Origin of the sequence: Sphingomonas prati, from assembly GCF_014643515.1 — a bacterium.
GTDB lineage: Bacteria > Pseudomonadota > Alphaproteobacteria > Sphingomonadales > Sphingomonadaceae > Sphingomonas_R > Sphingomonas_R prati.
The window spans coordinates 625813-739926 of the sequence record NZ_BMJP01000001.1 but is presented as its reverse complement, the minus strand read 5'-3'; the positions used below and the strand labels follow the sequence as shown (position 1 = coordinate 739926).

General features: G+C 68.5%; 98 protein-coding genes, 3 tRNA genes, 2 pseudogenes and 2 riboswitches (2 of these 105 cut by a window edge). Of the genes and pseudogenes, 68 read left to right on the top strand and 35 right to left on the bottom strand.

Features of this window, described 5'->3' with window-relative positions; genetic code table 11:
- A protein-coding gene (gene serS, locus IEX50_RS03300) for a serine--tRNA ligase (RefSeq protein ID WP_157175673.1) crosses the window boundary here: on the bottom strand, positions 1-875 show its 5' portion. Its footprint begins 400 nt before the window's first position; only the first 875 of its 1275 coding nucleotides appear in the window; the start codon lies at positions 873-875; its stop codon lies off the left edge, out of view.
- A 313-nt stretch (positions 876-1188) separates the two neighbouring features.
- Between serS and IEX50_RS03295 the strand changes: the two genes are divergently transcribed.
- Positions 1189-1779: a hypothetical protein gene (locus tag IEX50_RS03295; RefSeq protein ID WP_157175674.1), complete on the top strand. Its 591-nt coding sequence runs from the start codon at positions 1189-1191 to the stop codon at positions 1777-1779.
- A 125-nt stretch (positions 1780-1904) separates the two neighbouring features.
- Here the strand turns inward: IEX50_RS03295 and IEX50_RS03290 are convergent, their stop codons facing one another.
- Positions 1905-2801 (bottom strand): hypothetical protein, encoded by an 897-nt coding sequence (locus IEX50_RS03290; RefSeq protein WP_157175675.1) that lies wholly within the window; start codon positions 2799-2801, stop codon positions 1905-1907.
- Positions 2802-3231: 430 nt separating this feature from the next.
- Here IEX50_RS03290 and dksA point away from each other — a divergent pair, with 430 nt between their 5' ends.
- Positions 3232-3690: an RNA polymerase-binding protein DksA gene (dksA, locus tag IEX50_RS03285; protein ID WP_198350629.1), complete on the top strand. Its 459-nt coding sequence runs from the start codon at positions 3232-3234 to the stop codon at positions 3688-3690.
- A gap of 51 nt (positions 3691-3741) precedes the next feature.
- Here the strand turns inward: dksA and IEX50_RS17785 are convergent, their stop codons facing one another.
- A complete protein-coding gene (locus tag IEX50_RS17785; RefSeq protein WP_373285275.1) occupies positions 3742-4065 on the bottom strand; it encodes a DUF465 domain-containing protein in 324 nt (107 codons plus the stop codon).
- Positions 4066-4098: 33 nt separating this feature from the next.
- On the opposite strand from IEX50_RS17785, the gene IEX50_RS03275 reads away from it, so the two are divergent.
- Positions 4099-4290 carry a YdcH family protein gene (locus IEX50_RS03275; protein WP_157175678.1) on the top strand — a complete coding sequence of 64 codons (192 nt, stop codon included), beginning with the start codon at positions 4099-4101 and terminating at the stop codon, positions 4288-4290.
- A 120-nt stretch (positions 4291-4410) separates the two neighbouring features.
- Complete coding sequence (locus IEX50_RS03270) at positions 4411-4872, top strand: DUF1465 family protein (RefSeq protein WP_229673616.1); 462 nt, start codon at positions 4411-4413, stop codon at positions 4870-4872.
- Between the two features lie 27 nt (positions 4873-4899).
- Here the strand turns inward: IEX50_RS03270 and IEX50_RS03265 are convergent, their stop codons facing one another.
- The gene (locus tag IEX50_RS03265; RefSeq protein ID WP_157175680.1) at positions 4900-5871 is read right to left on the bottom strand and encodes an NAD(P)H-dependent flavin oxidoreductase; all 972 of its coding nucleotides are present in this window, start codon (positions 5869-5871) and stop codon (positions 4900-4902) included.
- 112 nt (positions 5872-5983) lie between these two features.
- Positions 5984-7465 carry a helicase HerA domain-containing protein gene (locus IEX50_RS03260; protein ID WP_157175681.1) on the bottom strand — a complete coding sequence of 494 codons (1482 nt, stop codon included), beginning with the start codon at positions 7463-7465 and terminating at the stop codon, positions 5984-5986.
- Between the two features lie 127 nt (positions 7466-7592).
- A riboswitch (glycine riboswitch) is annotated at positions 7593-7689 on the top strand.
- A 1-nt stretch (position 7690) separates the two neighbouring features.
- Positions 7691-7803: riboswitch (glycine riboswitch) on the top strand.
- A gap of 53 nt (positions 7804-7856) precedes the next feature.
- Here IEX50_RS03260 and gcvT point away from each other — a divergent pair.
- The 5 genes from gcvT (at position 7857) to alr (ending at position 13591) form a co-directional block, all read left to right on the top strand.
- The gene (gcvT, locus tag IEX50_RS03255; RefSeq protein WP_157175682.1) at positions 7857-8993 is read left to right on the top strand and encodes a glycine cleavage system aminomethyltransferase GcvT; all 1137 of its coding nucleotides are present in this window, start codon (positions 7857-7859) and stop codon (positions 8991-8993) included.
- Positions 8994-8997: 4 nt separating this feature from the next.
- On the top strand, positions 8998-9378 hold the full coding sequence (gene gcvH / locus IEX50_RS03250) for a glycine cleavage system protein GcvH (RefSeq protein WP_076071430.1): 381 nt from the start codon (positions 8998-9000) through the stop codon (positions 9376-9378).
- Positions 9379-9505: 127 nt separating this feature from the next.
- On the top strand, positions 9506-10873 hold the full coding sequence (gene gcvPA, locus IEX50_RS03245) for an aminomethyl-transferring glycine dehydrogenase subunit GcvPA (protein ID WP_157175683.1): 1368 nt from the start codon (positions 9506-9508) through the stop codon (positions 10871-10873).
- Positions 10870-12435, top strand: coding sequence for an aminomethyl-transferring glycine dehydrogenase subunit GcvPB (gene gcvPB / locus IEX50_RS03240; RefSeq protein WP_157175684.1), 1566 nt, complete (start codon positions 10870-10872; stop codon positions 12433-12435). The genes gcvPA and gcvPB overlap by 4 nt, the downstream gene beginning before the upstream one ends.
- A 121-nt stretch (positions 12436-12556) precedes the next feature.
- Positions 12557-13591, top strand: a complete 1035-nt coding sequence (gene alr / locus IEX50_RS03235; protein ID WP_157175685.1) for an alanine racemase — start codon at positions 12557-12559, stop codon at positions 13589-13591.
- A gap of 144 nt (positions 13592-13735) precedes the next feature.
- Here the strand turns inward: alr and wecC are convergent, their stop codons facing one another.
- From wecC to IEX50_RS03220, 3 genes are read right to left on the bottom strand one after another with little or no spacing between them, the layout of a single operon-like run.
- Positions 13736-15028, bottom strand: a complete 1293-nt coding sequence (wecC, locus tag IEX50_RS03230; protein WP_157175686.1) for a UDP-N-acetyl-D-mannosamine dehydrogenase — start codon at positions 15026-15028, stop codon at positions 13736-13738.
- Positions 15018-16151: a non-hydrolyzing UDP-N-acetylglucosamine 2-epimerase gene (gene wecB / locus IEX50_RS03225; RefSeq protein ID WP_157175687.1), complete on the bottom strand. Its 1134-nt coding sequence runs from the start codon at positions 16149-16151 to the stop codon at positions 15018-15020. Before wecB ends, wecC begins: the two co-directional genes overlap by 11 nt.
- 57 nt (positions 16152-16208) lie before the next feature.
- Entirely contained in the window at positions 16209-17207 is a 999-nt protein-coding gene (locus IEX50_RS03220; protein WP_157175688.1) for an SDR family NAD(P)-dependent oxidoreductase, read from the bottom strand.
- 112 nt (positions 17208-17319) lie between these two features.
- Here IEX50_RS03220 and msrA point away from each other — a divergent pair, with 112 nt between their 5' ends.
- Entirely contained in the window at positions 17320-17871 is a 552-nt protein-coding gene (msrA, locus tag IEX50_RS03215) for a peptide-methionine (S)-S-oxide reductase MsrA (protein ID WP_157175689.1), read from the top strand.
- A 109-nt stretch (positions 17872-17980) separates the two neighbouring features.
- On the opposite strand, the gene IEX50_RS03210 is transcribed toward msrA, so the two are convergent.
- Positions 17981-18940, bottom strand: coding sequence for an L-threonylcarbamoyladenylate synthase (locus tag IEX50_RS03210; RefSeq protein ID WP_184075179.1), 960 nt, complete (start codon positions 18938-18940; stop codon positions 17981-17983).
- A gap of 51 nt (positions 18941-18991) precedes the next feature.
- Here IEX50_RS03210 and IEX50_RS03205 point away from each other — a divergent pair, with 51 nt between their 5' ends.
- Entirely contained in the window at positions 18992-20713 is a 1722-nt protein-coding gene (locus IEX50_RS03205; protein ID WP_157175884.1) for an acyl-CoA dehydrogenase, read from the top strand.
- A 135-nt stretch (positions 20714-20848) separates the two neighbouring features.
- Here the strand turns inward: IEX50_RS03205 and IEX50_RS03200 are convergent, their stop codons facing one another.
- Together IEX50_RS03200 and IEX50_RS03195 are read right to left on the bottom strand one after the other, a co-directional pair.
- A complete protein-coding gene (locus tag IEX50_RS03200) occupies positions 20849-21196 on the bottom strand; it encodes a GntR family transcriptional regulator (RefSeq protein WP_157175690.1) in 348 nt (115 codons plus the stop codon).
- Positions 21197-21232: 36 nt separating this feature from the next.
- Positions 21233-21805: a nitroreductase family protein gene (locus IEX50_RS03195; RefSeq protein WP_157175691.1), complete on the bottom strand. Its 573-nt coding sequence runs from the start codon at positions 21803-21805 to the stop codon at positions 21233-21235.
- Between the two features lie 131 nt (positions 21806-21936).
- On the opposite strand from IEX50_RS03195, the gene IEX50_RS03190 reads away from it, so the two are divergent.
- The 7 genes from IEX50_RS03190 to rnhB all read left to right on the top strand — a co-directional run bounded on the left by IEX50_RS03190 (position 21937) and on the right by rnhB (position 29800).
- Positions 21937-23526: a peptide MFS transporter gene (locus IEX50_RS03190; RefSeq protein ID WP_157175692.1), complete on the top strand. Its 1590-nt coding sequence runs from the start codon at positions 21937-21939 to the stop codon at positions 23524-23526.
- On the top strand, positions 23523-24956 hold the full coding sequence (locus IEX50_RS03185; protein WP_157175693.1) for an amidohydrolase: 1434 nt from the start codon (positions 23523-23525) through the stop codon (positions 24954-24956). Before IEX50_RS03190 ends, IEX50_RS03185 begins: the two co-directional genes overlap by 4 nt.
- A complete protein-coding gene (locus IEX50_RS03180; protein ID WP_157175694.1) occupies positions 24953-26251 on the top strand; it encodes an amidohydrolase family protein in 1299 nt (432 codons plus the stop codon). The genes IEX50_RS03185 and IEX50_RS03180 overlap by 4 nt, the downstream gene beginning before the upstream one ends.
- Positions 26252-26474: 223 nt before the next feature.
- Positions 26475-27815 carry a phosphoglucosamine mutase gene (gene glmM, locus IEX50_RS03175; protein WP_157175695.1) on the top strand — a complete coding sequence of 447 codons (1341 nt, stop codon included), beginning with the start codon at positions 26475-26477 and terminating at the stop codon, positions 27813-27815.
- The gene (gene thiD / locus IEX50_RS03170; protein ID WP_157175696.1) at positions 27812-28639 is read left to right on the top strand and encodes a bifunctional hydroxymethylpyrimidine kinase/phosphomethylpyrimidine kinase; all 828 of its coding nucleotides are present in this window, start codon (positions 27812-27814) and stop codon (positions 28637-28639) included. Before glmM ends, thiD begins: the two co-directional genes overlap by 4 nt.
- Before the next feature lie 43 nt (positions 28640-28682).
- Complete coding sequence (locus IEX50_RS03165) at positions 28683-28856, top strand: hypothetical protein (RefSeq protein ID WP_157175697.1); 174 nt, start codon at positions 28683-28685, stop codon at positions 28854-28856.
- Between the two features lie 332 nt (positions 28857-29188).
- Positions 29189-29800 carry a ribonuclease HII gene (gene rnhB / locus IEX50_RS03160; RefSeq protein ID WP_157175698.1) on the top strand — a complete coding sequence of 204 codons (612 nt, stop codon included), beginning with the start codon at positions 29189-29191 and terminating at the stop codon, positions 29798-29800.
- Between the two features lie 306 nt (positions 29801-30106).
- Here the strand turns inward: rnhB and IEX50_RS03155 are convergent, their stop codons facing one another.
- Positions 30107-30421, bottom strand: a complete 315-nt coding sequence (locus IEX50_RS03155; RefSeq protein ID WP_157175699.1) for a hypothetical protein — start codon at positions 30419-30421, stop codon at positions 30107-30109.
- A gap of 259 nt (positions 30422-30680) precedes the next feature.
- Between IEX50_RS03155 and IEX50_RS03150 the strand changes: the two genes are divergently transcribed.
- Together IEX50_RS03150 and folP are read left to right on the top strand one after the other, a co-directional pair.
- A complete protein-coding gene (locus tag IEX50_RS03150; protein ID WP_373285274.1) occupies positions 30681-31826 on the top strand; it encodes a site-specific DNA-methyltransferase in 1146 nt (381 codons plus the stop codon).
- A 61-nt stretch (positions 31827-31887) separates the two neighbouring features.
- Entirely contained in the window at positions 31888-32988 is a 1101-nt protein-coding gene (gene folP / locus IEX50_RS03145) for a dihydropteroate synthase (protein ID WP_157175700.1), read from the top strand.
- On the opposite strand, the gene IEX50_RS03140 is transcribed toward folP, so the two are convergent.
- Positions 32985-34400 (bottom strand): putative hexosyltransferase, encoded by a 1416-nt coding sequence (locus IEX50_RS03140; protein WP_157175701.1) that lies wholly within the window; start codon positions 34398-34400, stop codon positions 32985-32987. The two genes, folP and IEX50_RS03140, sit on opposite strands and share 4 nt — an antisense overlap.
- Before the next feature lie 60 nt (positions 34401-34460).
- Positions 34461-35888, bottom strand: a complete 1428-nt coding sequence (locus tag IEX50_RS03135) for a sigma-54-dependent transcriptional regulator (RefSeq protein WP_157175702.1) — start codon at positions 35886-35888, stop codon at positions 34461-34463.
- A 139-nt stretch (positions 35889-36027) separates the two neighbouring features.
- On the opposite strand from IEX50_RS03135, the gene IEX50_RS03130 reads away from it, so the two are divergent.
- The 11 genes from IEX50_RS03130 to IEX50_RS03080 all read left to right on the top strand — a co-directional run bounded on the left by IEX50_RS03130 (position 36028) and on the right by IEX50_RS03080 (position 46251).
- Positions 36028-36165 carry an aa3-type cytochrome c oxidase subunit IV gene (locus tag IEX50_RS03130; protein WP_157175703.1) on the top strand — a complete coding sequence of 46 codons (138 nt, stop codon included), beginning with the start codon at positions 36028-36030 and terminating at the stop codon, positions 36163-36165.
- Positions 36166-36294: 129 nt separating this feature from the next.
- Positions 36295-37236 carry a hypothetical protein gene (locus IEX50_RS03125; RefSeq protein WP_157175704.1) on the top strand — a complete coding sequence of 314 codons (942 nt, stop codon included), beginning with the start codon at positions 36295-36297 and terminating at the stop codon, positions 37234-37236.
- A gap of 15 nt (positions 37237-37251) precedes the next feature.
- A complete protein-coding gene (locus IEX50_RS17365; RefSeq protein ID WP_198350619.1) occupies positions 37252-38139 on the top strand; it encodes a helix-turn-helix domain-containing protein in 888 nt (295 codons plus the stop codon).
- 79 nt (positions 38140-38218) lie between these two features.
- Positions 38219-38294 (top strand) — tRNA-Val (locus tag IEX50_RS03115).
- A gap of 63 nt (positions 38295-38357) precedes the next feature.
- A complete protein-coding gene (locus tag IEX50_RS03110) occupies positions 38358-38624 on the top strand; it encodes a hypothetical protein (protein ID WP_157175705.1) in 267 nt (88 codons plus the stop codon).
- 99 nt (positions 38625-38723) lie between these two features.
- A tRNA-Cys gene (locus tag IEX50_RS03105) sits at positions 38724-38797 on the top strand.
- A 140-nt stretch (positions 38798-38937) separates the two neighbouring features.
- Entirely contained in the window at positions 38938-39573 is a 636-nt protein-coding gene (locus IEX50_RS03100) for a protein-L-isoaspartate O-methyltransferase family protein (protein WP_157175706.1), read from the top strand.
- Positions 39574-39598: 25 nt separating this feature from the next.
- On the top strand, positions 39599-41176 hold the full coding sequence (locus IEX50_RS03095; protein WP_157175707.1) for a TolC family outer membrane protein: 1578 nt from the start codon (positions 39599-39601) through the stop codon (positions 41174-41176).
- 14 nt (positions 41177-41190) lie between these two features.
- Positions 41191-41604: a DUF2497 domain-containing protein gene (locus IEX50_RS03090; protein ID WP_157175708.1), complete on the top strand. Its 414-nt coding sequence runs from the start codon at positions 41191-41193 to the stop codon at positions 41602-41604.
- Between the two features lie 496 nt (positions 41605-42100).
- Positions 42101-44746, top strand: a complete 2646-nt coding sequence (locus tag IEX50_RS03085; RefSeq protein ID WP_157175709.1) for a valine--tRNA ligase — start codon at positions 42101-42103, stop codon at positions 44744-44746.
- A gap of 68 nt (positions 44747-44814) precedes the next feature.
- On the top strand, positions 44815-46251 hold the full coding sequence (locus IEX50_RS03080) for an MATE family efflux transporter (RefSeq protein WP_157175710.1): 1437 nt from the start codon (positions 44815-44817) through the stop codon (positions 46249-46251).
- 4 nt (positions 46252-46255) lie between these two features.
- Here the strand turns inward: IEX50_RS03080 and IEX50_RS03075 are convergent, their stop codons facing one another.
- Positions 46256-47164, bottom strand: coding sequence for a diacylglycerol/lipid kinase family protein (locus tag IEX50_RS03075; RefSeq protein ID WP_157175711.1), 909 nt, complete (start codon positions 47162-47164; stop codon positions 46256-46258).
- Positions 47165-47223: 59 nt separating this feature from the next.
- Here IEX50_RS03075 and fdhD point away from each other — a divergent pair, with 59 nt between their 5' ends.
- A complete protein-coding gene (fdhD, locus tag IEX50_RS03070) occupies positions 47224-48021 on the top strand; it encodes a formate dehydrogenase accessory sulfurtransferase FdhD (RefSeq protein WP_373285273.1) in 798 nt (265 codons plus the stop codon).
- An 85-nt stretch (positions 48022-48106) separates the two neighbouring features.
- Here fdhD and IEX50_RS03065 read toward each other — a convergent pair whose 3' ends face one another.
- The 3 genes from IEX50_RS03065 to IEX50_RS03055 all read right to left on the bottom strand — a co-directional run bounded on the left by IEX50_RS03065 (position 48107) and on the right by IEX50_RS03055 (position 50266).
- A complete protein-coding gene (locus IEX50_RS03065; RefSeq protein ID WP_157175712.1) occupies positions 48107-48742 on the bottom strand; it encodes a flavin reductase family protein in 636 nt (211 codons plus the stop codon).
- A 3-nt stretch (positions 48743-48745) separates the two neighbouring features.
- A complete protein-coding gene (locus tag IEX50_RS03060) occupies positions 48746-49498 on the bottom strand; it encodes an HAD-IIB family hydrolase (protein WP_157175713.1) in 753 nt (250 codons plus the stop codon).
- Positions 49499-49627: 129 nt separating this feature from the next.
- The gene (locus IEX50_RS03055; RefSeq protein ID WP_157175714.1) at positions 49628-50266 is read right to left on the bottom strand and encodes a hypothetical protein; all 639 of its coding nucleotides are present in this window, start codon (positions 50264-50266) and stop codon (positions 49628-49630) included.
- Between the two features lie 125 nt (positions 50267-50391).
- Between IEX50_RS03055 and IEX50_RS03050 the strand changes: the two genes are divergently transcribed.
- Entirely contained in the window at positions 50392-51060 is a 669-nt protein-coding gene (locus tag IEX50_RS03050; RefSeq protein ID WP_157175715.1) for a response regulator, read from the top strand.
- Positions 51061-51067: 7 nt separating this feature from the next.
- Positions 51068-52429, top strand: coding sequence for a sensor histidine kinase (locus IEX50_RS03045; RefSeq protein ID WP_157175716.1), 1362 nt, complete (start codon positions 51068-51070; stop codon positions 52427-52429).
- Positions 52430-52885: 456 nt separating this feature from the next.
- Here the strand turns inward: IEX50_RS03045 and IEX50_RS03040 are convergent, their stop codons facing one another.
- Positions 52886-53236 (bottom strand): phasin family protein, encoded by a 351-nt coding sequence (locus IEX50_RS03040; RefSeq protein ID WP_157175717.1) that lies wholly within the window; start codon positions 53234-53236, stop codon positions 52886-52888.
- Positions 53237-53459: 223 nt separating this feature from the next.
- Between IEX50_RS03040 and zwf the strand changes: the two genes are divergently transcribed.
- Genes zwf through eda form a run of 4 tightly spaced genes read left to right on the top strand, consistent with a single transcriptional unit; the run spans position 53460 to position 58315 of the window.
- Positions 53460-54920 carry a glucose-6-phosphate dehydrogenase gene (gene zwf / locus IEX50_RS03035; RefSeq protein WP_157175888.1) on the top strand — a complete coding sequence of 487 codons (1461 nt, stop codon included), beginning with the start codon at positions 53460-53462 and terminating at the stop codon, positions 54918-54920.
- Positions 54913-56736, top strand: a complete 1824-nt coding sequence (gene edd, locus IEX50_RS03030) for a phosphogluconate dehydratase (RefSeq protein ID WP_157175718.1) — start codon at positions 54913-54915, stop codon at positions 56734-56736. The genes zwf and edd overlap by 8 nt, the downstream gene beginning before the upstream one ends.
- Positions 56736-57704, top strand: a complete 969-nt coding sequence (gene glk / locus IEX50_RS03025) for a glucokinase (protein ID WP_157175719.1) — start codon at positions 56736-56738, stop codon at positions 57702-57704. The genes edd and glk overlap by 1 nt, the downstream gene beginning before the upstream one ends.
- Entirely contained in the window at positions 57701-58315 is a 615-nt protein-coding gene (eda, locus tag IEX50_RS03020) for a bifunctional 4-hydroxy-2-oxoglutarate aldolase/2-dehydro-3-deoxy-phosphogluconate aldolase (protein ID WP_157175720.1), read from the top strand. The genes glk and eda overlap by 4 nt, the downstream gene beginning before the upstream one ends.
- A 231-nt stretch (positions 58316-58546) precedes the next feature.
- Here the strand turns inward: eda and IEX50_RS03015 are convergent, their stop codons facing one another.
- Entirely contained in the window at positions 58547-60043 is a 1497-nt protein-coding gene (locus IEX50_RS03015) for a phospholipase D-like domain-containing protein (RefSeq protein WP_157175721.1), read from the bottom strand.
- 274 nt (positions 60044-60317) lie between these two features.
- On the opposite strand from IEX50_RS03015, the pseudogene IEX50_RS17780 reads away from it, so the two are divergent.
- Positions 60318-60695, top strand: a pseudogene (locus IEX50_RS17780) (serine hydrolase); the annotation flags it as partial.
- Complete coding sequence (locus IEX50_RS17630; RefSeq protein ID WP_268237744.1) at positions 60637-61164, top strand: serine hydrolase; 528 nt, start codon at positions 60637-60639, stop codon at positions 61162-61164. The pseudogene IEX50_RS17780 and the gene IEX50_RS17630, both read left to right, overlap by 59 nt.
- Positions 61165-61230: 66 nt before the next feature.
- On the opposite strand, the gene IEX50_RS03005 is transcribed toward IEX50_RS17630, so the two are convergent.
- Both IEX50_RS03005 and cpdR read right to left on the bottom strand, forming a co-directional pair.
- A tRNA-Val gene (locus IEX50_RS03005) sits at positions 61231-61305 on the bottom strand.
- A 61-nt stretch (positions 61306-61366) separates the two neighbouring features.
- Positions 61367-61741 carry a cell cycle two-component system response regulator CpdR gene (cpdR, locus tag IEX50_RS03000; RefSeq protein ID WP_157175723.1) on the bottom strand — a complete coding sequence of 125 codons (375 nt, stop codon included), beginning with the start codon at positions 61739-61741 and terminating at the stop codon, positions 61367-61369.
- Positions 61742-61895: 154 nt separating this feature from the next.
- Between cpdR and IEX50_RS02995 the strand changes: the two genes are divergently transcribed.
- Entirely contained in the window at positions 61896-62747 is an 852-nt protein-coding gene (locus IEX50_RS02995) for an N-formylglutamate amidohydrolase (protein ID WP_157175724.1), read from the top strand.
- A 187-nt stretch (positions 62748-62934) separates the two neighbouring features.
- Here the strand turns inward: IEX50_RS02995 and IEX50_RS02990 are convergent, their stop codons facing one another.
- The 3 genes from IEX50_RS02990 to IEX50_RS02980 all read right to left on the bottom strand — a co-directional run bounded on the left by IEX50_RS02990 (position 62935) and on the right by IEX50_RS02980 (position 65797).
- On the bottom strand, positions 62935-63498 hold the full coding sequence (locus IEX50_RS02990; protein ID WP_157175725.1) for a cytochrome b: 564 nt from the start codon (positions 63496-63498) through the stop codon (positions 62935-62937).
- A 6-nt stretch (positions 63499-63504) separates the two neighbouring features.
- Positions 63505-64284, bottom strand: coding sequence for a SapC family protein (locus IEX50_RS02985; protein WP_157175726.1), 780 nt, complete (start codon positions 64282-64284; stop codon positions 63505-63507).
- A gap of 64 nt (positions 64285-64348) precedes the next feature.
- The gene (locus tag IEX50_RS02980) at positions 64349-65797 is read right to left on the bottom strand and encodes an FAD-binding oxidoreductase (protein WP_157175727.1); all 1449 of its coding nucleotides are present in this window, start codon (positions 65795-65797) and stop codon (positions 64349-64351) included.
- 106 nt (positions 65798-65903) lie between these two features.
- On the opposite strand from IEX50_RS02980, the gene IEX50_RS02975 reads away from it, so the two are divergent.
- Positions 65904-66386 carry a hypothetical protein gene (locus tag IEX50_RS02975; RefSeq protein WP_184075181.1) on the top strand — a complete coding sequence of 161 codons (483 nt, stop codon included), beginning with the start codon at positions 65904-65906 and terminating at the stop codon, positions 66384-66386.
- A 121-nt stretch (positions 66387-66507) separates the two neighbouring features.
- Positions 66508-66783: an HU family DNA-binding protein gene (locus tag IEX50_RS02970; protein WP_157175728.1), complete on the top strand. Its 276-nt coding sequence runs from the start codon at positions 66508-66510 to the stop codon at positions 66781-66783.
- A gap of 61 nt (positions 66784-66844) precedes the next feature.
- Here the strand turns inward: IEX50_RS02970 and IEX50_RS02965 are convergent, their stop codons facing one another.
- Positions 66845-67738: an alpha/beta fold hydrolase gene (locus tag IEX50_RS02965; protein ID WP_157175729.1), complete on the bottom strand. Its 894-nt coding sequence runs from the start codon at positions 67736-67738 to the stop codon at positions 66845-66847.
- A gap of 135 nt (positions 67739-67873) precedes the next feature.
- On the opposite strand from IEX50_RS02965, the gene IEX50_RS02960 reads away from it, so the two are divergent.
- The 3 genes from IEX50_RS02960 (at position 67874) to IEX50_RS02950 (ending at position 70451) form a co-directional block, all read left to right on the top strand.
- Positions 67874-68269 (top strand): glycine zipper 2TM domain-containing protein, encoded by a 396-nt coding sequence (locus IEX50_RS02960; RefSeq protein ID WP_157175730.1) that lies wholly within the window; start codon positions 67874-67876, stop codon positions 68267-68269.
- Positions 68270-68467: 198 nt separating this feature from the next.
- The gene (locus IEX50_RS02955; protein WP_157175731.1) at positions 68468-69418 is read left to right on the top strand and encodes a ferritin-like domain-containing protein; all 951 of its coding nucleotides are present in this window, start codon (positions 68468-68470) and stop codon (positions 69416-69418) included.
- A 40-nt stretch (positions 69419-69458) separates the two neighbouring features.
- A complete protein-coding gene (locus IEX50_RS02950) occupies positions 69459-70451 on the top strand; it encodes a ferritin-like domain-containing protein (protein ID WP_157175732.1) in 993 nt (330 codons plus the stop codon).
- Positions 70452-70501: 50 nt separating this feature from the next.
- On the opposite strand, the gene IEX50_RS02945 is transcribed toward IEX50_RS02950, so the two are convergent.
- Positions 70502-71194, bottom strand: a complete 693-nt coding sequence (locus IEX50_RS02945) for a response regulator transcription factor (RefSeq protein ID WP_157175733.1) — start codon at positions 71192-71194, stop codon at positions 70502-70504.
- A complete protein-coding gene (locus tag IEX50_RS02940) occupies positions 71191-73830 on the bottom strand; it encodes a DUF4118 domain-containing protein (protein WP_268237743.1) in 2640 nt (879 codons plus the stop codon). Before IEX50_RS02940 ends, IEX50_RS02945 begins: the two co-directional genes overlap by 4 nt.
- A 167-nt stretch (positions 73831-73997) precedes the next feature.
- Here IEX50_RS02940 and IEX50_RS02935 point away from each other — a divergent pair, with 167 nt between their 5' ends.
- The 17 genes from IEX50_RS02935 (at position 73998) to IEX50_RS02855 (ending at position 99498) form a co-directional block, all read left to right on the top strand.
- Positions 73998-74513 carry a (2Fe-2S)-binding protein gene (locus IEX50_RS02935; protein WP_232477289.1) on the top strand — a complete coding sequence of 172 codons (516 nt, stop codon included), beginning with the start codon at positions 73998-74000 and terminating at the stop codon, positions 74511-74513.
- Positions 74510-75520: an FAD binding domain-containing protein gene (locus tag IEX50_RS02930; RefSeq protein WP_157175736.1), complete on the top strand. Its 1011-nt coding sequence runs from the start codon at positions 74510-74512 to the stop codon at positions 75518-75520. Before IEX50_RS02935 ends, IEX50_RS02930 begins: the two co-directional genes overlap by 4 nt.
- A 14-nt stretch (positions 75521-75534) precedes the next feature.
- Positions 75535-77796 (top strand): xanthine dehydrogenase family protein molybdopterin-binding subunit, encoded by a 2262-nt coding sequence (locus tag IEX50_RS02925; RefSeq protein ID WP_157175737.1) that lies wholly within the window; start codon positions 75535-75537, stop codon positions 77794-77796.
- 275 nt (positions 77797-78071) lie between these two features.
- A complete protein-coding gene (locus tag IEX50_RS02920; RefSeq protein ID WP_157175738.1) occupies positions 78072-80126 on the top strand; it encodes an autotransporter assembly complex protein TamA in 2055 nt (684 codons plus the stop codon).
- The gene (locus IEX50_RS02915; RefSeq protein WP_157175739.1) at positions 80126-84283 is read left to right on the top strand and encodes a translocation/assembly module TamB domain-containing protein; all 4158 of its coding nucleotides are present in this window, start codon (positions 80126-80128) and stop codon (positions 84281-84283) included. The genes IEX50_RS02920 and IEX50_RS02915 overlap by 1 nt, the downstream gene beginning before the upstream one ends.
- Positions 84284-84532: 249 nt before the next feature.
- Positions 84533-86029, top strand: a complete 1497-nt coding sequence (locus IEX50_RS02910; protein WP_229673614.1) for an efflux transporter outer membrane subunit — start codon at positions 84533-84535, stop codon at positions 86027-86029.
- Entirely contained in the window at positions 86029-87405 is a 1377-nt protein-coding gene (locus tag IEX50_RS02905; RefSeq protein ID WP_157175741.1) for an efflux RND transporter periplasmic adaptor subunit, read from the top strand. Before IEX50_RS02910 ends, IEX50_RS02905 begins: the two co-directional genes overlap by 1 nt.
- Complete coding sequence (locus tag IEX50_RS02900; protein WP_157175742.1) at positions 87395-88123, top strand: ABC transporter ATP-binding protein; 729 nt, start codon at positions 87395-87397, stop codon at positions 88121-88123. Before IEX50_RS02905 ends, IEX50_RS02900 begins: the two co-directional genes overlap by 11 nt.
- A 22-nt stretch (positions 88124-88145) precedes the next feature.
- Positions 88146-89354 (top strand): ABC transporter permease, encoded by a 1209-nt coding sequence (locus IEX50_RS02895; protein ID WP_157175743.1) that lies wholly within the window; start codon positions 88146-88148, stop codon positions 89352-89354.
- Complete coding sequence (locus IEX50_RS02890; RefSeq protein WP_157175744.1) at positions 89351-89953, top strand: EF-hand domain-containing protein; 603 nt, start codon at positions 89351-89353, stop codon at positions 89951-89953. Before IEX50_RS02895 ends, IEX50_RS02890 begins: the two co-directional genes overlap by 4 nt.
- On the top strand, positions 89950-90645 hold the full coding sequence (locus IEX50_RS02885; RefSeq protein WP_157175745.1) for a response regulator: 696 nt from the start codon (positions 89950-89952) through the stop codon (positions 90643-90645). Before IEX50_RS02890 ends, IEX50_RS02885 begins: the two co-directional genes overlap by 4 nt.
- Complete coding sequence (locus tag IEX50_RS02880; RefSeq protein WP_157175746.1) at positions 90645-91973, top strand: ATP-binding protein; 1329 nt, start codon at positions 90645-90647, stop codon at positions 91971-91973. The genes IEX50_RS02885 and IEX50_RS02880 overlap by 1 nt, the downstream gene beginning before the upstream one ends.
- 136 nt (positions 91974-92109) lie before the next feature.
- On the top strand, positions 92110-93384 hold the full coding sequence (locus IEX50_RS02875; RefSeq protein WP_157175747.1) for a thiamine pyrophosphate-dependent enzyme: 1275 nt from the start codon (positions 92110-92112) through the stop codon (positions 93382-93384).
- Positions 93381-94430, top strand: coding sequence for an alpha-ketoacid dehydrogenase subunit beta (locus tag IEX50_RS02870; RefSeq protein WP_184075183.1), 1050 nt, complete (start codon positions 93381-93383; stop codon positions 94428-94430). Before IEX50_RS02875 ends, IEX50_RS02870 begins: the two co-directional genes overlap by 4 nt.
- Positions 94431-94433: 3 nt before the next feature.
- On the top strand, positions 94434-95702 hold the full coding sequence (locus IEX50_RS02865; RefSeq protein WP_157175748.1) for a dihydrolipoamide acetyltransferase family protein: 1269 nt from the start codon (positions 94434-94436) through the stop codon (positions 95700-95702).
- Positions 95703-95778: 76 nt separating this feature from the next.
- Positions 95779-96291 carry a DUF1440 domain-containing protein gene (locus IEX50_RS02860; protein ID WP_157175749.1) on the top strand — a complete coding sequence of 171 codons (513 nt, stop codon included), beginning with the start codon at positions 95779-95781 and terminating at the stop codon, positions 96289-96291.
- Positions 96292-96300: 9 nt separating this feature from the next.
- Positions 96301-99498, top strand: a complete 3198-nt coding sequence (locus IEX50_RS02855) for a DEAD/DEAH box helicase (RefSeq protein WP_157175750.1) — start codon at positions 96301-96303, stop codon at positions 99496-99498.
- A 20-nt stretch (positions 99499-99518) separates the two neighbouring features.
- Here IEX50_RS02855 and IEX50_RS02850 read toward each other — a convergent pair whose 3' ends face one another.
- Positions 99519-100151 (bottom strand): glutathione binding-like protein, encoded by a 633-nt coding sequence (locus IEX50_RS02850; protein ID WP_157175751.1) that lies wholly within the window; start codon positions 100149-100151, stop codon positions 99519-99521.
- Positions 100152-100214: 63 nt separating this feature from the next.
- On the opposite strand from IEX50_RS02850, the gene IEX50_RS02845 reads away from it, so the two are divergent.
- Complete coding sequence (locus IEX50_RS02845) at positions 100215-101390, top strand: serine hydrolase (RefSeq protein ID WP_157175752.1); 1176 nt, start codon at positions 100215-100217, stop codon at positions 101388-101390.
- 3 nt (positions 101391-101393) lie between these two features.
- Here the strand turns inward: IEX50_RS02845 and IEX50_RS02840 are convergent, their stop codons facing one another.
- The gene (locus IEX50_RS02840; RefSeq protein ID WP_157175753.1) at positions 101394-102089 is read right to left on the bottom strand and encodes a murein L,D-transpeptidase catalytic domain family protein; all 696 of its coding nucleotides are present in this window, start codon (positions 102087-102089) and stop codon (positions 101394-101396) included.
- A gap of 121 nt (positions 102090-102210) precedes the next feature.
- Between IEX50_RS02840 and IEX50_RS02835 the strand changes: the two genes are divergently transcribed.
- On the top strand, positions 102211-102483 hold the full coding sequence (locus IEX50_RS02835) for a hypothetical protein (RefSeq protein ID WP_184075185.1): 273 nt from the start codon (positions 102211-102213) through the stop codon (positions 102481-102483).
- Between the two features lie 30 nt (positions 102484-102513).
- Here IEX50_RS02835 and IEX50_RS02830 read toward each other — a convergent pair whose 3' ends face one another.
- The 5 genes from IEX50_RS02830 to IEX50_RS02810 all read right to left on the bottom strand — a co-directional run bounded on the left by IEX50_RS02830 (position 102514) and on the right by IEX50_RS02810 (position 111009).
- A complete protein-coding gene (locus tag IEX50_RS02830) occupies positions 102514-105762 on the bottom strand; it encodes an amidohydrolase family protein (protein ID WP_157175754.1) in 3249 nt (1082 codons plus the stop codon).
- 81 nt (positions 105763-105843) lie between these two features.
- On the bottom strand, positions 105844-106281 hold the full coding sequence (locus IEX50_RS02825) for a MerC domain-containing protein (RefSeq protein ID WP_157175755.1): 438 nt from the start codon (positions 106279-106281) through the stop codon (positions 105844-105846).
- Positions 106282-106318: 37 nt separating this feature from the next.
- Positions 106319-107386, bottom strand: a complete 1068-nt coding sequence (locus IEX50_RS02820) for an aldo/keto reductase (RefSeq protein WP_157175756.1) — start codon at positions 107384-107386, stop codon at positions 106319-106321.
- 165 nt (positions 107387-107551) lie between these two features.
- On the bottom strand, positions 107552-109069 hold the full coding sequence (trpE, locus tag IEX50_RS02815; RefSeq protein ID WP_157175757.1) for an anthranilate synthase component I: 1518 nt from the start codon (positions 109067-109069) through the stop codon (positions 107552-107554).
- Complete coding sequence (locus IEX50_RS02810) at positions 109069-111009, bottom strand: peptidylprolyl isomerase (RefSeq protein ID WP_184075187.1); 1941 nt, start codon at positions 111007-111009, stop codon at positions 109069-109071. The genes trpE and IEX50_RS02810 overlap by 1 nt, the downstream gene beginning before the upstream one ends.
- A gap of 161 nt (positions 111010-111170) precedes the next feature.
- On the opposite strand from IEX50_RS02810, the gene tpiA reads away from it, so the two are divergent.
- From tpiA to pyrG, 3 genes and pseudogenes are all read left to right on the top strand, one after another.
- Positions 111171-111920, top strand: a complete 750-nt coding sequence (tpiA, locus tag IEX50_RS02805; RefSeq protein WP_157175759.1) for a triose-phosphate isomerase — start codon at positions 111171-111173, stop codon at positions 111918-111920.
- Positions 111921-111994: 74 nt separating this feature from the next.
- Positions 111995-112390, top strand: a pseudogene (gene secG, locus IEX50_RS02800) (preprotein translocase subunit SecG); the annotation flags it as partial.
- 408 nt (positions 112391-112798) lie between these two features.
- Positions 112799-114114 carry the 5' portion of a CTP synthase gene (gene pyrG / locus IEX50_RS02795; protein WP_157175760.1) on the top strand. The gene runs 319 nt beyond the window's last position, so the window shows 1316 of its 1635 coding nt (coding positions 1-1316); the start codon lies at positions 112799-112801; its stop codon lies beyond the right edge, outside the window.

Sequence of the window (114114 nt, the reverse complement as noted above, 5' to 3'; positions counted from 1 at the left end):
TGGTCGGCGGCGACGATCGAGACGAGCTCGACCTTCTCGAACTGATGCTGGCGGATCAGCCCGCGCGTGTCGCGACCGGCCGCGCCGGCCTCCGACCGGAAGCAGGGGGTGAGCGCGGTGTAACGCAGCGGGAGTGCCGCCTCGTCCAGGATCGATTCGCGCACGAGGTTGGTCAGGCTGACCTCCGCGGTCGGGATCAGCCAGCGGTCGTCGGTTGTGCGGAACAGGTCGTCCGCGAACTTGGGCAGTTGGCTGGTGCCGAACAGCGCTTCGGACCGGACGAGCAGCGGGGGGGCGATCTCGGTATAGCCGTTCGCCTCGGTCTGCTGGTCGAGCATATATTGGCCGAGCGCGCGGTTGAGGCGGGCCATCTGACCGCGCAGGACGGCGAAGCGCGCGCCGGACATCGCGGCGGCGGCCTCGAAATCGAGACCCAACGCGGGGGCGAAGTCCGGATGTTCGCGGGGCGCGTCGATCGTGCGCGGCGTGCCCCAGCGCTTGACCTCGACATTGTCGTCCTCGTCCGCGCCGGCCGGCACGTCGGCGGCGGGCAGGTTGGGGATCGCCGCAAGGCGGCTGTCGAGGTCGGTGCCGATCGCTGCGGCCTCGGCGTCCATCTCCGGCATGCGCTGCTTGAGGGCGGCGACCTCCTCCATCAGCGCGGCGGCGGTGGCTTCGTCGCGTTTGGCCTTGGCGGCCCCGATCGCCTTGGAGGCTTCGTTGCGGCGGGTCTGGGCGGTCTGGAGCGCGGTCTGGAGCTGTCGGCGGTCCGCATCGAGCGCGACGAGTGTGTCGGCCTGAGCGGGCAATCCGCGGCGCGCGAGGCCCGCGTCGAAGGTGGCGGGATCGTCCCGGATCAGGCGGATGTCATGCATGCCCTGCCTATGCCGGGGGGCCGGGCGGGCCGCAAGCCTGCCGGGCGGGTTGGTGACGGTCATATCGCGTGAGTCACGACTTGGGCAAACGGAACAACATAATAGTACCGGGTTACGATAGACTCGGGATGTGTTCGGTATTCGGCGTGCGAAAGGGAGTGCGCGGGAGAGATGGGCGCGCTGCGGGGATGGGCGGATTGCCGCGTTACCGGGCGGCTCGTCGCTTCAGGGGCGCGCCCTGTCGGACCTTGGGTTGAAAAGGCTTGGAACCGTAAGGTTATTCGCCATTTTAACTGGTGAGGGAGATCAAAACATGAAGTCCATTCTCATTTTCGCCGGCCTGGCCACTTTGGCGACCGGCGCTCAGGCGCAGACCACAGCAGCACCTGCTGCGGGCAGCACGACGACTGCGACGGCCCCGGCCGGGACTTCGGCAGCGACATCCGTGAAGGCCGGTGCGACTGTGACGGACACGACCGGGGGAACCGTCGGCACGATCAAGTCGATCGAGGGGGATCTCGCGGTCTTGTCGACTGGCACGGTCGAGGTTCGGCTTCCGCTCACGTCGTTCGCGGCTGGCGCGAACGGACCGGTCATCGCGCTGACGAAGTCGCAGGTCGAGTCCGCCGCATCCAGCGCCACGGCCGAGCGGCAGGGCAAGCTGAGCGCTCAGATCAAGGCGGGTACGACCGTCCTGGATGCTTCCGGCGGAACTGTTGGCAAAATCGAGTCCGTCGACGGGGAATTCGCGACGGTGGCGACAACCAAGAACAAAGTGAAACTGCCCGTCAGTTCGTTTGCAGCCGGCGCCAACGGCCCAGTGATCGGCATGACCGCAGCAGAGCTTGATGCGGCCGCGGCGAAGGCCGCGCCAGCGGCGGCGGCGGCGACGACCGGCAACTGAGCCAGTTTAACCTGGGGCCGGTCAGGAAACTGATCGGTCCTACAACGTAATCATAAAATTCGTTGAACGCGAAGAAGCCCTCCCGGATCGATCCGGGAGGGCTTCTTCGTGCGCCAACAATTGGATCAAACGGTTGCTTTGCGCTTCCCGATCTGGCGGCGAGCGACCAGGGCTGCCGCGGCAGCGCCGAACAGCAGGACCATGGGCGGTGCGGGCACCGGGGTTGGATCGGTGGGGTTGGTCGGCGTTGTCGGATCAGTCGGTGTCGACCCACCGCCGGACGTCGTCGTCGACTGAGTCTGGTTTTGCGACTGATTCTGGTTCTGGTTCTGGGACTGGTTTTGGTTCTGAGACTGATTCTGGTTGTTGGTCTGAGTGTTCGTGTTCGTGTTGCTGTTGTTCACGTCGACGATGGTGGGGCCGCCTGTCGAGGTGGACGTAGACGTCACTCCGCCGGTGGAAGTCGAGGTCGACGTCATACCACCCGTCGAGGTCGACGTGGAGGTCGCGCCGCCGGTTGAGGTCGACGTGCCGACGTCACCACCCGAGGTCGAGCTTACATTGCCGCCGGACGTGGTCGAGACGCCGTTCGACGAGCTGGTCGTCGACGAGATGGTGTAGCTGCCGCTGCTGCTGCCACCACCGGATCCGCCACCGAAGAAGCCGCCGAAGAACCCGCCGCCACCGAAGCCGCTGGAGCCGCCCACAACGACCGGGAAGCCACCCGCGCCCGAAACCGGACCGGCGCCGCCGCCCGCGAAGATTGGCGGATCGGCATAGGCGACCGCGGGGGCCGCGGCGGGCGTGGCGACGACCGTCGTCGTACCCGGCGCGCAGGTGGACGTCGTCACCGTGCGGCGGACGCGCGCGGGGCGGACGTAGCTGGCCTGGCGAACGGCGGGGCGCTTGGCATATTTTGCCTTGGCGTAATGGACGCGTGCCGGACGCTCGGCCACATGCACCGCACCGCCACCGATCACCGCGCCGCCGCATGCGCAGGCACAGAGTTTAGCAAGGGCCATCTTTACCGACATCTTCGTGTCTTTCTGTTCTCGTCCACCGTCCGGACCGCTGCGATGCACCGAAATCCGAAACGCCCTAATGTTATGTACGACGCAATGGACAAAATTTTACTAATGGCAAACTTGTTAACCTTGTTTTCATATTCGGAAAAGGGCGATTATTCGTATCGCCGTCGGCGCCGGCCAATCGTGTCCCACATCGGGATGAGAAAAGCCGCGCGTGAAACCCAATTACGTAATCACTCCCGACGAATCGAATCGGTGGGTGTCGCTCCCTGCCGGAACCGACAAATCGCTGACATCCGGCGGATTTAGCGCACGTCGCCGTGGTCGCCGTCTCCTTGTGCCGGCCTGCGACGGGCGATATAGGCCCGCCCGGACGTGTGGCCGGTCATCGGGTCGTGCCTACCCAGGGAGAGCGGTAACCATGATGGCGACGGCGGCAACAGAGGCGACGGACGCGCCGGAACTGGACCAGGACGATATCCGTCCCGGCTACCGGCCGTCCCCGGACGAAGAGTTCATGAATCCCGCGCAGCAGCGCTATTTCCGGCGCAAGCTGCTCGACTGGAAGGATGCTATCCTGCGCGAATCGCAGGGGACGCTCGCGCAATTGCAGACTGACACGTTGCGGGAGGCGGACTCGACCGACCGCGCGTCGAGCGAGACCGACTGGTCGATCGAACTGCGGACGCGCGACCGGCAGCGGAAGCTGATTTCGAAGATCGAAGCGGCACTGCGCCGGATCGATGCGGGCGAATATGGTTATTGCGACGTGACCGGCGAGCCGATCTCACTCGCGCGGCTGGAAGCCAGGCCGATCGCCACGATGACGGTCGAGGCGCAGGAACGGCACGAGCGGAACGAGAAGGTGTCGCGCGAGGAATGAAGCGGGGGCGAGCGCCGTCCGATCATCGGTCGGTCGACGCACGCCTGTTGCTCATTCGCCGGACAGCGCTTCCTTGATGCGCAGCTTCTGCTTCTTTAGCTTGGCGAGCAGTGTTTCGTCCGGCGCGGGGCGGACCTGTTCGGCGTGAATGCGGGATTCGAGCCCCGCGTGCTTGGCGATCAACGCCGAGGAATGTCCTGTCTCCACTGAGAAAGTCTCCTGTCCAAAGGCTTCGGAAGCGACCAGTAGAGCATCGATTGCCGCGTCTGTCAGGCCCCCCTCTGCGCGAATTTCGACGGGATGCGGGTGCGGGCGGGACCAGTCGATCGCGGCCGTCCGTCCGGCTTGAGCGGCGGCCGTTTCGTCCCTATCCAATGGATGGATCCGGCTTGAAGGGAATGTTTCGGCATGGATGAACTGTCGCGACGGATCGAGCAGATGCGGGTGGCGCATCGCGACCTGGACGACGCCATTGCGGCGCTGAACGCGGCGACGGTGCGTGACGAATTGCAGCTTGCCCGGTTGAAGCGTCGCAAGCTGCGACTGCGCGACGAAATTGCGCAGGCGGAGGATATGTTGATCCCCGATATTATCGCCTGATTAGTCCACTCGGGTCGTCCGCCGCGCGCGTTCGTCGCGCGACGTGCAGCTTGATCGCTTTGACGGTTGTGATCCGCTATCGAAATGGCATCGGGAATCCAGCGGCTTAGCGGGGGAACGGTGTTGGACGACGATGGCCGATATGGTCTGACGGGGCGACTGATCGATACACTTCATACCGAGGCATTGCTGCTGGCGGACGAGGCGCGGGGTTATTTTGATGGGCCGGGCCGGCTGGAGCGTGATCGCTTGTCGCCGAGCGAGCGGGTCGGGTTTTCATGCGAATCGCTCAAGGTGACGACACGGCTGATGCATGTCGTGGCGTGGCTGATGACGCGGCGCGTGGAGGGCGCGCGGGAGGGGCGGAGCCTGCCGCATCGGCCATTGGGTGAGGCCGTCGTGAGTGATGCGGAGACGATCGCAACGCTGCCGGTGACGGCGCAGCAGTTGGTCGGGGCGAGCCGCGACCTCCACGATCGAGTGCGGCGGCTGGAAGCCGGCATGGTGCTCGGCGAGACGGATACGGGCGTGTCGGATGGCCCGGTGCGGACGCTGATGCGGCGGCTTGAGGGGACCTGGTAGGGAGATGCTCCGCCGGTTGGCGCGGGCTTAGCCCAGTCCGGCACGCGTCCGCAGGGCCGCGATCGCATTCGCATATTCTCCGGTAAGGCGGGCGACCATGTCGGCAGTGGGTTCGACGGCGTGGACAGCGCCGATGCCCTGACCCGATCCCCAGATGTCGCGCCAGGCCTTGGTCTTGCCGGCGCCGGTGCCGAAATCCATGGTCTTGAGGTCGCCTTCCGGCAACGCGTCGGGGTCCAGGCCGGCGGCGACGATCGACCCCCGCAGATAGTTGCCGTGCACGCCGGTGAAGAGGTTGGAATAGACGATGTCGGCAGCGCGGCCGTCGACGATGCCCTGCTTGTAGGCGGCGTCGGCGTTGGCCTCGGTCGCGGCGATGAAGAGCGAGCCGATATAGGCGAGGTCGGCGCCCATCGCCTGCGCGGCCAGGACCGACGCGCCGTTGGCGATCGCGCCGGACAGGATGAGCGGGCCGTCGAACCAGTCGCGGATCTCGCGGACCAGTGCGAAAGGTGAGAGCGTGCCGGCATGGCCGCCCGCGCCGGCCGCGACCGCGATCAGGCCGTCGGCGCCCTTTTCCACCGCCTTGCGGGCGAAACGGTCGTCGATGACGTCGTGCAGGGTAATGCCGCCCCAGCTATGGACCGCGTCGTTCAGGTCCACCCGCGCGCCGAGCGAGGTGATGACGATCGGTACCTTCCACTTGGCGCAGACCATGAGGTCGGTCTCCAGCCGGTCGTTCGAGCGGTGGACGATCTGGTTGACCGCGAACGGCGCGGCGGGGCTGTCGGGGTGGTCGCGGTCGTGCTGCGCCAGTTCTTCGGTGATGCGGGCGAGCCATTCGTCGAGCACGCCGGCGGGGCGGGCGTTGAGCGCCGGGAAGGAGCCGACGATGCCGGCCTTGCACTGCGCGATCACCAGGTCGGGCGTCGAGATGATGAACAGCGGCGAGGCGATCACCGGCAGGCGGAGGCGGTCGAAGAGAGGGGGGAGGCTCATGGGGACGGACGATATCGGAACGCGGGCGGGAGGCAAGTGACGTTTACGTTTGCGTAAAGGGGGGTGAGATTTCACCTAGGCCCCGGCCTTCGCCGGGGAACTGTTCACCGGGTTATTCGCCTGTCGTGGTCGGGGCGGCGGCGGCGGTGATCCAGCCGAGGGCGGGGAGGCCGATGCGGCGATCGCCGCGCATGTCGGTGTGGATGGCGAGCAGACCCTGCGTCTGGAGATAGGCGAGCAGGCGGCGGACGCGGCCGAGCGAGTGGGTGCCGTAGACCGCGGCAATCTCCGCATCGTCGGGGCAGGGCGCGCCGTCGAGCGCGGCGCGAGCGAGGAGCAGGTAGATGCCCTGCATGCCTTCCTCCAGCCCCCGGGCGATTTCGGCGGCGGGGGCGAAGCGCGCGTCGTCGGCGATCCCGCCGGTCAGGCCCGCGCGCGCCATCGACAGGCGGCTGCGGAAGCGGGCGAGGTCGTGGCCGGTGTCGGCGAGGCCATGCATCCGGCAGCGCACCCCGAAGTCCTGGAACAGCACCGCGGGCGAGCGGTAGGCGCTGTCCGGTTCGGCGACGATCTCGCCCAGCACGGTCGAGATGATCTTCTCGCGCTCGGCACCGCTGACCTGTGGGCGGTCGAGCAGCGAGGACATCGGCAGCGGGCGGGCGATTTCCCGGATCAGGTCGTCGGCCGATGCGGGCGGGGGTGGCGGCGGTGCGGGCGTGGCAGGGCGCGGTTCGACGGGGGCGGCGGCGAACAGCAGCATCTGCGCGTCCTCGCCGGTCGGGGCGGCGGGCATGTCGAGCAGTTTGGGGCTGGAGGTGCGGGCGGAGGTTTCGACCGGGCCGATGCGGATCGACAGCGGGCGGCGGCAGAGCGCCGGGCCGAGCGCAAGGAACTGCCCACGTTCGAGGTCGCGGATCTGTTCGGCCTGGCGGCGTTCCATGCCGAGCAGGTCGGCGGCGCGCGCCATGTCGATGTCGAGAAAGGTGCGGCCCATGAGGAAGTTCGACGCCTCGGCCGCGACGTTCTTGGCGAGTTTCGCCAGCCGCTGCGTCGCGATGACGCCGGCGAGGCCGCGCTTGCGGCCGCGGCACATGAGGTTGGTCATGGCGCCGAGCGAGGCGCGGCGGGCGTCGTCGGCGACCTCGCCCGCCACCGCGGGGGCGAACAGCTGTGCCTCGTCGACCACCACCAGCGCGGGATACCAATGGTCGCGGGGTGCATCGAACAGCGCCATCAGGAACGCCGCAGCGCAGCGCATCTGGGCCTCGGCATCAAGCCCTTCGAGGCTGAGCACGGCGGAGACGCGGTGTTCGCGGATGCGCGCGGCGATGCGGCGGATCTCGGCCTCGCTATAGTCCGCGCCCTCGACCACCGAATGGCCGTAGCGGTCGGACAGCGTGACGAAATCGCCCTCCGGATCGACGACGATCTGCTGCACCCAGGGGGCGGCGCCTTCGAGCAGGCGGCGCAGGAGGTGCGATTTGCCGGAGCCGCTGTTCCCCTGCACCAGCAGGCGGGTGGCGAGCAGTTCCTCCAGCTCCATCAGCGCCGGGGCGCCGCCGGCACCGGTGCCCATGTCGATGGTAACGGTCATCCGGGTGTCTTTGCGGCGCGGGCGGTGAGTCGGCAAGCCGCTTGATGATCGTTCGAGCCGCTTCATGATCGTTGACAGCGACCCCCAAGCCGGGCCAATCCGATGGGGCTGGCCGGGGGCGACTCCGGATGGCCGCGCGGGAGAGTGCGGGTCGGGAAACCGGGCCGCCGCCGAAGGAGCAACCGCCCCGGAATCTCTCAGGCATACGGGACCGCGCGGACATATCCTCAGCACTCTGGAAAGAGTTCCTCGCCCCGGCGGGGGGCCGCCGAAGGGGTAAGTCCTGGCCGCATGAGGCCATGACGAAAGCTCTCAGGTTCCGTGACAGAGGGGGCGACGGGTGTGGGCAGTGATGCCCGCCGCGCGTCGTCGTCCTGCCAGGAGCCTTAGTATGAGCGACCCCACATCCGATCCCGAAATGGACGATATCGAAACCGGCACGCTGCCGCTCGACGCCTGGCACCGGGCGCGTGGCGCGCGGATGGTGGCGTTCGCGGGCTATCACATGCCGATCCAGTATGACGGCATCATGGCCGAGCATCTGTGGACGCGGACGTCGGCCGGGCTGTTCGACGTCAGCCATATGGGTCAGCTGCTGCTGTCCGGCGACGGTGTGGTCGAGGCGCTGGAGAAGATGCTGCCGGCCGATGTCGCGTCGCTGGGCGAAGGGCGGATGCGCTATTCGCTGTTGCTGAACGAGACGGGCGGCATCCTGGACGACCTGATGCTGACGCGGCGCGCGGACGGCTATTATATGGTCGTGAACGGCGCCACCAAATATGACGACATCGCGCACATCCTCGACAATCTCGAGGACGAGATCACGCTGAACCATATGGACGAGCAGGCGCTGCTCGCGGTGCAGGGGCCGAAGGCGGTCGAGGCGCTGGCCCGGATCGTGCCGGGTGTCGAGCGCCTCGTGTTCATGACCGCGGGGGCGTTCGACTGGGACGGTGTGCCGCTGTGGATCAGTCGGTCGGGGTATACCGGCGAGGACGGGTGCGAGATCTCGCTGCCCGCCGAGGCCGCGGAAGCGTTCGCCGAGCGGCTGTGTCAGGAACCCGAAGTGAAGCCGATCGGCCTGGGCGCGCGGGACTCGCTGCGTCTGGAGGCCGGGTTGCCGCTGTACGGGCATGACCTCGATCCCGAGACGTCGCCGGTGACCGCCGACCTGGGTTTCGCGCTGTCGAAGCGGCGGCGTGAGGAGGGCGGGTTCCTGGGGGCCGAGCCGATCCTGGCGGAGCGCGCGGCGGGGCCGCTGTTCAAGCGCGTCGGGCTGTTCGTCGAAGGGCGGCAGCCGGTGCGTGAGGGCGCGCGTGTGCTGGAGGCGATCGACGGTGTCGAGGGACGCGTGACGAGCGGTGGCTTCTCGCCCTCGCTGCAACGCTCGATCGCGATGGCGTATGTGCCCGCGGTGCTGGCGAACCCCGGGTCCAAGATCGACATCGAACAGCGCGGCAAGCGTTTTGCCGCGGAAGTGACGGCCATGCCGTTCGTACCCCATCAATATGTCCGCAAGGGAGCCTGAACCGATGGCCTTCTATTTCACCCGTGACCATGAATGGATCAGCATCGACGGCGCGGAGGATTCCACCGCGACGGTCGGGATCACCGACTATGCGCAGGCTCAGCTCGGCGACGTTGTGTTCGTCGAAGTGCCGCCGGCCGGCACGACGGTCGACAAGGGCAAGGAAGCCGCGGTCGTCGAGTCCGTGAAGGCAGCGTCCGACGTCTATGCCCCGGTGTCGGGCGAGGTCGTGGAGGCCAATGCGGCGCTGGAAGCAGACCCCTCGCTGGTCAACACCGCACCGGAAACGGACGGCTGGTTCTTCAAGGTCAAATTGTCCGATGCCGGGCAGCTGGATGGCCTGATGGATGCCGACTCGTATAAGGTTTATTGCGAAGGGCTTTGAATTCGCCCGGGCTTTACTGCCCAGCACCGTTCGGTTCGAGCCTGTCGAGAACCCTGCGCTGAGTTCTCGACAGGCTCGAACCGAACGGGGTGGGGTGTGACCCTCCCCAACATGGGAAACTGACCTCATGCGTTACCTACCGCTGACCGATGCCGACCGGGCGGACATGCTTGCCGTCGTGGGGGCGCAAACGATCGACGACCTGTTCGTCGACGTGCCCGAACATGCGCGGCTCGATGGGCCGATCGAGGGCCTGCCAATGCATGCGTCGGAGCTGGCGGTGGAACGCAAGCTGTCGCGGATGGCGGGGCGGAACCTGGCGGCGGGCGATGCGCCTTTCTTCCTGGGGTGCGGGGCGTATCGCCACCATGTGCCGGCCAGCGTCGATCACCTGATCCAGCGCGGTGAGTTTCTGACGAGCTATACGCCGTATCAGCCTGAAATCGCTCAGGGAACGGTGCAGGCGCTGTTCGAATTCCAGACGCAGGTCGCGCGGCTGTACGGGTGCGACGTTGCCAATGCGTCGATGTACGACGGGTCGACCGCGTGCTGGGAGGCGATCGTGATGGCGCGGCGGATCACGCGGCGTGGCCGGGCGGTGCTGTCCGCCGGGTTGCACCCGCATTATGTATCGGTCTGCACCACGATGGCGCGGTTCACGGGCGATGTGCTCGATACGGCCGTGCCGGAGCTGACCGAGGGCGCGCCGGGCGACGACATGGCGCGGTTGCTGGCGGCAGTGGACGGCGACGTCAGCTGCGTCGTCGTGCAGAACCCGAACATCCTGGGCCATGTCGCCGACCTGTCCGAGCTGGCAGCGCGGTGCCATGCCAAGGGTGCGTTGCTGATCGCGGTGGTGACCGAGCCGGTGGCGCTGGGCGCGATCCGATCGCCGGGTGAGATGGGCGCGGACATCGTGGTGGGCGAGGGCCAGTCGATCGGCGTCGGGCTGAACTTCGGCGGGCCTTACGTGGGCCTGTTCGCGACGCGCGACAAATATGTCCGGCAGATGCCGGGGCGGCTGGCCGGCGAGACGGTCGACGCGGACGGCAAGCGCGGGTTCGTGCTGACGCTGTCGACGCGCGAGCAGCATATCCGCCGCGAGAAGGCGACATCGAATATCTGCACCAATTCGGGGCTTTGCGCGCTGGCGTTCACGATCCACATGAGCCTGCTCGGCGAGCGCGGCCTGCGCGATCTGGCGGCGCTGAACCACGCCAATGCGGTGCAGGCGGCGGATCGGCTGGCGAAGGTGCCGGGCGTCGAGCTGATCAGCGGGCCGTTCTTCAACGAGTTCACGCTGAAGCTGTCGAAGGAAGCGCGACCGGTGATCCGGGCGCTGGCCGATGACGGGATCCTGGGCGGCGTGTCGCTCGGGCGGCTGTATCCGGGTGTCGATGCACTGGCCAACGGGCTGGTCGTGGCGGTGACCGAGACGGTGGACGAGGACGACGTGACCGAACTTGCCGATGCGCTTGAGGAGGCCCTGCGATGAACCGCGAAGGACGTGTGACCCGGCCGGAAACCGGCGGGACCGACAGCGAATTCAAGACGTTCACGGGCAACCGTGCGCTGATGCTCGAAGAGGCGTTGCTGTTCGAGGTCGGCGGGACCGACCGGACCGGTGTCGACATCTCACCAGCACCGAAGGTCGCATCGCGGCTGGGCGGGCTGGAGCGTGCGGCGCCGATCGGGCTGTACGGCCTGTCGGAGCCGGAGGCGGTGCGGCATTATACGCGGCTGAGCCGGCAGAACTACGGGATCGACCTGGGGTTCTTCCCGCTCGGATCGTGCACGATGAAGCACAACCCGCGCCTGAACGAGAAGATGGCGCGGTTGCCGGGTTTTGCCGACATCCATCCGTTGCAGCCGGTCGAGACCGTCCAGGGCGCGTTCGCACTGATCTACGAACTGGGCGAGTGGCTGAAGACGCTGACCGGCATGCCGGCGGTGGCGATGAGCCCGAAGGCCGGCGCACATGGCGAGCTGTGCGGGTTGCTGGCGATCCGGTCGGCGCTCGAAGCGCGCGGCGATGCGCGCCAGGTGGTGCTGGTGCCCGAGAGCGCGCACGGGACGAACCCGGCGACGGCGGCGTTCTGTGGCTATGCGGTCGAGAATATCCCGGCCGATGCCGAGGGGCGCGTCGACCTGGAGGCGCTGAAGGCGCGGCTGGGGCCGGATGTGGCGGGGGTGATGATCACCAATCCCAACACCTGCGGGCTGTTCGAGCGCGACATGTCGGCGATTTCCGACGCGGTGCATGCGGCGGGCGGGCTCGTCTATTGCGATGGGGCGAACTTCAACGCCATCGTCGGTCGCGTGCGGCCGGGCGATCTCGGCATCGATGCGATGCACATCAACCTACACAAGACCTTTTCCACGCCGCACGGCGGTGGTGGTCCGGGGTCGGGGCCGGTGGTGTTCTCGGCGGCACTCGCGCCGTTCGCGCCGTTGCCGTTCGTCGAGAAGGACGGGGCGAACTATCATCTGGTCGAGGAGGAGACGGCGGGCGAGCATCATGCCGGCACGTTCGGCCGGATGGTGGCGTTCCACGGGCAGATGGGCATGTTCAGCCGGGCGCTGGCGTATATCCTGAGCCACGGGGCGGACGGGTTGCGGCAGGTGTCCGAGGATGCGGTGCTGAACGCGAACTATATCCTGCGGTCGCTGGAGGATGTGCTCGACGCGCCGTTCGCGGGGACCGGGCCGTGCATGCACGAGGCTTTGTTCTCCGACGACGGGTTCGCCGAGGGGTTCACGACGCTGGACGTCGCCAAGGGGCTGATCGACGAGGGGTTCCACCCGATGACGATGTACTTCCCGCTGGTGGTGCACGGCGCGATGCTGGTCGAGCCGACCGAGACCGAGAGCCGCCGGGCGATCGACCAGTTCGTCGGTGCGCTGCGGTCCGTCGCGGAGCGTGCGCGGGCGGGCGATCCGGTGCTGAAGGCGGCGCCGGTGTTCGCACCGCGGCGGCGGCTGGACGAGACGGGCGCTGCGCGGAAGCCGGTGCTGGTGTGGCGGGAGCCTGAGGTGGTTGCAGAGGCGGCCGAGTAACTGCCCGACGACCTCCGTTTGGTTCGAGCTTGTCGAGAACTCAGTGCAGGGTTCTCGACAGGCTCGAACCAAACGGGGTTGGGGATGGGTTCCGGGTTCGGATTTCAATACAGCGTGCGGTATGAGTGATTCCCCCCTTCGCCTGACGATCGATGGTGCCGCGCTGGTGGCGAACTGGCGGTGGTATGCCGCGCGGTCGGAGAAGGCTGCTTGTGGGGCTGCGGTCAAGGCGAACGGCTACGGCCTCGGCGCGCGCGACGTCGTGGCGCGGCTGGCGGCGGCGGGGTGCCGCGACTTCTTCGTGTCGAGTTGGGACGAGGCAGAGGCGCTGGGGCCGCTGGACGACGGGTTGTCGCTGTCGGTGCTGCACGGGTTGCGCGAGGCGGATCTGCCGCGGGCTTTGGCGGGGCGGGTGCGGCCGGTGCTGAATACGACCGGGATGGTGGCGCGGTGGAAGGCGGCGGCGGGGGATCGGCCGTGCGACCTGATGGTCGATACGGGGATGAACCGGCTGGGGCTTTCGCCAGCGGAGGCCGGGTCGGAGGTCGTCGACGGGTTGAGGATCGCGACGTTGATGAGCCATCTGGCGTGTGCCGATACGCCGGAGCATCCGTTGAATGCAGTGCAGGCGGAGCGGTTCGCGGCGCTGACCGGCGTGGTTGCGGCGGAGCGCTACAGTTTGTCGAATTCGGCAGGGATCTGTCTGGGGGCGGCGTATCGGTTCGACCTGACGCGGCCTGGGATCGGGCTTTATGGCGGGGAGCCGGGGCCGGGGGCGGAGCCTTTGCCGGTGGTCGGGTTGTCGGCGGAGGTCTTGCAGGTGCGAGCGGTCGAGGCGGGTGATGCTGTGGGGTATGGGGCGGACTTCGTCGCCTCGGGGCCGATGCAGGTGGCGACTTTGAACATCGGTTATGCGGATGGGTATCGGCGGGCGTTTGCCGGGGTCGGGACGGCCGTCGTCGGGGGCGAGGTTCGGCCGTTGATTGGGCGGGTTTCGATGGATCTGGTCGCGGTGGATGTGACCGGGTGCGATGTCGTCGAGGGGGATTGGGTCGGGCTGGAGTATCACCTGCCGACGGCGTCTGCGCTGACCGGGGTGTCGCAGTACGAGCTGTTGACCGGGCTTGGGCGGCGATATGCTCGGAACTGGGTTTGATTTGTTCGTCGCCCCGGGCTTGATCCGGGGTCCCGCTTTTTCTTCGCTGGCCTCGTAGAAGTGGGGTCCCGGATCAAGTCCGGGACGACGTTGGCGGGAGGTTGCGTCTAGGCCCCGGCCTTCGCCGAAGAACAGCACTACAGCTTAGACTGACACTTTGGCCCCGCCGTCGATCGTGACGGGCTGGTCCGGCCAGATGCCGCGGGTGTCGTAGACGAGTTTGGTGGCGCGTTCGCTCAAGGGGACGGAGCGGAAGATGTCGTGGTCGACGAGCACGATGAAGATCGGGCAGGTCTCGATCGCAGTGTCGATGTCGGTCAGTTCCGCGCCGGTGCCGTCGAAGGCGGCCGGGAGTGCGCTGGCATAGGGTTCGACGACGCGGATGCGGTCGCCGTGCTGCTTTGCGAGGGCGGCGGCGACCTTGACCGCGGGGCTTTCGCGGAAGTCGTCGATGTTCGCCTTGAACGCGAGGCCGAGACAGGCGACCGGGACGTCGGGCATCGCGGCGAGCAGCGCGCTGGCGCGTTCGACGACGTGGTCGGACTTTCGGTCGTTCACTTCGCGTGCGGTGCGGATGAGCGGGGTGTTCTGCGGGTCGCTGTGCACGATGAACCAGGGGTCGACCGCGATGCAGTGGCCGCCGACGCCGGGGCCGGGCGACAGGATGTTGACGCGCGGGTGGAGGTTGGCGAGGCGGATGACCTCCCACACGTCGAGCTGCATCGTGTCGGCCACGATCGACAGTTCGTTGGCGAACGCAATGTTGACGTCGCGGAACGCGTTTTCGGTGAGCTTCACCATCTCGGCGACGCGTGCGCTGGTGGTGATGCACTGGCCGCGGACGAAGCGGCGGTAGAACGCCATCGCCTTCCGTGCGCAACGCGGCGTGATGCCGCCGATGCAGCGATCGTTGACGACCAGTTCGTGCAGGATGCGGCCGGGCAGGACGCGTTCGGGGCAATAGGCGATCGACAGGTCCACCCCGTCGCCGCCGCGGCCGGGGACGCGCAGGTCGGGGCGGAGCTCGGCGATCAGATCGCGCAGTTGCTCGGTCGTGCCGACGGGGGAGGTCGATTCGAGGATGACGGTGTCGCCGACCTTCAGCACCGGCGCGATGGTGCGCGCGGCGTCGAGCACGAAGCGGGTGTCGGGGGCGTGATCGTCCTTGAACGGCGTGGGCACCGCGATGACGAAGACGTCGGCGGGCTCGACCGTGAGCGAGGCACGCAGCGTGCCGCGCGCCACGACCGCCTGGACCAGTGCGTCGAGATCGAGTTCCTCGATGTGGACATGGCCCGAATTGACGGTGTCGACGACGTGCGGCGTGACGTCGATGCCGAGCACGTGGCAGCCCGAACGCGCGACGACCGCGGCGGTAGGCAGGCCGATATAGCCGAGGCCGATGACGGAGACGGTAGGCGGCGTATCAGACGGCATCGGCGATGATCCTTGCGATCCGGGGGGCGGTGTGGCCGTCCCCGAACGGGTTGTGGGCTTGTGCCATGGCGGCGTGCGCGGCGGGATCGTCGAGCAAGCGGAGCGTTTCGGTGACGATCCTGTCCTCGTCCGTGCCGACCAGCCGCGCGGTGCCGGCGGTGATGCCCTCGGGACGCTCGGTCGTCTCGCGCATGACGAGCACGGGCTTGCCGAGCGCGGGCGCTTCCTCCTGCACGCCGCCGCTGTCGGTCAGGACGAGATCGGCCAGCCCGAGCAGCCGGACGAAGTGGGGATAATCGAGCGGGTCGATCATCGCGACATTGTCGCGCGCGCCGAGGATCGGGTCCATCGCGCGGCGGACGGCGGGGTTGGGGTGCACGGGGAAGACGATCGCGACGTCGGGGCGGTCCGCGATTCGCGCGACGGCGCGGGCGATCGCGTCCATGCCGCCGCCGAAGTTTTCGCGGCGGTGGGTGGTGACGGCGATGATGCGTTTGCCCGCAAACCGCTCGGCGAGCGCGTCGAGACTGGCGGCGAGTGCCGGTTCGGCGGCGATGCGGGCGCGGGTGGCGTGAAGTGCATCGATGACCGAATTGCCGGTCATGTGGACGGTGGCCGGGTCGATCCGCTCGGCAATCAGCGCGGCGGCGGCTGTATCTGTAGGGGCGAAGTGCAGGTCGGCGATGGTGGCCACGATGCGGCGGTTCACCTCCTCCGGCCAGGGGTGGTGGATGTCGCCCGACCTGAGCCCCGCCTCGACATGGCCGACGGGGATCTTGCGGTAATAGGCGGCGAGGGCGCCGACCATCGCGGTGGCGGTATCGCCCTGGACGACGACGCGGTCGGGCTTCACCTCGTCATAGACGCGGCCGAGTTTCGTCAGGAGGCGGGCGGTGAGCTGGTCGAGGCTCTGGTCCGGGGCCATGATGTCGAGATCGATATCGGGCACGACGTTGCCGATCGACAGGACCTGATCGAGCAGGCCGCGATGCTGCGCCGTGACGCAGATGAGCGTTTCGAGGCCGGGCGTCGCCTTCAGCGCGTGGACGATCGGGAACATCTTGATCGCTTCGGGCCGGGTGCCGAACACGAGCAGGATTCGGGCGGGGCGTGCGGTGGTCATGCCGGCTGTGTAGCGTGGATCGGGTAAGGTTTCTCCTAACGTGTTGTTCGGGTCGCCTCAGATGCCGGTGTAGGCGCGGTACCACTGGACGAATTGCGGCACGCCTTCGTCGATCGTGGTGCGGGGGGCGTAGCCGAGGTCGCGCTGGATGGCGGTGATGTCGGCATAGGTGTCGCGGACGTCGCCGGGCTGCATCGGGCGGAGGGTGCGGATCGCGGGGCGGTCGCAGGCCTGTTCGATCAGGTCGATGAGCCGGCCGAGTTCCTCCGACCGGTTGTTGCCGATGTTGTAGATGCGGTGTGGGGCGATGCTGCCCCCCGGTTTTTCTGCGCCGTCGTCCGGGGCGGGGGTGGCCAGGCAGGCGAGGATGCCGTCGACGATATCGTCGATATAGGTGAAGTCGCGCCGCATCGCACCGCCGTTGAACACGTCGATCGGGCGGCCCTCCAGGATCGCGCTGGTGAACAGCCAGAGCGCCATGTCGGGGCGGCCCCAGGGACCGTAGACGGTGAAGAAGCGCAGGCCGGTGAGGGGGATGCGGTAGAGGTGGGCGTAGCTTTCGGAGAGCAGCTCGTCGGCGCGTTTCGTCGCGGCGTAGAGCGAGACGGGGCGATCGGCGCGGTCCTCGACCCGGAACGGGAGCGCCGCGTTGCCGCCGTAGACCGACGACGACGACGCGTAGAGCATGTTGGCGACCGCGCGGTGGCGCGCGAGTTCGAGCAGGTTGACGTGGCCGACGAGGTTGGACTGGACATAGGCGCGCGGGTTTTCGAGCGAGTAGCGCACGCCGGCCTGCGCGCCGAGGTGGACGATGGCGCTGAGGTTGGTGGTGCCGACGGCGCTGTCGAGCGCGGCGTGGTCGGCGAAGTCGGCTTCTGCGAAGGTGAAGGCTTGCCGGTGCTCGGCTTGAAGGACCGCGAGGCGGTCGCGCTTCAGGCTGACCGGATAGTAGCTGTTGAGGTTGTCGATGCCGAGCACACGGTGGCCGTCCGCCAGCAGCCGGGCGGCGACGTGGAAGCCTATGAAGCCGGCGGCGCCGGTGACGAGGACGGTCATGGGGCGGGTCCCTCCAGAGGCGGATCGCGAACGTGCCGGCCCGACCTAGCCGATTGCATCCGGCGGAGGGCATCCCATTTTAACATCAACGAATGATTAGCGAGGCATCAGCATGACCCAGGAAACCGCAACGATCGCCGCCGGATGCTTCTGGTGCGTGGAAGCCGTGTTCGACGACCTCGTCGGGGTCGAGTCGGTCGAGAGCGGCTATATCGGCGGGCATGTCGAGAACCCGAACTATCGCCAGGTGTGCGACGGGAACACCGGCCATGCCGAGGCGATCCGGATCGTGTTCGACAACGAGCTGATCACCTTTTCCGACGTGCTGGAGATCTTCTTCCACGTGCATGACGCGACCCAGCTGAACCGGCAGGGGAACGACATCGGGACGCAGTATCGCTCGGCGATCTTCCCGCATGACGACGTGCAGGAAGCGGAGGCCCGCGCGGCGATCGAGCGGGCGCAGGCGCAGTCGGACAAGCCGATCGTGACGACGATCGAGCCGCTGTCGAAATGGTATCCGGCGGAGGATTACCACCAGGAGTATTTCGAGCGCGAGGGCAGCAAGAACGGCTACTGCATGGCGATCGTCGCGCCGAAGCTGCGCAAGTTCCGGAAGGCGTATTCGGAACGGTTGAAGGATGGGGTTAGCGCGAACGTCTGAGGCCCGGCTCCGCTTGATTTAGACCGACCCCCGTTCCGTTTGGTTCGAGCTTGTCGAGAACTCAGCGCTGAGTTCTCGACAAGCTCGAACCAAACGGGGTTGGGCATGATTACCGCGGCGCGGCGGCGCGGGCGAGGCGGTCGTTGATCGCCGCGCCGAGGCCGTCGTGGGGGATCGGGGCGACCGCGATGGCGGTGCAGCCGGAAGCGTCGGCCTGGTGGAGCGCCTCGAAGAGGTTTGCGGCGGCAGTGATCGGATTGCCTTCCGGTGACAGCGAGCGGTCGCCCGAGATCGGGCCGAAGCCGATGTGCCATTCTTCGGGCGTGGCGGTTTCGGCGTTCAGGCGGATCGGCAGCGACGGGGCGTAGTGGCTGGCGAGTTGGCCGGGGGCTTCGATGTTGTTCGACGAGAACGTCAGCGGGGTGAGGCCGGTGGCGTTGCGCAACATCTCCGTCGTGATCGGGCCGGGGCGGAGCAGGCGGAGCATATCGTCCGTGACGGCGACGATGGTGGACTCCAACCCTAGCACGGTCGGGCCGGCGTCTATGACGAGCGGGATGCGGTCGGCGAGGCTTTGCGCAACGTGGGCGGCGCGGGTCGGGCTGATGTTGCCGCTGGCGTTTGCGCTGGGGGCGGCGAGCGGGACACCAGTCGCTTCCAGAAGCGCGCGCATCGCGGTGTGTGCGGGGACGCGGATCGCGATGGTCGCGAGGCCGGCGGTGACCAGCGACGCGATGCCGCTATCCGAGCGGAGTGGTAGGACCAGCGTGAGCGGGCCGGGCCAGAATGTGGCGGCAAGTTTCTGTGCCAGCGGGTCGAACTCGGCGATCTGTTCGGCCGCGGCGAGGTCGAGGACGTGGACGATCAGCGGGTTGAACGAGGGGCGGCCCTTGGCGGCGTAGATCGCCGCGACCGATTCGCCGCGGGTGGCGTCCGCGGCGAGGCCGTAGACCGTCTCGGTGGCGATCGCGACGGGTTCGCCGGCACGGATCAGGGCTGCGGCCTCGGCGATCGCGGCGCTGCCGTAGGGGCGGATGGTTGGGCGTTTTGGCGGGTTTGGATCGGTCACCGGGCAACGCTATAGCGACCGAAAGGGCGCGTGAAAGCCCGTGAGGAGATCATGATGCCGTTTGCCGTTCCCGTCGCCGAACAGCGTTTCCTGTTGCAGCATGTGGCCGGCATCGATGCGCTGGCGGCGATGCCGGCCTTTGCCGATGCGACGCCGGACATGGTCGATGCGGTGCTGGAGGGGGCGGCGGCGTTTGCCGAGGGGTCGTTCGCGCCGCTCAACCGGGTCGGCGATACGGTCGGCGCGCGGCGGACCGAGGCGGGCGTCACGATGCCGCCGGGCTATGTCGCGGCGTATCACGACTATGTCGCCGGTGGCTGGGGGACGATCGACGCGGATGTCGCGCAGGGCGGGCAGGGGCTGCCGTTTTCGGTGGCGACCGCGGTGCTGGAGAGTCTCGGGACGGCGAACCTGTCGTTCGCGCTGTGCCCGACGCTGACGGTCGGGGCGATCGAGGCGACTTCGGCGCATGGCAGCGCGAGCCAGCAGGCAATGTATCTGCCCAAGCTGGTGACCGGCGAGTGGACCGGCACGATGAACCTGACGGAGCCGCAGGCCGGGTCGGACGTCGGCGCGCTACGCACCACCGCGACGCCGCAGGCCGACGGGACGTACCGGATCAAGGGGACCAAGATCTACATCAGCTACGGCGAGCATGATCTGGCGGAGAATATCGTTCACCTCGTGCTGGCCCGGACACCGGGTGCGCCGGCGGGGACGCGCGGGATCTCCCTGTTCGTGGTGCCGCGGTTTCGGGTCGGGGCGGACGGCGCGATTGGGGCGGCGAACGACGTGCGGTGCGTGTCGATCGAACACAAGATGGGGCTGCACGCGTCGCCGACCTGCGTGATGTCGTTCGGCGACCGCGACGATTGCATCGGCGAGATCGTCGGTCCGGAGCATGGCGGCATGCGCGCGATGTTCACGATGATGAACAATGCGCGGCTGAACGTCGGGCTGCAAGGCGTCGAAATCGCCGAGCGGGCGACGCAGGCGGCGGTCGATTACGCCACCGTACGCGTGCAGTCGGCGCGCGCCGGGGCGGCATCGCGCGAGTCGGTGGCGATCGTCGAGCATCCCGACGTGCGGCGCATGCTGCTGCGGATGAAGGCGCTGACGCAGGGCGCTCGGGCACTTTGCTATCACGCGGCGGGGCAGGTCGACCGCGCGCATCAGGGCGATGCGGCGGCGCGGGTGCGGGTCGACCTGATGACGCCGCTGGTGAAGGCGTACGGCACCGACGTGGGCGTCGAGGTGAGCGGGATCGGCATCCAGGTGCATGGCGGCATGGGGTTCATCGAGGAGACCGGTGCGGCGCAGCATTACCGCGATGCGCGGATCGCGCCGATCTACGAAGGGACGAACGGGATCCAGGCGGCGGATCTGGTCGGGCGGAAGCTGACCGGTGATGGCGGCGCGGGGCTGGCGGCGTTGCTGGCCGAGATTCGGGGCGAGGCTGCGGACGAGGCCGGGTTGATGATGCTGGTCGATTCGGTGGAGCGGGTGGCCGAGGCTTTGCGTGTTGGCGACGGGGATGATCGCTTGGCGGGGAGTTACCCGTTTCTCACAATGCTGTCGGTGGCGACGGCGGGGTGGCTGATGGCGCGGCAGGGACGGGCCGCGGTTGGCGACGACGGCTTTGCGCGGATGAAGCGGGCCGTGGTGCGGTTCTATCTGGATCGGTTGGTGCCTGAGGCGACCGGGTTGAGCGCGGGGGCGCTGGCTGGGGCGGCTGGGTTGTATGCGGTTGGGGTGGAGGAGTTGGTGGCCTGAGGCTCCCCTCCCTTTCAAGGGAGGGGCTGGGGGTGGGTGGTACCTGCTCACGATTGCGGCGTTGCAGGTGTGGTGCTGTTGCACCCACCCCCAACCCCCTCCCTTGAAAGGGAGGGGGCTTTCTGTTGTGCGTGATTAGGCCTCGACCTTCGTCAGCAGATCGTTGGCGTCCAGCCTCAGCCGGCGGATGCGGGCGGTGATTTGGGGCCATTCCTGGTCGAGGAACTGTTGGCGTTCGGTGCGGCGGAGGCGTTCGGTGGCGCCGTCGGCGACGAACATGCCGACGCCGCGGCGGACGGTGACGAGGCCGTCTTCCTGGAAGCTCTGATACGCTTTCGCGACGGTCAGCGGGTTGGCGCCCTGTTCGGCGGCGAAGGCGCGGACGGACGGGAGCGGATCACCGTCGCGGTAGCGGCCGTCGAGGATGGAATCGGAGATGCGGTCCCGTAGCCGCAAATAGACGGGGCGATCCTGTTCGGCCATGCGCCACACTGTACTAACACGGTGGAACGGTCAAGATCACCAGCGGGTGACAACGCTGTCGAGTGTCGGGCGCGGCCGTTCGTCGAGCGGGCGGGAGGGGGTGCCGATGAACATGAAACCGGCGATCCGGTCGTCCGGCCCGCCGCCCAGCGCATCGCGCACCATGTCGGAATAGGCCGCCCAGGTCGTCAGCCAGCCGCCGACGAAGCCCGCGGCATGGGTGGCGGCGAGCAGGTTCATGCAGACTGCGCCCGCGGAAAGCTCCTGCTCCCAAAGCTCGATCTTGCCGAGGACCGGCGCGGAGAGGACGACGACGAGCGTCGGGGCCTGGTACGCGAACTGGTCCGCGGCCTCTAACTCCTTCGCGCTGGCGGTGGGTTTCTGCGCGAGATAGGCGGCGCGCAAGAGGTCGGCGAAGGCGGCGCGGCGGTCCTGGTCGATGACGACGATGCGCCAGGGGGCGAGCTTGCCGTGGTCGGGCGTGCGGATCGCGGTGGCCAGGATATGGCCAAGTTGCGCCTCATCCGGGCCGGGGGCGACCATGTCGCGCGGCTTGCCGGAGCGGCGCGTGGCGAGGAGCGCGGTGGCGCTGGACGTGTCGTTGAACATGCTGCTCCTGCTACCAGTGTCATGGCGACGCAACAATCTTCTTCCCAGGCGCAATTTGTCCGTTAGTCTCCGCGCCAATCGACCGGCACCGCCCGGTCCTGTCTTGTCCCGTATGCGGAGCCGTCCAGTCCATGGCCACATCCTTCCCCCCGACCGCGATGCAGGGGCCCACGTTCCTCGGCCATCCGCGCGGGCTGTTCGTGCTGTTCTTCACGGAATTGTGGGAGCGGTTTTCCTATTACGGCATGCGGGCGCTGCTGATCTTCTACCTGACCAAGCACTTCCTGTTCGGGGACGAGCCGGCCTACGGGATCTACGGGGCCTATACGTCGCTGGTCTATGTCACGCCGGTAATCGGCGGGTATCTGGCCGACAAATATCTGGGCGCGCGGCGGGCGGTGCTGGTCGGCGGACTGTTCATCGCGGTCGGGCATCTCATGATCGGGTTGCTGGAAGGCCCGGTCGGGACGCAGGGCGGATATCTGAACGGCTTTTACCTGGGGCTGGCGTCGATCATTGTCGGGACCGGGTTCCTGAAGGCCAATATCTCGGTGCTGGTCGGGCAGCTTTATCCGCGCGGCGATGCGCGACGCGACCCGGGTTTTTCGATTTTCTACATGGGGATCAACATCGGCGGGGCGAGCGGGCCGATCATCTGCGGCCTGCTGGGCGAGACGGTCGGCTGGTCCTGGGGCTTCGGCGCGGCCGGGGTCGGGATGCTGCTCGGTCTTGTGGTGTTCGTGCTGTTCCGCAAGGACCTGATGGGCGTGGGCGAGCCGCCGGAGCCGGTGCTGCTGCGTGCGCGGACCGCGGTGGGCGTGTCGCGCGAGTGGGCGATCTACCTCGGTGCGTTCGCCGCGGTCGCGGTGGCGTGGTGGCTGCTGCAGAGCCAGGGCGTGGTGGGCACGTTGCTGGTGGTGTTCGCGGCATCGACGATCGGGTTCATCCTGTATCGCGCGGTCTTCACGCTGCCCAAGGTGGAGCGTGACCGGGTGTTCGGCGCGCTGTTCCTGATCGCGCTGTGCCCACTGTTCTGGGCGTTGTTCGAACAGGCCGGGTCGTCGCTCAACGTCTATACCGATCGTGCGGTCGACCGGTCGATGTTCGGGTACGAGATCCCGGCGTCGCTGTTCCAGTCGGTCAATTCGATCTTCATCGTCCTGATGGCGCCGGTGTTCGCGGCGTTGTGGACGTTCCTCGACCGGCGGCGGCTGGAGCCGAGTGCGCCGTTCAAGTTCGGCATCGGGCTGATCGTGATCGGGCTGGGGTTCTTGGTGCTGGTGTTCGGCGCGGCACTGACGCCCGGTGCGCCGACGCCGGCGATGTTCATCCTGCTGCTGTACTTCTTCCACACCGCGGCCGAGCTCTGCTTCTCGCCGGTTGGGCTGGCGGCGATGACGCGGTTGTCGGTCAGCAGCATGGTCGGCCTGATGATGGGCACATGGTTCCTGGCGACCGCGGCGGGCAATTTCCTGGCCGGGCAGATCGCGCAGGCGACCGGCGGCGAGAATGTCGGGCCGGAGCGCGTGCTGGAGGTGTATAGCCGGATCGGCTGGGTTTCGATCGTCATCGGCGTCGTCGTGCTGTTGATCGCGCCGTTCGTCGTGCGTCTGATGCATCTGGAACTGATGAAGGCGGGCGATCCGGTGCTGGCGGGGCAGGATACGCTTGCCGAACCGGCCGCGGCGGGCACGCGTACCGAGGGGGAACACAAGGCATGAAACGGGTCTGGATGACGGCATGCGCCGCACTCGCGCTGAGCGCGTGCGCGCAGACGCCGCCGGTGAGGAGCTTGTCCGCCGCGACGCCTGCTAAGGGGAATGCCAAGCCGACGTTCGATCGTGATCCTTATCCGTCGACCTATCGCCGCTATCCCGGCGTGCCGACGCTGGTGACGAACGTGACCGTGTATGACGGCGAGGGCGGGCGGATCGACAACGGATCGGTGCTGTTCGCGGACGGCAAGGTGGTCGAGGTCGGGCAGACGATCGCGGCGCCGGCGGGCGCGACCGTGATCGACGGGCGCGGCAAGTGGGTGACGCCGGGCGTCATCGATATCCACAGCCATCTGGGCGACTATCCGAGTCCGTCGGTGCAGGCCCTGTCCGACGGGAACGAGGCGACCGGGCCGGTGCGCGCCGAGGTGTGGGCCGAACATAGCGTGTGGCCGCAGGACCCTGGGTTCAGCCGTGCGCTGACCAATGGTGGGGTCACGACGTTGCAGATTCTACCGGGTTCGGCGAACCTGTTCGGTGGGCGCGGGGTCACGTTAAAGAATGTCTATGCCCGCACCGCGCAGGGGATGAAGTTTCCGGGCGCGCCGTACAGCCTGAAGATGGCGTGCGGCGAGAATCCGAAGCGCGTCTACGGATCCAAGGGGCAGTTGCCGCAGACCCGGATGGGGAACATGGCGCTCGACCGCCAGACCTGGATCGACGCGACCGAATATAAGCGCAAGTGGGATGCGTATGAGAAAAAGGTGCAGGACGGGGCCGCCAAGCCGGCGGACCAGCCGGGCCGGAACCTGCGCAACGAGACGCTGATGGGTGTTCTGAACGGTGAGATCACCGTGCAGAACCATTGTTACCGCGCGGACGAGATGGCGCAGGTGATCGATATGTCGAAGGAATTCGGCTACAAGGTGACCGCGTTCCACCATGCGATCGAGGCGTACAAGATCGCCGACCTGCTGAAGGCGAACGGGATCTGCGCCGCGGTGTGGGCCGACTGGTACGGGTTCAAGATGGAAGGCTATGACGCCGTCAACGAGAACCTGCCGCTGCTGCAGAAGGCCGGGGCGTGCGCGATGATCCATTCGGACGATCCGAACGGGATCCAGCGGCTGAACCAGGAAGTCGCCAAGACGCTGGCCGACGGGCGCCGCATGGGGATCGTGATCCCGGACGAAGTGGCGTGGGAATGGCTGTCGATCAATCCGGCCAAGGCGATGGGCATCGCGGACCGGACGGGGAGCCTGAAACCCGGCAAGATGGCGGACGTGGTGCTGTGGAACGGCAATCCGCTGAGCGTCTACACCCGGCCGGAAAAGGTCTGGATCGACGGGGCGCTGATGTATGACGCGATGGATCCGCGCCGGCGGCCGGTGTCGGATTTCGAACTGGGCCAGCCGGGCGAAGGGGACGTGAAGTGAAGCGGCTTGCTCTGATCGCCGCGCTGCTCGGCGCGACGCCGCTCGCGGCGCAGACCGTGGCGATTACGAACGCCAAGCTGGTGGTGGGCGATGGCGGCGGTCCGGTCGACGGCGGGACGGTCGTGATCAGCGGCGGGCGCGTGACGGCGGCGGGGCGCGGCGTCGCGGTGCCGGGCGGCGCGCGGGTGATCGATGCGCAGGGCAAGTGGGTGTCGCCGGGGCTGGTCGCAGGCTTTACGCGGCTGGGCATCGTCGAGGTCGACGGGGTGCGCGAGACGAACGACGCGGGGGCGGACAAGTCCGATTTCTCCGCGGCGCTCGACGTGTCGCTGGCGGTGAACCCGCGCGAGACGCCGATCGCGATCAACCGTGCGGAAGGGATCACGCGCGCTGTCGTCGCACCCGATACGGGCAAGACGATCTTCGCAGGCCAGGGCGCTGTGATCGATCTGGGCATGGACCCGAATGCGGTGATGCGGCCGCGGGCGTTCCAGTTTGTCGAGTTCGGTGAGAGTGCTGCGGCGACCGCGGGCGGCAGTCGCCCGGCGGCGTTCGCGATGTTCCGCAACGCGTTGCAGGAGGCGCGCGGCTATGCCCGCAATCCGGGGCAGGCCGGCGGGCGGATCACCGACGGGATGCTGACCAAGCTCGACGCCGCGGCCCTCGTGCCGATGGTCGAGGGGCGCGTGCCGATGCTGGTGCATGTCGAGCGGGCGTCGGACATCGTGCAGGTGCTCGATCTGGTGCGCGAGTTTCCGTCGCTGAAGCTCGTGCTGGTCGGCGCGTCGGAGGCGTGGATGGTGGCGCCGCAGATCGCGGCGGCGCGCGTGCCGGTGCTGGCGTCCGCGCTGGCCGATCTGCCCGCGAGTTTCGAGGCGCTGGCTGCGACGCAGTCCAACATCGGCCGGTTGCAGGCGGCGGGTGTGACCGTCGGCATCGGCATGATCAACGACGACGAGGCGCGGCAGGCGCGGCTGATCAAGCAATATGCCGGCAATCTGGTGGCGTTGACGCGCGTGCCGGGGGCGACCGGGCTCGACTGGGGCCATGCGTTCGCGACGATCAGTTCGGCGCCGGCGGCCGCGCTGGGGCTGGACGGCGAGATCGGATCGCTGCGGCCCGGGCGGCGCGCAGATGTCGTGATCTGGGACGGCGATCCGTTGGAGGTCTCGTCCGCGCCGGTGATGGTGATGATCGACGGGGTGGAACAGTCGCTGGTCAACCGGCAGACGAAGCTGCGTGATCGCTATGCGGTGCCGCAGGAGGGTGCGTTGCCCAAGGCTTATGAGCGGTAGTTGCCGTCCTTGATGCGGGGCGTTGCGAGCGCTGTTCGTGATGGTATCCCCGCGAAGGCGGGGATCCAGTCTTCTTCTGCCGACGTCGGCATCCAAGCTGGACCCCCGCGTCCGCGGGGGAACTTTCGGACCGATCCTGTGATTGCAGGGGCTACGAAAACTTCATCGGAATGCGCTAGTGACGCCGTCCTAGGCCTCGCTTAGCCAACCACAGGACCGTTTCATGGCACGCAAATATTTCGGCACGGACGGCATTCGCGGGCGGACGAACCAGGCGCCGATGACGGCGGAGATCGCGATGAAGGTCGGCCAGGCGGCGGGTGCGCATTTCCTGCGCGGCGCGCATCGCCACCGGGTGGTGATCGGCAAGGATACGCGGCTGTCGGGTTATATGGTCGAGTCCGCGCTCGTCGCCGGGTTCACCTCGGTCGGCATGGACGTGGTGATGGTCGGGCCGATGCCGACGCCGGCGGTGGCGTTGCTGACGCGCTCGATGCGGGCGGACCTGGGCGTGATGATTTCGGCCAGCCACAATCCGTTCGCGGACAACGGCATCAAGCTGTTCGGGCCGGACGGCTACAAGCTGAGCGATGCGGACGAGCTGGCGATCGAGGCGCTGCTCGACGGGACGCCGACGCTGGCGCCGGCCGAACAGATCGGGCGGGCACGGCGCGTGGAGGATGCGCGCGGGCGGTATATCCATGCCGCCAAGCTGACCTTTCCGGACAATCTGCGGCTCGACGGGCTGCGTGTCGTGGTCGACTGCGCGAACGGGGCGGCGTATCAGGTCGCACCGTCTGCGCTGTGGGAACTGGGCGCCGACGTGATCGCGCTGGGCGTGACGCCGAACGGGACGAACATCAACGAGCGGACCGGATCGACCGACCCGGCCGCGCTGCGCGCCAAGGTGCTGGAGACGCGCGCCGACATCGGCATCGCGCTGGATGGTGACGCGGACCGGCTGATCGTGGTGGACGATCGCGGGACGATCGTCGACGGCGACCAGCTGATGGCGCTGATCGGCGTATCGTGGCACCGGCGCGGGTTGTTGCGCGGCGGTGGTGTGGTGGCGACCGTGATGTCCAACCTGGGGCTGGAGCGGCATCTGGAGGCGCAGGGGCTGACGCTGCACCGGACCAATGTCGGCGACCGCTATGTCGTCGAGGCGATGCGCGCCGGCGGGTATAACGTGGGCGGCGAGCAGTCGGGGCATATCATCATGACCGACTATGCGACGACCGGCGACGGGCTGGTCGCGGCGTTGCAGGTGCTGGCCGCGCTGGTGAGCGAGGGCAAGCCGGCGAGCAAGTTGCTGCGCCAGTTCGAGCCGTTGCCCCAACTGCTGAAGAATGTGCGGTTCGCAGGCGGGCAGCCGCTGGACGATGCGGGCGTGCAGAAGACGATCGCGGCGGCGGAGGAGCGGCTTGTCGGCACGGGCCGGTTGCTGATCCGCAAGTCGGGGACCGAGCCGCTGATCCGCGTGATGGCGGAGGGCGAGGACGAGGCGCTGGTGTCTGAGGTGGTCGAGGAGGTGTGCCAGGCGGTGCGGCGCGCGGCGGCGTGAGCGTCGCCCGCATCTTGGTGATCGCGGGGTCGGACAGCGGCGGCGGCGCCGGGATCCAGGCGGATATCAAGACGGTGATGGCGCTGGGTGGCCATGCGATGACAGCGATCACCGCGATCACGGCACAGAACACGCTGGGCGTGACCGACGTGATGCCGGTGCCGGCCGCGATGGTGCTGGCGCAGATCGACGCGGTGGTGAGCGACATCGGCGTCGATGCCGTCAAGATCGGAATGATCGGATCGGCTTCGGTGGCCGATGCGGTGGCGGACCGGCTGGCGGGGCTGGCCGGCGTGCCGATCGTGTTCGATCCGGTGATGGTGGCGACGAGCGGTGCGGTGCTGGCGCATGACGATACGATCGCGGCGTTCGGGCGGCTGATGGCGCTGGCGACGGTGACGACGCCGAACCTGCCGGAACTGGCGGCGCTGTCCGGGACCGACGATCCGGCGGAGGGTGCGGCACGGCTGGTGGCGCTGCATGGTGGCGCGGTGTTGGTGAAGGGCGGCCATGCGGCGGGCGTGGAGCTGGTCGATCGGTTGTTCAGCGCGGAGGGCGTCGTTTCGTGGAGCGATCCGCAAATCGAGACGCGGCATACGCATGGGACGGGCTGTACGCTGGCGAGTGCGATCGCCACGGGGCTGGGGCAGGGCCTTGGGCTGGAGCGGGCGGTGACGGTGGCGCGGCGGGTGGTGCGCGATGCGTTGCTGGCGGCGCCCGGGCTGGGGGCGGGGCATGGGCCGATGGGGCATGGTCTGGCGCCGGGGGTGGGCGAAACGTCCAAGCTGGACAGCGGCAACGATACGGCGATACCGTCCGTTTGATGGGGACTCGCGGGTGGCCCCGGGTCGTGTAAGGAATTTGGCGATGCCGTTCGACGGGACTGGTTGGAACCCGCAGCCGACCCCCGAACCGGCGCCCCGCAAGGCGCAGGAGCGGGTAATGACGGTCGTCATCGCGTTCATCGTGGTGCTGCTGTTCGTGCTGCCGATCTCGGCCGGGACGCTGGTCGATATCGTGGAGTCAATGCGGGCCGGGTGAGGGGTTTGCCCCCGCGATCGTTTGTTGTTTTTAGTGACGTCATCCCGGCGGAGGCCGGGAGCTCCCTTAGTTGAAGCGCTTACCCCTGGCCCAAGGGAGATCCTGGCTTTCGCCGGGATGCCGGTTGGGGGTGGGGGTTGGCTGCAGGCGTCTTTTCAAGTCGCTCGTCCGGCGTCCCCGTGAGTTCGTCGCGGCAAGGTCGGCGTCTCGGCTGCGCTCGACAAGTCCCTCGACTTTGCTCGGGATGAACGGTGAGTTTTGCCTTGCCTCGGACGTGAGGGGACGGAGTCCCGGCATTGAACGGCCTCGTCGCAAGGTCTAGTCCGCCCACCATGGTTTCTCCGAGTTTCAGGATCGAGCGGACGCATCCGGCGCCGGTGGCGGGCGTGGATGAGGCGGGGCGTGGGCCGCTGGCCGGGCCGGTGGTGGCGGCGGCGGTGATGCTCGATCGGCGCCGGACGCCTAAGGGAATCAACGACAGCAAGAAGCTGTGCGCCCGGCGGCGGGAGGATCTGTGCGGGGAAATCCGCGTGCGGGGGCTGGTCGGCGTGGGGATCGCGACGGTGGAGGAGATCGATGCGATCAACATCTATCAGGCGACGATGCTGGCGATGGCGCGCGCGGTGGACGCGATGATCGACGCGGCGGGGCATGAGCCGATGATGGTGCTGGTCGACGGAAACGCCCTGCCGAAGTGGCGCCATACCGCGGTTGCGGTGGTGAAGGGCGATGCGTCGTGCCTGTCGATCGCGGCGGCCTCGATCGTGGCCAAGCATGAGCGCGATCGGATGATGCTGGAGTATGATGCGGCGCATCCGGGGTACGGGTGGGCTTCGAACAAGGGGTACGGGACGGCGGCGCATCTGGCGGCCTTGGGGGCGCTGGGGCCCAGTCCGATCCATCGGCGGAGTTTTGCGCCGGTGCGGCAGCTGGTGCTGTTATGAGGTTAGTGGGGCTGGCGGTGTTCTGACCTCCGTTTGGTTCGAGCTTGTCGAGAACTCTGTGCGGGGTTCTCGACAAGCTCGAACCAAACGGGGCGGGGGGCTGTGGACCGTCGAACTGAGCTTCGTTCTCGACAAGCTCGAACCGAAGGGGGTTGGGATGGGTGGGGCATCGGTGATGCTGAAAGAGCGGCTTCTCTGTTGCTGCTAATCCCGCCGCGCTGCGCCCTTGATGCTGTTGGCTTCTCGGCTGCGCTCGAAGGGCCCCTCGACTTCGCTCGGGATGGACGGTTTTTGGAAGTTTGGTGTTTAGTCCGGCCTACGGCCGTCGATGTAGGCCATGCAGCCGCGTTGGTAGGCCCAGTCGTCGGCGAAGCAGGCGTCGGCGGTGTCGACGGCGTGGGCGCTGGCCCAGCGATAGCCTTCGTCATAGGTGGTGCAGCCGGCGCAGTCGGGGGCTTCGGCGGCGAGGACGGGATCCTGGGCGAAACTGGAGCGTGGGTAGATCGGCGCGGTCGGCAGCGTGCGTTCGCGCAGGCCGTTGACGGTCGACAGCCCCAGCAGCGCGCCGAGCAGCAGCGCGCCGAGTGAGGAGAGCAGCACGTAGCGAAGATGTCCCGTCATGCTTTTCCCGAATGCGGCAGCGATGACGCGACTTTGCCCCGGCTTTTCCGGCACCGCCACAAATAAAAGGTCGGGCGAGTCCTGACGGCAACACCCCCGCATGTTGAGTCCGCGGCGACCCGTGGACTCAACATGCGGTAGCCGGACTCGGTTCGTTCCAGCGCGCCGTCGCGCACCGCACGCCGTTCGATTCGACCCCTCTCTTGACCCGAGCGACTCGGCGACTCAGGGTCTTTTCAAACGACGACGGGGACGGACGATGGGTGCGCTGAACAAGATTGACATGGACGACGTGCCCGTCCTGCGCACCGTCGCGCGACCGAAACTGACGATGCTGTCACTCGATACGATCCTGCTCGGAGACTGCATCAGCGCGATGCAGGGGATGCCGGACCGGTCGGTCGACATGATCTTCGCCGATCCGCCGTACAATCTGCAGCTGGGTGGCGAATTGTTGCGGCCGGAGGGCGGGCGCGTCGATGCGTGCGACGACGAGTGGGACAAGTTCGCGTCGTTCGAAGCGTATGACAAGTTCACGCGCGCCTGGCTGGCGGAGGCGCGGCGCGTGCTGAAGGACGACGGTACGCTGTGGGTGATCGGCAGCTATCACAACATCTTCCGCGTCGGCGCGGCGTTGCAGGATCATGGGTTCTGGATCCTGAACGACATCGTGTGGCGGAAGGCCAATCCGATGCCGAATTTCAAGGGCACGCGGTTCACCAACGCGCACGAGACGATGATCTGGTGTTCGAAATCCGAGAAGGCGCGCTACACGTTCAACTATGCCAGCATGAAGGCGCTGAACGACGATATCCAGATGCGGTCGGACTGGGTGCTGCCGATCTGTTCGGGCGGCGAGCGATTGAAGGACGATGACGGGCACAAGGCGCATCCGACGCAGAAGCCGGAGGCGCTGCTGTACCGCGTGATGCTGGCCTGCACCCAGCCGGGCGATATCGTGCTGGACCCGTTTTTCGGGACGGGGACGACGGGTGCGGTGGCGCGGCGGTTGCGGCGGCGCTGGATCGGGATCGAGCGCGAGGAGAAATATGTCCGTGTGGCGCGGACGCGGATCGCGTCGACGCTGCCGCTGGACGAGAGCGCGATGCAGACGGTGCCGTCGAAGCGCAGCGCGCCGCGGGTGGCGTTCGGCGTGATGATCGAGACCGGCGCGATTCCGCCGGGCACGATCCTGACCGACCTGAAGCGGCGTTGGCGGGCGGAGGTGCGCGGCGACGGGACGCTGGTGGCGGACGGCGCGCGCGGATCGATTCACAAGGTGGGTGCGACGTTGCAGGGTGCGCCGTCGTGCAATGGCTGGACGTTCTGGCATGTCGACGGGCCCGACGGGCTGGTGCAGATCGACGAGTATCGGCAGCGGCATCTGGTGGCGGCCGGGCTGTAGGGTTCGGGACGGGGTTGCGATCGTCCGCTAGGGCGGCGGCATTCACCCGAAGGAAAATACGATGACGACCGGCCTTTACCTGCGTCCGACCGGGTTCGTGGATGCGCCGTTCGGGCATGACGGGCAGGTGCTGCGGCTGGCTGGTGGGCTGGTTTGGTTCTCCGCGGTCGAGTTGATCCGCGTCGAGGCGGGGCGGCGGGTGGCGCAGGTGCTGGTGCCGATCGATCGGCTGGATGCAGCGCTGGCCGCGTTGCCCGATGCGTTGCGGGCGGAGGGCGAGGCGGTGCTGGCGCGGCTAGTGGCGGCGCGGCCGGCGATGGTGCTGGGCGAGCGGACGGTTCGGCTGGATCAGCCGCAGGTGATGGCGATCCTGAACGTGACGCCGGACAGTTTTTCGGATGGCGGGCAGCATGACGGCGATGCGGCGGGGGCGGCCGATGCGGGCGTGGCGATGGCGGCTGCCGGTGCTGCGCTGATTGACGTCGGTGGCGAATCGACGCGGCCGGGGGCGAAAGTGGTCTGGGAGGGCGACGAGATCGCGCGGGTGCGGCCGGTGATCGAGCCGATGGCCCGGGCGGGGGTCGCGGTGGCGATCGACACGCGCAAGGCAGCGGTGATGGAGGCGGCGCTGGCCGCGGGGGCGGGGATCGTCAACGACGTGTCGGCGCTGTTGTGGGATGCGCGGTCCGCCGCGGTCGTGGCGGCGGCGGGGTGCCCGGTGGTGCTGATGCATCATGCGGGTGACCCGCAGACGATGCAGGACCGGCCACGCTACGCCGACGTGTTGATCGAAGTGTATGACTGGCTGGCGGCGCGGATTGCGGCGGCGGAGGCGGCGGGGATCGCACGGTCGCGGATCATCGTTGATCCGGGGATCGGGTTCGGCAAGACGGTGGCGCATAATCTAGCGCTGCTGAACGGGCTGTCGCTGTTCCACGGGCTCGGGTGCGCGGTGCTGCTGGGGGCGAGCCGGAAGCGGTTCATCGGGGCGCTGTCGAACGAAGCGCCGGTCGATCGGCGGCTGGGCGGGTCCGTGGCGGTGGTGATGACGGGGGCGACGCAGGGCGTACAGATCCTGCGCGTGCACGACGTCGCGGAAACGGTGCAGGCGCTGAAGATCTGGCGCGGGTTGCGGGACGAGGCGCTGACCCCGCGCAGCTAGCGGGCGGGCACGACCCGCGGTTCGGTCCGCGCGGCGGCGAGACCGAAGCCGATCAGCAGGAAGAGGAACGGCATGGTGAAATAGCGGTGCCGTTCGGCAAATTCGAACCAGACGTCGAAGATCAGGATCTGCGCCATCGCGGCGGCGAACAGCAGGACGAGCCAGTCGCCGTGCGCGATCCGGCGGGCGCGGCCGATGAGTGCGGCGGTGGCGGCGAGCACCGCGATGAGCGCGCCCTGGAACAGCGGCAGGAAGACGGCGGTGATGCCGACCGGGAAGTCGGGCGTGACGGCAGTCAGCCGGATCAGCGTGAAATGTTCGATTGCGAAGGAGCGGACGAGCTTCGTCGCGTTGAGGATCAGCATGTCGACCGGATGGGCTGCGATCCACGCCTTGGCCACCGCGGCGGCGCGGGCGGACTGTTCGAGTTCGGGGAGCGCGGCGAGCCCGGGAGGCAGCGGCATCCAGTTGCCGCTGGTGTTGGGATTGTTGCCGATCCACAGGCCAAGGCCGCCGGTGGTGGTGAGCGGCACGAAATGGCCGAGGACCAGCCCGTTGCGGATCCACCAGGGCGCCATGACGAGCAGCAGGACAGGCACGCTGCGCAGCGCGAGGATCAGTAGCGGGCGGAACCCGACGACGGGGATCAGGAAAAGTCCGAACGTCGCGGGGAGCGTCGCGAGGCCGGGTTGGCTGAGCGCGAGCAGTCCGGCCAGCACGCCGAAGATAAGGCCGTCGTGGAAGGCGGGGACGGGATGATCCCGGAGGCGGAGCAGGCGCAGGATCATCGCGAGGATCAGGACGGCGACCAGCGGCTCCTTCTGCGCGAACGGGGTGGCGAACACGAAAGTGGGCCAGATGAGCCAGAGCCACGCCGCGGCCAGCCCGCCGGCACGCGATCCGGCGCGGTCGCCGATCCATACGATCAGCAGCGCGGCAAGGAGGTCGAAGACGAGATTGCTGAGCGACAGAATGACCTGGCCCAGCCCGAACACGCTGCCGAGCCCGGCCAGGAGCAGCGGGTAGGCGGGTGGGTACAGCGCCAGGAACACGACGTTGCTGCGCGGATCGACGAAGAACAGGCCGTGCCCGGCGATGATGTCCGACGCGATCTGGACGTAGATGATCGGATCGGCCGACGGCACGCGGTTCCACAGCAGAACGAGCGCGGCGACGCGTAGCGCGACGACGATGGCGGCCAGCGCGATCCAGGTGCGCCGCCCGTGCCACCGCCCTTGCGCCAGCGGCAGGGCGATCGCGGCGAGCGCGAGCCAGCCGATGAGGAGCGGGATGCCCACCGCTGACGCCCCCCAGCGCGGAAGCAGCGAGGGGATCGTGTAGACGGCATAGGCCGCGAACAGGGCGAGCATCAGGCGCAGCGGATAGGCGGTGATTCGGGCGATCTGGATCATGCCGGTGTCCTGCCCGCGACGATGAAAGAAATGGCGAAGTTCGGCCGGAAAGTCAGACAATTAGGCCGCGCTGTCGATGCCCATTTCGCCGAGCTTTCGGTACAATGTCGAACGGCCGATGCCGAGCCGGCGGGCGACCTCCGTCATGCGGCCGCGATAATGGCCGATCGCCAGGCGGATGACGTCCGCCTCGATCGCGTCGAGCGGGCGGATGTGGCCATTGGGTTCGTACAGGGTGATGCCGCCGCCGCTCGGCAGGCCGGACGGGGCGGTGCGATCCGCGCTGGTGGCGGCGGCGATCTGCGGGAAATCGTCGGCGGTCAGCGCATCGCCGTCGCACAGGATGGCGGCGCGGAAGAGCGCGGCCTGCAACTGGCGGACATTGCCCGGCCAGTCGTAGCGCATGAGGAGCGCGAGCGCCGCGTCGGTGATGCCGAGGCCGCGCAGGCCGGGCTGGTCGCCGATCCGCGCGAGGAGGTGGCGGGCGAGCGCGGGCACGTCGCCGATCCGGTTGCGCAGCGGCGGCACCGCAACCTGGACCACGGCGAGGCGGTAATAGAGATCCTCGCGGAACCGGCCTGCGGCGATCTCCTCGGCCAGCGGCCGGCTGCTGCCCGCTACGACGCGGACGTCGACGATGCGGTGGCCGCGCGCACCGATCGGCGTGATCTCGCCCGATTGCAGGACGCGGAGCAGCCGGACCTGCGCGTCGGGCGACAGTTCGGTGACTTCGTTCAGGAACAGCGTGCCGCCGTCCGCCTGCTCGAACCGGCCGATGCGGCGATCGAACGCGCCGGTGAAGGCGCCGCGTTCGTGGCCGAACAGCTCGCTTTCGATCAGGTTTTCGGCGATGCCGGCGCAGTTGACGGTGATGAGCGGGCGGCGGGCGCGGGGCGAGGCGGCATGGATCGCCTGCGCCACCACTTCCTTGCCGACGCCGGCCTCGCCCTCGATCAGGATCGAGACGCGGGCGCGCGCCGCCTTTGCCGCGATGGCCAGGGCGGAGCGGAAGGCGGAGGAGGAGCCGATGATCTCGTCGAAGGCCAGCGCCTGCGGCAGTTTCTCGGTCAGCGGGCGCAGTTCGCCGGCGCCGCGGCGGCCGTCGGTGGCGGCATCGAGTGCGGCGAGCAAGCGATCGGGGGCGAGCGGCTTTACCAGGAAATCGGTCGCGCCGGTGCGCATCGCCTCGACCGCGCCCGCGACGGTCGCGCTGGCAGCGATCATGACGATCGGCAAAGTGGGGTGGTGCGCGCGGAGGCGGGCGACGCCGTCGCCGATGTCGTTCGCGACCGGGCCGTCCGGTGCCCAGCGATCGATCAGCGCGGCATCCACCGAGGGCGTGCCGGGGCCGCCGAGCAGCGCGATCGCCTCCTCCGCATCGCGCGCACGGACGGTGCGCCAGCCCGCGCGGGCGACGATCGCGGCGACCAGCCGGCCCTGTGCCGGTTCGTCGTCGATCAGCAGAAGCGTACGGCTTGGCTCGGCCATTGCCGACATCGTCCTTGTCCCAGGGTCTATCGTGCCGTTGCCTACCCTGCTTTCGGTAAAGGGCGGATTAAGCGCGGGCTTGGCGTGTGTAGCGCGCACGGCTATCACGCGGCAACGACGACGGGCGAGGGAACGGACGATGGCGGCGAACGAAAGCAACGGCATGGACCAGAAGGCGCATGTGTCGACCTATCTGGGGTTCCTGAACATGGCGAAGTGGGGAACGATCGCGACCATCGTGATCGTGGCCATCGTGGTGTTCGTGATCGCCAGCTGACGGCGACGCAGCATAAGTTGCACGGGGGGCGAAACGACGGGCGGATGCCGGGGGACCAGGCACGCACGTCTTCGAAGGCAGCGAAGATATGGGGCGGATGCATAGACGGGCGCTGAGCGGGACGCGCGCATGACGGACGGCGTGGCGGGGGGCGCGCCGATGCCGGCGCGTGCCGATGTCGGCACGGTCATCGAACGGACGCTGGCGGGATTGTGGCGCGAATGGCGCGCTGTGCTGGTGGCGGCCGCGGTGCTGGGGGTTATCGGGCTGGCGTCCGGCCTGCTGATCCAGCCGATGATGATGCGGGAGATGGTGGCGCTATCCGCTGACGCGGCGTCGATTTCGCCGCGGTTCATCGTCGGGGCCAGTGTCGCGGCGTTGCTGGCCTCGCTGGTGTGCATCGCCGTCGTGGTCGCGGCGATGCGATTGGCTTTCACGCCGGGTGAGCCGGTGCGGTTGCGGTTCGGCGGCACCGAACTGCGCGTGCTGGCGACGATGCTACTGCTCGGGCTCGGCATCTACCTGCTGATGGTCGTGGCGATGATCGTGCTGATCGCGGTCGCGGCGGCGGCCGGGGCAGCGTTGGGGGGCGTCGGCATATTGGTGGCGATCGTTGCCGGTCTGCTGGCGCTGATCGTGCCGTTCGCGGCGCTATATTGCGGCGTGCGGTTGTCGCTCGCCGTGCCATTGGCGGCGCAGCGCGGGCGGTTCGCGCTGCGTGAGGCGTGGCGGTTGGGAAGGGGGCGGTTCTGGTTCCTGTTCCTCGCCTACATCCTGCTGTTCCTGATGGGGCTGGTCGCGCTGGTGCCGGGACTGACGGTGCAGATGGGCGACATGACCGCCGTGATGGCGGCCGGTCAGGATCCGGTGGCCGTGCAGCGCGCGTGGGCGGAGCTGGCCGCCGCCCATAGCGGCGCCGGCAGGCCGCTGTTTCTGCTCGGCGTGGTGCTGTCCGGACTGGGCAATGGCGTGCTGCTCGCGCTGCAGGGCCGGATGAGCGCGGAACTGGTGCTTGCGCTCCAGTCCGAAACTGCGATGGCGGGCACGCAGCCGATCGGTCGGCCGGGGTAAGGCTCGGATTTGATTATGGAATATGGTGCGTCGACGATGCGGCGGACGATGGTGCTCGTGTCCGACGGTGCGGCCGCCGAGGCGCGCGGGACCGGGATGGCGCGGAATGCGGAGCTGGCCGTGTCGCGGGCGATGACGGTCGCGGAGGCGGTCGATGCGCCGGACCGCGCGTTGGTGGCGGACCTGCTGTTCGTCGAGGTCGATGACGATCCGGGTGTCGCCTATGATGCGTTGCTGGCGCGGGTCGCGCGGCTGGCGCTGGGCGGGCAGGCGGCGGTGGTGGCGATCCGCCCCGAATTAATCGACGTTACCGATGCCGCACTGGGCGATGCGCCGGTCGGGCTGGTCTGCGCCGGGCGGGCGAGCGACCGGCTGGCCGCGATCGAGATTGCGATGGCGACGGGCGGTGGCTTGCTGCGCGAGGATGGGCCGGACCGCGAAGACCAGTTGCGCATGATCAGCGCGGAACTGAGCCGGATCGCGGATCGGCTAGTGGCGTCGGTCGAGCCGCGGCTAGGCGGGGCGGACGCGTTGCCCGCCGTGGTGCAGGCGGCGGACGCGCCGGCGATCGGGGCGGAGGCGTTCCGGCGCATCCTGCGGCGGCGGCGGTTGCGCGACCAGTTTCTGGGCGAGGGGCTGTTCTCCGATCCGGCGTGGGACATGCTGCTCGACCTGGCGGCGGCGCGGCTGGAGGGGAGTCCGGTCGCGGTGTCGAGCCTGTGCATCGCGGCCGCAGTGCCCGCGACGACGGCGCTGCGCTGGATCCGTGCGCTGACGCAGCGCGGGCTGATGGTGCGCACGCCGGACGCGGAGGACGGGCGGCGGGTGTACATCACGCTGTCCGACGACACCGCGACCGCGATGGACGGCTATGTCCGGGCGGCGCAGACGGTCGAGGGTTGATCGGCGAGGGCTGATCGGGTGGGCCGCGCGTCTGGGGGCTTGCGGTCGCATGGCAACGATGGCAACGACGCGTTGCGGCGGGCGGTTAGCTCAGCCGGTAGAGCGCCTGCTTTACACGCAGGATGTCGGCGGTTCGAACCCGTCACCGCCCACCAGCCGTAACAGCGACCGACCGGGCCGGCCCAGACCGCCGCCCGGGCCGGCAGGGGACGATCCGCATGACCGACGGCCACGACATGCCGGACGACGACACCGATTACGAGGCGATGGAGATCGCAGCCGAGATCGGCGTGGCGCAGCGCCGCGTCGTGATGGCGTTGTCGGACGACTGGCAGGAGGCCGACGACCACCGCACCGCCAAGCGGATGACGGCGATCCGCGACGCCAAGGGGCTGATCCAGCGACGCGGAAAATCCGAGAATGCGTGGCGGCTGACCGTGATCGGCGTGCGGGTGAAGCGGGTGCTGTTGGCCGATCTCGACTGATCGGCCGACCGACAGCCGGACCGGTTTTGCGGGTGGTCGCGCGAAGTTCGGGTTGACCCACGGGCGAAACCCTTGCAAGTGCGCGCCTCCCCACGGTTTGGCCCGATGGCGGAGTGGTGACGTAGAGGACTGCAAATCCTCGCACCCGGGTTCGATTCCCGGTCGGGCCTCCAGCCTTCCAGCGCTGGCAATATCGTGGACGGAAACGCCGATGCGGCGCTTCGCGCTTGGCGCGACGAAAACGACAAGATAGACGACGAACGGGCGGCCAGCTGTGTTGCCTATTCAATACAGTCGTGCGACGAGGCTTACCGTGACCCATCCAGATTATGACCAGATGCGACGCGCCATGGTGGACAGCCAGTTGCGCACCAACACCGTCAGCGAGCCACGGCTGCTCGCCGTCCTGTCCGAGGTGCCGCGCGAGCGGTTCGTCGCGGCCGACGCGATGGCCGCGGCCTATACCGATCGGCCGGTGCCGCTGGCGAACGGACGCTGGCTGAACGCGCCGCTGGCGACCGCGCGGCTGATCGCCGATGCGCGCCCGGTGGCGACCGACCGCGTGCTGATCATCGGATCGGCGACCGGCTATGCCGCCGCGGTGATCGCGCCGCTGGTCGCGTCCGTCGTCGCGCTGGAGGAGGACGTCGCACTGGTGCCCGTCCAGACCGCGGGCGTGAGCTATGTGTCCGGGCCGTTGAACGCCGGCTGGGCCGCCAGCGCGCCGTATGACCTGATCCTGATCGACGGGGCGGTCGACGCGGTGCCGGCGGCGATCAGCGAGCAGCTGGTCGATGGCGGTCGGCTGGCGACCGGGCTGGTCGAACGCGGCGTGACGCGGCTGGCGATCGGCCGGCGCGCGGGCAACGGCTTCGGCCTGGTGACGGTGGCGGACGCCGAAGCGGTCGTGCTGCCGGGGTTCGCGGCGCCACCTGTCTTTACATTCTGAACGATCGAGCGGGGGCGGGACGGGCATGACGGCAGGAACAAGGGTGGTCGCGGTCGCGGCGATGCTGGCGTCGGTCGCGACCCCCGCGATGGGCGCGACGCTGCGCGAGGCGCTGGTCCGCACCTATAACGGCAACCCCACGCTGACCGGTGCGCGCGCCGGGCAGCGGGCGGTGGACGAGAATGTCGCGATCGCGCTGTCGCAGGGCCGGCCGACGGTGGCGGGCAGCGGCAGTTACAGCGAGTTCGTGCGGCGCGGGATCGGTGGCGAGTTCTCGCCTGCCCGCGCGCTCAACGCCGGGCTGAACATCAGCATGCCGATCTACCAGGGTGGCGGCGTCAAAAGCTCGATCCGCGCGGCCGATGCGCGCGTCGATTCGGGGCGGGCGTCGTTGCGGTCGACCGAGGCGAACATCTTCGTCCAGGCGGTCGGCAGCTACATGGACGTGATCCGCGACCTAGCGATCGTCGAGCTGAACCGCGGCAACGTGCGCGTGCTCGAAACCAACGTGCAGGCATCGAGTGACCGGTTCGAGGTCGGCGACCTGACGCGCACCGACGTGGCGCAGTCGCAGGCGCGGCTGTCGATCGCGCAGAGCCAGCTGCAATCCGCACTGGCGCAGCTCGATTCGAGTCGCGAGAATTACCTGCGCATCATCGGCACGACGCCGGACGCGCTGGAGCCGCCGCCGCCGTTGCCGCTGTTCCCGGCCAGTGCCGATGCGGCCGCCGACGTGGCGATCGAGAACAACCCGGACCTGATTGCGGCACGCGCGGCGGCGCGCGCGGCGAACTTTGATATCCGGACCGCGAAGGCATCGCGGTTGCCGACGCTGTCTGGCTTCGCGCAAGGGAGCTACACCAACTATGTCGGCTCGCGGCCCGGATCGGTGGTGGTGAACCCGGGCGGGGGCACGAGCGATCCGACGCAGCCCGGCACTATCGTGGAAAGCGCGCAGCAGTCGCAGAAGACCGCGACGGTCGGGCTCAGCGCGAACCTGCCGCTGTACCAGGGCGGGCTGCCCGCGGCGCGCGTGCGGCAGGCGCAGGCGCGGTCGAGCCAGGCGATCGAGCAGATCGCGCTGGTCGAGCGGTCGGTGGTGTCCGATTCGCGGGCGACCTATTCGCTCTATGCCGCGGCACTGGGCGTGATCGCGTCGTCCGAACGCGCGGTGTCGGCGAGCGAGCTGGCGCTGGAAGGCGTGCGGGCGGAGAACAGCGTGGGGACGCGCAACGTGCTCGACGTGCTGAACGCGGAACAGGAATTGCTGAACGTGCGGGTGCAACTGGTGACGGCGCGGCGCGATGCGTATGTCGCCGGCTTCGCGCTGCTCGCCGCGATCGGCAAGGCGGAGGCGCGCGACCTGGGGCTGGACGGCGGGCCGCTGTATGATCCGACGATCAGCTACCGCCAGGCGCGACGTTCGCTGAGCGACTGGAACGACGATCCGGCGCCGGTGCCGGTGGCGGCATCGACCGCCGGGCTGCCGTCGCCGACGCAGGTCGTGCTGCCGCAAAGCGCGTACGGACCCGCGGTGCCGGCGGCGTCGCGTGACATCCCCCCGACGGTGCGCGCAAACCCCGTGACACCGCCCGTCAGATGATGGATAGCGGAGCCATGGGGGACGTACGTCAGGAACCGTCGATGGAAGATATACTGGCTTCCATCAAACGCATCATCGCCGATGACGGCGCAGCGGTCGTGCCACCGCGCCCGCGCCGGCCGGTGCAGGATTCGGTCGCTGCCGCCCCGCCTGTGGATGTGCCGCCGCCTCCGTCTGACGTGCTGGAACTGACCGAGCCGGCGCCGGCTCTGGTGTCGCCCGATGCGGTGGTGGCGAGCAAGCAGTCGCTCGATCTGCTGTCCGCGCTGGTGGTGCGTGGTGCCGGGCCGAGCGAAAATACGCTGGAGGGCATGGTGCGCGAGATGCTGCGTCCGATGCTGAAGGAATGGCTCGACGCGCGGTTGCCCGAGGTTGTGGAAACCCTGGTGGCGCGTGAGATTGCGCGGATTACGGGGAAGCAGGGCTGAGGGTTTTCGGGTTGGGCCGCGGGCTTGGTATTTGACTGCCTGACTGCCTAGTTATCGATCCCCCCACGTACGTCCATCCCGAGCGCAGTCGACGGACCGACCGAGCGAAGCCTGGGATCTCCTGCCTTTACGCTTCTCGACTTCGCTCGAAGGGGTCCCTCGACTTCGCTCGGGATGGGCGGGTTTGGGGGCTCTGGCCTTTTATCCTGCGCCGTTCGGTTCGAGCCTGTCGAGAACGTTGCGCGGCGTTCTCGACAGGCTCGAACCGAACGGGGGTAGGGGTGGGGACCGGTGCGCACGTGGCGGGACTTGTTCCGGCGCTGCGCCTTTCCTTCGATGCGGGTCTTCGACTGCGCTCAGCCCCTACTCAGGATGAACGGGGGTGGGGGGCGCCATCCTCGGGACAACGTCGGCCGGTCACGGCAAGCAGTGATCACCGTCGTGACCTCACCCGAAACACTTTCGGACGCCACGACGCCCCGCTAAGGCTGGTCGCATGACGATCGACAAGACATTCGACCCCGCGGCCATCGAAGCGCGCTGGTATTCCCATTGGGAGAACACGAACGGGTTCCGGCCGGAGCGGCCCGATGCGGAGCCGTTCACGATCGTCATTCCGCCGCCCAACGTTACGGGCTCTCTGCACATCGGCCATGCGCTCGACAATACGCTGCAGGACATCCTCGTCCGTCATGCGCGGTTGAAGGGGAAGGATGCGCTGTGGGTGGTCGGCACCGACCATGCCGGCATCGCGACGCAGATGGTGGTCGAGCGGCAGATGAACGCCGCCGGCGAGAAGCGTACCGACCTGACGCGCGAGCAGTTCGTCGAGCGGGTTTGGGCGTGGAAGGAAGAGAGCGGCGGCACGATCACCGGGCAGCTGCGCCGGCTGGGCGCGTCGTGCGACTGGGCGAACGAGCGGTTCACGATGGACCCGGGTTTCTCGCGCGCGGTGCTGAAGGTGTTCGTCGACCTGCATGCCAAGGGGCTGATCTACCGCGACAAGCGGCTGGTGAACTGGGACCCGGGCCTCGGCACCGCGATCTCGGACCTGGAGGTCGAGACGCGCGAGGTGCAGGGCAAATTCTACCATCTGCGCTACCCGCTGGAGGATGGGTCGGGCTTCATCGCGGTCGCGACGACGCGGCCGGAGACGCTGCTGGCCGACATGATGGTCGCGGTGCATCCGACCGACGAGCGTTACACCGCAATGGTGGGCAAGCGCGTGACGTTGCCGATCACGGGGCGGTCGATCGCGATCGGGACGGACGAGCATGCCGATCCGGAGCTGGGGTCGGGTGCGGTGAAGATCACGCCCGGGCACGACTTCAACGATTTCGAGGTCGGGCGGCGCGCCGGGTTCGCGGCGGGCGAGATGCTCAACATGCTCGATGCCAAGGCGCGGGTGGTGCAGGTGGCGGACGGGCTGATCCCCGACGCGTATCTCGGCCTGTCGGTGAAGGACGCGCGCGTCGCGGTGGTGGCGGCGCTGGAGGAAGCGGGGCTGCTCGACCGGGTCGAGGATCGCACGATCCAGACGCCCTATGGCGACCGGTCGGGGGTGGTGATCGAGCCGTGGCTGACCGACCAATGGTATGTCGATGCCAAGACGCTGGCCGGCCCTGCGATCGAGGCGGTGCGGTCGGGCGCGATCAAGGTCGTGCCGGAGAGCTGGACCAAGACCTATTATAACTGGCTCGACAATATCCAGCCGTGGTGCGTGTCACGGCAGCTGTGGTGGGGGCATCGGATTCCGGCGTGGTTCGACGCGGAGGGCACTGCCTTCGTCGCGCTCGACGAGGCGGGGGCGCGGGCACAGGCCGGCGACGACCGCGTGCTGACGCAGGACGAGGACGTGCTCGATACGTGGTTCTCGTCGGCGTTGTGGCCGTTCGGGACGCTGGGGTGGCCGGACGAGACGGCGAAGCTCGCCAAGCATTATCCGAACGACGTGCTGATTTCCGGGTTCGACATCCTGTTCTTCTGGGATGCGCGGATGATCATGCAGGGGCTGGAGTTCATGGGGGAGGTGCCGTTCCGGACGCTGTACCTGCATGGGCTGGTGCGCGCGCCGGACGGGGCGAAGATGTCCAAGTCGAAGGGCAATACCGTCGATCCGCTCGGGCTGATCGACCGGTACGGGGCGGATGCGCTGCGCTTCACGATGGCGGCGATGGAGAGCCAGGGGCGCGACATCAAGCTGGATGAGCGGCGCGTCGAGGGATATCGGAACTTCGCGACGAAGCTGTGGAATGCGGCGCGGTTCGCGCAGTCGAACGGGATCGGCGGGTCGACGACGCTGGAGCCGCCGCGCGCGGAGCAGGCGGTCAACCGCTGGATCCTGGGCGAGACGGCGAAGACGGTGCAGGCGCTGGACCTGGCGCTGGCCGACCTGCGGTTCGACGAGGCGGCGAACACGGTTTACCAGTTCGTCTGGGCGACGTTCTGCGACTGGTATCTGGAGCTGATCAAGCCGGCGCTGGGGGCCGAGGCGGACGCGGGTGCCGCGGCGGAGACGCGGACGGTGGCGGGCTGGGTGCTCGACCAGATCCTGGTCATGCTGCATCCGTTCATGCCGTTCATCACCGAGGAGTTGTGGCACGCGCTGGCGACGCGCGATCATGACCTGATCGTCGCGGCGTGGCCGATGGCGGATGCGCGGGCGATGGATCCGGCGGCGAGCCAGGAGATCGACTGGACGATCCGGCTGGTGGGCGAGATCCGCGCGGCGCGGGCGGAGCTGAACGTGCCGCCGGGGGCGAAGCTGGTGGCGCACGTGCGCGATGCGTCGGAGGTGACGCGGGCGCGGCTGGCGTCGCAGGCCGCGGTTCTGGCGCGGCTGGCGCGGATCGAGGCGGTGTCGTTCGAGCCGGCGGTCGGCGGGGCGGCGCAGGTGGTGGTCGACGAGGCGACGTTCGTGCTGCCGCTCGACGGGGTCATCGACCTCGAGGCGGAGCGGGCGCGGCTGGCGAAGGGGATCGCGGTGGCGGAGAAGGAGCGTGATGCGCTGGCCGGGCGACTTGGCAGCGCGGCGTTCGTCGAGCGGGCGAAGCCGGATGCGGTGGCCAAGGCGCGCGAGGATCATGCGCTGAGGTCGGCGGAGGCGGACCGCTTGCGGGCGGCGTTGGCGCGGTTGGGATGAGGTAGCGGCTGGGGCCGACGTCTGCCCCGGCCGCGCCCCCCACTCCCGCAGGTAGGAAAGACATCGAGATGGCGACGCACGGCAGCCGGCCCAATCTGACGACCGGGGCGATCACGCCGGCGTTGCTGATGTTCGCGTTGCCGACGCTCGGGTCGAACGTGCTGCAGTCGCTGAACGGGTCGATCAACGCGATCTGGGTCGGGCGATATCTGGGTGAGGGGGCGCTGGCGGCGACGTCCAATGCGAACCTGATCATGTTCCTGATGTTCGCGGCGGTGTTCGGGTTCGGGATGGCGGCGACGATCCTGGTCGGGCAGGCGACGGGGCGTGGCGATCCGGACGGGGCGCGGCGCTCGCTCGGGTCGGCGATCGGGATGTTGGTCGGCGGATCGTTCGTGATCGCGCTGCTCGGCTGGGTGTTCGCGCCGCAATTGCTGCGGTTGCTGGCGACGCCACCGGCGGTGCAGGACCTCGCGCTCATCTATCTACGCGTCATTTTCCTGTCGATGCCGGCCGCGTTCCTGCTGGTGCTGCTGATGATGGGGCTGAGGGGCACGGGCGATTCGCTGACGCCGCTCTGGTTCATGGTGGTGTCGACGGTGGTGGACAGCGGGCTGAACCCGATTTTGATCGCGGGAGCGGGGCCGATCCCGGCGATGGGGATCGCCGGGTCGGCGACGGCGACGCTGATCGCCAACCATGTCGGGCTGGGGGCGCTGCTGGTCTACATCTACGCGCGCGATCTGCCGATCCGGCTGCGCGGGCGGGAGTGGCGGTATCTGATCCCCGATCCGGTGCTGCTTCGCGCGATCCTGGCGAAGGGCGCGCCGCTCGGGTTGCAGATGATGGTTGTGTCGGTGTCGGGGCTGGCGATGATCGGGCTGGTCAACCGGCAGGGGCTGGTGACAACCGCGGCGTACGGCGTGGCGTTGCAGCTGTGGACCTATATCCAGATGCCGGCGATGGCGATCGGTGCGGCGGTGAGCGCGATGGCGGCGCAGAATATCGGCGCGGGCCGGTGGGACCGGATCGGTGCGATCACGCGGGCGGGCATCGTCACCAATCTTGCGCTGACCGGGGCGATGGTGGTGGTGACGACGCTGGTGGATCGTGCGGCGCTGGGGCTGTTCCTGGCATCAGGGAGTCCGGCGATTCCGATCGCGGCGCATATCCATTTGATCGCGGGGTGGAGCTTCGTGCTGTTCGGCGTGACGATGGTGCTGTTTTCCACGGTGCGGGCGAACGGGGCGGTGGTGGCGCCGCTCATCATCCTGGCGATCACGTTGCTGCCGGTGCGGCTGGGCTTCGCGCGGCTGTTGCAGCCGGTGCTGGGGACGGATGCGCTGTGGTGGAGTTTCCCGGTCGGGATGACCGCTTCGTTGCTGCTGGCCACGGCCTACTATCTGCGCGGGACGTGGCGGCGGGGGAGTTTGTTGCCTGAGGCGGGGCGCGAGACTGCTTTGGCGGATGCCGATGCGGCGGGGCGGGACCGGCCTACCGGCTGACGGTTCAGGGGGTTGGGGTTACGGAGGCGGGCGCTGCCACGTCGATCACCGCGCGGGCGATGCGGGCGGTGAACGGGGTGGTGGCGAGAAGTTCGCCGTCGATCGAGACGGGCATGGGGCGATCGGTAGAAATGCGGATCTCGCGGCCGTGGAATTCGCGCATCGTCTCCTTGCGGGCTTCGAGTTTCAGGACGCTCGCGATCCAGGACCAGGCGAGGCGACCGCGCATCGTGCCGGTGACGACCTGAACAACGATCTGGCCGGAGTCGACCGAGGCGCTGTCGACGATTTCGGTCCCGCCGTGGTAGTTGCCGTTGGCGACGCGGACTTCGAGTGCGTCGAGCGTTTCGGCGTTTTCGCCCTCGCCGATCGTCAGGCGGAACGGCTTGAAACGCAGCATCTGGTAGGCGGCCCAGGCGAGGTAGCCGGGGCGCCCGAGGATCTTCTTCAGGCCGTGCGGCACGGTTTCGGCGATCAGCGGTGCGATGCCGAGCGTGGCGCAGTTGGCGTAATAATCGTCGTCGATCATGCCGAGGTCGATGCGGCGGCGTTGGCCGTTAGCGATGACGTCGATCGCGCCATCGAGATCGAGCGGAATGCCGAGCGTGCGGGCAAAGCTGTTCGCGGTGCCGAGCGGGAGCAGTGCGAACACCGTGTCGTGACCGACGAGGTGATCGACCGAGGAGGAGAGCGACCCGTCGCCGCCGCCCACGATGACCATCGGTGCGCCGTCCGCGACTGCTTCGCAGACATGGACCTTCAGCTTGGCGGGGTCGCGGACGGCGTGCGACCGGATGATCTCCACCCCCGCCGCCTTCAGGCTGCGCGCGGCGCGGCGGAACAGCTTGCGTCCCTTGCGCGAGCGCGCGTTGACGATCAGGACGGCCTGGCGGGGTAAGGGTCGATCGTTCATGCAGCCGGTAACGCGCTCCTAGTTGTTTCGGACCCATCCTAGAATGGCGGATTAGTATTATGGAAAATGACGTGGTCATGCCGCAGGCGACCGTCGATGCGGCGTTCCTGCGGATCGTGCCGGACGGGGCCGCGGTGCCGACGATGCGCGCGCTGGCGGTGGAGATGCCGGTCGCCGTGGAGGTGAACGGCCTCGGCTATGCGGTGATGATGGCGACGCCGACCGCGCTGGAGGATTTCGCCTACGGCTTCTGCCGGTCGGAGCGGTTGATCGACGATGCGGCGGACGTTCTGGACGTCGACGCGCATCCTGCGCCGCAGGGGATGGTGCTGCGCATCACGCTGGTGCCGGAACGGGTGGAGCGCGTGCTGGAGCGCGTGCGGCACCGGGTTTCGGAGAGCAGCTGCGGGCTGTGCGGGATCGAGAATCTGGAGCAGGCGCTGCGCGTGTTGCCGGTCGTTGCGCCGGGTGCGCCGGTGGCGGATGCGGCGGTGTTTCGGGCGCTGGGGGCGTTGCGGGCCTTGCAGCCTTTGAACAGGGCGACGGGGGCGGTGCATGCCGCGGCTTGCTGCACCGCGGATGGCGAGATCCGGGCGGTGCGGGAGGATGTCGGGCGGCATAATGCGTTCGACAAGCTGCTGGGCGCGATGGCGCGTGAGGGTCTGGAGTGGGACGGCGGGTTCGCGTTGCTATCGGCGCGGTGCTCGTATGAGCTGGTCGAGAAGGCGGCGCTGGCGGGGTGTCCGCTGCTGGTGACGATCTCTGCCCCGACGAGCCTGGCGGTGACGCGGGCGGCGGAGGCGGGGGTGCGGTTGGTGGCGCTGGCGCGGGCCGATGCGGTGCTGGCCGCGGTTTGATCGACGGTTGTGTTCCCCGGCGGAGGCCGGGGCCTGGGTGAAGCGGTTGCGTCTAGGCCCCGGCCTTCGCCGGGGAACTACGTGTTCAGCTCGTCGGGCGGATCATTTCGAACATCGTGGCCGCTTTGATCGTGGCGTAGTCGCCGCGGTAGCCGGCGCGGAGGATGGGTTGGGCGGCGGCGGTGTCGAACAGGCCGTCGCGGAGATAGGCTGGGTCGATGTGGACCCCCACGACCTGGCCGACGACCATGAAGTGATCGGCCGATGCGCCGTCGAGGTCGGCGAGCGGGATCACCTGGAGCACGCGGCATTCGAGTGCGGCGGGGCTTTCGGCCACGCGGGGGGCGGGGACGAGCCGGCTGGGCGTCGCGGTCAGGCCGGCGCGGAAGAATTCGTCGACGTCCGGCGCGACCGGGGCGGCGGTTTCGTTCATCCGTTCGGCGAGCGGGCGGGTGGCGAGGTTCCAGACGAAGCAGCCAGTCGCCTCCGCATTGCGGAGCGTGTCCTTGCGACCATTGCTGGAGAACAGGATCATCGGCGGGACGTCGCACACCGCGTTGAAATAGCTGTAGGGCGCGAGGTTGGGGCGGCCGTCGGGGTCGACCGTCGAGATCCACCCGATCGGGCGGGGGGCGACGATCGCCTTGAACGGGTCATGCGGCAGGCGGTGGCCGGCGGACGGTTCGTAAAAATGCGTGTCGCCCACCGGCCCGGCCGTCATGGATCAGGCGGCCGACAGGCAGAACAGGATCGCCTCGATCACGCGCTTGGTTTCGGTGACGTCGCGGATCGCGACCGAATCGACGCCGGCGGCACGCACCGCATAGTCGTTGCCGCCCGGATAGATCGCGTCGCCCATGAAGATCATGTCGGTCGTCGCGATGCCGGTGATCTCCGACAGGCGGCGGATGCCGTATGCCTTGTCGATACCCTTGCGCGTGATGTCGAGCGAGGTGGAGCCGCCGGTGCGGACGGTGAATTCGGGCAGGACGGGTTCGAGGATCGCCTGCATTTTCTTGCGCTTGGCGAAGTCGGGATCCCAGGCATGCTTGGCGTCGAGCGGAGCCTGCTGACCGAGCGCGGAGAAGGTGATCTGGCTGCCGCGGTCCTCGATCTTGTCGCCCCAGGCGGGATCGTCCTGCAACCCGGCCTCGACGATCGCCTTGTCGAGTGCGGCGAGGATGGTGTCGCGCTCTTCCGGGCTGAAATTGTCGGCATAGATCTGCGTCCAGCCTGCGCCCTCGTTGCGGTAGAGCTTCGTGCCCGAGGTCGGCATGGCGAGCAGGCGGGAGAGGTCGGCGTCCTTGGGCAGGTTGCCGATCAGCTGCGATTCGAACTGCGGCCAGTCGCCACCGGAGATGACGGCGACGGTGGCGACGGAGGTGAGCCGGGCGAGCAGCGACGCCATTTCCGCGTCGATCGCCTGCTTGCTCTCGGCCAGCGTTCCGTCGAGGTCGAATGCGATCAGCTGCTTCATGCGGGCATCACCTTTTGCGGGCCCGGGGGTCGGGCATCGGTGGTGCGACAGATAGTGGGGGATGGCGGTTCCGGCAATCGCGGAAGGCGCGCCGCACCCCTTTGTATGGGGTGCGGCGCGTTGGTGGGGTCAGCGGATCGAGGTGGTCGCGGGGGCCATGAGTGCCGGGTTCGCGGCGGTTGCGGTCGCCGGAACGGTTGCGGCGGTCGGCGCCGGTGCTGCGGCGGGCGGTGCGATCATCGCGGTGCCGGCGGGCGGCGGGGGCGGCGGTGCGCGATCCGGACCGGCGGGGCCGCCGCGCGGGTCGGGACCGCCTGGGCCACCTGGACCACCCGGACCACCGGGTCCGCCCGGACCGTGGGGCGGGGCGCCGAGCGGGCCGACCTGACGGACCTTGCCGGCGGCGTCGACCAGGAAGGCGGCGTGGACCGAGCCGTCGTCGAAGCGGCCCTGCACGGTGATCGGCTGGCCGACCGCGAAGCTGCCCGCGTCGGGACCGGCATCGACCAGCATGCGCCCGGTCGGGTCGGCGACGATGAAGCGATCGCCATAGACCTCCGCGATGCGGCCGCGGATCGTGACGATGCCTTCGGTGCCGAGCGCGCGGATCGCGGTCGGGGTGGCGGGCGCCATGGTGGCGGACGGGGTGTAGGCGTTGACGGCAAGTGCGCCGGCCCCGCCGCCGACGGCGAGCAGCACGGCGGCGGTGAGCGCGGTGCGGCCACGGCCGAGGCGCTGGAAGAGGTTCGAGTCGGTGGTCTGTGTCATCGGACTGTTCCTGTACGGTTGCGATGCGACTCGATCTAGCGGAGCCGGGATCACCGACGCTGAACCGCGGCGTTCAGTTTGGGTTTAGTCGGACGGCATAGGCGGGCGGCGAGGAGACTGAAGCGATGCGGATACTGCTGGTCGAGGACGACGCGGCGCTCGCGGACGGGATCGCGCGGGCGTTGCGGGCAGAAAGCTTCGCGGTCGACGTGGCGGACAATGGCGAGGATGGCGGGCATCTGGGGTCGACCGAGCGGTACGACGCGGCGGTGCTCGACCTTGGCCTGCCGCGGCGCGACGGCGTGTCCGTGCTGCGCGAATGGCGGGCGGAGGGGCGCAACCTGCCGGTGCTGATCCTGACCGCGCGCGACGGGTGGTCGGCGAAGGTCGAGGGGTTCAAGGCGGGGGCGGACGATTATCTGGTGAAGCCGTTCCGCGTCGAGGAACTGGTGATGCGGTTGCGCGCGCTGGTCCGGCGCGCGGCGGGGCATGCGTCGGCGCAGATTGTCTGCGGGCCGATCCTGTTCGATGCGCAGATCGGGACGTTCGAGCGCGACGGCCTGCCGCTGAAGCTGACCGCGTTCGAGTGGCGCGTGCTGTCTACGCTGATGCTGCGCAAGGAAGTCGTGGTCGAGCGCGGAGACCTGATCGAGCGGGTGTACGAGGGCGATGCTGACGTCGATTCCAATTCGATCGAGGTGATCATCGGGCGGCTGCGGCGGAAGATCGGGCCGGAAATGATCGAGACGGTGCGTGGGCGCGGATATCGGCTGACCGCGGATGCTGCGGCGTGAGCGGGTCATGAGGGTTGTGCCGCGGTCGCTGGTCGGGCGGTTGCTGGCGATCTCGACCGTCGTGACGCTGGCGGCTCTGCTGTTCGCGGGGTTCGCGATCGGGGGGGTGCTGGAGCGGTTTGTGATGACCGGGTTCGACCAGCGGCTGGATGCGCAGCTGTCCGTGCTGACCCGTGCTGTGCGGGCGGACGGGACTTTGGACACTGGGCGTGTGGTGGATCTGCCGCCGTTCGGGGAGGCGGGGTCGGGCTGGTTCTGGCGAATCGATGGGCCGGGCGGGGTGGTGCGGGCGAGTGGCGTGGCGGATGGGGTGGTGCCGACTGCGCGTTTGCGCGGGCCGGGGCCGGGGCCGGGTGGTCCTGGGGATCGCGACGGGACGTGGCCGGGGGATGTGCGCACGGCGGGCGGTGCGCTGCATTATCGGCAGGTGGCGCTGGCGACGGGGCGGGGCATGGTGACCGTGACGGCGGGCGGGCCGCGGGCGGTGGTGACGCAGCCGTTGCGCGCGGCGATGACGCCGTTGCTGCTGTCGCTGGGGCTGTTGGGACTGGCGCTGGCGACTGCGACGATCGTGCAGGTGCGCGTCGGGCTGCGGCCGTTGCGCGGGCTGGCGGTGGCGCTGGCCGATGTGCGGGCGGGTCGGCGGCAACAGGTGCCGGACGACCAGCCGACCGAACTGACGCCCGTGGTGGCGGAACTGAACGCGCTGATCGTGCAGAATGCGGCGGGGCTGGACCATGCGCGGCGACATGTCGCGAACCTGGCGCATGGGCTGAAGACACCACTGGCGGCGCTGGGCGTGCGGCTGGCGGAGCCGGGGCGCGATCCGGACGGGACGCTGGGCGAGATGGTCGCGCGGATCGATGCGCAGGTGCGGCACCATCTGGGCCGCGCGCGGGCGGTAGCGCCGGGCGCGGCGCAGCGGTTGCGGACGGAGCTTGCACCGGCGGTGGGGGACCTGGTCGCGGTGCTGGAACGGGTGCATGCGGAGCGGGCTTTGGCGGTCTCGGTGTTGGTCGGCGCGGATGTCGCGGTGGCGGTGGATGGGCAGGATCTTTCGGAGATGATCGGCAATCTGCTCGACAATGGCTGGCGGCATGCGGCGGGGCGGCTGGAGGTGACGGCCGAGCGCGCGGGGGCGATGGTGCGGATCGCGATCGAGGATGATGGGCCGGGGTTGTCGGGCGCTGCTGCGGAGGAGGCGATGGTGCCGGGGCGGCGGCTTGATGAGCGTGGCGACGGGCATGGGTTCGGGTTGCCGATCACTCGGGAGCTGGCGGAGTTGTATGGGGGGAGTTTGCTGCTGGAACGCGGGGTGCTGGGCGGGGTGCGGGCTGTGTTGGTTTTGCCTGCGCCGGTTGGGGGGTGATTAAGGCTGCCCCCGTATGGTTCGAACCTGTCGAGAACTTTGCGCGGGGTTCTCAACAGGCTCGACCCGAACGGGGTGGGGGTTGGGGTTCGATTGGCGGCGTCGCGCTTACTGTGCGTGCAGTGTCTCGGCTGCGCGCGACGAGTGCGTCAACTTCGCTCGGCACAGGCGCGCTGGGGGGATTTTTGGCCGGGTCTTGCAGCCTCTTGCCCGGTGAACCTTTGCCTTGAAACAGCGGGCGCGTTCTCGACAGGCTCGAACCGAACGGTCTTGGGGTGGTGCTAGCCTGATGGCGTTGCGAGTGCGGCGCCGTTGGCGTCTCTGCTTCGCTCGACTGGTCCCTCGATTTCGCTCGGGATGGCCGGTTTCTTAAGCGACCGCTTTGGTGAGTGTTTGTCAGTTCACGAAGAAGTACGCCCGCCCGCGCCTTCGCGACGCGGGCGGGCGCTGCTCACATCAGTTGTTGTTGCCGCCCATGCCGGGGATGTTCCCCATGCCGGACATCGCGGTGCGGCCGAAGTTGGCGATTATTTCGCCGATTTCCTTGGCCTGTTCCATGTTACGCGCGCTCTGTTCGCGGACATAGTCGCCCTGGACCTTGAGGACGTCGCCCATCGAGCCGGCGGAGGCCGCGGCGCGGAGCGCGGCAAAGGCTTCGCGGACGTTGGTTTCGGCCTGGTCGAGGATCTTGCCGTTCAGTTCCTTCGAGGTTTCGGCCGCCTTGCCGCCGGCTGCCTTCAGCTGATCGGTCGCATCCTTCATCGATCCGGTCATCGCGTCGGCGGCGTTACGGGCTTGATCGGTCATCATCACTCTCCTGAGCTTTGACGTCGTCTGCGTGGCGACGTCGGCAATCCTTATAACAGATCAAGAAGCGATGGGCTCCATCCGCGGTTCGCGGCGAAGCAGCGCACGCATGCCACCAAAGGCAGCGAACGAGGATGACAAGGTTGTCAACGTCGGGGTAGGAGGCAGAGGCCCGCGGCGATGACGGGCGACCGGCATGACCGGAGACGAGAGGACCGAGACGATGCAGCATCCTTCGGACGCACTGTTGCTGTTCGGCGCGACCGGCGACCTGGCGCAGCGGATGCTGCTGCCGTCGTTGTTCGGGCTGGACGCGGACGGGCTGCTGCCGCCGAACCTGACCATCGTCGGCACGGCGCGCAGCATGCTGGACGACGAAGGCTACCGCGCGGTCGCGGCGAAGGCGCTGGAGGATCATATCGACGCGGAGCGGCTGGTGCCCGCCGCGGTCACGCGGTTCCTCGATCGGCTGCGCTACGTGCCGGTCGATGCGGCGGACCCGGAACAGTTCGTGGCACTGGCCGATGCGGTGGGCGATGCCGGCCGGACCGGGGTGTCGATCTTCCTGTCGACCGCGCCGAGCCTGTTCGGCGCGACGATCGCCGGGCTGAGCCATGCCGGGCTGACCGGGCCGGAGGTGCGGCTGGCGCTGGAGAAGCCGCTGGGCGCGGATCTCGCGTCGAGCCGGGTGATCAACGATGCGGTCGCGGCGGTGTTTCCGGAGGAGCGGACGTTCCGGATCGACCATTATCTGGGCAAGGAGACGGTGCAGAACCTGCTCGCGCTGCGCTTTGCCAACACGCTGTTCGAGCCGTTGTGGAACGCGACGGGCATCGACCATGTTCAGATCACGGTGGCCGAGACGGTCGGGCTGGAGGGGCGGACCGGTTATTTCGACGGGTCGGGAAGCCTGCGCGACATGCTGCAGAACCATATGCTCCAACTGCTCGCGCTGGTGGCGATGGAACCGCCCGCGCAGTTCGATGCGACGGCGATCCGTGATGAAAAGGTGAAGGTGCTGCGCTCGCTGCGCCGGATCGACGCGGCCGACGCGGCGCGCAACAGCGTGATCGGCCAGTACGGCGAGGGGGCGGTCGCCGGGCAGCCGGTGGCGGGATATGCGACCGAGCTGGGCCGGCAATCGTCGACCGAGACGTTCGTGGCGATCAAGGCGCATGTCGACAACTGGCGCTGGGCCGGGGTGCCGTTCTACATGCGGACCGGCAAGCGGATGCCGTCGCGCCATTCCGAAATCGTGATCCAGTTCAAGCCGGTGCCGCATTCGATCTTCGCCACCAAGGGTGCCGTGACGCAGCCCAACCGGCTGGTCATCCGGTTGCAACCCGCGGAGAATATCCGCCTGACGATGATGACGAAGGTGCCCGGGCTGGACCGCGACGGCATCCGGCTGCGCGAGGTGCCGCTGGATATCGGGATGGCCAATGCCTTTGCCGATACGCGCCGGCGGATCGCGTATGAGCGGTTGATGCTCGACCTGATCGAGGGCGACCCGACGCTGTTCGTCCGGCGTGACGAGGTTGAGGCCCAGTGGGAGTGGATCGACGGGATCCGCGCCGGCTGGGGCGCCAACGGGATGGAGCCGAAACCCTATGCGGCGGGGACATGGGGGCCATCGGCGGCGATCGCGCTGACCGAGCGGGACGGGGTGAGCTGGAATGACTGAGATCGCAACCGTCGTCGCCGCCGTCACGGAGCGAATCATCGAACGATCACGGGAGGGGCGGACCGCCTATCTCGACCAGATTGCGCGGGCGCGGGACCACGGCGTGGATCGCAGCCGAATGGGCTGCGGCAACCTGGCGCACGGCTTTGCGGCGAGTGGCGAGGACAAGGCCGTAATCCGCGCGGGCGGGGCGATGAACATCGGAATCGTCACCGCGTACAACGACATGCTGTCGGCGCATCAGCCCTACCACCGCTACCCCGAACAGATGAAGCTGTTCGCGCGCGAGGTGGGTGCCACGGCGCAGGTGGCGGGCGCAGTGCCGGCGATGTGCGACGGCGTGACGCAGGGCCAGGCGGGGATGGAGCTGTCGCTGTTCAGCCGCGACACGATCGCGATGTCGACCGCGATCGGCCTCAGCCACGGGATGTTCGAGGGCGCGGCGCTGCTCGGCATCTGCGACAAGATCGTGCCGGGGCTGCTGATGGGCGCGCTCAGGTTCGGGCATCTGCCGACCGTGCTGGTGCCGGCCGGGCCGATGCCGTCGGGGCTGGCCAACAAGGAGAAGCAGCGCGTCCGGCAGTTGTATGCCGAGGGCAAGGTGGGGCGGGCCGAGCTGCTGGAAGCGGAGTCGGCGAGCTATCATGGCGCGGGGACCTGCACCTTCTACGGCACGGCCAACAGCAACCAGATGATGATGGAGGTTATGGGCCTGCACGTGCCTGGCGCTGCGTTCGTCAATCCGGGTACGCGGCTGCGCACCGAGCTGACGCGCGCGGCGACGCAGCGTGTGGCGGCCATCGGCTGGGACGGGGACGACTACCGGCCGCTGGGGCGGTGCGTGGACGAGAAGGCGATCGTGAATGCGGTCGTCGGCTTGCTCGCGACGGGCGGGTCGACAAACCATGCGATCCACATTCCGGCGATCGCACGGGCGGCCGGAATTGTGATCGACTGGGAAGATATCGACCGGCTGTCGGCGGTCGTGCCGCTGATCGCGCGGGTCTATCCGAACGGATCGGGCGACGTGAACCATTTCCAGGCGGCGGGCGGGATGGCCTATGTCATCCGCACGCTGATCGACCACGGGCTGCTGCATGCCGATATCCTGACGATCGCGGAGGGGGGCCTAAAGGCCTATGCGCGCGATCCGTTGCTGGTCGACGATGGGCTGACCTGGGTCGATGGGCCGGCCGAGCCGCTCGACCGGACGATGTTGCGGCCGGTGTCCGATCCGTTCCTGCCCGATGGCGGCATGCGGCTGGTGCAGGGCAATCTGGGCCGTGCGACGATGAAGACGAGTGCGGTCGATCCGGAGCGCTGGACGATCGAGGCGCCTGCGCGGGTGTTCACCGATCAGGATGCGGTGCTGGAGGCGTTCAAGGCCGGCACGCTGACCGGTGATCTGGTGCTGGTGATGCGGTTCCAGGGGCCGCGCGCGAACGGAATGCCGGAACTGCACAAGCTGACGACGCCGCTCGGCATCCTGCAGGATCGCGGGTTCCGCGTGGCGCTGGTCACCGACGGGCGGATGTCGGGCGCATCGGGCAAGGTTCCGGCGGCGATCCACGTGTCGCCCGAGGCGCTGGCGGGCGGGCCGCTGGCGCGCGTGCAGGACGGCGACCTGATCCGCGTGTCGGGTGATCGCGGAACGCTGGACGTGCTGGTCGATGCGGAGACATGGGCGGCCAGGGTGGATGCGTCGCCGCCGCCGGCACCGATCGGCACGGGGCGCGAACTGTTCGCGTTTATGCGCCACGGTGCGGACGAGGCGGAACGCGGCGCATCGGCCATGTTGGCCGCAGGAGGATTGTAATGGAAATCGTCGCCGTCGATATCGGCGGAACCCATGCGCGCTTCGCGATCGCCGAAGTGAGCGGCGGGCGCGTGCAGTCGCTGGGCGAACCGGTGACGCTGAAGACCGCGGAACATGGCAGCCTCAGGCTGGCGTGGGAGGCGGCGGGCGAGGAGATGCGCCGGCCGATCCCGCGCGCGGCCGGGATCGCGGTCGCCACGCCGATCGGCGGCGAAGTGCTGAAGCTGACCAACAATCCCTGGGTGATCCGGCCGGCGTTGATCAAGTCGCGGCTTGGGGTGGACGACTATGTCCTGGTCAACGATTTCGAGGCGGTGGCGCATGCCGTGGCGCAGGTGGGCGAGGACGACCTTCGGCATCTGTGCGGGCCTGACGTGGGACTGCCCGAGACGGGGATGATCACGATCGTCGGGCCGGGGACGGGGCTTGGCGTCGCGCATCTGTTGCGGACCGCGGACGGCTATCACGTGCTGCCGTGCGAGGGCGGGCATGTCGATTTCGCGCCGTTGGATGCGCTGGAGGACCGGATGCTGGCGGCGCTACGCAAACAGTATCGCCGCGTGTCAATCGAGCGGATCGTGTCGGGTCCGGGGCTGGTCAACATCTACGAAGCGCTGCCCGATCCGCATGGGACCGCGAAACATTATCGCGACGACAAGATGCTGTGGGCCGCGGCGCTGGACGGCAGCGACAGCCGGGCGGCGGCGGCGCTCGACCGGTTCTGCTTGAGCCTGGGCGCGGTGTCGGGCGATCTGGCGCTGGCGCACGGCGCACATGCGGTGGTGATCGCCGGCGGGCTGGGCTTGCGGATCGCGGATCATCTGCCGACGTCTGGCTTTGCCGAGCGGTTCGTCGCAAAAGGGCGGTTCGAACGGATCATGTCGGCGATGCCGGTCAAGTTCATCACCCATCCGCAGCCGGGCCTGTTCGGGGCGGCGGCTGCCTTTGCAGGAGCATACCCGGCATGAAATCCGTCGAAAAGGTGATGCGGGCGGCCCCCGTGATCCCGGTGCTGGTGATCGAGTATGCAGCGCACGCCCGCCCGATCGCCGAGGCGCTGGTCGCCGGCGGGCTGCCCGTGCTGGAGGTGACGTTGCGCACCGAGAGCGCGCTGGACGTGATCCGCGAGATGGCGAAAGTCGAGGGTGCGATCGTCGGCGCCGGCACCGTACTGAATGCGGACGACCTGGCGCGCGCGCAGGATGCCGGCGCGACGTTCATCGTGTCGCCGGGGCTGACGAAGAAGCTGGCCAAGGCGGCGGACGCGGCGGACATCGCGTTCCTGCCGGGTGTGGCGAATGCGAGCGACATCATGCTGGGGCTGGACCTTGGGTTGCGGCACTTCAAGTTCTTCCCCGCGGTGGCCAATGGCGGCATCCCGGCGCTGAAGAGTTTGCTCGGGCCTTTCGGGAGGATCGCGATCTGTCCCACGGGTGGGGTGACGCAGGCGACTGCGGCGGAGTGGCTGGCGATCCCGCAGGTGTTGTGCGTGGGTGGGTCCTGGTTGGTGCCGGCTGGCGATCTGGATGCTGACGCTGTGCGGGCGGCGGCTCAGGCTGCGGCCGGGTTGGCGCGCTGAGGTTCTGATGCTGTGCCCCGGCGGAGGCCGGGGCCTGGGCGAAGCGGTTGCGTCTAGGCCCCGGCCTTCGCCGGGGAACTGAACAGGCTTTTATAGCCTAAACCCAATCCCGCTTATCCCGAGCGCAGTCGAGGGGTTCCTTCGAGCGTAGTCGAGAAGCGTGATGTCGGAGACCTCGGCTTCGGTCGGTCCGTCCCTCGACTACGCTCGGGATGGACGGGGTTAGGGAGATTACTTCCCCCGACGTTCCCGCCGCGCCGCGCGCCAGGCATTCGCGCGGCGGAAGAGGCCGCGTTTGGAGAGGCCTTCGAACATTTCGCCGGGGCCTTCGGGGTCGAGGATCTCGTTGTCTGCCAGCCATTTCTCGACGGTGCCGAGGTCGGGCGTTTCGTAGGGGCGGAGCGAGCGGCCGGGGCCGCGGAGCGCCTCGATCGTGGCGATCAGCGATCCGGTCGCCTGGATATGGTCGGCGACCTTGTCCTGTTCGGCGCCCAGATGTTCGGCGATCAGCGAGTTGCGGATCGCGCCGATCCGGGCACGGCGCGGATCCTCCTCGTCCGCGCGCAGATCGACCGCGACGTCGCATTCGGTGTCGAGCCGCAGCGAGCGGTTATTCATGTTCGACGAGCCGACGCGGATCATATGTTCGTCGACGATCATGACCTTGGCGTGGACGTAGATCGCCTCCCCGTCGCGCGTGAAGGGGTGGTAGATCCGGAACCGCTGGTGCGGATCGAGCTTGCGCATCGCCTCCACCAGCCGCGAGCGGGCGGTGTCCATCGCGATCGGCTCGAGCCAGCCATTGGCGGTCAGCGGATTGACCAGCACGATTTCCGGACCGTCGGGCTCCTGCAGGCGCTTCACGATCGCCTCGGCGATGCGGCGCGACGCGAAATACTGGCTTTCGGCATAGATATGCCGCCGCGCGGCGGCGATCATGTCGAGATAGAGCTGTTCGATCTCGTGCACCGGCTCGATGTCCGGCATGTCGGGATGGGTGCGTGCGATGGCGACAGGAACCTCGCGGAAATCGGGGTCGAGCGAGTCCGGCCAGCAATCGACGCCACCCTGCACCGCATCGACCTTCATGCCCCCGGCCAGCATCCACCGGTGGCGGACCATGTCGCCGAAGCGTTGCGTGATCGGGCCGGACATCGCGCTGGTCGCGTCGTGCCAGGGCGGGTGCGGCGTGCCGTTGGGGCGGACGCGCAGCGGGTTGCCGTCGGCATGGTGGCGGTCGTCCCAGCGGTCCGACGTCATGTCGATGCCGCCGCAGAAGGCGAACATGTCGTCGATCACGACGATCTTCTGATGATGCGACGCGCCGGTCGGGTGCTTGCCGTCGAGCTTGGTATGGATGCGCGGGTGGCGCATCCAGCGGAGCAACGTGAAGATCGTGCGGCCGCGAAACAGCGACTTGATCGCGCCCATGTCCCAGCGGAGGAGATAGACCTCGAGCGTCGGCTTGCGTTCGACCAGCCAAAGGATGAAATCGCCGACCGTTTCGGGCTCGCCCGGTTCGAGTGGTTCACCGCGCAGTTTGATGCGTGCGTCGAAATCCCAGCCGACGAGCATGATGCGGCGTTCGGCCTTCATCATCGCTTCGCGGGCGCGGCGGAAATAGTTGGCGGCGTCGATCACGACGGCGAACCGATCCGCCTGGTCGACGCACCAGCTGTTGTGGCCGGGGCGGAAGAAATCCGGGGTGGCTGGATCGGGATCGCTCATCCTCGGTCTTTCGACGACTGACGCGCGGACGGCAAGCTGTGCGAACGAGAATCGACAAATTCCAAGGGACCGTCGGGCAGGAAAACGTCATGGTCCGGTGGACCGGCAGAAAGGGGTTCGGTTCTTCGGGCCGGGGGCGTTGACGATGCGCGATACAATGAATGTGCGTCGGTTTTGTCCGGCCTGGTGCCGGGATGCCTATCGCGAGACAGACGTTTCGCGTGCCCCATCGGGTTCTGATAGCGTGAACCGTTGAGGGCGGGAGGATCACGGGATGATGATCGATAGACGGGGGTTGCTCGTCGGGGCCGTTGCGCTGGGGTGCGGCGGCCGTGCGGGAGCCGCACGGTGGACGGGCGGCGCGGCGTTGCGAGCGACGCTGGCGGGGCTGGAACGACAGAGCGGCGGGCGGCTGGGTGTCGCGGTGCGGGACCGGGCGACCGGGGGCGTGTTCGGTTACGCGGCTGACGCGGGGTTTGCGATGTGCAGCACGTTCAAGGCGCCGCTGGTCGCCGCGATCCTACATCGTGTCGATCAAGGCCGGGAGCGGGGTGACCGGGCGATCGCGGTCGGGCGGGACGATATCGTGCCGCATGCGCCGTTCTGCGAAACGCGGGTGGGCGCGCGCGCCACGGTGGCCGAACTGTGCGAGGCGGCGATCGTGCCCGATTGTCGGGGGACCGGGCGGGCTGACCGCGTTCCTGCGCCGGACGGGCGATCCCGCGACCCTGCTGGACCGGATAGAGCCGGCGTTGAACAGTGCCACGCCGGGCGACCCGCGCGATACGACGACGCCCGCGGCGATGGCGGCCAGTCTGGACCGGCTGGCGCTGGGACCCGTGCTGACGCCTGCGTCGCGCGCGATGTTGACGGGGTGGATGGCGGCGAGCCGGACGGGCCTCGGCATGTTGCGCGCGGGGGTGCCGCGGGACTGGCGCGTTGTGGACAAGACCGGGCGGGGGCAGACCGGGACCAGCGCGGTGATCGGTGTGTTGTGGCCGCCGGCGCGTGCGCCGATGGTGATCGCAAGCTACCTGACCGAAGCGAAGATCGAGGGCGCGGCGGCGGACGGGGTTCACCGCGATGTCGCGCAAGCGGTGGTGGCGGCGTTGCGCGGCTAGGTCAGGTCGCGATCCGCGCCGGGCGCAAAAAAACCCGGCTACGCGCTGCGTGACCGGGTCTTTCTATGGTGGGCGTGGCAAGGATTGAACTTGCGACCCCTGCGATGTCAACACAGTGCTCTACCACTGAGCTACACGCCCGCCGTGGGAAGGCCTCTAGCCGGGGTCCGCGGGGGGTGCAAGCGGACTGTTGCGGAAAATCTTACAAACCGGTGACGGTGCCCATTTCGAACATCCGGTCCACTTCGAGCACGAGGTCGCGAAGGTGGAACGGTTTGGACAGGACGCGCGAGTTTGGCGGGGTCTGCTGGCCCTTCAGCGCGACCGCGGCGAAGCCGGTGATGAACATGACGCGCATGCCGGGATTGATGACGGTCGCACGCTGTGCCAGCTCAATGCCGTCCATTTCCGGCATGACGATGTCGGTGAGCAGGAGATCGAACGCCTCGTTCTCCAGCAGCGGCAGCGCCGCCGTCCCGCGGTCGACCGCCACCACGGCGTAACCCGATCGTTCCAGTGCGCGCGCGAGATATTCCCGCATCGAATCATCGTCTTCGGCCAGCAGGATGCGCGTCATGCAATAGGGTTCCGGCCGTTGGTCATCGATATCCCTTATGCTGTCAGCCCTTAAGATTCTCCAAGGGGTGCCCGCGACTTAATCGACGGGTGACGGGGGGCCGGAAGCGCGTATCGACGGTTGGTCCGGATCATGCGGCGCGCTATGGCACGGCATGGATATCAGCCCTTTCCGGACGGTCGGCCCGTGCGTGCCGCGGACGCCGGTGGTGATCGCGGTGGGGCATGCCGGGCGAAGCTATCCCCGGGCGCTGGTTGCAGCGGCGCGCGTGCCGGTCGATCGGCTGATCGGGCTGGAAGATCGGCATGCAGACCTGCTGGCGGCGGCGGCGGTGGACGAGGGCGCGACGGTGATCGTTGCCGACATGGCGCGCGCGTGGATCGACCTGAACCGCCATCCGGACGAGCTGGACGGCGAGATGATCGATCCGCCGCCGCCAGCCGTGGGGTTGCGCGACGGGCCGCGGATCCGCGCGGGGCTGGGGCTGGTGCCGCGACGGATGGCCGGGGTGGGCGACATCTGGCAGGGACCGATTGCGGCGGCCGACCTGGCCGGGCGGATCGCCGGGGTCCATGAACCCTACCACCGGGCGGTGGCCGATGCGCTGGACGAGGCTCACGCCGCGCACGGCGTCGCGGTGCTGATCGACCTGCATTCGATGCCGCCGCTGGCCGGGCGTGACCGCGGCATCACGGTGGTGGTGGGCGACCTGAACGGGGCGAGTGCCGATCCGGCGGTGACGACGGGCGCCATCGATGCGGCGCGGGCGGCGGGATACCGGGTGGCGCGTAACCGCCCCTATGCGGGCGGATACGGCGTCGATCGGCATGGCCGGCCGCGGCAGGGCGTCCATGCGGTGCAGATCGAGCTGTGCCGGTCGCTCTATCTCGACGCAACGTTCCGCCTGCCGGGGCCCGGACTCGTGCGGGCGCAACAGTTCGTGGCCGCGCTACGCCGGAGGCTGGCGCATGCCCTGCCACGCCACGACCAGCAGGCCGCGGAGTAAAAAAAACCACCCCATGCAAGCATGGAGTGGCCAAGGTTCAGGGAGGAAACACACCCCCGGAGGGATGCATTCAGTCTGGCCGTGAAAGGGGGGGGAACACGGCCTGACAATTCTTAAATAGTCCCCTGGTCGGGGGATTCAAGCGTAAATTGTGCGGCGCGGTGGTAGCGCTCGCCAGACGGTGCGTTCAGCGGCGGCCGGACCCGGGCAGCATGCGGACGAGCACAGTGTCGCGATCGACGAAATGATGCTTCAGCGCGGCGGCAACGTGCAGCGCGACCAGCGCAAGCATGGCCCAGCCGAGCAGTTCGTGCGCCGCATGGCTGATGTCGCCACCGGCGGTGACCGGCAGGAACGGGACCGGGAACAGGCCGAACCAGTCGAGCGGATATTTCTTCGCGCCGGCCGAGACCATCCACCAGCCTGTGGCGGGCATGAGGATCATGAGTGCGTACAGCGCCCAGTGGGTGATGTGCGCGACGGCGCGCTGCCACCCCGGCACGTCGCCGGGGAGAGCGGGGGCCGGGTGGGCGAGCCGCCACATCAACCGCGCGATGCTGAGCGCCAGGACGGTGATGCCGATCGATTTGTGGATCGGCATTAGCTGCACGCCCCTCAGCGCGTCATGCAGCAGCCCGATCGCGAGGTTTGCGATCACCAGAACCGCGATCGTCCAGTGGAAGGTGATAGCGACCGACGAATAACGTCGGCCGCGATCCCGGTCCGGACGATAGGGTTCCGGTGCGAGCATGGCCGATCAGGCGTCGACGCGAAGCGGCTGGGCCGGGATCTTGCCCTGCTCCATCTGGCGGGCGAAGATATCGCGGATCAGCGCGAGCGAGAAGAGGTGCGCGTAGATCAGCGGCAGGACGCCCGACTTGATCAGCTTGCGCGCCGTATCGCCGCGCATTTCCTTCAGCGCATCCTCGTTCACCATCTGGAACCCGCGGTAGATGAACGGCTGGTCCGCGCCCTCGGGCTGGATCGTGACTTCGCCGTCCATCAGCAGCTTGTGGTCGGCCAGTTCCTTCATGAACTGCGACGTGCGCTGCCCGGCCTGTTCGAACTGTTCGCAGAAGGCCAGGATGTTGCCGACGACCTCGGTCGGCTTGCCGTCGGCGAACAGGGCGTCGCCCTCCTCAAACTCGCCGATCGTGCCGGATGACGGATCGAAGCAAAGCGAGAGTTCTTCCGCATTCTGGTTCAGCCGGGCGAGCATGAAGGGATAGCGGCGGATATAGGCCGGGATGTAGGCATCGCCCGTGAAGCGGCCGTCGGGACCGACGAAGGTGTTGACGCCTTCGTTCAGCGCCATGAGCGCGAGCGGCACCGGCTGGTCGCCCAGCGAGAACACGATCGGGTAGAAGCGCGACGCGGGTGCGAACTCCTCAACCGTCAGCGGCACGGCATGCGTGCCGACCATGAAGGTAGGGGCGTCCATGTTGCGGGCCTTCCAGCTGCCGTGCGTCTGGCTGGAAAGCGGTTCAAGCTGGTTATAGAACAGCGGCAGATCATTTGCCGGTGCGGCGCTGGCCATGCATCATACTCCACGTGCGGTCGTTCGACGACGCCCCTGTCGGACGCTCGCGATGCCGCCCCGTTTATGGACCCGTGCGCTGAGGCGCAAGCGGCACGAGTTTGCCCGGATTGAACAGGTTGAGCGGATCAAGCGCGGTCTTGATCGCGCGCAGCGTCGCCAGCCGGACCGGATCGGCGGTGCGGGCGAACTCCGCGAGCTTGGCCTGGCCGATGCCATGTTCGGCCGAGATGGTGCCGCCGACCGCCATGACGCGGTCGTGGACGTCACGCGAAACGGCCGGGCCATGCGCGGCGGACCAGGCGGCGGAGTCCCTGCCCGCCGGCGCGCGGACGTTGAAGTGGACGTTGCCGTCCCCGAGATGGCCGAAGGCCAGGACGCGGGCGCCGTTGTACGTTGCCTCGATCGCACTGGTGGTGTCGACGATGAAGTCGGGCATGGCGGAGACGGGGACGGCAATGTCGTGCTTGACCGCGAACCCGTCGAGCCGCTCCGCCTCGGGTAAGGTCTCGCGCAGTTTCCAGAGCGCCTCGGCATGGGCTTCGCTGGCCGCGATGGTGGCGTCGAGAATGAGGCCGTCCTCCAGCGCGGACTGGAGCGCCGCGGCCAACGTGTCGGCCGGCTCCGGCGCGCCGTGCGGGGCGGTCGCCTCGATCAGGACATGCCAGGGTGCCGTGGGGGCGACCGGGCTGCGGGTGGCGGGGATGTGGTGGAGGACGAGGTCGAGGCCGGTGGCGGGGATGAGTTCGAAGCTTTCCACCGCATCGCCGAGCGCGCCGTCAAGCCGGCGGAGCAGGCGGAGCGCGGACTGGGGGTCGGGCAAGGCGACCCAGGCGACGCTGCGCGAGCCGATCGCGGGGACGAGGCGGAGGGTGGCGGCGGTGACGATGCCGAGCGTGCCTTCCGCCCCGGTCAGCAGCTGGCGCAGGTCGTAGCCGCGATTGTCCTTTCGGAGACTCGACAGGCCGTGGAAGATCGTCCCGTCGGGCAGTACCGCCTCCAGCCCCAGCACCAGCGCACGCATCGTGCCGAAGCGCAGGACCTGGATGCCGCCGGCGTTGGTCGAGACGAGGCCGCCGATCGTGGCCGACCCGCGGGCCGCGAGCGAGAGCGGGAAGCGCAGGCCGTGCGCGGCGGCGGCATCGTGCAGGTCGGACAGGATGACGCCGGCATCGACGGTGGCGGCGGCGTCGCCCGTATCGATCACCGGCGGGCGGGCCATGCGGCGGAGCGAGAGGAGCAGCGCGGAACCGTCCGCCGGCGGGGTCGCACCGCCGACCGTGGAGCTGTTGCCGCCCTGCGCGACCAGCGGGACGCGGTAGGCATTTGCTAGCCGGACGACGGCCGCGACCTGATTGGTGGAGGCCGGAGAGAGCAGCGCGGCGGTGGTGCCGTGATATCGCCCGCGCCAGTCGGTCAGCCAAGGCGCCAGCACCGCCGGATCGTCGGAATAACCAGCAGGGCCGAGCAGTCCGGCAAGGTCGGCAAGCAAAGCGGGGGGTGGCACGATCATCACACCCTGATAGCGCAATCAGCCAGTGTAGCCGATAGCCGGGTTGGGTTCATCCGGCGTTCAGTCGCCGGGCCGAAACGCTGCACCCCATGACGAATGCGGAATCATGATGATCTGGTGTGCGATGCTGCTGCTGGCGGCGGGGTCCGCGCCGGCGCGGGATGCGGGATCGACGATGATCGTGACGCAGATGATGATCCGGCGGAGCACCATCGTGCGCGTCCCGACGCGTCAGGTGGATCCGGCCCCCGCGGGGCAGACGCGGTGGCGCGAGCGCAAGGGCCCGAAGTGCGTGCCGATGAACAAGATCGGGGCTGCGGCGGTCGTTGCCGAGGACAGCGTCGACCTGTTGCTGCGCGGCGGGAACCGGGTGCGCGCGCAGTTCGAGGACGATTGCCCGGACCTCGATTATTATGGTGGTTTCTACATCCGGCCGGGCACCGACGGGCTGGTCTGCGCCGATCGTGACAGCGTGCGTGTTCGGTCCGGCGGGGAGTGCCGGATCGAGCGGTTCCGCGCGTTGGAGGCCGGGCCGCGAAAGACCGGTCGCGGCATCGTTTCGCGCATCCGCCGACGGCTGAGCCGATGAAGCGTGCCGAAGGCGCGAGACGCTGCGTCACAGAGGGCGGTTAACCCTAGTGCAGGGGTGACAGCGCTGGCAAAGTTCGGCAGGACGCCGGCTCCGTCAACCACAGAGGAACAGCAGACCGATGAACAGCGCAGCACTGGCAGACGCCATCGCCACCGAGCACGACATGACCAAGGCACAGGCCAAGTCCGTCGTCGAGAGCATCTTCAAGGCGATCACCGACGCCGCTGCCGAGGGGACCGAGGTTTCGCTGCCCGGTTTCGGCAAGTTCAAGGTCCAGGACCGTCCGGCCCGCGAAGGCCGCAACCCCCGCACCGGCGAAACGATGGATATCGCCGCATCGCGCAAGCTGAGCTTCCAGCCGTCCAAGGCCGTGCGCGACGCGCTGAACGCCTGATCTGTAGGGGCCGCCGCCGGGTTAGTCGGCGGCCCTATCCTTTTTCGACCGCGGTGACGGCTCAGCCGGCCAGCAGGTCCTCGATCGCTGTGACCAGCGCGATCGGTTGATCGATCATGACATGATGATGCGCGTTCGGGATGGTGACCACGCGCATGGCGGGCAGGTCCGCCCGTAGCCCCGCCAGCGTCTCCGGCGGTACAATCGCGGAGAGTTCCCCACGAATGAACGCCAGCGGCGCGCGGATCGCCTTTGCAGTGGCGCGCGTGTCGATCAGCGTGCAGCGATCGTAGAGCGTCGGATCGAACGACCAGCGGAGGCCGGTGTCACAAGCGGTGACGGACCCACGGGCGATGCCGTCGACGATGTAGAGATTGTCGCAGGGCTGTTCGGGCATCAGGCGGAAGCGGGCGAGCGCCGCGTCCAGATCGGCGAAATGCTGCGTTCGCAGGCCAGTGACGGGCGGGCGGGTGCCGGGTTTCATGGTGATCGACCCGTCGATCAGGATGCCGCCGGCGGCCCAGCCGGACGGATCGGCCAGGGCGGCGATGACCGGGGCGCAGCCGAAACTGTGGCCGACCAGCGTGGGCGGGCCGGCGGCGTCGAGCCCGGCGGCGTGCGAGACGGCGCGAAGCTCATCCGCATATTGCTCGATCGAATAGGCCGCCCGCCAGTCGGACCCGCCCATCCCGGACAGCGAAAGCGCGGCAACCCGTCGCTCGCGCGCCAGCAGCGGGGCGATGTGCGACCACCAGCCGGCATGCGCCCAGCCGCCGTGGACGAGGAGCAGGCCCGGCGCGCCGCGCGAACCCCAGGCGCGCCATTCGATCGTGGCCCCCCCCACCAAGGCGGACCCGGTCTCCGGCCGGTCGGCCAGCGCGGCGTCGTACCATGCCGGCGCCGGGGGGCGGGCGCCGCGGAGATGGGCGAGCGGGCGGGCGGTCGGTTGCGTCATGACCGATCCATGCCGGGCGTCCGGCCAGAGGCCAAGGGAAAGCGTTGCTGAACGGCCGCTAACAGCTGTGTTCAGAGAAGGAACATGCGAATCGGCGCAGAGAGACATTCGCAGATCGAACACAGGGAGATCGACATGTTCACGAAGTTCCTCACCGCCGCTACGCTTTCGCTGACCTCGCTGGCCGTCGTCGCCCCCATGCCCGCCATGGCGCAGGGCTGGAACGCGCCGGCACAGTATAGCCGTTACGACGATGGCCAGTCCGGGTTCCAGGACGTCGGCTATCGCGACCGCCGCGACCGTCGTTATGGCCGGGGCAACCGCGGCTATCGCGGCAACAACGGGTATCGCGGCAACCAGCGCTGCTACGACAAGGGTAATGGCGGTCTGGCGATCGGCGGCATCGCCGGTGGTCTGCTTGGCAACCAGGTGGCCGGTCGCGGTGATCGGACTCTCGGCACGATTCTCGGCGCGGGTGTCGGCGCGCTCGCCGGTCGCGCGGTCGACAAGTCGGACGGTCGTCGCTGCTGAGCCGCGGATAGAACCGATCGGAAGAACGGAGGGGTCGGCGATTGCCGGCCCCTTTTTTGTGTGTGCGGAAGCCGGTCACGCCGGTTAAGTTCGGCCGAATATTTCAGCGGATGCATGAATCGCAATAAAGTCGCCGTCCCGTGCAACTCCCCGAATGACCGCTCCGTATCGGTGGGGAGTTAGCAGGAGGAGGTACGCATGACCGACGACAGTCTGATTATGGACGCGCTGGATGCAAGGGTGACACGGCGCAACGATCGCCGTGAGTTCTTCAAGACGATGGCTGGCGCAGGCAAGATCGTCGGTGGCCTCGCCGCGGGCGCAGTTGCGGTTCAGGCCGAAGCGCAGACGGCGGTGACCGATGCGGACATCCTGAACTTCGCGCTGAACCTCGAATATCTCGAAGCGCAATTCTACTCGTTCGCGGCGTTCGGCACCGGGCTGTCGGCATCGCTGCTGACCGGCACGGGCACGCAGGGTGCGGTGACCGGTGGTCGTCAGGTGACCTTTACCGACAACGTCGTCGCGCAATATGCGCGTGAGATCGCTGCCGACGAAATCGCGCACGTGGCGTTCCTCCGCACCGCGCTGGCGTCCGCCGCCGTGGCGCAGCCCGCGATCGATATCGGCGCGACCCCGAACGGGGCGTTTTCGTCCGCGGCGCGCGCCGCCGGCCTGATCGGTCCGGGCGCATCGTTCGATCCCTATGCGTCCGACGAGAATTTCCTGCTCGGCGCGTACATCTTCGAAGATGTCGGCGTGACCGCGTACAAGGGCGCATCGCCGTTGCTGACCAGCGCGACGTTCCTCGATGCCGCCGCCGGCATCCTGGCGGTCGAGGCGTATCATGCGGCGATCGTGCGCACGACGCTGTACGCCAAGGGCATCCAGACGCCGTCGCTGATCACCGCGACGGAATCGATCTCCACCGCACGCGACAGCCTGGACGGGTCGACCGACCTGGATCAGGGCGTGGCCGCGATTAACGGCGCGTCCAATATCGTTCCGCTCGATGCGAACGGTCTGGCGTACAGCCGGAGCGCCGGTCAGGTGCTGAACATCGTGTACCTGAACAGGGCCGCGGTCGGCAGTGGCGGCTTCTTCCCCGCAGGTGTCAACGGCACCATCCGAACGAGCGCTGCGAACTGATCCGCAGACCTGTTTCACGCATGATTGCGGAGAGATTTCGATGAATAGCGAAAAGATGATCGAAGCGCTGGACCAGCGCGTGAAGCGCCGGGGCGAGCGGCGTGAGTTCTTCAAGATGGCTGGCGGTGCCGCGGTCATGGTCGGCGGCGTGTCGCTGCTGGCGGCCTGTGGGGGCAGCGGCAACCCCAGCGTCACGCCGACGCCGACCCCGACGCCGACGCCAACCAGTGCCACGGTGCCGGATCAGGACATCCTGAACTTCGCGTTGAACCTGGAATATCTGGAGGCGCAATTCTATTCCTTTGCCGCGTTCGGCGTGGGTCTGGACGCCAGCCTGACGGGCGGTATCGGTGGCACCGGTGCCGTCACGGGCGGGCGGAAGGTGACGTTCACCGATCCGGTCGTCGCGGCCTATGCGCTGGAAATCGCGCAGGACGAGATCAATCACGTGCGTTTCCTGCGCAGCGTGATCGGCACCGCGACCGTTGGCCAGCCGGCGCTCGATATCGGTTCCACGGCGACGGGTGCGTTTTCGTCCGCGGCGCGCGCGGCGGGCCTCATCACCGGCGCGGGTTCGACGTTCGATCCTTACGCCAATGACGAGAACTTCCTGCTCGGCGCGTTCATCTTCGAGGATGTCGGGGTGTCCGCCTATAAGGGTGCGGCGTCGCTGATCTCCAACAAGACGTTCACCGAAGCGGCGGCCGGGATCCTGGCGGCGGAAGCCTATCATGCCGGGCTGATCCGCACCGTGTTGTACCGGAAGGGCGTTGCGACGCCGGCACTGATCAACGCGACGGAGTCGATCTCGACCGCGCGCGACAGCCTGGATGGTGCGACCGATCTCGACCAGGGCATTCGTGCGATCGGGAATGCGTCGAACATCGTACCGACCGATGCCAATGGCCTGGCGTTCGGCCGGACGACCGGGCAGGTGTTGAATATCGTGTACTTGTCGCGGACCGCGGTTTCGGCGGGCGGGTTCTTCCCGTCGGGCCTTAACGGCACGATCCGGACCAGCGCTGCAAACTGAGCGGCGCGCCTGTCCCCGTCGCGGTTCGTCCGCGGCGGGGATTTCCCATGTCAGTCGCTGCCCATCAGACGGTAGCCGACACCCAGTTCGTTGACGATCAGCGTGGGTGCGGACGGATCCGCCTCCAGCTTGCCGCGCAGAGTGCGGACCACGACGCGGAGATATCCGACCTGTCCGTCGGTCTCGTGCGGCCAGACGGTGCGCAGCAGATGCGCGTGCGTGACGACCCGGCCGGGGTAGCGCGCCAGTTCGGTCAGTACTTCATATTCCTTGGGCGTCAGGTGGACGGCCGCATCGTCGCGCAGGACGCGGCGGTCGAGCAGGTCGATCAGGATCGGCCCGGCGCGGACGCTTGTGCGGCCACCGCCGGAGACGAGCCGGTGGCGGAGCGCGGCGCGGACGCGGGCGAGCAGCTCGTCGGTGTCGAACGGTTTCGTTATGTAGTCGGCCGCGCCGAGATCGAGCGCGGCGACCTTCAGGTCGGTCGCGTCGCGTGCGGAGACGACGAGGATGGTCGCGTCCGAGCGGGCGCGCATGAGCGGTACGAGTTCGAGCCCGTCGCGGTCGGGCAGGCCGAGATCGAGCAGCACGACCTGCGGACGATCAGCGGTCAGCACGGCGAGTGCGTCTGCGGCGTTGCCGGCCTCCGATACGGCGTGGCCGACGCGTTCCAGTGCGGTGCGCAGGAGTCGGCGGATGGCGGGTTCGTCGTCGACGACCAGGATGCGGTTCGCGGTGGTCATGTCTCGTCGCCGCTGGACGCGCGGACCAGCAGGGCGTCCGGCATGGTCAGCGTGAAGCAGGCGCCGTTACGGTCGGTGCGGGCGGTGGCGGCGACGGTCATGCCCATGGCTTCGGCGAAACCCTTGACGATGGCAAGGCCGAGACCGGTGCCGCCCTGCGCACGGTCGGAGCCCTGGAGGCGGGCGAAGGTTTCGAACGCTTCCGCCTCGCGGCCGGGCGGCAGGCCGGGGCCACGGTCGAGGATCGAGAGGGTCAGCGCGTCGGGGAGGCGTTCGGCGCGGATCGTGATGGGGGTGTCGGGATCGCCGTAGCGGCCGGCATTGTCGAGCAGGTTAATCAGGACATGGTGGAACAGCTGCGGATCGAGCCGGACCATCGGCAGGTCGGCCGGGACCGCGAGTTCGACCGCGCGGCCGACGAGCGTACGGCGTGTGTCGTGGACCGCGGAGCCGATCGCGTCTGTCAGGTCGGTCGGTTCGGCCGCGGCGGCGAGCGCGCCGGCCTCTACCCGCGCCATGTCGAGCAGGTTGGCGACGAACCGGTTGAGGCGGCGTGCCTCGTCGTCGATCGTGTCGAGTGCGGCCGGAGTCGCGGGATCAGCGCGCAGTTCGGATGCGGCGGCGAGGATCGCGGTGAGCGGCGTGCGCAGGTCGTGGCTGACCGAAGAGAGCAAAGCGGCGCGGAGGCGGTCGCGTTCCTTGAGCTGGACGACGTCGCGGGTCTCGGATTCGAGCAGCATGCGTTCGAGCACCAGCGCCGCCTGGCTCAGCAGGCCGGTGAGCAGGCCGATACGATCCGAGCGGATCGGGGTGCGGCCGTCGTCGCGCGCGACGCCGACCGCGCCGAGCACGCCGCGGGCGCCCTTCAGCGGGTAGAACAGCCAGTCCGAGGCGGTCAGCGTGTCCGATCCGCGGCCGGCGGGCGTGCCGTTGTCGACCGCCCATTGCGCGGCGGTGGCGGCGATATAGTCGAGCGGTTCGGCGGGCGGGACGGCGGCGCGCAGCGTCAGACCCTCCGCCGAGGGCATCAGCAGCGCGACGCGGACGTCGAACAGCCGGCCGAGTTCGGTGCAGATCGCCTGCATCACCGCCGCGTCGCTGTCGCTGGCGTTCAGGCGGTGGAGGAAGCCGGCCAGTGCCGCATTCTGGTGCGCGCTGGTGGCGGCGAGATCGGCTTGGGCCCGGACGCGGGCGGCAAGTTGGCTGGTGGCGAACGCGACCGACAGCAGGACGATGATGGTGACGACGTTTTCCGGGTTGCTGATCGTCAGCGTCAGGGTCGGTGGCAGGAAGAAGAAGTTGTAGGCGATCGACGACAGGATGCCGGCGTAGATCCCGGCGCGGCGGCCGTGCGTGCTGGCCGCGACCATGACGGGCAGCAGATACAGGAGTGCCGTGTTGCCGATGCCGAGGAAGGCGTAGAGCCCCTTGGCGAGCGCCGTGACCGCGACGACCATGATCGTCGCCCAGAGCAGCCCGTGGCGGCCGCGATCGGGCATAGCGCGCGATCGACCGGCGGGGGCCTTGGTATCGGTTTCCGCCTCCATCGGCAGGACGTGGACCGCGACGCCGGGCGTGTTGCGGACGAGCCGGTCGACGACCGACCCGTGGCGCAGTTCGAACCAGCGCGAGCGGGCGGACTTGCCGACGACGAGCTGCGTCGCGTGCGTGTCGGCGGCGAATGCCTGGAGGCCGGGCAGCACCGCCTCGGCCGGCACGGAGGCGACCGCGCCGCCGAGCCGGGTGGCGAGGTTGAGCACCGCGGCGATCCGCGCGCGTTCGACATCGCCGAAGGTGCGGGTGCGCGGCGTTTCGATATGCACCGCGGTCCAGCCGGCGTGGAGCGCGTCGGCGAGGCGCTTGGTCGCGCGGACGAGGCCGTCGCAGCCGGGCTGTTCGCTGATCGCCACGACGATCCGTTCGCCGGCCGCCCAGTTGCCGTCGAGCGCCTGTGCGCGGACATGTTCCAGCATCTGCGTATCGACGGTCTGCGCCGCGCGGCGGAGCGCCAGTTCGCGGAGTGCCGACAGCGTCGATTTGGAGAAGGCGTGGACGGGGGCGCGGGTCGCCTCGTGCGGCACCTGGACCTTGCCGGCGCGGAGCCGTTCGATCAGGTCGTCGGGCGGGATGTCGACGACCTCGATCTCGGCCGATTCCAGCACCGAGTCCGGGATCGTGTCGGTCACGCGCATGTGGGTGACCGAGGCGACGACGTCGTTCAGGCTTTCGAGATGTTCGATGTTGAGCGTGGCGAGCACGTTGATCCCGGCGGCGAGCAGTTCCTCGACGTCCTGGTAGCGCCGGGCATGGCGCGCATCGGCCGGGTTGGCCGACGCGATCGCATCGACCAACACCAGCGCGGGGCGGCGGGCGATCAGCGCATCGACGTCCATCGCTTGAGCCGGGTCGGGGCCGGGGCGGAGGGGAACGTCGGGCAGCATGCGCGCAAGCCGGTCGGGTTCGGGGCGGCCGTGCGTTTCGACGATGCCGATCACGACATCGACGCCGTCGCGACGCCGCGTGATGCCTTCGGACAGCATTTCGTAGGTCTTGCCGACACCGGCGGCGGCACCGAGGAAGACCTTGAGCCGGCCGCGGGGTGGCGGCGCGGGGCGGGGCGGGGGCAGTTCGGTCACGCGCGCCATCTACCCGTTGTGGGGTCGCACTGTCGATGGTCGGGGTTTGGACGGCCCGTCGGGCGACCGGCGCGTCCGTATTATCGGCTAAGCCCGTGCGGAACGGAACGAAAACCCGTTCCGGCCGCTGTCGGTCTGAAGCCCATATCCCGACGCCGGAGGCCGCATTGCCCACCAAACTCGCCGAACCGACCGCCCAGACAGCCGAACGGTTGATCGACATCGACCTGACCGTGAACGGCAAGGCGGAGCATTTCTCGATCGCACCCTGGGTGACGTTGCTCGACCTGCTGCGCGAGCGTTTGGACCTGACCGGCACCAAGAAGGGCTGTGATCACGGGCAGTGCGGGGCATGTACCGTGCTGGTCGACGGGAAGCGGGTGAACAGCTGCCTGACATTGGCGGTGGTGCGCGACGGGTCGGAGATCCAGACGATCGAGGGGCTGTCGTCGGGCGATACGCTTCACCCGATGCAGCAGGCGTTCATCGATCACGATGCGTTCCAGTGCGGCTATTGCACGCCGGGGCAGATCTGTTCGGCGATCGGCATGTTGCGTGAGGGAAAGGCGGACGGGCGTGATGCGATCCGCGAGAATATGAGCGGCAATCTGTGCCGTTGCGGCGCCTACACCAACATCGCCGACGCGATCGAGTCGGTGCAGGGCCGGGAGGACGCACGATGAACCGGTTCGGCTACGACCGCCCGTCCGACGTGGCGGAAGCGGTGCGCGACGGCAATGCGCGCGGTGTGCGGTTCCTGGCCGGGGGCAGCAACCTGGTCGACCTGATGAAGGAGAATGTCGAACGGCCGGTGCGGGTCGTCGACATCAACCGGCTACCACTGCACGCGATCGAGGATCATGACGGCGGCCTGCGGATCGGCGCGCTGGCGACGAACAGCGAGACGGCATGGGACGCGCGCGTCGAGGCTAAGTATCCGGTGCTGGCGAGTTCGATTCTGGCGGGCGCGAGCCCGCAGCTGCGTAATGTCGCGACCGCGGGTGGCAATCTGAACCAGCGGACGCGCTGCCTGTATTTCTACGACAACACGACGGCGTGCAACAAGCGCGAGCCAGGCACGGGTTGCTCGGCGATCGGTGGCGTGAACCGGGTGAATGCGATCCTGGGGGCGAGCCCGTCCTGCATCGCGACGCATCCCTCCGACATGTGCGTCGGGCTGGCGGTGTTGAATGCGACGGTGAACGTCACCGGGCCGCTCGGCGATCGGACGATCCCGTTCGCGGACTATCACCGGTTGCCGGGTGAGGATCCGTCGCGCGACAACACGCTGAAGCCCGGCGAGCTGATCACATCGATCGACCTGCCGGACGAGGATTTCTCGGGCAACTACACCTACCTCAAGCTGCGCGACCGGCTGTCCTATGCCTTTGCGCTGGTGTCGGTTGCGGTGGTGATGCGGATCGAGAACGGCCGGATCGCCGAGGCGCGGATCGCACTGGGCGGTGTGGCGCACAAGCCGTGGCGGTCGAAGACAGCGGAGGGTCTGCTGGTCGGCGAAGTGCCGTCGCAGTCGGCGTTCCTGGCCGCCGCCCATGCGTTGCTGGAAGGCGCGCAGGGGCAGGGGGCGAATGATTTCAAGATCGGGCTGGCACGACGGGCGATCGTGCGGGCGTGTCGACAGGCTGCGGACGGAACACCGCAGTCGCAGATCGACAAGCGCGTCGCCTGAGCGGGAGAGAGAAAATGGCTACGAAACTCAATGACGCGCCGGTCGGTATCGGTTCCTCGCTCAGCCGCGTCGACGGCAAGCTGAAGGTCACCGGCGGCGCGCGCTATGCGGCCGAGCATCCGGTGGCAGACCTGCTGTACGGCGTGGTCGTGTCGGGCGCGATCGCCAAGGGGCGGGTCACGAAGCTGCACACGGAGGCCGCGATGGCGGCGCCGGGTGTGGTGGAGGTGGTGAGTCACCTGAACCGCCCGCATATCGCATGGTTCGACAAGGCGTATCAGGATCAGGTGGCGCCCCCGGGCTCGCCGTTCCGCGCATTCTACGATGCGGAGATCATCTACAGCGGGCAGCCGATCGCGCTGGTCGTCGGACGGACGTTCGAGGACGCACGCCACGGCGCGAGCCTGGTGCAGGTCGAATATGAGATCGACGAGCACGAGACCGATTTCGAACGCTCGCCCGAGTTCAAGCCGAAGAAGACGCGCGATACGTTCGTCGAGCCGAAGAACCGCGGCGACGAGGCCGGCGCGTATGCGAAGGCAGAGCACAAGGTCGACGTCTCCTACTATCTGCCGACCGAGCACCACAACCCGATGGAGATGCATGCCACGACCGTGCAGTGGCACGGCGACGGGCGCATTACCGTGTACGACAAGACGCAGGGTTCGCAGAATGTGCAGGCCTATCTGGTCGGCGTGTTCGGTTTCGCGAAGAAGAATGTGCGCGTGCTGAACCCCTATGTCGGCGGTGGGTTCGGGTCCGGGCTGCGGCCACAATATCAGGTGTATCTGGCGACGCTGGCGGCGAAGATGCTCGAGCGGTCGGTGCGCGTCGTGCTGACGCGGCAGCAGATGTTCTCGTTCACGCATCGGTCCGAGTGCCGCCACATCATTCGTCTGGGCGCGAACGACGACGGGGCGTTGCAGTCGATCTACTCGAAGGCGGTGACGCCGACGTCGCGGTTCGAGAACTACATGGAGCCGATCGCGAACTGGGGCGGGCAGGCCTATCGTTGCGACAATGCGACGATGGATTGGGCGCTGACCGCGGTCGACACCTATACGCCGGGCGATATGCGTGCGCCGGGGGCCGCGACCGGCATGACGCTGTTCGAAATGGCGCTGGACGAGATGGCGTATGAGACGGGCGTCGACCCGCTAGCGCTGCGGCTGACCAACTATAGCGACCGCGACGAGATGATGGATATTCCGTACACGTCGAAGGCGTTGCGCGAGGCATATCAGGAGGGCGCGGAAGCGTTCGGCTGGTCGCAGCGCGAGGCGGCACCGCGCTCGATGCGCGACGGCAGCGAGCTGGTCGGCTGGGGCATGGCGACGGGCATCTGGGACGCGATGTTCCAGAAGACGACGGTGCGCGCCAAGCTGTCCGCGAACGGTCATCTGGAGGTCGCGACCGCGGGGTCGGACATCGGGACGGGCACCTATACGGTCATGACGCAGGTCGCGGCCGGGGCGCTGGGCCTTCCGGCGGATCAGGTGAGCGCGGTGCTGGGCGACAGCGACCTGCCGCCCTCGCCGATCGAGGGCGGCAGCTGGACCGCGGCCTCGACCGGTGCGGCGGTGCAGATCGCGTGCGACGCGGTGCGGGTGAAGCTGGCCAAGGCGGCCGCGAAGGTGGACGGCAATCCGCTGGGCGGTGCGTCGGTCGATGATCTGCGGTTCGAGGACGGGCGCATGATCCTGGCGGCCGATCCGTCGAAGGCAGTCGGGTACGGCGAGGCGATGACCGCGGCCGGCGTGTCGGAGATCGAGGCGACCGAGGCGGCGGCACCGGGTCCGCTGGAATCGATCGGCGAGATGCTGGGCGTGAAGAAGAAGGCGAAGAACACGCACAGCGCGATCTATGCCGAGGTTAAGGTCGACGAGGAACTCGGCGTGGTGCGCGTGACGCGCATCGTCTGTGCGGTGGCGGCCGGGCGGATCGTGAACCCCAAGACCGCACGCAGCCAGATTCTGGGCGGCGTGGTGATGGGCATCGGCATGGCGTTGCATGAGGAAACGCTGGCCGATCACCGGATCGGGCGGTTCATGAACCACAACTTCGCCGAATATCACATTCCCGCACATGCCGACGTGCTGGATATCGACGTGATCTTCGTGGACGAGCCGGACTCTGAGGTGTCTCCGCTGGGCATCAAGGGGCTGGGCGAGATCGGTATCGTCGGGACCGCGGCGGCGATCGGCAACGCGATCTTCCACGCGACGGGCAAGCGGGTTCGGTCGCTGCCGATCACGATCGACAAGCTGCTGGACTGACGTTTTCGCGTTAGTTCGAGACGGCGGGCGCCGCGGGACCGAGGGGTTCCGCGGCGTTTTCATATGGCGCGGGGGCGGTGCGCCTTTCGTCGGCATTCCGTCGTAGGCCTGTTGCACCGCCGCCGCTTCTGTGTCCCAAAGCGCCCAGCCGAACCGGTTTCAGGTTGCGGCGGGCGGCGGCCCCCGGCATGGTTACCGGACACGCATTGCCGCGACCGGCGTTCTTGGGGGTGAGTTTCTTGCGGCGATGCGGTTTGGCGGTTTCGGTCCGGGTGATGATCGGTGCGAGTATTTTTGCACTGACCTCGCCGGTCGTGGCCCAGGGTGTCGCGCCGGTTAAGGACGAGGCCACCCCGCAGGCAACGCCCGCGTTGCTCGACGACAGCCAGTTCGATGCCGCCTTGCCGCCGCTCGACAGCGTGCAGGCACCGGGTGTCACCGCCACGCCGACGCCTGTTCCGGTCGCACCCGTTGTGCCGACGGTGGCCGCGACCACGATCGTTCCGGATGCCGAGCTTACCGCGCCGCTCGTACCTCTGGCGCAGGCCTCGGTCGTGCCGCCACCGGCTGCACCCGGGGCCGCTGCCGACGCGGAGCTACCGCCGATCCGTTATGCGGTGACGGTGACCGGGCTGGAGCAGGACGGGTTGTACGACCGGTTCAAGCCGCTGTCGGCGTTGCTGAAGGACGGTCGCAAGGCGGCCAACGCGGCGCAGATCACCGCGCGTGCGGACGAGGACGTCGCGTTGGTCGAGCGGATCCTGAAGTCCGAAGGCTATTATGACGGCGTCGCCACCGCGACCGTCGATCCTGCGCCCGCCGCGCAGGGGACGGCGAAGGTCGCGATCGTCGCGACGCCGGGCGAACGCTACAAGCTGGGCACGATCGCCGTGACCGGCGCGGAACCGTCGCCCACCGCGCTGGCGCTGTCGGCGCTGGCGTTGCGGACCGGGCAGCCGATCGTCGCGACGGACATCCTGACCGGCGAGGCGAAGGTTGCGCTTCGCTTGCCCGAGCAGGGCTATCCCTTCGTGGAGGTCGGCGCGCGCGACATCGTGCTCGACGATCGGGCGCCGGTGGGCGACTACACGCTGCCGATCGTGTCGGGGCCGCGGTCCAGCTTCGGCGGGTTCCAGGCGGCGGGCGACGATGTGTTCGGCACCGATCACATCGCGCTGCTCGCGCGGTTCAAGCCGGGCCAGATCTACGACAGCCGGGAGGTCGACGACCTGCGCCAGGCGCTGATCGCGACGAGCCTGTTCTCGACCGTGGCGGTGCAGCCGGTGAAGACCGGGCGGACCGCGCCGGACGGGACCGAGATCGTCGATTTGCGCGTCGATCAAAGCCGCGGGCCGGCACGGTCGCTGTCGGGCAGCGGCGGCTACGGCACGGGCGAGGGCATCAAGGTGACGGGCAGCTGGACGCACCGCAACCTGTTCCCCGACGAAGGCGCGCTGATCACCGACATCGTCGCGGGCACGCAGCAGCAGGGTGCCAGCGCGACGTTCCGCCGCTCGAACGCCGGGCAGCGCGACCGCACGTTCCAGGCATCGATCGGTGCCGCGCGGCAGGATTTCGATGCGTACAGCGCGCGGACGGTCAACCTGTCGGTCGGCATGTCGCGCCAGTCGACGCCGCTGTGGCAGAAGCGCTGGACCTATTCGGTCGGGGCCGAGGTGATCGGCACGAACGAAAGCCGGTTCGATCCGGGCGACGCGGAACGCACGCGCGCGACCTACCTGATCGGCGCGCTGCCGATGCAGATCAGCTATGACCGGTCGGACAGCCTGCTTGATCCCACCAAGGGCTTCCGGCTGACCGCGCGGGTCAGCCCGGAGGCGTCGTTGCAGGGCGCGGTTGATACGTACGGCCGGTTCCTGGTGGAGGGCAGCACCTATTTGCCGGTCGCGGGCAGTATCGTGCTGGCGGCACGGGCGCGGGTCGGGTCGATCATCGGCGTGTCGCGCGACGATCTGGCGCCGTCGCGGCGGCTGTACGCCGGCGGCGGCGGATCGGTGCGCGGCTTCGGTTATCAGCAGCTCGGGCCGAAGGATCCGAACAACGATCCGATCGGCGGGCGGTCGCTGACCGAGTTCGCGATCGAGGGACGGTACCGGTTCGGCAATTTCGGCGTCGTGCCGTTCGTCGATGCCGGCCGGGTCGGCGAGGCGTCGAGCCCGTCCATTTCCGGCCTTCGCTACGGCGCGGGGATCGGCGGGCGTTATTATACGAACTTCGGTCCGCTGCGGCTCGACGTCGCGACGCCGATCGGGCGCAAGCGCGGTGAGAGCAAGATCGCACTCTATATCTCGATCGGGCAGGCATTCTGATGGCACTGCGGATCGTCAAATGGGTCGGGATCGCGGTCGCCGTGCTGGTGGCGCTGCTGCTGCTGGTCGTGCTCGGGCTGAACAGTTCGCCGGGGCGCAACTTCGTCCGCGGGCAGCTCGACGGGTATGAGACCGCGTCTGGGATCAAGATCGGCGTGGGGCGGCTCGACGGGTCGCTGTACGGCAAGCTGACGATCCGCGACCTGACGATCAGCGATCCGCGCGGCGTGTTCGCGCGAGCGCCCGAGGTGGCGCTGGACTGGCGGCCATTCGCCTATGTGAACGGCAAGATCGACGTGCGGAGCCTCGGTGCGCCGCTGGTCACGTTGTCGCGGCTGCCCGAACTGAAGGAGGTTCCGAGCGATCCGAACGCGCCGATCCTGCCGGATATCGATCTCGCGATCGGGCGGCTGAACGTCGGCCGGCTGGTGCTGGAAGCGCCGGTGACGGGCAAGCGGAGCGTCGTGCGGCTGGCCGGGTCGGCCGATATCGCCGACGGGCGCGCGCGGCTGAACCTGGATGCGGGCGCGCTGCCCGAGGCCGGGACGGTCGGCGGCGACCGGCTGGCGTTCGTGCTCGACGCGGTGCCGGAAGACAACCGGTTGCTGATCAGTGCGCGGTTGCGCGCGCCGGCGGGCGGGCTGGTCGACAGCTATGCCGGGTTGGGCAAGGCCGTGACGCTGGACGTCGGCGGGCGCGGCGACTGGGCGAACTGGCGCGGGCGTGGGCAGGCATCGATTGGTGGGCAGTCGGTGGCGGACCTGGCGATCGTCGGGCGCAACGGTGCGTTCCGGGCCAAGGGCCGGACGCAGCCGGGGCTGATGCTGACCGGTCCGGCCGCACGGCTGGTGGAGCCGGCGACCGACGTGGATCTGATGGCGACGGTCGAGAAGCGGATCGTCGATACGCGTTTCGCTGTGCGGTCCGCCGCGCTGGCGGTGGAGGGGCAGGGTCGTGTCGACCTGGGGCAGAGCCGGCTCGGCAATCTGCGGATCGAGGGGCAGCTGCTGCGTCCCGGGGCGATCGCGCCGAACGTGCGCGGGCGTGACATCCGGTTGTCCGCGGCGATCGACGGGCCGTTCGCGACGCCGACGGTGCAGTACCGTGTGACCGCCGCCGCGGTCGGGTTCAACGACACCGGCATCGAAGGACTGCGCGCCTATGGCCGCGCCACGATCAACACCGATCGCATCCTGATCCCGCTGCACGCCACGGCGCGGCGCGTGACGGGGCTGAACGCCGCGGCGGGCGGGTTGCTGACCAACCTGCGCGTCGATGGCGACCTGGCCTATGCCAAGGGCAAGCTGCTGTCCGACAATCTGAAGCTGCGGTCGGACCGGATCGATGCAACCGCGATCCTGGTCGCGGACATCGTGGCGGGGCGCTACACCGGCGCGCTGAAGGGGCGCGTCAACGATTACCAGATCGACGGGCTGGGGCGGATCAACCTGGTCACCGACGCCAATCTGGTGGCCGGATCGAACGGGACCTACGGCATCCGCGGCAAGGTGCGTGTCACGACGCAGCGGATCGACAATGCGTCGGTGCGCGATGCGCTGGGCGGGCCGGCGACGATCACCGCCGATGTCGGCTATAGCGAGAACGGCACCGCGACATTCCGCAACGTGCGGATGAGCGCGCGCAAGTTCCGTATTACGAGTGGCGAGGGATCGTACCGCACCGACGGGACGATCGCGTTCCGCGCGTCCGGGGTTTCTGCCGACTATGGCCCGGTGTCGGTGATCGTCGCCGGCACCGCGACCGCACCGCGGATCCGCGTCCTGGCATCGCGGCCGAATGTCGGCATTCCGCTGACCGGTGTGCAGGTCGACGTGGTCGGCGTGGCCGGCGGGTATCAGGTGAACGCGAAGGGGAACTCCGCCTACGGGCCGTTCTCCGCGGATGTGCTGATCCGGATGGGCCGTGGCGGCACGTCGTACGACATCCGCAACGCGCGCTTCGCCGGGATCGACGTCCGCGGCACGGTGAGGCCGACTGCGGCGGGCCCCTATGCCGGGCTGTTGACGCTGTCCGGGTCGGGGCTGAACGGCAGCGTCCGGCTCGCCGCGGCGGGCAAGTATCAGCGTGCCGACGTGGACGTGACGGCGCGCAACGCCCGGATTCCGGGTGACGTGCCGATCACGATTGCGGGCGGCGTGATCCGTGGGTCGGTGGTCGTCTATCCCGACGCACCGGCGATCAACGGGCAGTTCGCACTGACCGGGGTGAAGCAGGGCAGCCTGTCAGTCGATCGTGCGCAGGGACGGATCGCCTATCGCGGCGGAAGAGGCACGCTGGCCATGGTCGCCAAGGGGACGAGCGGCGTGCCGTTCGATATCGCTGTGCAGGCCGCCCTGTCGTCGGAGATGATGCGGGCGAACGTGCGTGGGTCGGCCAATGCGATCCCGTTCCGGCTGGCGGCCCCCGCCACGATCCGCAAGACCGCGGCCGGATGGGTGCTGGCGCCCGCGACCGTCGTGCTGCCGCAGGGGCAGGTGGTGGTCGAGGGCAGCTATGGCGACCTGATCCGCGGGCGCGCGCGGCTGAGCAATCTGGACCTGTCGATCCTGCGCGCGTTCGCGCCGGGGATGGGGCTGGGCGGCAAGGCGACCGGGGTTGTCGACTATATCGGCGATGCCGGGGTGCCGACGCTGAACGCGCGTGTCGATATCGCGAACTTCACGCGGACGGGTGCGCTGACGATCAGCGACCCGGTCGATATCGCGACGCTGGTCCGGCTGTCCGATGCGGGCGGATCGGCCAATGCGATCGTGCGGCGCGGCGGGGCCGTCGTTGGGCGGTTGCAGGCGCGGCTTGCCCCGCTGTCGACCGGGCCTGAGGCGTGGTCCGAACGGCTGCTGTCCGCGCCGCTGTCGGGTGGCGTGCGCTATAGCGGGCCGGCCGAGGTGTTGTGGACGCTGACCGGGATCGCGGGGCAGACGCTGTCCGGGCCGGTCGCTGTTGCGGCGGACTTTGGCGGGCGGGTCGATCAGCCGACGCTGACCGGTGTCGTGCGTGCCAATGCGTTGCGTTACGAGAACGAGACCTATGGCACCGTGCTGTCGGGGATCGCGGTCGACGGGCGTTTCACCCAGTCGCGGTTCGTGCTGAACAGCCTGACCGCCAAGGCCGGGACGGGGAGCCTTACGGCGAGCGGTTCGGTCGGGCTGGATGCGGCCGGCGGGTTCCCAATCGATGTGCGGGCGACGCTGGCGCGGGCGCAGCTGGCGCGCAGCGATGCGCTGGGCGCGACCGTGTCGGGGACACTGCGCGTGCGCAACGGGCCGCAGACGGGGGCGCTGATCGAAGGCGACCTGACCCTGCCGGAGGTGCGGTACCAGATCGTGTACCAGGGCGCCTCCGAGGTCGCGGTGCTGGAAGGCGTGCGGCGTCGCAATGCGCCACCGGTGGCGGCGGTAGCGGCGAGTGCGGTACCGTCGAACTGGAAACTCGACATTCGGGTGCGGGCGGACAACCGGATCTTCGTGTCCGGCATGGGGCTCGAGGCGGAATGGCGGACCGATCTTCGTGTCCGTGGGACGGCGGCCGATCCGCGCGTCGTCGGCAAGCTGGAGGTTGTGCGCGGCACCTACTCCTTCTCGGGCCGGAGGTTCGAGATTTCGCGCGGCAACGTGACGTTCAACGGCGGCGCGGTGACCGATCCGGAGCTGGACATCAGTGCCACCACGACGGTCGACGGGGTGACGGCGATCATCAACATCGGTGGGCGCGCGCAGAACCCGCAGGTGACGTTCACCTCGACCCCGTCGCTGCCGCAGGACGAGGTGCTGTCGCGCCTGCTGTTCGGCACGTCGGTGACCTCCCTGTCGCCGACGCAGGCGATCCAGCTGGCCGCAGCGCTCAATTCGCTGCGCGGGTCGGGCGGGGGCGGGCTCAACCCGCTCGGCAAGCTGCGCTCGGCGACCGGGATCGACCGGTTGCGCATCCTGGGTGCGGACCAGACGACGGGTCGCGGGACGGCGCTGGCGGCGGGACAGTATATCTCGAACGATATCTATGTGGAGGTGATCACCGACGCGCGTGGCTTCACCGCGACGCAGTTGCAGATCGCGCTGTCCAAGACGCTGAGCATCCTGAGTTCGACGGGGTCGTTCGGCGGGTCGAATGTGAGCCTGCGCTACTCGAAGAATTACTGAGGCTGGCGGGAGTTCGGTTTTGCCGCCGGACGATCCCAGATCGGAGCATGGATGATATTTAACGAAGCTAAGCACTAATTGCTCTGGTTCGAACGTTTCGGAAATGGTTCGTGGAGTTGTCGACAGGTTCTAACCAGATGGAGTGTCGGGGCGTGCGACCCGGGAGTCCGTGCCTCGGCTTTTGTTGCAGGTGAATATTGCAGGGCTGACATAACGGGTCATGAACGGGCGCTAGAGGAGGGCAGGATGATGCGACGATATTCTTTCCTGCTGCTGGCTGGACTTGGTGGTTGTGCTGTTGGGCCGAATTACCGGGCGGTGTCGCCCGCGGCGTTGCAGGTCCCGAGTGCGTTCAAGTCCTCCACCGCCCTGCCGACCAGCGGACCGACCGCGACGCCGGTCGCCCCCGTCGATCTCGCGCGCTGGTGGACCGGGTTCGGCGATCCGGTAATGACATCGTTGATCGAACGATCGCTGGCGCAGAACCTGGACATCGATGCCGCGGGTGCGCGGTTGCGGCAGGCGCGGGCGTCGATCCGGGTTGCGCGGGCGGACCAGTTGCCGACGGGCAGCCTGTCCGGATCGGTCGGGCGGAGCATCGGCAACCAGGGGCAGTCGGTGGTCGATCCGACGACGGGCACGCAATTATCGACTGGTGGTGACACGACCGTGTACCGTGCAGGCTTCGATGCAGCGTATGAGGTCGACCTGTTCGGCGGGCTCCGTCGCTCGGTCGAGGCGGCGCGCGCGGATTATGGATCGTCGCTGGCGGACTTGCGGTCTTCGCAACAGACCGTCGCGTCCGAGGTCGGGCTCAACTACATCACCGCGCGACTGGCGCAGAATCGGCTGCGGATCGCGCGCAACAATCTGGCGTCGCAGAACGAGACGGTGCAGATCGTCGGCTGGCGTGTACAGGCCGGGCTGGTGAGTTCGCTCGACCTGGAACAGGCGCGGCAGTTGCGCGCGCAGACCGCGGCGACGATCCCGACGCTGGAAAACAATTACGCCAACGCGGTGAACCGGATCGCTGTCCTGCTCGGCACCGCGCCCGGATCAGTCGATGCGGAGATTGCACCGGACCGGGTTATCCCACTGGCGCCGGCCGCTACCGATATTCCGGCGGCGGTCATCGCGCGGCGGCCCGACGTGGCGGCAGCGGAGCGATCACTGGCCGCCGAGACCGCGCGGATCGGCGTGCAGGAGGCGGAGCTTTATCCCGCGCTGCGGCTGACCGGCAGCTTCTCCGGTTCGTCGACCACGATCAGCGACCTGGTGAGTGGGGCGATCGGCAATCTGCTGGCGTCGGTCAGTGCGCCGATCTTTCAGGGGGGGCGGATCCGCGCGGCGATCGAGGGGCAGCGCGCGTCGACCGATGCGGCGCTGGCCAATTACCGGCAGGTCGTGCTGACCGCACTGGAGGATGTCGAGAATGCGCTGACCGCGCTCACCACCAGCGAGCGGCGCGAGCGCGAGATCGTGGTGGCGGAGGAAGCGTCGCGTAACGCGGTGCTTTATGCGCGCAGTCAGTACCGCGCGGGGCTGATCGATTTCCAGACGTTGCTCGACAGCGAGCGCAGCCTGTTGTCGAGCCAGGATAGCCGCGCGACCGCGCGCGGCGACCGTGCGACCGCGACGGTACAGCTTTACAAGGCGCTGGGCGGGGGGTGGCAATCCGCCCCGCTGCCCGCGACCGCCACCCGGACCGGGCCGAGCCCGGTTTTCGACGCAGTGACGAGGCCGTGATGGACCAGACCCAGACCCCCGGCGATCTCGATGCGTTCCTGGGCGCGAAACCGCCGTCGCGCCGGTCGAAGATCCTTAAATGGACCGCGGTGGCGATCGGGTTTGTGCTGCTCGGGCTGCTCGCGATCCGCTTGTTCGGTGGCGACGGCGACGTCGTGCGCTATGCGACGACGCCGCTGGAACGCGGCAACCTGACCGTCACGGTTTCCGCGACGGGCAATCTGCAACCGACCAACCAAGTCGATGTCGGGTCACAGACTTCGGGGCTCGTCACGCGGGTCAACGTCGACAACAACGACCGCGTGACGACGGGTCAAGTGCTCGCGACGATCGACACCGCCACGTTGCAGGACACGATCAACCGCAGTGCGGCGGCGATCGCGGCGGCCGAAGCCAATGTCGGCACCGCGCAGGCGACAGCGCGTCAGGCGAACGCGAACCTGAAGCGCTTGCAGGAAGTATACCGTTTGTCGAATGGCAAGGTGCCGTCGGCGACCGAACTCGATACCGGTCGGGCCGAGGCAGCGCGCGGGCTGGCCGGTGTGCGATCGGCGCAGGCGGCGGTAGCGCAGGCGCGCGCGCAATTGTCGTCCGACCGGACGCAGTTCGAGCGGGCTTCGGTGAAATCGCCGGTCAACGGTGTCGTGCTGTCGCGCCAGATCGAGCCGGGGCAGACCGTGGCGGCATCGCTTAACGCGCCCGTTCTGTTCGTGATTGCCGAGGACCTGTCGCGGATGCGGTTGGAGGTGAAGGTGGACGAGGCCGATGTCGGCCAGGTTCTGGCCGGGCAGCGCGCGACGTTCAGCGTCGATGCGTTTCCGGGCCGGACGTTCCCCGCGCGAATCGAGCGGGTCGACGTGGGTGCCAACTCCGGCACGACGACGAGCAGCACGACGACGACGAGCACGACCGGGACGGTCGTCGCCTATACGGCGCGGTTGACGGTCGAAAACCCGAACTTGCTCCTGCGGCCGGGCATGACCGCGACCGCCGATATTGTGACGACCGAGCGGCAGAATGTTCTGATGGTGCCGAACGCAGCGTTACGCTTCACGCCGCCTAGCGGGGCGGCGGCGGGCGGCGGTGGTGTCGCATCGATGCTGACGCCGCGCGGGGGCCGTGGCGGTGGTGCAACGCGTCAGGCGACGATCGGCCGCGGCAGTAAACAGGCGATCTATGTGCTGGGCGCGGACGGCAAGCCGCAACGCTTGCAGGTTACGGTGGGCGATACGGACGGCACGATGACGATGGTGTCCGGCGAAGGCGTGAAGCCGGGGTTGAAGGTGATCACCGGTACGCTGGCCGGCAGCGACGGGAGCAGTGCGGCAGCGGGTGCCGGTGCCGGCGGCGGGGGGCGCCGGTCGGGTGGCCAGTAAAGCTGACATCCTGATCTCGCTGCGCGGCGTCACCAAGACGTTCGGGCAGGGGCCGACCGCGTTCCAGGCGCTGAAGGGCGTCGACATGGACGTGCGGAAGGGCGATTTCATCGCGGTGATGGGGCCGTCCGGATCGGGTAAGTCGACGACGATGAACATCTTGGGGTGCCTGGACGTGCCGACCGCGGGGCAGTTCCTATTCCGCGGGTTCGCGATCGAGACGCTGGACCGCGACCAGCGCGCTTTGTTGCGGCGGCGCTATCTCGGCTTCGTGTTCCAGGGGTTCAACCTGCTCGCGCGGACGACGGCGCTTGAGAATGTCGAGCTACCGCTGCTGTACCGCGGCGAGGACCGCGCGACGCGGCACCGGATGGGGATGGCCGCGCTCGACAAGGTCGGACTGGCAGACTGGTGGGATCATACACCGGCGGAACTGTCCGGCGGGCAGCAGCAGCGCGTGGCGATTGCGCGCGCGATCGTGACGCAGCCAGACGTGCTGCTGGCGGACGAACCGACCGGCAACCTCGATTCGGAACGGTCGGTGGAGATCATGGAACTGTTGACCGACCTGAACCGGCAGAGCGGGATCACTGTCCTGATGGTGACGCACGAGCCGGACATGGCGGCGTTCGCGCACACCGTGGTGCATTTCAAGGACGGGCTGGTCGACCGGGTCGAAGCAAACCACCGGCCGGGCGTCGTGCCCGCGCTGAACTGAGGGCCGGGAACCGGATATGCAGATGTTCCTCACCACCCTCGTCCTCGCACTGCGCGAGATCCGGCGGCATATCCTGCGGTCGTTCCTGACCATCCTGGGCATCGTGATCGGCGTGTCGGCGGTGGTCACGATGGTGACACTGGGCAACGGCGCCACCGCGGCGGTGAAGGAGCAGATTTCGAGCCTGGGCACCAACATCCTGCAGGTGCGGCCGGGCCAGGGGTTCGGGCGCGGCGGCGGCGGGGCGACGCCGCCAAACTTCGACCTGGACGATGTCGCCGCGATCCGCGGCCAGGTGGCCGGCGTGCGCGCGGTGGCGGCGCAGGCGCAGTCGAGCGGTACCGCGATCCGCAACGCGGCGAACTGGTCGACGACGATCAACGGCACGACGGCGGACTATTTCGACGTGCAGCCATGGCCGCTGACCAGCGGGCGGGTGTTCACGCGGGCGGAGGAGCAGGCGGGCAAGGCGGTCTGCATCATCGGTAGCACGGTGTACGACAACCTGTTCCGCGGCGAGGAAGCGGTCGGCGAGCGGTTCCGGATCCGAGATCTCAGCTGCCAGGTGATCGGCGTGCTGTCCAAACGCGGGCAGTCCGGGTTCGGCGGCGATCAGGACGATGTGGTGATCATGCCGTTGAAGGCGGTGCAGCGGCGTTTTACCGGGAACCGCGAGATCCGGCTGATGCTGGTTGGCACCGACCCGGCGTACGACACGGCGGCGATCCAGTCCTCGCTGCAATCGCTGCTGCGCGAGCGGCGACGGATCAACGGGGGGAAGGAGGATGATTTCAACATCTTCGACACCAAGCAGATCTCCGATACGCTAACCGGCACGACGACGATCCTGACCCGGATCGTGACGGCGGTGGCGGGAATCAGTCTGTTGGTCGGCGGGATCGGGATCATGAACATCATGCTGGTTTCGGTGACCGAACGGACGCGGGAAATCGGCATACGGCTGGCGATCGGCGCGGTGGCGCGCGAGGTGCTGCTGCAATTTCTGGTGGAGGCGGTAGCGCTCGCGTGCCTCGGCGGGATACTCGGGTTGATCCTGGGGTTTGTCGCGTCGATCTCGATCGCGCCGCTGATGAAGGCGCCGTTCATCTTCGATCCGCAGATCAACCTGATCGCGTTCGGTTTCTCGGCGCTGATCGGCGTGGTGTTCGGTTATTTCCCGGCGCGGCGGGCGGCATCGTTGAACCCGATCGATGCGTTGCGGCACGAATGAGGATATTGCTGATCTCCTTTGCGGTCCTGGGCGGAGCGGCGCAGGCCGCACCACGGCCGGACCCGTGCCGAGTGCGCGAGCAGGCGTTCATTTCGCCGGCCGGTGAGGCGTTTCGGGCGCCGCCAGGTGCGCCTGCACCCGTGGCGACGTGGTTCGCCGGGGCGGACCGCAACCGTGACGGGCGGATGACGCTGGCCGAGATGCAGGCCGATGCCGCGCGGTTCTTCGCGACGGTCGACCGCGACGGGAACGGCGAGATCATCCCGGACGAGTTGGCGCTGTACGAGCGGAGCGTACCGGAGCTGAGCTTGTATCAGAGCGGTCCGCCCGACCGGCGGCGACGCGGGAAACAGATTCCGTATGGCGCGCCGATCGGCGGTGGGCGTTATGCGCTGACCAATGTTCCGAACCCGATTGCGGCGGCGGATCTGGACATGAACCGCGGGATCACGCGGGCAGAGTCCGCCGCGGCGATCGACCGGATCTTCATGACGATCGCGAAGACGCGCGGGGATCTGGCGCTGGCCGATCTGCCCGCGACACCACAGGCCGCCATGTTGGCGGAATGCGCCGCGCGCGCAGCAAAGGCACGACGATGAGCGAACAACCACCCCGTATCCTGGTCGTCGACGACGACGCCGATCTCCGCGACCTCGTCGCCGAGTTCCTCGGCGCCAACGGCATGATCGTCGACAGCGCGTCGGGCGGCGCGGAAATGGACCAGCGGCTGGCGGTCAACATGGCCGACCTGGTCGTGCTGGACCTGATGATGCCGGGCGAGGACGGGCTGTCGATCCTCCGCCGGCTGCGCAAGCCGGGCGGGCCCGGGGTCATCATGCTGTCCGCCGTGGGCGACGATACCGACCGGATCATCGGGCTGGAAGTGGGTGCCGACGATTATCTCGCCAAGCCGTGCAACCCGCGCGAGTTGCTGGCGCGGATCCGCGCGGTGCTGCGCCGGCGGCAGGATGGCGGCGGGCGCGGCGGGCCGGAGCGGCGATTCGGCATGTGGACGCTGGACGTCATGCAGCGCGCGCTGGAGCGGGCGGGCGTGCCGCCCGTGGTGCTGACCGATGCCGAGTTCCGGACGCTGAGCGTGTTCCTGGACCGGCCGCAGCAGGTGCTGACGCGCGACCAGCTGATCGACCGCGGGCGGGGCATCGACAGCGATGTGTACGACCGGGCGATCGACGTGACGATCAGCCGGCTGCGCAAGAAACTGGCGCCCGACGATCCGATCCGCACCGTCCGCAACGAAGGTTATATGTTCACGTTGCCGGTCCAGCCGTGATGCGTCGCCGGCGCGGCCTGCCGATCTTTTGGCAGACGCTGCTGCTGGTGCTTGCCAGCCTGATGGTGGCGCAGGCGGTATCGATCGGGCTGTTCCTTTCGCTGCGCCTGCCCCGGCCCGACTATAACGGGATGGCCGACGTGGCGGATGCGCTGCGCGGCGTGCGCGATACGGAACAGCGCGACGGAAGTTTCCGGGTTCAGTTCTCCCGTACCGCCCCTGTTGCGAACGAGTATATGGCTACCGACCCGGCGTTCACGCAGATGCTGGCTTCGCGATTGAACGTGCCGGTTACGCGCGTCCGGTTCTTCTTTGAGCGTGGGCCGCGCGACGGGTCGCCGCTGATCCGGCGGGAAACCGTGGACGGTTCGCCGAGGCGCAAGCGCGAACCGCTGTTCTTTGATACTGTCCGGGCGGGCGTTGCGGTTCCGGGCGGGTGGCGGGTGGTGGAGACGACCGCTCGGCCACCGATCGGGACGTGGCAAAAGCGTAGCGCTTTGTGGTTCGGACTGTCGGCGTTCCTGCTTCTCCCGTTCGTCTGGTTCTTCGCGCGGCGGCTGACCCGGCCGATTCGGCGGTTCGCGGATGCCGCCGACCGTATGGGGGCGGACCCGCACGCCCCACGGATCGAGCAGGAGGGGCCGGCGGAGCTGCGCGTCGCAGCACAGGCGATCAACCAGATGCAGGACAGGATGGGGCGGCATGTGGCGGAACGCACCGCGATGATCGGGGCGATCGCGCACGATCTGCGGACGCCGCTCGCCCGTGTCGCATTCCGGATCGAAGGCGCGCCCGATGCGATCCGCGAAAAGGTGCAGTCCGACATCGAACAGATGCGCGCAATGATCGCGGCGACGATCGGATTCGTGCGCGACGGCACCGAGCGCGAGGACCGCAAGCTCGTAGCGCTCGACGCAGTCCTGTCCGAGCTGGTGGCCGAGGAGCGCGAGATGGGGCGGGCGGTGAGCCTGACGGTTCACACGGCGGTGCAAGTCGAGGCGGACTGGCTTTCGATCCACCGGCTCGTGCAGAACCTGGTCGATAACGGCGTGCGGCACGGCGGCGCAGTGGAGATCCTGCTGATGCAGGTCGAGGAAGAGGCGGTCGTGACCGTGTCGGATCGTGGACCCGGATTGCCCGAGGCCATGCTGGCGCGGGTGTTCGAGCCGTTCGAACGGGGCGATACGTCAAGGAATCTCCAGACCGGCGGGACCGGGCTTGGGCTAACGATCGCGCGGTCGATCGCGCAACGGCATGGCGGGACGCTGACGTTGCGCAACCGGAGCGGGGGTGGGCTCGAAGCGCGGTTCGTTATGCCTGCGCTGTAACGAGGCAGGCGCACGCCACCCGGCATCACGAATCGCTCGCGTCTCCGCTTGAAATAAAATAACACCGGAGGATAACATGCTGAGGCGGCCGTGACGGTCGTTATCGGCGGACCGGGGGCCAACCGGAAGGATGAGGATGACCGACGAGACCGGCGGGCGCGGAAATCTCGCGCCGCTTTCACTCCATGTTCCGGAACCCAAGTTCCGCCCCGGCGACGCGGTCGACTATGCCGATTTCGATCGGGGCGAGGCGGGGCTGATGCCGCGGCCGGACATCGCGGCCGCGCCCGCGACGATGCGCGACCTGTCCTACGGGCTGATCCGCGTGCTGGACGACGAGGGGCGCGCGACGGGGGCGTGGGACCCGCGGCTGACCCCGGACAAGCTGACCGCGATGCTGCGTCACATGGCGCTGACCCGCGCCTATGACGAGCGGATGTACCGCGCGCAGCGGCAGGGCAAGACGAGCTTCTACATGAAGTGCACGGGCGAGGAGGCGACCTGCATCGCCGCCGCGCATGCGATGGACCGCGAGGACATGGTGTTCCCGTCCTACCGCCAACAGGGCGTACTGATCGCGCGCGACTGGCCGCTGGTCGACATGATGTGCCAGGTCTATTCGAACGCGGGTGACCGGTTGAAGGGTCGGCAGATGCCGATCATGTACTCGTCGCGTGCGGCCGCGTTCTTCTCGATCTCCGGCAACCTCGCGACGCAATATCCGCAGGCCGTGGGCTACGCGATGGCGTCGGCGGCGAAGGGCGACAACAAGATCGCGTCCGCGTGGTGCGGGGAGGGTTCGACCGCGGAGGGCGATTTTCATTCCGCGCTGACGTTCGCCTCGGTCTACCGCGCGCCGGTGATTCTGAACGTGGTGAACAACCAGTGGGCGATTTCGTCCTTTTCCGGGTTCGCAGGGGCTGAGGCGACGACGTTTGCGGCACGTGCGGTGGGTTACGGGATTGCCGGGCTGCGGGTGGACGGGAACGACGCGCTGGCGGTCTATGCCGCGACCGAGTGGGCGGCGGACCGAGCGCGGGGCAACCACGGGCCGACGCTGATCGAGCATTTCACCTACCGTGCCGAGGGTCATTCGACCTCCGACGACCCGACCAAATATCGGTCGGCCGAGGAGCAGGGCACCTGGCCGCTGGGCGATCCGATCGTGCGGCTGAAGCAGCACCTCATCGCGCTTGGCGCATGGGACGATGAACGCCATGCCGCGATGGACCGCGAGGTGGCCGAGGAAGTGCGCGCGGCTGGCAAGGAGGCCGAGAAGCAGGGCATCCTGGGCGACGGAATGCACCAGCCATTCTCGACGATGTTCGAGGATGTGTTCGAAGAGATGCCGTGGCACCTGAAGGAGCAGTCGCAACAGATGTTCGACGAACGCAAGGCGGCCGGGATATGAGCGGCGCAGACGAGCAGGGCGACGTCGGCACGGCACGCCCGCTGAACATGATCCAGGCGCTGAACGAGGCGATGGACATCTGCATGGCGCGCGACCCCGACATCGTCGTGATGGGCGAGGACGTCGGTTATTTCGGCGGCGTGTTCAAGGCGACCGAAGGCCTGCAGCGCAAGTACGGCAAGACGCGCGTGTTCGACACGCCGATCACCGAATGCGGCATCATGGGCGTCGCGGTGGGCATGGCGGCGTACGGATTGCGGCCGGTGCCGGAGATCCAGTTCGCGGACTATATCTACCCGGCGCTCGATCAGATCGTGTCCGAGGCAGCGCGGATAAGATACCGGTCCGCGGGCGAATTCATCGCGCCGATCACGGTACGCTCACCATTCGGTGGCGGCATCTTCGGCGGACAGACGCACAGCCAGTCGCCGGAGGGAATCTTCACGCACGTCGCGGGGCTCAAGACGGTCGTGCCGTCGACGCCCTACGATGCGAAGGGGCTGCTGATCGCGGCGATCGAGGACAATGACCCGGTCATCTTCTTCGAACCCAAGCGGATCTACAACGGGCCGTTCGACGGGCATTATGGCCGGCCGGTGACACCGTGGGCGAAGCACCCCGCCGCGATGGTGCCGGAGGGTTATTACCGCATCTCGCTGGGCCAGGCGAAGGTCGTGCGCGGCGGCGGGGACGTGACGATCCTGTGCTACGGCACGATGGTGCATGTCGTCTCCGCAGTGGTGGAGGACATGAAGATCGACGCGGAAGTCATTGATCTTCGGACGCTCGTGCCGCTCGATATCCAGGCGATCACCGCGTCCGTGCAGAAGACCGGGCGGTGCGTGGTCGTGCATGAGGCGACGCGGACGTCCGGGTTCGGCGCAGAACTGTCGGCGCTAGTGCAGGAGCGCTGCTTCCATGCGCTGGAGGCGCCGGTGGAGCGTGTGACCGGGTGGGACACGCCATATCCGCACAGTCTGGAATGGGCGTATTTTCCGGGGCCGGTTCGCATCGGCGAGGCCCTCAAGCGTGTGATGAAGGACTGATCGATGGCCCGTTTCACGTTCAAGCTGCCGGACATCGGCGAAGGCATCGCAGAGGCGGAGATCGTCGCCTGGCATGTCGCGGTGGGCGACATGGTCGAGGAGGACGCGCCGCTGGCCGACATGATGACGGACAAGGCGACCGTCGAAATGTCCGCGCCGGTGGCCGGCCGGGTGGTCGAGGTCGCCGGTGTGGTGGGCGACCAGATCGCGATCGGATCGGTGCTGGCGGTGTTCGAGACCGAGGACGAAGCCGAGGCCGATGCGGGCGACGTGGCGGGCTTTGCCGATGCGGTGGCCCCGCCCGAGGCGGCGGCGGTGGCGGATCCGGTGGCGGCGATCCAGCCTGAGCCGGCGCGGCCCGTGATAGCGGAACCTGTCGTGGCGGCTGAGCCGACGCGGTCGCGGGTTCAGGCGTCTCCTGCGGTCCGGGCGCGGGCGAGCGATCTCGGGATCGATCTGGCCGACGTGAAGTCCGCGCAGGGCGACCGGGTGCGGCATGCCGATCTGGATGCACATCTGCGTTACGCGAGCGCGGCTTCTGTGGCGGCTGTCGCGCCGATGGTTACCGTCGAGCCGGGTGCGGTCGAGGAAGTGCGCGTGATGGGCATGCGGCGGCGGATCGCCGAGAACATGGCGGAGTCGAAGCGCAACATCCCGCACTTCGCCTATGTCGAGGAATGCGACGTCACCGAGCTGGAACGGTTGCGGACCGTCATGAACCTGGACCGCGGTGCGCGGGCGAAGCTGACGCTGCTGCCGTTCCTGATCCGGGCGATGACGCGCGCACTGCCGGCGTTTCCGATGGTCAATGCGCGCTATGACGACGCGGCCGGGGTCGTGTCGCGCCATGCGTCCGTGCATCTGGGTTTCGCGACGCAGACCGACCAGGGACTGACCGTGCCGGTGATCCGCGATGCGCAGGCGCGCGACGTCTGGGCGCTGGCGACCGAGATCGTGCGGCTGGCGGATGCGGCGCGGCGTGGGAAGGCGACGCGGGACGAATTGAGCGGATCGACGATCACGCTGACCTCGCTCGGGCCGATCGGCGGGATCGTGTCGACCCCGGTGATCAACCGGCCGGAGGTCGCGATCGTCGGTGTCAACCGGATCGTCGAGCGACCGGTGGTGGTCGACGGGCAGATCGTGATCCGCAAGATGATGAACCTGTCGTCCAGTTTCGACCACCGCGTGGTGGACGGCTGGGACGCGGCATCGTTCATCCAGGCGGTCCGCCGGCTGATCGAGACGCCGGCGTTGCTGTTCGTGGATTGATCCGGATCAGTAGCTAGGCGGGGAACGGCGTGCGGTCGCCCGGGGTTCTGGAAGGAAACCCGAAAAGGAATACCGCTTGAGCCGCAACCCGACCCGATTCGATATCACCCGTGCGCTGTTCGTCGGCGCGACTGCCGGCCTGGCGGCGTCGTTCGTCATGAATGTCTTCCAGGAGGCGGTCGAACATTTCGGGCCGGATGACGGTGGCGATGACTCGGGCGCCGAGCCGGCGACGGTGCAGGCGGCCGAGGGACTGGCATCGATGGTCGGCGCGGACCTGCCGAAGGCGTTCCGCCCGGCGGCGGGCAGCGCGATCCATTACGCGTTCGGGGCGATGCTGGGCGCCGGCTATGCCGTCATGGCCGAGTATGAGCCGCGCGCGGCCGCGGGGGCGGGCGCCGGTTTCGGCGTGACCACCGCGATCGTGATGGACGAAGCGGCGGTGCCGGCGGCGGGTTTGTCCGACGCGCCTTGGACGTTTCCGCTCGGCACCCATGCCTATGCGCTGGTGTCTCACCTGGTGTTCGGGATGACGGTCGATGCGGTGCGTCGCGGGCTGTACCGCGCCATGCTTCGCGTCCGATTCTGAGGGCGCGCGATGGCGACGATCGTCGATGTGGTGCAGCCGGATGCGGCGCGTTCGGGGGCTGAAGTCGGTGCGGTCGGACCGACCGCGGTGCGCATCGTCGAGGCGGCGTGTGATGTGGGCGACGTCGTCGTGCTGTGCGGGACGGAACAGCGCGCGGAGCGGATCGCGCAGCTCGCCGCGGGCCTGACTGCGACGCACGACGTGCGGTATCTGCCGTCGATCGATACGTTGCCCGGTGACGGGATCGCGGCGTCGCCGGCCGTGGCGGGGCGGCGGATCGCGGTTCTGCGCGAGCTGGGTACCGCGGATCGTCGTGCGGTCATCCTCATCCTGACGGCCGAGGCGGCGACGCGTCGGATCGCCCCGCCGGCCAGCTTTGCGCCGGCTCCGCTGTCTTTTGCGCCGGGCGATGCGTTCGACGGGCCTGCTATCGAGGCGGCCTTGGCCGGGATCGGCTACATCGCCGACGACCGCGTCGATGAAGCGGCGGAGTTCGCCATGCGCGGCGTGCTGGACATGTTTCCGGCGGCCGCCGAAGGGCCTGTGCGGATCGAGCATTCGGACGGTGTCGTCACCGCGATCCACAGCTATGATCCCATCACGCAGCGGAGCACCGGTACGCTTGCGCGCATCGTCGTCGATCCGGCGATCGAACCGAGCGTGCCACGTGGGTCGGTGTCGGTGTTCGAGCATCTCGACCGGCCGCTGGTGCTGGCCGATCCGGACGTGCCGCGTCACCGCGAACGCTATATTGAGCTGATCGCCGATGCGACGCGGACGCGGATCGCCAACCGTCGTGCGGGTTCGATCCCGACATTCCTGAATGATCGTGCCTGGGCGGCGGCGCTTGCCGGCCTGTTGCAGGGGAACATCTCTGCGGGGAACGAGGCGCCGGCCATCCGGTTCGTCGAGAAGTCGCAGCCGGCACGGGCATTGAAGAAGGCGGTGCTGGACGCGCAGGCAGCGGGACGCCGTGTCGTGCTGCTCGGGACGGCGCGCGACCTGCGCTTCCTCTCGCGCCGGATCGCGACGTTGACTGGAGCGACGCCCGCGCCGGTTGCAGGCTGGGACGAGATCGCAGCGTTGCCCGCGAAGTCATTGGCCTTGCTTGAGGTTCATGCGGAGCGCGGGTGGTCAGACGACGGGTTGCTCGTTATCACTGCCGCGGATATTCTCGGCGGACGTGCGGGCGATCCGATGGGCGCGGCGGCGGTCGATCCGCTTGCGTTGCATACGACCGTGCTGCGGATCGGCGATGCGGTGCTGCATGAGGATCACGGGATCGGGATTGTGCGCGGACTCGAGGCGGTGGACGTCGGCGATACGCGGCAGGACGCGCTCCGGCTGGAATATGCCAGGGGCGGCGACCGGTTGGTGCCGGCGATCGAGCTGGACCGCGTCTGGCGCTACGGCGCGGACGAGGGCGGTGTCGCGCCCGATACGCTGACCGGCGAAAGCTGGCTGAAGCGGCGGGTGGAGATCGATACGGCGATCGCGCATACGGCCCGCGGGCTGATCGAGCTGGCGGAGCTTAAGGCGGCGAAGCGCGCCGATCCGCTGGATTATGATGGGCCACGCTACGAGCGGTTCGCCGGGCGGTTCGCGTTCAACGAGACGCCGGACCAGGCGCGGGCGATCGCGGCGGTTCGCGACGATCTGGCGTCCGGGCGGCCGATGGACCGGCTGGTCGTCGGCGATGTCGGGTACGGGAAGACCGAGGTCGCGTTGCGCGCTGCGGCGATGGTCGCGATGTCCGGTCGGCAGGTCGCGGTGGTCGCGCCGACGACGGTGCTGGTGCGCCAGCATCTCCAGGGGTTTCGCAAGCGTTTCGAGGGGCTTGGCGTTCGGGTCGAAAGTCTTTCACGGCTTTCGACGTCGGCGGAGGCAAAGGCGGTCAAGGCCGGGCTTGCCGACGGCAGCATCGATATCGTGATCGGCACGAGTGCGGTGGCGAGCAAGACTGTGCGGTTCGCCAGGCTTGGGCTGGTCGTGGTTGATGAGGAACAGCGGTTCGGGGCGGCGGACAAGGAGAAACTGCGGACGATCTGCGGCTCGTGCCACCTGTTGACGCTGACCGCGACGCCGATCCCGCGGACGTTGCAGTCGGCGCTGGTGGGCATCCAGCAGCTGTCGGTCATCGCGACGCCGCCCGCGCGGCGGCAGCCGACCCGGACCACGATCGGCACGTTTGATCCGGCAATCATCCGCATCGCGTTGCTGCGTGAAAAAATGCGTGGCGGGCAGAGCTTCGTCGTTGCGCCCCGGATCGAGGACCTGGACGGGCTGGCCGAGACGTTGCGTGGGCTGGTGCCGGAACTGACCGTCGTGCAGGCGCACGGCAAGCTGGCGGCGGCGGAGATCGACCGCGTGATGGTCTCGTTCGGGGAGGGGGATGGCGACATTCTGCTCGCGACGAACATCATCGAGGCGGGGCTGGACGTACCGCGCGCCAACACGATGATCGTGTGGCGGACGGACCGGTTCGGGCTGTCGCAGATCCATCAGTTGCGCGGGCGAGTGGGGCGTAGCACGCGGCGTGGGCGGATCCTGTTGACGACCGAACCGGGTGCGACGGTGGCGGAGGCGACGCTGAAGCGGTTGCGGACGATCGCGGCACATGACCGGCTGGGGGCCGGGTTCGAGATCAGCGCGCGCGATCTGGACATGCGCGGCGCGGGCGATCTGCTGGGCGAGGCGCAGGCGGGGCATGTGCGGTTGATCGGGGTCGACCTGTACCAGCATCTGCTGACCGGGGCGCTCCGGACCGCGGCGGGGGAGGTGGTAGATCTGTGGACGCCGGAACTGGCGCTCGGGATCGATTGCCATCTACCTGCGACCTGGATTGCGGAACCGGAGTTGCGGCTCGATATCCATGCGCGGCTGGCGCGGGCGACGTCGGTTGATGCGATTGATGCGCTGACCGAGGAGGTGGAGGACCGGTTCGGGACCCCGCCGGAGGATGCCCGGCGGACCTTCGCGATCGGGCGGATCCGGCAGCTGGCGCGGACGGCCTGCGTGGCGCGGATCGATGCCGGGCCGGCGGCGATCGCGCTGACCCCACGGCGGGACTTTGCAGCCGACGCGAAAGCGGCCGGGCTGGTCGCGAAGGACGATCGGTTGCTCGCGAAAGTCGCCACGACCGATGCGGACGCGCGGATCGCCGCGGTGATGGCGTTGCTGGAGACGCTGATCCCTGACGAGGGGTAGCGCTGCGTGAAGGTTGGGCCCTACGCCAGGCTATCGGCCACGGCGTAGGCCCGGACGGTGGCGGGGCGGGCGGCGACGGCGTCGAACCAGCGGCGCAGATTGGGATGCGCGTCGAGGTCCTGCTGCTGGGCGTGCCAAGGGACGATCCAGGGGTAGATCGCCATGTCGGCGATGCCGTAGTCCTCGCCCGCCACGAACGGGCAGTCCGCCAGCCGGCGGTCGAGCACGCCGTAGAGCCGGCCGGTTTCGCGGACATAGCGTTCGGTGGCGTAGGGAATTCGTTCGGGCGCGTAGATCGAGAAATGATGGTTCTGCCCGGCCATCGGGCCGAGGCCGCCCATCTGCCAGAACAGCCAGGTTAACGCCTCCGTCCGGCCGCGCAGGTCCTGCGGCAGGAAACGGCCTGTCTTTTCGGCGAGGTACAGCAGGATCGCACCGGATTCGAACAGCGCGATCGGCTCGCCGCCGCCCGTCGGTTCATGATCGACGACCGCCGGGATGCGATTGTTCGGTGCGACGGCCAGGAACGCCGGATCGAACTGAGCACCCTTGGCGATATCGATCGGGATGACGCGGTAGGGCAGGCCCGCTTCCTCCAGGAACAGCGTAACCTTGTGGCCGTTCGGCGTCGTCCAGTAATAGAAGTCGATCATGTCGCCATCCTTCTGTCGCAGAACATAGAGATAGCGTCGCAAAAGCGGGCGGCAATCGGCGGGATGGGTATCGTTCAGGTTCAGGACCGCATAGCGAAGCATGTCACCAAGGGGGCCGTCATTCAGAACCTGCGCCGATCCGCCATCCTCTTCGCCCTCGCCACGACGGCCTGCGTCTCGCCGTCGCAGCCGCCGCCACCGGCGATGCCTGCGCTGTCGCCCGCGCGTGCACCTGTGGTGGTCGCGATTCCACCGACGCCGTTGCCTGGGACCATCCCGCGCCCGCCCGCCGCGCTGGCCGCGACGATCAAGCGGTTGGGGCGCGGGTTCGACGGAATCGTCGGGATTGCGGTGCGTGATGTGCAGGCGGGGTGGTTCATCTCGTTCAACGGATCGGGTTATTTCCCGCAGCAGAGCGTATCGAAACTGTGGGTCGCGCTGACCGTGTTCGATGCGATCGACCGGGGGCGGATGTCGCTGTCCGATACGGTCCGGATCGAGCGGAAGGATCTGGTCGTGTTCCACCAGCCAATGCGCGGCAAGGTCGGCGCGGCTGGCTATGATGCGAGCGTCTCGGAACTGCTGCTCGCCGCGATGACGACGAGCGACAATCTGGCGAACGATTCACTGCTGCGAACCGTCGGCGGGCCGGGCGCAGTGCGGGCGTTTCTGGCGCGGTCGCAGCTGACGGGCATCCGGTTCGGGCCAGGCGAGCGGTTGTTGCAGGCGGGCACGGCCGGGCTGACGTGGCGGCAATCCTACGCCGATGGGAATGGGTTCTACGTCGCGCGGTCGGCCCTGCCGATGTCGGTGCGGCGCGCGGCGCTCGACAAGTATCTGGCCGATCCGATCGACGGGGCGCAGCCGGAGCAGGTCGCGTTGGCGCTCGCGCGGTTGCGGAAGGGGGACCTGCTGTCGCCGGTATCGACGCAGCGGCTGCTGACGCTGATGGCGTCGAGCAAGACCGGGCCGCAACGAATGCGTGCCGGATCCGGGCCGGGCTGGGCGTTCGCGCACAAGACGGGGACGGGGCAGGAACTGGGCGGCGAGGCGACCGGCTATAACGACATCGGGCTGATGACGTCGCCGGACGGCCGGACCTATGCGCTGGCGGTGATGATCAAGACGACGCGGCAACCGATCCCGGTGCGGCAGCGCTTGATGTCGGACGTGGCGCGCGCCGTCGTGGCGCAGGACATGGGCGAGGGGCCCCGCGCCGCGCCGCGCGGGTATCGCTGAGGGTCAGGCGCGGTCGGCGTAGAGCAGTCGACCGGGCCCGAGCCGCGTCAGGACCTGGTCGAGATCCGCCGGGGAAACCGCGAAGCAGCCCTGGCTGCGACCGCACATGCCCTGCTTGGCGACGACGTCGGGCGCCACGTACCAGGCGGAATGGATGACGATCGCGCGTTCCAGCGCCGTGCGGTTATCGGGGTCGAGCCCCTCCAGCCGGCGCGAGCGGCCGTGCTGGCCGACATAGGGATCGGCGGTGAGGTATGCGCCGCGCGAAGTGGCCTCCGACCCGATCACGCCGGAAAAACGCTTTAGCATGCCGCTGTGCGCCGGGTCCGAGCCCTTGCCGTGCGAGACGAGCAGCGTGGTGGTGCGGCCATTCAGGACATCGACAAGATGGAAGCGCGGGTTGGCCGACGGGAGGCCGAAGTCGGCGATGGCGATCACGTCGCGCGACCAGAGCCGGCGGTTGTGGACCTGCATGGCGGCAAGCGCCTTGGCCATCAACGCGGGGGGGACACCTGCGCCGACGGGGGCGATGACGCTGCCGCGGGCGCGGGTTGGGTCGATCGGATCCTCGTCGGGGAGCGGGGCCTCGGCCGTGCCGATGCGGGGGGTGGCGGCCATGGCGGGGATCGCGGCGCCGAAGCAGGCGAGGCCGGTGGTGAAGCCGCGCCGGCTGAGCCGGATGCTGGAAATGTCGTTCATCATTGAGTCAAAGATAAGGCCGTAGGCCATTGTTTTCCACACGGCCGGCCGATCATTCGTCTGGCGGGCAGGGCGGGCGGTCGCTACGACTGGGTGGAAACGGGCGGGGCGGAGGTACGGCATGACGGACGGACGCAGGTATCGGATCGGCCTCGCGGTGCCATCACTGGCGGCGGGCCTCGTTCTGTCGGGGTGCATCAGCACGGCCGCGGCGATCGTGAAGGCACCGTTCCAGGTGGCCGGACAGGCGGCGGACTGGGCGACGACCAGCCAGGACGAGTCCGACCGGAATTACGGCCGCAAGATGCGCAAGAAGGAAGCGCAGGAGGGCCGCGAACTGCGCAAGCGGAACAAGGAAGCCGAGCGCGAGGCACGCCGCCGCCGCGACGACTGAGGGCGGGCCGATCAGGACCCGCCCGGACGGTCAGTCGACATGGCCGACCGCGGCCGCGGTGGTACGCGGGGTCCAGCCGCCATTGCCCGGCTGTTCGAACCAGAAGGGTTTGCGCGGGCGGCTGCGCGTGCCGACCTCGTTCATGTCGCCGTCGTAGATCCGGCCGTTGGCGACCGTGTAGCGGATGCTGGTCGTGTCGCGGATATTGTCGAGCGGGTTGCGATCGAGCACGACGAGATCGGCCAGCTTGCCCGCCTCCAGCGTGCCGAGGTCGCGGTCCATGCCGTAGGCGCGCGCCGGGTTCCAGGTGGCGGTGGCGATCGCCTGGATCGGCGTCATGCCGCCGAGTGCGAAGCTCCACATGTCCCAGTGCGCGCCCAGCCCCTCACGCTGGCCGTGTGCGCCGATCGTGACGGGGATGCCGAGTTCGGAGATCTCGCGTGCAGTCCGAGCGATTTGCAGGACGTTGTTCTCTTCGTCCGGCACCATGACCGGGCGGCGCGCGCGGCTATCGAGGATGCGGCGCGGGACCCATTTGGTCAGGATCGGATCCTTCCAGACCTGCGTATGCTGGTACCAGTAATTCTCGCCGAACGGGCCGCCATAGGCGACGATCAGCGTGGGGTTGTAGGCGGTGCCCGACCCGCGCCAGAACTGTTTCACATCGTCGTAGATGTGCGCGACGGGCAGCGAGTGTTCGATCGTGGTGTGACCGTCGGCGATCATGGTCATGTTCATCTCGAACAGCGACCCGCCCTCCGGCACGACGTCCATGTCGAGTTCGCGCGCGGCCTGCACGATCTGCTGACGCTGTTCCCGCCGCGGCTGGTTGTAGCTCTTGACCGACCACGCGCCGGACGCTTGCAACCGGCGGAGGTGGCCGCGGGCGTCGTCGATGCTGTCGATCTTCGCGGTGAAGGGCGTGGTCGCGCCGTACAGGACGGTGCCGGTGGAGAAGATGCGCGGGGCGACGATCTGGCCGTCCTTGGCCAGTTCGGACGCGGCGAAGATCTCGCTCGTCGTGTTGGACGGATCGTGGATCGTGGTGACGCCGAACGCGAGGCCGGCATAGTTGACCCAGCTCTGCTGCGGCACGATGTCGTCCGACCCCATGCTGCCGTGCCAGTGGGCGTCGATCAGCCCGGGCATGATCGTCTTGCCGGTGGCGTCGATGGTTTTGGTGTCGGCGGGTACCGTGACGTTGGCGCCGACCGCCTCAATCCGATTGCCGTTGAGCAGGATCGTGCCGCGCTCGATCACCTCCGTCCCGCCGCGCATCGTCAGCAGGCGGGCGTTGGTGAACGCGACGCGGCCGGTGGGTGCGTCGTAGGGGCGACGGAAGCCGAGTTCGATGCCGCTGGTCGCGACCGGCGGCAGGGCGGCGGGCGCGCCATCGACGAACGCGAAGTCGTTGCGCGTTTCGCGGCCGTAGAGCTGCGACCCGAGCGTCCACCAGAGCTTGGCGGAGTCGCCCGACCAGTGGATCCAGTCGCCCGCGTCGCGCGTGACCTGGAACATCGGCAGCGCCTTCTGGTCCGCGGACAGTTCGACCGCGGTGCCGGTACGCGCGAACGGCACGACGCGCGCCTGGAACCGCTCGGTCCAGGCGAGCCACTTCTCGTCGGGCGACACGGCGTAGTTGCGCGCGAATTCGGACGAGGCGTGGGCGCGTTCCTCCGTGCCGTTCAGCGCGATCGACTTGAGCAGCATCTTCTTGTTCTCACGCGCGGTGAAGAACAGCCGGTCAGAGCTTGCACCGAACTGCGGCGCGCTGCCGCTGTCGCTGAGCAGCCGAGCAGTGCCACCCGCAGTCGGCACGACGTAGATACCGGTCTCGCGTCCGTTGACGGGGGACGTCAGGTAACCGTCCGAAACCTTTGAATAGGCGACGGTCTTGCCGTCGGGGGAGAAGACCGGTTCGATATAGTTTCCCGGCTGCGTCGTGATCGTCCGGGCGGTGCCGCCGGTAGCGGACACGGTCTGGATCGCGCCCTGTTTCTCGTCCGACCAGGTGGCGAATACGATCTGGCGGCCGTCGCGTGACCAGCTGGGGTTCAGTTCGAACGCGTCGGTCTGCGTCGTCAGGCGGCGGGGTGTGCCGCCGGACACGTCGCGGATCCAGAGATGGCCGAGCGCGTCGAACACGACGCGGCGGCCATCCGGCGAGACGTGGGCCGAGCGGATCATCTTCACGTCGAACTGCGTCGGCGCGACGTCGACCGCGTGGCGGACAGCCTGCGTGATGCGGCGCGTGCCGGCGACGTGGAACGGAATGTCGGACACGGTCTTGCTGGCGACGTCGATCCGCTTGATCCCGCCGCCGGCCCAGAACACGATCGAACGGTTGTCGGGCGTCCAGTCCATGCCGGGATAGACGCCCTGGATCGCCCAGGTCTCCTGCATGTCGCGATCGAGGATATCGGTCAGCGGTGTTTCGCGGCCGCTTGCGATATCAAGCACATAGAGCGTGGACTTGTAACGGTCCCTGCGGATGAAGGCGAGGCTCTTGCCGTCCGGCGAGGGGGTGGGGCGGATCGATCCGCCGGGGCCGGAGACATATTTCTCGATCTTGCCGGTCGTGCGGTCGAGCCGCTGGATGGCGTAGATCTCGCCGTTCACGTCCTTCGAATATTCGAACACCTCACCCGGCGTGACGTCGTCGGAGAAATAGAGGTAGCGGCCGTCGGGCGAGAAGGCCGGTTCGTTGGTATCCTTCTGGTCGGTGCGCTTCTTGGTCATCTGCACCCCCCCGCCGCCGGCGCGGTGGTAGAGCCACATCTCGCCGGCACCCAGCGAACGGGTGCCGGTGAAATGCTTGCGCGCGACGATATAGTCGCTGTCGGGTGTCCAGTCGGCCTGGTTGAGCAGGCGGAAGTCCTCCTTCGTGACCTGCGTCGTCTTGCCGCCGGCGCGGTCGACGATCCAGATATTGTCGCCGCCGCCGCGATCCGAAGTGAACGCGATCCAGCGGCCGTTGGGGGAGTAGCGCGGCTGCATGTCCCACGCGGCGCCGGTCGTCAGCGCACGTGCCTCGCCGCCGCCGATCGGCATGACGTAGAGGTCACCGAGCAGATCGAACGCGACCTCGCGCCCATCTGGGGAGACGTCGACCGACAGCCAGGTCCCGGAGCGAGTGTCGATGGGCACATCCTTGTAGGGGCCATGCGGCGCCGCGACGTCCCACTTCGGCTTCTTGTCCGTCTCGGTGACGGGCGCCGGCGCCGGCTGCGCCCAGGCGCTGGTGGAGGCGAGGAGGAGGAACGGCAGGGTGCGCTTCATGGATGGCCTTTCGCGAGTTGCACGAAGGCTAGGGCGGATCGGCCTGCGAGGGAACCGCTTCGATACCGGAATATGGGGCGCTCAGCGTCGGCGGCGCGAACCGGCGCGAAGGTTCAGGAGATGGCCGGTCGCGACGAGGAGGCCGCCGCCGACGGTCAGAGAAACCTCGGTCAGGCTGTGCGGGACGGCGAGCAATGCGGTGGCCATGATGGCGAGGCCGAGCGCGCCGACCGTCGCGGGGACGCGGTCATGATGGACGCGCCACCCGCGCCAGAGGGCGAGGCCGCTGGCCGGAACCGCGACGACGAGCAACGCGGCGTGGAGCCAGGGCAGGTCGGGGATGGCGAGCGCGAAGGCGGGGAGGAGCGCGATCGCCACCGGGATCGCGATGCAGTGAAGCAGGCAGAGGCTCGACAGCATCGCCGCGACCGTGTCGAGACCCCCGAGCGGGGGGGTGACGACGGTCGCCGGCGCCGCGGGATGATCCCCGTGGCAATGGGTATGGCAGCTCTCGCTCATTCGGGAGATATAGCGCCATGATATGTTATATCAAGCGCTATCTCTCGCTCGATAAGCTGCCGCGCGGCGGCTGGTGCAGCTGGCCGCGGCGATACTCGCCCTGCCGCTCGAACATCCAGCCGGGATATTCGGGCGGCAGCGCGCTGACCGCGTCGAGTGTCTTCAACTCCTCGGCACTGAGCACGACGTCGGCGGCGGCGATGTTCTCGGACAGTTGCTCGACGCGCTTGGCACCGACGATGACGCTGGTCACGACCGGCTGGTGGAGCAGCCAGGCCAGCGCGATCTGCGCGACCGAGACGCCTTTTGCCTCCGCGATCGGGCGCATCGCGTCGATGACGGTGTAGGCGCGGTCCTTGTTCACGGGCGGGAAGTCGAACGCGGCGCGGCGGCCGTCGCCGGTGCCGGGATTGTCGCGATCATATTTGCCCGACAGCAGCCCGCCGGCAAGCGGGCTCCAGACCATCAGGCCGACGCCTTCGGACCGCATCATCGGCACCAGTTCGCGCTCCAGATCGCGGCTGGCGATGGTGTAGTAGGCCTGGAGCGTCTTGATGCTGGCCAGCCGTTCGCGGGCGGAGATGCCGAGCGCCTTGGTGATCTGCCACGCGGCCCAGTTCGACACGCCGATGTAGCGGACATGGCCGTGCTGGACGAGGATATCGAGCGCTTCGAGCTGCTCCTCCATCGGGGTCGCGTCGTCGAAGCCGTGGATCTGGTAGAGATCGATATGGTCGAGCTGGAGCCGCTTGAGGCTGGCCTTGCAGGCGGCGATCAGGTGGGAGCGCGATGCGCCGCGCTGGTTGGGGCCGTCGCCCGTCGGGCCGAACGCCTTGGTCGCGACGACGACCTCGTCGCGCGCGATGCCGAGATTGCGGATCGCCTGACCGGTGATCTCCTCAGACACGCCGACCGAGTAGACGTCGGCGGTGTCGATGAAGTTGATGCCGCCGTCGAGCGCCGCCTTGACCAGACCGTCGGCGTCGGACTGCTGCAGCTGGCCGATCTTGCCCCACATGCTGTCTTCCGCGCCGCCGAACGTCATCGTGCCGAGGCAGAGTTCGGAGACGAACAGGCCGGTGCGGCCTAAGCTGTTCATGCGCATGGGAAGTCTTTCGATGTTGGGATCGAGGACGGGAACGCATGACGCAGCGGAAGGTGACGCGCGGATCAGGGTGTCCGGGCGCTATCGGATGAAGGGAGGGTGGTTTGCGACGGCCGTCGCGGTGGCCCTTACCCCGGCCCTCCCCCGGCGGGGGAGGGAAGTTTGTTACTGGCCGTAGTCGCTGGTGCTGGCGAGGCGGATGGCTTCGCGGGCGGCGGCGAAGAGGGCGCCGGACTTGGCCTCGCATTCGCGTTGTTCGGCGGCGGGGTCGCTGTCGGCGACGATGCCGGCGCCGGCCTGGACGTGCATGACGCCGTCCTTCAGCACCGCGGTACGCAGCACGATGCAGCTGTCCATCCCGCCGTCGGGCGCGAAATAGCCGACGCCGCCGCCATAAGGGCCGCGGCTTTCGGTTTCGAGTTCGGCGATCACCTGACAGGCGCGGACCTTGGGCGCGCCCGAGACGGTGCCGGCCGGGAAGCCCGCGAACAGCGCATCGAGCGGGCCGACGCCGGGGGCGATCTTGCCGACCACGTTGGACACGATGTGCATCACGTGGCTGTAGAATTCGACGCCGTAGCTGTCCGTCACGGTGACGGTGCCCGCCTGCGCCACGCGGCCGACATCGTTGCGGCCGAGATCGAGCAGCATGAGATGTTCGGCGCGTTCCTTGGGATCGGTGAGCAGTTCGGCGCGGTTGGCGGCGTCCTCCGCGGCGGTCTTGCCGCGGGGGCGGGTGCCGGCGATCGGGCGGATCGTCACCTCACCATCGCGCGCGCGGACCAGGATTTCGGGGGAGGAGCCGATGATCGCGAAGCCCGGCAGGTCGAGATAATAGAGGAAGGGCGACGGATTGATCCGGCGGAGCGCGCGGTAGAGATCGAGCGGCGGGAGCGGAAAGTCCATCGTGAAGCGCTGCGCCAGCACGACCTGGAAGATGTCGCCCGCCGCGATATAGTCCTTCGCACGCGCGACCATCTCGCCGTAGCGGCCGGCGGGCATGACCGGGGTGACGACCGGTTCGGCCGCGTCGCCGGCGATGACGGTCCGTGCGGGGGTCGGCGCCGCCAGCCGGGCGAAGGTGGCGTCGATCTGCTCGACCGCGGCGGCAATCTGGTCCGCTGGATCACGTGCCGGGTCGGGCCAGAGCGGGGCGACGATGTGCAGTTCGTCGGTCAGCCGGTCGAACACGAGCACCAGGGTCGGCCGGACGAACAGCATGTCGGGCACGTCGATCGCGGTGTCGACCGGGCGGGGAAGCCGTTCGACCAGCCGGATCGTCTCATAGGCGAAATAGCCAACGAGGCAGGCGAGCGCGGGCGGCATGTCGGCCGGCACGTCCATCCGGCATTCGGCAACGAGGTTGCGCATGGCGAGCAGCGCGCCGTCCTTCGAGGGGACGAAGGCGTCGCGGTCAGTGGCCCAGCGTCGGTTGATCTCCGCCGTGTCGCCGCGCGCGCGGAACACGAGGTCGGGGGCGAGGCCGACCATCGAATAGCGGCCGCGCTGCGATCCGCCCTCGACCGATTCGAGCAGGAAGTCGCCGCGGCCCGGTTCCATAAGCTTCAGCGCGGCGGCGACCGGCGTGTCGCAATCCGCGATCCGGCGGCGCGCGACGAGCGCGGGGCGACCGGCGGCCAGCGCCGCGTGGGCGACCGCATCGGCGTCCTTGACGTCCGTCATCACGGGACGACGGAGCTTTGCAGCAGGCTGGTCTTGAAGCGGGCGATGGCGGCGGCGTCGCGCTTCACTTTCAGGTCCTGCATGATGCCGGCGATCAGCTGGTCGGCATATTCGTTGCCGAGCGCGCGGCCGAATTCGTCGCGCGTGGCGGCGACGAGCTGCGGCTGGGTGCGGATGTCGCCCTTCTTCACGCTGTTCAGCTGGACGACGTACCAGCCGGCACCGTTCTGGTCGGCGATCGTGCGGACCTTGCCGGGCGCCATGGTGAAGAGCAGCTGGACCGGGGCCGGGACTGCCTGACGCGCCTGGGCGAGATCGATCTGGCGACCGCCGCCGGTCTGCGGCACTGGCAGTTTCACGCCTGCGCCCGCGAAGGCGGCGGCGAGCGACATGCCACGATTGGCCTTGGCCGCGATCGTGGTGGCGATCTGCTGCGCCTGGGCCGAGGCGCGCTCGGCGGTCAGGGCGGCGACGACGGTGGAGCGGACCTGCGCCAGCGGGATCGGTGCGGCGGCGACGACATCGACGACGTCGAGTAGCGCGTAGCTGCCCGGGCCGACCGTTTCGACGCTGGGGTCGTCGTCTTCGGCGGCCTGGAACGCGGCCTTCAGCAGGGGTTGCAGCGTGGCGTCGGGCTTGAACGCCGGGTTCGTCGGGGCCGCGCCGGTGGGGAGCAGCGGCGGGGTGGTCACGACCTGCAGCTTGTTGGCGGTCGCGGCCTGTTCGAAGGTGGAGCCGTCGTCGATCGCATCGCCGATCTTGGCGACGCGATCGGCCAGCGCGGCGTCGGTCGCACGCTTGGTCAGGTCGGCGACCAGCGCACCGCGGACGGCGGCGAGCGGGGTCGGCGGCGTGCGGGTGATGGCGTCAACACGGACGATGTGCCAGCCGAGCGGTGACTTGACTGGGTCGGTGGTCGCACCCTGCGCGGCGGCGAAGGCGGCCGCGGCGACGGCGGGCGAAGCGAGCCCGGCGAGTTCGGACTGCGTCTTGGCACCGAGCGCGGTGTCGCGCGGGCTGAACCCGGCGGACTGCGCCGCGGCGGCGAACGGCGTGCCCGAGCGGATACGGGCGACCAGCGCGCGGGCGGCGGCCTCCGTCGGCAACAGCACCTGCGACAAGGTGCGCTTTTCGCTGGCGGCATATTGCGCGGCGTTCGCCTTGTATGCGGCGGCGATCTCGGCCTCGGTCGGGGCGGGGACGGCGCCCAGCTGGCTGGCGTCGATCGCGGCGTAGCGCAGGACGCGGCGTTCCGGCAGCGTGAAGGCGGCGATGTTCTTGCGGTAGAAGGCGTCGATCTGCGCCGGCGTCGGGGCCGGTCCCTGCGGCATGGCGGCGGCGGGCACGAAGCCGATCGTGCCGTCGCGGCGGTCGAGCAGCATGGCGGCATAGGGGGTCACCAGCGCATCGGTGGCGCGCGCGCCGCCGGCGACGGGGCCGAGGATCTGGCGGCGGATCGCGTCGCCGGCGATGTCGGCACGAAGCTGCGTTTCGGAGATGCGTTCGCGGGCGAGCAGGCTGCGGAACGTCGCTTCGTCGAACTTGCCGGTCGGGCCCTGGAACGCCGGGATGCTGGCGATTTCACCGTCGACCAGCCGCTTCGACGCGGTGAAGCCGTGATCGCGGCCCCACAGTTCGACGGCCTTGGCGGAGATGACGCGCTGCAACGTCCCCTCGACCCCGCCGCCGGCGACGAATGCGGCCATCGTCAGGCCGGGCTGCTGCTGCGCCGCCTGGGTATAGGCTTCGCGGACGCGGCGGTCGGCCTCGACTGTGCCGATCGACCCGCCGTCCATCGATGCGAGCGTCTCGCCCTGCGGGCCGGCGCCGCCGCCGAGGCTGTCCATGCCGACGCCCGAGACGACGACCGCGATCGCGACGAGCGCGAGGATGGCGACCGCCAGCCAGGATTTGATCGCGCGGCGGAAGAAGGAAAGCATCGGCAAGCCCGTCGAACAGCTGAAACAAGATCGTCGCTCTACCGGCGCGGGCGGTGCGCGGCAAGGCGCGCGGGGCGGGGGGTGGGCCGTGCCCGGCGCATTGTCATTGCGGGCGGAACCGACCAAGACGACCGCATCAGGAGCATGCGCTGGGAGGCTAGATGCGAAGGACGTTGATCGCGGGCAATTGGAAGATGAACGGCAGTCGGGCGGCATTGGCCGAACTGGCCGGGATGGCGAACGCGGCGGCGGAGCATCCTGGGGTGGACGTGGTGGTTTGTCCGCCCGCGACGTTGATCGCGGCGTCGTGTGACGTGCGCGGCGACGTGATTATCGGTGCGCAGGATTGCCATGCGGCGGCGGCCGGACCCTATACCGGCTGCCTGTCCGCGGCGATGCTGATCGAGGCTGGCGCGACGCTGTCGATCGTCGGGCATAGCGAGCGCCGGACCGGGCAGCACGAGACCGATGCCGAGGTGCGCGCCAAGGCGATCGCCGTCATGGCGGCAGGGATGACCGCGATCGTGTGCGTCGGCGAGACCGAGGCGCAGCGCGATGCGGGTGATGCGATGCCGGTCGTGGCGGCGCAGGTTGCCGGATCGGTGCCGGACGAGGCGACCGCGGACCGGTTGGTCGTCGCCTATGAACCACTATGGGCGATCGGGACCGGGCGGGTGCCGTCGATCGCCGACGTGACGGAGATGCACGCGATGATCCGGACGCGGCTGGCGGCCAAGCTGGGCGCGGAGACGGCGGCGGCGGTGCGGATCCTGTACGGCGGATCGATGAATGCGGGGAATGCCGCGGCGTTGCTGGCGGTGGCGGACGTCGATGGCGGGCTGGTCGGCGGGGCGAGCCTGACCGCGGACGCGTTCGTGCCGATCATACGGGCGGCCGCAGCGGTCGGTTGATGCGCGCGCGTTGATTCGCTAAGCGCCGTGGCAGCACGCGCCGGCGGCGCATCCCCAGACAGATTGCGGCCTCAATGTTCACCTTCCTTCTTATCGTCCACGCCATCATCGCCGCGGGGCTGGTCACCGTCATCCTGATGCAGCGGTCGGAAGGCGGCGGGCTGGGCATGGGCGGCAGCCCGTCGGGCCTGATGAGCGCACGCGGGGCGGCCGATTTCCTGACCCGCGCGACGACCGTGCTGGCGAGCGCGTTCGTGCTGATGAGCATCCTGCTGGCGGTGATGGCGACGATGTCGCGTGCCCCGAGCACGATCGATGCGTCGCTGGCGCGGCGTCCGGCACCGGCCGCAGGCGGTGTGCCGATGGCGGGCGAGACGCCAGCGACCGGCGCCGATCCGGTTGCGGCGGCGGCGGCGGCGGGTGCGGTGGCACCGAGCGCGCTGAGCAACGGTGCGGCGGCGATCACCGACACGCCGATCACGAACCCGCCGGCGACGGTGCGGACCGACCCGACCGCAGCCGAGACGCCGCGTCCGGCCACGCGGGCGGCCGAACGTGCGACGCGGCGCGAGCGTGCGGCGGCCGAGCGGGCTGCAACGCGGTCCACCACGCCGGCCGCACAGTCGAGCACGACGCCGACGCTGCCGATCATCACGGCACCGGCTCCGACGACGACGCCGAGCAACGCTTCGGGTCAGTAGAAGTCGATAACTGCGCGGCGTAATCGGCACCTGCCGAAACGCCGCGTTTCATGAGTATTGACGCCGAACCGTGGAGTCCGTCGTGTACCGCGCGCGGTTCCATCCACAGCTAATGTCGGTCGTGATGGAGTCGGGGCCTTGCCGTCCCCCACGTCGGGTCGCTAACGCGATACTCCCATGACACGGTTTATTTTTATCACCGGTGGCGTGGTTTCGTCGCTCGGAAAAGGCCTCATGGCCGCAAGCCTCGCGGCGCTGTTGCAGGCGCGCGGCTACACGGTGCGGATCCGCAAGTTCGATCCGTACCTGAACGTCGATCCGGGGACGATGTCGCCCTATCAGCACGGCGAGGTCTATGTGACTGACGACGGCGCGGAGACCGACCTGGACCTTGGCCATTACGAGCGGTTCACCGGCGTGCCGAGCCGGCAGTCGGACAATGTGACGTCGGGCCGGATCTACCAGACGATCATCGCCAAGGAACGGCGCGGCGACTATCTGGGCGCCACGGTGCAGGTGATCCCGCACGTGACCGACGCGATCAAGGAATTCGCGCGGGCCGATACCGACGACCTGGATTTCGTGCTGTGCGAGATCGGCGGGACGGTGGGCGACATCGAATCGCTGCCGTTCATGGAGGCGATCCGCCAGCTGCGGAACGACCTGGGCCGCGACCGGACGTCGTTCGTCCACCTGACTCTGGTGCCCTACATCGCCGCCGCGGGTGAGCTGAAGACCAAGCCGACGCAGCATAGCGTGCGCGACCTGACCGCGCTCGGCATCCAGCCCGACGTGCTGGTGTGCCGGTGCGACCGTCCGCTGCCCGACAGCGACCGGGCGAAGATCGCGCTGTTCTGCAACGTGCGCAAGGAAGCGGTGATCCCGGCGCTGGACGCCAAGACGATCTACGGCGTGCCGGTGCAATATCATGTCGAGGGGCTCGACCGTGCGGTGCTCGACTCCTTCGGGCTCGATACGTCGGCGACGCTCGATCTGTCGCGCTGGACCGAGATCGAGGAGCGGCTGAGCCTGCCCGAGGGCGAGGTGACGATCGGCGTGGTCGGCAAATATGTCGGGCTGCAGGATGCGTACAAGTCGCTGCACGAGGCGCTGGTGCACGGCGGGATCGCCAACCGGGTGAAGGTGCATATCCGCTGGTTGGACGCCGAGCTGTTCGAACAGGACGCCGACGGGCTGGCGGCGCAGCTGGAGCCGCTGCATGCGATCCTGGTGCCGGGTGGCTTTGGCGAGCGCGGGTCGGAGGGCAAGATCGCCTCGGTCCGGTTCGCGCGCGAACGCAAGGTGCCGTATTTCGGAATCTGCCTCGGAATGCAGATGGCCTGCGTCGAAGGGGCGCGAAACACCGCCGGGCTGGCCGACGCCTCGACGACCGAGTTCGGCGCGACCGCGGAGCCGGTGGTGGGCCTCATCACCGAATGGATGACCGAGGCGGGGCTGCAGACGCGCGCCGCGGGCGGTGATCTCGGCGGGAC

Bases quoted from the DNA above. Each gene is read 5' to 3' on its own strand.
- IEX50_RS03295 (WP_157175674.1), top strand. From the start codon at position 1,189: ATGAAGTCCATTCTCATTTTCGCCGGCCTGGCCACTTTGGCGACCGGC.
- IEX50_RS03290 (WP_157175675.1), bottom strand. From the start codon at position 2,801: ATGGCCCTTGCTAAACTCTGTGCCTGCGCATGCGGCGGCGCGGTGATC.
- dksA (WP_198350629.1), top strand. From the start codon at position 3,232: ATGGCGACGGCGGCAACAGAGGCGACGGACGCGCCGGAACTGGACCAG.
- IEX50_RS03275 (WP_157175678.1), top strand. From the start codon at position 4,099: ATGGATGAACTGTCGCGACGGATCGAGCAGATGCGGGTGGCGCATCGC.
- IEX50_RS03265 (WP_157175680.1), bottom strand. From the start codon at position 5,871: ATGAGCCTCCCCCCTCTCTTCGACCGCCTCCGCCTGCCGGTGATCGCC.
- IEX50_RS03260 (WP_157175681.1), bottom strand. From the start codon at position 7,465: ATGACCGTTACCATCGACATGGGCACCGGTGCCGGCGGCGCCCCGGCG.
- gcvT (WP_157175682.1), top strand. From the start codon at position 7,857: ATGAGCGACCCCACATCCGATCCCGAAATGGACGATATCGAAACCGGC.
- gcvH (WP_076071430.1), top strand. From the start codon at position 8,998: ATGGCCTTCTATTTCACCCGTGACCATGAATGGATCAGCATCGACGGC.
- gcvPA (WP_157175683.1), top strand. From the start codon at position 9,506: ATGCGTTACCTACCGCTGACCGATGCCGACCGGGCGGACATGCTTGCC.
- gcvPB (WP_157175684.1), top strand. From the start codon at position 10,870: ATGAACCGCGAAGGACGTGTGACCCGGCCGGAAACCGGCGGGACCGAC.
- alr (WP_157175685.1), top strand. From the start codon at position 12,557: ATGAGTGATTCCCCCCTTCGCCTGACGATCGATGGTGCCGCGCTGGTG.
- wecC (WP_157175686.1), bottom strand. From the start codon at position 15,028: ATGCCGTCTGATACGCCGCCTACCGTCTCCGTCATCGGCCTCGGCTAT.
- wecB (WP_157175687.1), bottom strand. From the start codon at position 16,151: ATGACCACCGCACGCCCCGCCCGAATCCTGCTCGTGTTCGGCACCCGG.
- IEX50_RS03220 (WP_157175688.1), bottom strand. From the start codon at position 17,207: ATGACCGTCCTCGTCACCGGCGCCGCCGGCTTCATAGGCTTCCACGTC.
- msrA (WP_157175689.1), top strand. From the start codon at position 17,320: ATGACCCAGGAAACCGCAACGATCGCCGCCGGATGCTTCTGGTGCGTG.
- IEX50_RS03205 (WP_157175884.1), top strand. From the start codon at position 18,992: ATGATGCCGTTTGCCGTTCCCGTCGCCGAACAGCGTTTCCTGTTGCAG.
- IEX50_RS03200 (WP_157175690.1), bottom strand. From the start codon at position 21,196: ATGGCCGAACAGGATCGCCCCGTCTATTTGCGGCTACGGGACCGCATC.
- IEX50_RS03195 (WP_157175691.1), bottom strand. From the start codon at position 21,805: ATGTTCAACGACACGTCCAGCGCCACCGCGCTCCTCGCCACGCGCCGC.
- IEX50_RS03190 (WP_157175692.1), top strand. From the start codon at position 21,937: ATGGCCACATCCTTCCCCCCGACCGCGATGCAGGGGCCCACGTTCCTC.
- IEX50_RS03185 (WP_157175693.1), top strand. From the start codon at position 23,523: ATGAAACGGGTCTGGATGACGGCATGCGCCGCACTCGCGCTGAGCGCG.
- glmM (WP_157175695.1), top strand. From the start codon at position 26,475: ATGGCACGCAAATATTTCGGCACGGACGGCATTCGCGGGCGGACGAAC.
- IEX50_RS03165 (WP_157175697.1), top strand. From the start codon at position 28,683: ATGCCGTTCGACGGGACTGGTTGGAACCCGCAGCCGACCCCCGAACCG.
- rnhB (WP_157175698.1), top strand. From the start codon at position 29,189: ATGGTTTCTCCGAGTTTCAGGATCGAGCGGACGCATCCGGCGCCGGTG.
- IEX50_RS03155 (WP_157175699.1), bottom strand. From the start codon at position 30,421: ATGACGGGACATCTTCGCTACGTGCTGCTCTCCTCACTCGGCGCGCTG.
- IEX50_RS03150 (WP_373285274.1), top strand. From the start codon at position 30,681: ATGGGTGCGCTGAACAAGATTGACATGGACGACGTGCCCGTCCTGCGC.
- folP (WP_157175700.1), top strand. From the start codon at position 31,888: ATGACGACCGGCCTTTACCTGCGTCCGACCGGGTTCGTGGATGCGCCG.
- IEX50_RS03140 (WP_157175701.1), bottom strand. From the start codon at position 34,400: ATGATCCAGATCGCCCGAATCACCGCCTATCCGCTGCGCCTGATGCTC.
- IEX50_RS03135 (WP_157175702.1), bottom strand. From the start codon at position 35,888: ATGGCCGAGCCAAGCCGTACGCTTCTGCTGATCGACGACGAACCGGCA.
- IEX50_RS03130 (WP_157175703.1), top strand. From the start codon at position 36,028: ATGGCGGCGAACGAAAGCAACGGCATGGACCAGAAGGCGCATGTGTCG.
- IEX50_RS03125 (WP_157175704.1), top strand. From the start codon at position 36,295: ATGACGGACGGCGTGGCGGGGGGCGCGCCGATGCCGGCGCGTGCCGAT.
- IEX50_RS17365 (WP_198350619.1), top strand. From the start codon at position 37,252: ATGGAATATGGTGCGTCGACGATGCGGCGGACGATGGTGCTCGTGTCC.
- IEX50_RS03110 (WP_157175705.1), top strand. From the start codon at position 38,358: ATGACCGACGGCCACGACATGCCGGACGACGACACCGATTACGAGGCG.
- IEX50_RS03095 (WP_157175707.1), top strand. From the start codon at position 39,599: ATGACGGCAGGAACAAGGGTGGTCGCGGTCGCGGCGATGCTGGCGTCG.
- IEX50_RS03090 (WP_157175708.1), top strand. From the start codon at position 41,191: ATGGGGGACGTACGTCAGGAACCGTCGATGGAAGATATACTGGCTTCC.
- IEX50_RS03085 (WP_157175709.1), top strand. From the start codon at position 42,101: ATGACGATCGACAAGACATTCGACCCCGCGGCCATCGAAGCGCGCTGG.
- IEX50_RS03080 (WP_157175710.1), top strand. From the start codon at position 44,815: ATGGCGACGCACGGCAGCCGGCCCAATCTGACGACCGGGGCGATCACG.
- IEX50_RS03075 (WP_157175711.1), bottom strand. From the start codon at position 47,164: ATGAACGATCGACCCTTACCCCGCCAGGCCGTCCTGATCGTCAACGCG.
- fdhD (WP_373285273.1), top strand. From the start codon at position 47,224: ATGGAAAATGACGTGGTCATGCCGCAGGCGACCGTCGATGCGGCGTTC.
- IEX50_RS03065 (WP_157175712.1), bottom strand. From the start codon at position 48,742: ATGACGGCCGGGCCGGTGGGCGACACGCATTTTTACGAACCGTCCGCC.
- IEX50_RS03060 (WP_157175713.1), bottom strand. From the start codon at position 49,498: ATGAAGCAGCTGATCGCATTCGACCTCGACGGAACGCTGGCCGAGAGC.
- IEX50_RS03055 (WP_157175714.1), bottom strand. From the start codon at position 50,266: ATGACACAGACCACCGACTCGAACCTCTTCCAGCGCCTCGGCCGTGGC.
- IEX50_RS03050 (WP_157175715.1), top strand. From the start codon at position 50,392: ATGCGGATACTGCTGGTCGAGGACGACGCGGCGCTCGCGGACGGGATC.
- IEX50_RS03045 (WP_157175716.1), top strand. From the start codon at position 51,068: ATGAGGGTTGTGCCGCGGTCGCTGGTCGGGCGGTTGCTGGCGATCTCG.
- IEX50_RS03040 (WP_157175717.1), bottom strand. From the start codon at position 53,236: ATGACCGATCAAGCCCGTAACGCCGCCGACGCGATGACCGGATCGATG.
- zwf (WP_157175888.1), top strand. From the start codon at position 53,460: ATGCAGCATCCTTCGGACGCACTGTTGCTGTTCGGCGCGACCGGCGAC.
- edd (WP_157175718.1), top strand. From the start codon at position 54,913: ATGACTGAGATCGCAACCGTCGTCGCCGCCGTCACGGAGCGAATCATC.
- glk (WP_157175719.1), top strand. From the start codon at position 56,736: ATGGAAATCGTCGCCGTCGATATCGGCGGAACCCATGCGCGCTTCGCG.
- eda (WP_157175720.1), top strand. From the start codon at position 57,701: ATGAAATCCGTCGAAAAGGTGATGCGGGCGGCCCCCGTGATCCCGGTG.
- IEX50_RS03015 (WP_157175721.1), bottom strand. From the start codon at position 60,043: ATGAGCGATCCCGATCCAGCCACCCCGGATTTCTTCCGCCCCGGCCAC.
- IEX50_RS17630 (WP_268237744.1), top strand. From the start codon at position 60,637: ATGCGCCGTTCTGCGAAACGCGGGTGGGCGCGCGCGCCACGGTGGCCG.
- cpdR (WP_157175723.1), bottom strand. From the start codon at position 61,741: ATGACGCGCATCCTGCTGGCCGAAGACGATGATTCGATGCGGGAATAT.
- IEX50_RS02995 (WP_157175724.1), top strand. From the start codon at position 61,896: ATGGATATCAGCCCTTTCCGGACGGTCGGCCCGTGCGTGCCGCGGACG.
- IEX50_RS02990 (WP_157175725.1), bottom strand. From the start codon at position 63,498: ATGCTCGCACCGGAACCCTATCGTCCGGACCGGGATCGCGGCCGACGT.
- IEX50_RS02985 (WP_157175726.1), bottom strand. From the start codon at position 64,284: ATGGCCAGCGCCGCACCGGCAAATGATCTGCCGCTGTTCTATAACCAG.
- IEX50_RS02980 (WP_157175727.1), bottom strand. From the start codon at position 65,797: ATGATCGTGCCACCCCCCGCTTTGCTTGCCGACCTTGCCGGACTGCTC.
- IEX50_RS02975 (WP_184075181.1), top strand. From the start codon at position 65,904: ATGATGATCTGGTGTGCGATGCTGCTGCTGGCGGCGGGGTCCGCGCCG.
- IEX50_RS02970 (WP_157175728.1), top strand. From the start codon at position 66,508: ATGAACAGCGCAGCACTGGCAGACGCCATCGCCACCGAGCACGACATG.
- IEX50_RS02965 (WP_157175729.1), bottom strand. From the start codon at position 67,738: ATGACGCAACCGACCGCCCGCCCGCTCGCCCATCTCCGCGGCGCCCGC.
- IEX50_RS02960 (WP_157175730.1), top strand. From the start codon at position 67,874: ATGTTCACGAAGTTCCTCACCGCCGCTACGCTTTCGCTGACCTCGCTG.
- IEX50_RS02955 (WP_157175731.1), top strand. From the start codon at position 68,468: ATGACCGACGACAGTCTGATTATGGACGCGCTGGATGCAAGGGTGACA.
- IEX50_RS02950 (WP_157175732.1), top strand. From the start codon at position 69,459: ATGAATAGCGAAAAGATGATCGAAGCGCTGGACCAGCGCGTGAAGCGC.
- IEX50_RS02945 (WP_157175733.1), bottom strand. From the start codon at position 71,194: ATGACCACCGCGAACCGCATCCTGGTCGTCGACGACGAACCCGCCATC.
- IEX50_RS02930 (WP_157175736.1), top strand. From the start codon at position 74,510: ATGAACCGGTTCGGCTACGACCGCCCGTCCGACGTGGCGGAAGCGGTG.
- IEX50_RS02925 (WP_157175737.1), top strand. From the start codon at position 75,535: ATGGCTACGAAACTCAATGACGCGCCGGTCGGTATCGGTTCCTCGCTC.
- IEX50_RS02920 (WP_157175738.1), top strand. From the start codon at position 78,072: ATGATCGGTGCGAGTATTTTTGCACTGACCTCGCCGGTCGTGGCCCAG.
- IEX50_RS02915 (WP_157175739.1), top strand. From the start codon at position 80,126: ATGGCACTGCGGATCGTCAAATGGGTCGGGATCGCGGTCGCCGTGCTG.
- IEX50_RS02910 (WP_229673614.1), top strand. From the start codon at position 84,533: ATGCGACGATATTCTTTCCTGCTGCTGGCTGGACTTGGTGGTTGTGCT.
- IEX50_RS02905 (WP_157175741.1), top strand. From the start codon at position 86,029: ATGGACCAGACCCAGACCCCCGGCGATCTCGATGCGTTCCTGGGCGCG.
- IEX50_RS02895 (WP_157175743.1), top strand. From the start codon at position 88,146: ATGTTCCTCACCACCCTCGTCCTCGCACTGCGCGAGATCCGGCGGCAT.
- IEX50_RS02890 (WP_157175744.1), top strand. From the start codon at position 89,351: ATGAGGATATTGCTGATCTCCTTTGCGGTCCTGGGCGGAGCGGCGCAG.
- IEX50_RS02885 (WP_157175745.1), top strand. From the start codon at position 89,950: ATGAGCGAACAACCACCCCGTATCCTGGTCGTCGACGACGACGCCGAT.
- IEX50_RS02880 (WP_157175746.1), top strand. From the start codon at position 90,645: ATGCGTCGCCGGCGCGGCCTGCCGATCTTTTGGCAGACGCTGCTGCTG.
- IEX50_RS02875 (WP_157175747.1), top strand. From the start codon at position 92,110: ATGACCGACGAGACCGGCGGGCGCGGAAATCTCGCGCCGCTTTCACTC.
- IEX50_RS02870 (WP_184075183.1), top strand. From the start codon at position 93,381: ATGAGCGGCGCAGACGAGCAGGGCGACGTCGGCACGGCACGCCCGCTG.
- IEX50_RS02865 (WP_157175748.1), top strand. From the start codon at position 94,434: ATGGCCCGTTTCACGTTCAAGCTGCCGGACATCGGCGAAGGCATCGCA.
- IEX50_RS02855 (WP_157175750.1), top strand. From the start codon at position 96,301: ATGGCGACGATCGTCGATGTGGTGCAGCCGGATGCGGCGCGTTCGGGG.
- IEX50_RS02850 (WP_157175751.1), bottom strand. From the start codon at position 100,151: ATGATCGACTTCTATTACTGGACGACGCCGAACGGCCACAAGGTTACG.
- IEX50_RS02845 (WP_157175752.1), top strand. From the start codon at position 100,215: ATGGGTATCGTTCAGGTTCAGGACCGCATAGCGAAGCATGTCACCAAG.
- IEX50_RS02840 (WP_157175753.1), bottom strand. From the start codon at position 102,089: ATGAACGACATTTCCAGCATCCGGCTCAGCCGGCGCGGCTTCACCACC.
- IEX50_RS02835 (WP_184075185.1), top strand. From the start codon at position 102,211: ATGACGGACGGACGCAGGTATCGGATCGGCCTCGCGGTGCCATCACTG.
- IEX50_RS02830 (WP_157175754.1), bottom strand. From the start codon at position 105,762: ATGAAGCGCACCCTGCCGTTCCTCCTCCTCGCCTCCACCAGCGCCTGG.
- IEX50_RS02825 (WP_157175755.1), bottom strand. From the start codon at position 106,281: ATGAGCGAGAGCTGCCATACCCATTGCCACGGGGATCATCCCGCGGCG.
- IEX50_RS02820 (WP_157175756.1), bottom strand. From the start codon at position 107,386: ATGCGCATGAACAGCTTAGGCCGCACCGGCCTGTTCGTCTCCGAACTC.
- trpE (WP_157175757.1), bottom strand. From the start codon at position 109,069: ATGACGGACGTCAAGGACGCCGATGCGGTCGCCCACGCGGCGCTGGCC.
- IEX50_RS02810 (WP_184075187.1), bottom strand. From the start codon at position 111,009: ATGCTTTCCTTCTTCCGCCGCGCGATCAAATCCTGGCTGGCGGTCGCC.
- tpiA (WP_157175759.1), top strand. From the start codon at position 111,171: ATGCGAAGGACGTTGATCGCGGGCAATTGGAAGATGAACGGCAGTCGG.